The sequence below is a fragment of the Streptomyces sp. NPDC029466 genome, assembly GCF_055574515.1.
Genome location: NZ_JBVHZH010000002.1, coordinates 110,850 through 225,814, shown reverse-complemented (window position 1 = coordinate 225,814; position 114,965 = coordinate 110,850). Strand labels below are relative to the sequence as shown.

The following is a 114,965-nucleotide window of genomic DNA, read 5'->3' as shown; positions in this document are numbered from 1 at the left end:
CGCACTTGTTGAGCTGCGAGGACCGGATCTGGACCAGTTCCACCAGGGCCGGGTCGAGCCCCTCACGGGCCGCGGCATCAAAGCCGATAAGCGCCTTGAATGCCTTCGGCGCGGCCTTGGCGAAATTGACCCGGGGGCTGCGCCCCGCCATCTCGTCCACCACGTGCGCTTCGTCGATCTCCGCAGTGATCTGTGCCGTGTTGAGCTGCGCTTCGTTCGTCATGCCTTGAATCTAGAAGAGCAGGCGACCGGTTGTAGGGTGCATTTCCATGCCGGAATCATGGGTCAATCCTGCCGAGAGCCTGGGCGCCGATCTGCATCTGGAGCTGACCGGGCCGGGCAGCCGCCGCGCCGTCCTGATCCGGGCGCTGCGGGACGCGATCCGGTCCGGACGGCTCGCCCCCGGTACGCGGCTGCCGCCCTACCGCTCACTCGCCGCCGACCTCGGCATCGCCCGTAACACCGTCGCCGACTCCTACGCCGAACTGGTCGCCGAGGGCTGGCTGAGCGCCCGGCAGGGCTCCGGCACCCGTGTCGCCCACCGCGCGCAGCCGCTGACGCCCACCCGGGCCCCGGCCCACCGCGCCCCGGTCAGCCGCCCCACGCACAACCTCCTCCAGGGCCAGCCGGACGCCGCGTCCTTTCCGCGCACCGCCTGGCTCGCCGCCGCCCGCCGGGCGCTGACCGCCGCCCCGCACGACGCGTTCGGCCCCGGCGACCCGCGCGGCCGCCCCGAACTGCGCCGCGCCCTCGCCGACTACCTGGCGCGCACCCGTGGCGTACGCACCGACCCCGAACGCATCGTGATCTGCTCCGGCTTCGCCCACGCATTGCGGCTGCTGCTGCCCGCCGTGCTCCCCGGGCCGCTCGCCGTCGAGTCCTACGGCCTGCCGTTCCACCGCGAACTCCTGGCCACGGCCGGCCTGTGCACCCACCCCCTCGGCATCGACGAACACGGCGCCGAGAGCGCCGATCTGGCCGCGGCCGAGGGCGTGGAGGCGGCGCTGCTCACCCCGGCCCACCAATTCCCGCTCGGCGTGCCGCTGCACCCGGACCGTCGCGCCGCGGTCATCAACTGGGCGCGGGAGAGCGGAAGATACCTCCTCGAAGACGACTACGACGGGGAATTCCGCTACGACCGCAAGCCCGTCGGCGCCCTCCAGGGCCTGGATCCGGAGCGCGTCCTGCATATCGGCTCGGTCAGCAAGAGCCTCTCCCCCGCGGTGCGGCTGGGCTGGATGGTGCTTCCCGATCGCCTCGTCGACGCCGTACTGGAGGCCAAGGGCGAGCGCGAGGCCTGGGCGGGCGTCACCGACCAGCTCACCCTCGCCGAGTTCCTCACCCACGGCGCCTACGACCGGCACATCCGCCGGATGCGCCAGCGCTACCGCCGGCGCCGCGACCAGCTGATCGACGCGGTGGCCGGCCACGCCCCGCACCTCACCGTCACCGGCATCGCGGCCGGTCTGCACGCCGTCCTCCAACTCCCCGACGGCGCGGGCGAGCCGGACGAACGAGCGGCCCTGCGCGCCGCCCGCTGGCAGGGCCTGGCCCTCGACGGCCTGTCCGCCTACCGCCACCCCGAGGCCACCATGCCGGCCCGGCACGGCCTGGTCGTCGGCTATGCGACCCCCAGCGACAGCGCCTTCCCGGCCGCCCTGGAGGCACTGTGCCGGGCGCTGCCGCCTCCGGGATAGCGGCCGTGCGGGGTAGCGGCCGCGGGTGGGGCCGCGGGTGTGGCGGCGGGGCCCTCCGCCGCCTCCGCACCCTCCCCTACTGGTTCGCGAACTTCTGGCTGATGTTGGCGAAGACCCGCTGGGCCTCCGGGCCGAGGTGCGGGCCGGCCAGCCAGGTGTGGGCGTTGGAGCTGATCGAGGTGTTGGACACCAGGGTCAGCTTGCCGCCGCGGTTGACGAACCAGCCGCCGCCGGAGGTGCCGCCGGTCATGGTGCAGCCGATGCGGTTCATGGCGGGGGTGCCCTGCTGCATGACGAGGCGGCCGGGGCGGGCCGGGCAGTTCATCATGCGTGCGCCGTCGTAGGGGGGAGCCGCCGGGTAGCCGAAGGCGTCCAGGGAGCCGATCTGGTTCGCGGCGGGGGCGTTGAACCAGACCCGGGCGGCGTTGCCGACGGTCTCCTGGAGGGACTTGCCGCTGCCGTTCTCGGGCTTGACGTGCAGCACGGCGAAGTCGTAGGCGGAGCCGCCGTTGCCGGACTTCTCGCTGCCCATGTCGATCCACTCACCGGAGGTGGTGATCCAGTCGGCCCAGAACCGGCCGTACGGCGTGACCTGCTGGGAGGGCGTGTTGTTGACCTGGTTCATCGGCACGCCGTTGTCGTTGTAGGACGGCACGAAGACGATGTTGCGCATCCAGCCGCCCTGCTTGCCGGAGTGCACGCAGTGGCCCGCGGTCCACACCAGGTTGGACTTGCCCGGGTGCGCCGGGTCCTCGACGATCGTGCCGGAGCAGACCATCGGGCCCTTGGGGCTGTCGAAGAAGATCTTCCCGACCGGGGCCATGTGCTGGTGGTACGGCCGGGCGACCTGTTCGGCGGTGACCGGCTGCGGTTCGGGGTCCGTACCGTCGAACTCGCTGCCCGTACCGGTGGCCTTGACGCCGATCTCCGGCGAGGTCTTCGCCTTGGCCAGCCGGTCCGACTTCCAGTGGTCCTTGATGATCGGGTTGGCGAAGTCCTTTGCGTCCCGGGCCCACTTGTCCCAGTCCTGCCAGCCGCCGTCCTTCCACTTCTTCAGATCGTCCAGGCTGGTCGGCGCGCCCTTGGGGAGCTTGAAGCCCCCGTCGGCCTGGTCCTTCTGGTCGGCGGCCGCACCGCCGGCGGCCTGGCCGTCGGGGCCGCAGGCGGTGACGGTGCCCGCGAGCAGTGCGACGAGTGCCGCGGCCGCGGCGGTGGAGCGGCGGATGGATGGCATGGAGCGGGAGTCCCCCTGGTACGGGGCGGCGCCGAGCGCAACAGCGCGCCGTTGCCGCCGTTAATTGTCATGTCCCTCATCGGGCTGCGCCCTACTATGCCGTCACGCCGTCCCCGCCGGGCAACCAGGTCCCGGCCGCTCGGCACCCCCGGCGGGCGGGACGTACCGCAATGTCACCTTCGCCGGTACTGCTCCGGACGGAGCGGGCCCGTACTGCGCCGATTCACCGCGGACGGCGCGGAGTTGGTGGACGTGGTGTACGCCGGCCGCGCCAGGCACCGGGGCGGCCGGCACCTCGCCCGCCGCGCGCTCACTCTGCGCTGCGGAGCTTGTCGAGGTTCCTCGCGAGGGCCTTCGTCTCCGCGATCAGCTGATCGTGCGCGTGCTGCTGCTCTTTGCCGCCCTGCTCCTTGAATGCCCCGCTGAAGTGCGGCTTGAGCTGGGTCCACCAGCCGTAGTCCAGCATCGCCCATGCCTGCGGACAGAACGGAGCGCGGGTCTTCGGCAGGTAGCCCGGACCGACCAGGGGCCCGTCGTACCTCTTCGGGTCGCTCCCGTCCAGGTAGCAAAGGAAGTGGAAGACGCGTTGCTGGGTGACGGGGTGGTCGCTGGAGAACCCTTCCAGCGTCAGCCGGCCTTCCTCGCGGGCGAGCTCGTCGAAGAGGAGGGCGGCTGCCAGCGACGGCCCGGGACCGACCTCGTTGACGGTGTAGAACGACGCGAACCCGTCGGCGGCGTCCTCCTCCAGGCCGAGGTTCGCCAGCAGCAGCTGCCGCTGGAGCGCATGCCCCATCTCATGGCCGAAGATGAACTGGGTCGACAGCACGGTCAGGTCGTCGGTGTTGAACGTGTCGGCGGGAAACAGCGCGGGCCGCTTGACGGTCTTGACCACGCTGCCGAGGACCCCTTCGATCCGGGTCAGGAACGACGGGGGCACAAAGATCGTCCGGCCATCGGGCTGGGTGACCGCATCCGTCACGCCCGGTGGGACCCGGCCGGTCACCTTCACCACCAGGTCATGCGGGAGCGCGACCGAGGCGTTCACCCAGTCGGCGAGCTGCTCCAGCACCCGGGACTTCCGGACCACCGTTACGGCGTGCCGGTCCTTCGGCTTGATCGCCTTGTCCTCGTAGACGACCGTGACCTTGCCGCTCGCGTCGTCCTTGCCACCGCCACCGCCGCCGCCACCGCCGCCGTCGCCGCTGCCGCTTCCGCACGAGGCGACCGCGAAGCCCGCGAGGAGCAGCGCCCCCGCAGAAGCAGCCCGCCCCCTGGCCGAGGACCCACCACTGCGCAGCACCCTGGTCAGCCCCTTCCTTGGTCAAGGCGGGAGGGCGGACGGTTGTCCTTCCGGGGTCTCCGGAGCCGCCTGCCACCTTCACGGAGCGGTGCCGGAGTCACGGCTCGCACCTGACATCCGGATTATGAGCGACGAGCCATTCGTCCACAATGACCCATTTATGTGGTGTTTCGCCCCACCCATAGCCGGTCTACCGGTGAGCCGCCCGCGGATCCCGGTGGGCCGCGGCGGGCCGGCTCGTTCCGTGGCGGAAGTCCTGGAGCTGTTCGGCCGTGGGGTACCACTGCTTGCGGCAACGGCAGCACCACCAGCGCCAGTTGTCCCAGTCGGTGCTGGTGTGCGCGGTGTCCTTCCACAGCCGGTCGTCGCAGTCGGGTGTGGGGCAGGTCGGCGGCAGCGGCATGGCGGGCCTTTCGTCGGTGACGGCTGCCCAGCCTTCTGGGCCGGGCGCCGCGCCGTGCGGTGGTTCGCCACCGGCCACCCGAACGGGTAAGGCCGGGCCCGCAAGGCCCCCGAAACGCGCTCGCGGGCAGCCGCACACACCGTGCGACTGCCCGCGGGGTTCCGCGCCTGCTGTGCGGCTACTTCTTGGCCAGCCACTTCTTCCAGACGTCCGGGTGCTTCTCCACCCAGCGCTTCGCCGCCTCGTCGGCGGACAGACCGCCCGAGGCGATCGACTCGGAGACCTCGTTCTGGTCGTCCTTGGTCCACTTGAAGTTCTTCAGGAACGCCGCGGCACTGCCGCCCTTCTTGGCGAATTCCGTGTTGAAGTACTTCTGGAGGGGCGTGGTCGGATAGGCACAGTCGATGGACGTGGGGTCCTTGGTGCCCTTCTCCGCACAGGCATCGGTGTACTTGGGGAGCTTGACCTCCTCCATCGGCACCTGGTTGAAGAGCCACTGCGGCTCGTACCAGTACGTCAGGAAGGGCTTCTTCTGCTTGGCGAACTGCTGGATCTGGGTGATCTGCGCCGCCTCGGAGCCCGCGAAGACGACCTCGTAATTGAGCTTGAGGTTCTTCACCAGCGCCTTGTCATTGGTGACGTAGGACGGCGAACCGTCCATCAGCTGGCCCTTGTTGCCACTCTCCGAGGTCTTGAGCTGGTCGGCGAACTTGTTGAGGTTCTTCCAGTTCTTGACCTCGGGGTGCTTGTCGGCCCAGTACTTGGGGACGTACCAGCCGATGTGGCCGGTGACGCCGTTGCCGCCACCCGCGGTGATCGTCTTCTTGTCCTTGACGTACCGCTGTTCCTGCTCGGGGTGGCCCCAGTCCTCCAGGATCGCGTCGACCCGGCCCTGGCTGAGGGCGTCCCAGGCGGGGATCTCGTCCACCTGGACGGTGTCGACGTGGTAGCCCATCTTCTTTTCGAGAAGGTACTTGGCGACCGCGACATTGGACTGGGCGCCGACCCAGGTCTGCACCGACAGGGTGACCGACTTGGAGCCCTTGGCCGCCGCGAACGGCGAGGACTGCTTGGTCATGTCGGACTTGCCGCAGGAGGACAGGGAGAGGGAGAGGACCGCCGTGCCGGCCAGCGCGGCCGTCCCGATGATCATGGTGCGCTTACGGGACATGGTCAGACTCCCTTCCCCGTCGTGCGGCGTTCCGTGGGCTGGGTGACCCGGTCGAGCATCAGGCCCAGGCAGACGATGGCCACACCCGCGACCAGGCCGAGGGCCAGGTCTCCGGTGGCGAGGCCGGTGACGACGTCGTAGCCGAGGGCACCGCCGCCCACCAGGCCGCCGATGATGACGACGGCGAGGACCAGGACCACGCCCTGGTTGACGGCCAGCAGGAGCGCCGGCCGGGCGAGGGGGAGCTGGACCTGGCGGAGGATCTGCCAGCGGGTGGCACCGAGGGACTTCGCCGATTCCATGGCGGCGGGGTCCACCTGGCGCAGGCCCTGGGTGGTGATGCGGATGACGGCGGGCAGCGCGTAGACCACGGCAGCGGCGGCGGCCGGGGCACGGCCCACGGCGAAGAGCGCGACGACCGGGATCAGGTACACGAACTGCGGCATGGTCTGCATGACGTCCAGGACCGGCCGCAGGATGGCCTCCAGGCGCTTGCTGCCGGCGGCGAGGATGCCGATGCCGAAGCCCAGCACCAGGGTCACCACCAGCGCGGCGAGCACCTGGGAGAGGGTGTTCATCGACGGCTTCCACACGCCCAGCACACCGATGGCGGCCATCGCGAGGACGGCGGTCAGCGCGGTGCGCCAGGTGCCGATGAGCCAGGCCAGCGCGGCGACGATGAGCAGCGTGCCGTACCAGGGCAGCGCGGTCAGGCCGTCCCGCAGCGGGTTGAGCACCCAGTTGGTGAAGTGCGCGGCCCAGTCGGCGGTGCCGCCGATGACCGGGACTCCGGAGTAGAGGTGGTCGACCATCCACTCCTTGAAGTCGTTGACGGGGCGGGCGAGGTCCACGGCCCAGGCACCCGGCCAGACCAGCGAGCCGGACAGCCGGCCGGCCAGCGCGAGGACGGCGGTGACCACGGCGACGCCGGTCCACGCCTGCCAGCCGCGCAGCCACTTCGGGCCGGTGGCGGAGGTGTCGGCGCCGAGACGCTCACCGGCCGCGGCCGTGGTGCGGTCCATGACGATGGCCAGCAGCACGATCGGGATGGCGGCGGCCAGCGCGGCACCGACGTCGACCGAGGCGAGCGCCTGGTAGACGCGGTCACCGAGACCGGCGGCGCCGATCATCGAGGCGATCACGACCATGGACAGCGCCATCATGATCGACTGGTTGACGCCGAGGAGGAGTTCCTTGCGGGCCAGCGGGAGGCGGGCGGTCAGCAGCCGCTGCCGGCCGGTGGCGCCGAGCGAGGAGACGGCCTCCAGGACGCCCGGGTCGGCACTGCGCAGACCGAGCGCGGTCAGCCGCGCCATCGGCGGCGCCGCGTAGATGACGGTGGCCAGCAGCGCGGCGGGGACGCCGATGCCGAAGACCAGCACGACGGGCAGGAGGTAGGCGAAGGCCGGCAGCACCTGCATGGTGTCGAGGACCGGGCGCAGCAGCCGGAAGAGTCGCTCGGACAGGCCCGCGGCCAGGCCGAGCAGCGCGCCGACGACGACCGAGGCGGCGACCGCCACGACCATCAGGGCGAGCGTCTGCATGGTCGGGACCCACATCCCCAGCAGACCGCTGACCAGGAAGGAGATCAGCGCGGTGGCGGCGATGCGGACACCGGCCACCCGCCAGGCGATCAGCGTGACGCCGGCCGTCACACCCGTCCAGCCGAGCGCGAGCAGCAGCAGATAGACGGCGCGTACGGAGATGACCACGCCGTTGGAGAGGTGGCCGAGGAAGTAGACGAACAGCCAGTGGCTGTCGCGGTTGTCGATGATCCAGTCGCTGGTCTTGCCGAGCGGGCCGGAGACGTCGACGGTCAGCGAGGACGGCCAGGCGGCGCCGTACTTGGTGGCCAGCAGCGGGACGAGGACGGCCGCGGCGACGACGAGCAGCAGGAGCTTGGCGAGGCCACGGCGCTGGAGCAGGAGCTGGGCCGGGCCCTTGGGGGTGTCGACGCCGAGGGTGCCGCGCGCGGAAACCGGGGTTGCGGTGCTCATGCGCGCCCCCGCTTCACGGTGCCGGTGGGCACATTGAGCGCGGCGCAGCGCTGGGCCTCGCGCCAGTGGCGCAGCCAGGCGGCGCGCAGCCGGGCGCGGGGCGTGGCGGCGGGAGCTCTGGAGCCGACGGCGCGGAGGGCGCCGCCGCGGGTGGTCGCGGTGTACATCAGGCAGCCACCTCGCCGTGCTGCGGGCTGTCGACGCGGGCGACCACGTTCAGCAGGCAGGCGTGGTCGACGATGCCCAGGCAGCGCGTGCCGTCGACGACCCGGGCCGCGCCGCCGGAGCGGGCGACGGCCTCAATGGCGTCGGAGATCAGGGTGTCGGGGGTGAGCGCCGGGCCCTGGTCGGCTTCGCCGTCCTCGGCCGGGCGCATCGCGCGGCGCACGGTCAGCACCTGCTCGCGCGGCACGTCCCGGACGAAGTCGCGGACGTAGTCGTCGGCCGGGGAGCCGACGATCTCCTCGGGGGTGCCGAGCTGGACGATCTTGCCGTCGCGCATCAGGGCGATCCGGTCACCGATCCGCAGCGCCTCGGCGAGGTCGTGGGTGATGAAGACCATGGTGCGGCCCTCTTCACGGTGCAGGCGGACGACCTCTTCCTGCATATCGCGGCGGATGAGGGGGTCAAGGGCGCTGAACGGCTCGTCGAAGAGCAGGACTTCGGGGTCCACGGCGAGCGCACGGGCCAGGCCGACGCGCTGCTGCTGACCGCCGGAGAGCTGCCCGGGGCGGCGCTTCTCCATCCCGGCCAGGCCGACCTTGTCGACCATCTCGTTGGCCTTCGTGCGGCGCTCCGCCTTGCCCATGCCCTGGATCTCCAGGCCGTAGGCGACGTTGTCGACGACGGTGCGGTGCGGCAGCAGGCCGAAGTGCTGGAAGACCATGGCGGCGCGGCGGCGGCGCAGTTCGCGCAGCGTGGTGCGGTCCATGGCGCGCACGTCCTCGCCGTCCATCTCCAGCTCTCCGCTGGTCGGCTCGATCAGCCGGGTCAGACACCGCACGAGGGTGGACTTGCCGGAGCCGGACAGGCCCATGACGACGAAGACCTCGCCCTTGTGGACGTCGAACGAGACATCGCGGACGGCGGCCACACAGCCGGTCTGCTCGCGCAGTTCCTGGGCGCTCAGCTCCGTCACGGAGGAGTCGCCGGGGATGCGCTCGGCTTTGGGGCCGAAGACCTTCCAGAGGTTGCGGACGGAGAAGACGACCTCACGTCCGTCGGCGGCCTCGGTGGCGGTGGCGTCCTTGGACGTACGGGCGTTGGGTATCTCGGATGCGCCGGCGGAGGTGGTAGCCATCACGCATCACCTCCTTGGGTCGGAGCCTTATGGAGCAGTTCAGCGCACTTCTCCCCCACCATGAGCACGCCCAGCATCGGGTTGACCGCGGGCATGGTCGGGAAGACGGAGGCGTCGGCGATACGGATGCCGGACAGCCCACGGATCTTCAACTCGGGGTCGACGACGGCGAGTTGGTCATCGGCGGCGCCCATCTTGCAGGTGCCGGCCGGGTGGTAGACGGTGTGTGCCGCCTTGCGCACCAGCTCACTGATCTCCGCGTCGTCGGTGACCTCGGGGCCGGGGAAGACCTCCCGCTTGAGCCACTTGGCGAACGGCTCGGCCTGGGCGACCTTGCGGGCCAGCTTGATGCCGTCCACGAGGGTCTGGCCGTCGTAGTCGTCCTCGTCCTCGAAGTACTTGAAGTCGAGGGCCGGCTTGACCTCGGGGTCCGCGGAGGTGAGGTAGAGGCGCCCGCGGGAGCGGGACTTGGGGATGTTCGGGGTCATCGACACGCCGTGCTCGGGGCGCTCGTAGCCCAGCCGCTCGGGGTTGTCGGTGAACGGGATTTGGTAGAAGTGGAACATCAGGTCGGGGCCCTTGTGCTCCGGGTCCCGCTTGACGAAGAGGCCCGCGTCGGAGTCCATCGCGGAGTTGCCCGGGATCGGTCCGTTCGTCTCCCAGACGATCACCGACTCGGGGTGGTCGATGAGGTTCTCGCCGACACCCGGCAGGTCGAGCACGCAGGGCAGACCGAGCGCTTCCAGGTCCTTCTTCGGCCCGATGCCGGAGTGCATCAGCAGCCGCGGGGTGTCGACGGCGCCGGCGCAGACCAGCACCTCACGGGCGGCCTCGACGTAGACCTCCTCGCCGTCCTTCGTGCGGACGTGGACGCCCTTGGCGGTGGTGCCGTCCAGCTCCAGCTTGTGCGCCCAGGTCTCCAGCATCAGCGTGAGGTTCGGCCGGTCACCGGCCTCCATGTGCGGATGCAGATACGCGACCGACGCCGACGACCGCTTGTTGTTCTCCGGGTGGTAGGAGAGGTCGAAGAAGCCGACGCCCTCGTCGAAGGGCTTGTCGTTGAAGCCGACGACCTCGGGGACGCCGAGGGCCGTCTTGGTGGCCTCGATCCAGTCGGTGGCGATCTGGTTCTGGTCCTTCTTCGCCACCCGCACGATGTTGTTGCGCAGCTTGCCGAAGTAGGGGTCCATCTCCTTGGCTCCCCAGCCGGCCGCGCCGGCCTCTTCCCACTCGTCCCAGTCGGACGGCAGCGGCTTGAAGGAGATCAGCGTGTTGTGGGAGGAGCACCCGCCGAGCACCTTGGCGCGGCTGTGCAGGATGTGCGAGTTGCCGCGCGGCTGCTCGGTGGTCGTGTACTCGTAGTCCAGGTCGCCGCCGAGCAGGCCGAGCCACTTGCGCAGCGTCAGCACGTCCTCGCGGTCGATGTCGGACGGGCCGCCCTCGATGACGGCGACGGTGACGTCCGGGTCCTCGGTGAGGCGCGAGGCGATGACGGAACCGGCGGTGCCGCCGCCGACTACGACATAGTCATACACAGGCATTGGGGGTGCTCCTTCTTACAACGTGCGTGGTGCGGGTGGTACCAGGGAGGCGGGGGTGTCAGCCCGCGAACCAGCGCACCGGCTCCGGCCGGAGGTTTTCGTAAATGTGCTTGCTCTCGCGGTACTCGTCCAGACCCGCGGGGCCCAATTCCCGTCCGATGCCGGACTTGCCGAAGCCGCCCCACTCCGCCTGCGGGAGGTAGGGGTGGTAGTCGTTGATCCAGACCGTGCCGTGCCGCAGCCGGGCGGCGACCCGGCGGGCGCGCGCGGTGTCGGCGGAGAAGACCGCGCCGGCCAGGCCGTACTCGGTGTCGTTGGCGAGTGCCACGGCCTCGTCCTCGGTGGTGAAGGTCTCCACCGTCAGGATCGGGCCGAAGGTCTCCTCACGGACCACCTTCATCTCGCGGTGGCAGCCGTCGAGCACGGTCGGCGCGTAGAAGTAGCCGGTGGCCGGACGGACGTCCGACGGCTCGGGCCGGGCACCGCCGCAGCGCAGCTGCGCACCCTCGGCCAGGGCGGAGGCGACATACGCCTCGACCTTGTCGAGCTGCTGCTGGGAGACCAGCGGACCGCACTCGACACCGTCCTCGGTACCCCGGCCGAGCTTGATCTTCTCGGCGCGGCGGGCGAGCTCGGAGACGAAGCGGTCGCGCACCGACTCCTCGATGATCAGCCGGGCACCGGCCGAGCAGACCTGGCCGCTGTGGATGAACGCGGCGTTCAGCGCCTGGTCCACAGCGGTGTCGAAGCCTTCCTCGGTGGCGCAGGCGTCGGCAAAGACCACATTGGGGTTCTTGCCGCCCAGCTCCAGCGCGATCTTCTTGGCGCCGGAGACCGCCGCCGCGCCGGCCTTCGTCCCGCTGACGAGACCGCCCGTGAAGGAGAACAGGTCGACGTCCGGGTGCTCGGCGAGCCGCTGGCCCACCGGCAGCCCCGCGCCGGTGACGATGTTGGCGACCCCGGTCGGCAGCCCGGCCTCGACCAGCAGCTTGACCAGGTGCACGGTCGACAGCGGGGTGACCTCGCTGGGCTTGATCACAAAAGTGTTGCCGGCCGCGAGGGCCGGCGCGATCTTCCAACTTGCCTGGAGCAGCGGGTAGTTCCACGGCGTGATGAGCGAGCAGACACCGACCGGCTCATGCACGACCACGCTGTGCACGTCGGGCGAACCGGCGTCGACGACCCGGCCGCCGCTCTCGTTCATCACCAGGTCGGCGAAGTACCGGAAGGCGTTGGTGACGTCATCGACGTCGACCCGGCCCTCCTCCAGCGTCTTGCCGGTGTCCCGGCTCTCGATGAGGGCGATCTCCTCGCGGTCGCGCTGGAGCAGGTCGGCGACCCGGCGGAGCAGGGCGGAGCGCTCGGCGACGGCGGTACGGGGCCAGTCGCCCTCGTCGAAGGCCCGGCGGGCGGCCGCGACCGCCGCGTCGGCGTCCTCGGCACCACCCTCGGCCACCAGCTGGAGCGTCGTCGCGTCGGCGGGGTCGAGGACCTCCCGCGTTTCGCCGGCTGCGGCGGCCCGCCACACCCCGTCTACGTGAATGGTCTCGATTGACGACACGTCGTTCTGCCTTCCGGTTACCGATCTCGTACGCACTGGTGCAACCACTGGCATCACCAGCAACGTGGACCCCTCCCCGGAAGCGGCGGACCTATGCCCAAGGATTCATGGAAAGTGACTCGACTCACTGAACGTGCGGCCGAATATCCCGGAACGTACCCTGAATAGCCGTATGTCCCAGGCTGCATTTCCCCTCGGGACCGGAGGTACCCAGATGATCAGCAGACGGCGTGCCGCCACCGCCACCGCGGCCCTGACCTGCGGGGCAGCCCTGATCGCCGGGCCGGCCTGCACCGGCGCCGCGGCGGCCGAGGATCCGGACGGCGGCGAGGGCGACCTCGCCAACAAATCGGCCCAGCAGATCTCCGACGATTCCCTCCACCAACTGGTCGCCGCGAAATCGCTGCGCTTGCGCACCCAAACCAGTGCCGATCCCACCAAACTCGACCTCACCCTCGACCGCGCCGGCAATTGCACCGGCGCCATCAGCAAGGGCGAGCTCGGCCGCGTCGAGCTCGTCAAGCGCGGGAACCAGGTCTGGATGAAGCCGGACGCCGCCTTCTGGAAGAGCCAGCTGCCCGGGAGCGAGGGCCGCGACGCCGCCGAGAAATACAAGGACACGTTCCTGCACGGCACCACCAAGGACACCTTCCTCGGCAACCTCTCCGCGGCCTGCGACCTCAGGGCCTTCCAGAAGTCCGCCGTACCCCCCGAGAACCCGCCCTCCGGCGCCCCCTCCCCCTCGGCCCCCACCCTCACCAAGGGCCGCCCGACCACCCACGAGGGCACCCGTGTCCTCCCCGTGGTCAAGAAGGCCCAGGGCGCCGTCCAGACCCTCTATGTGGCCATCGACGGCAAGCACTACCCGCTGAAACTCACCGCCGAGGTCGACCACCAGACCGGCACCATCCTGCTCAGCAACTACGACACCCCGGTCTCCACCAAGACACCCGCCCCCGCCGACACGGCCGATATCTCGGTGCTGGAGGACCGGCTCCAGGGCTCACAGAGCGCCTGATCCTGTCGGTCGCGGTACGTAACCGTTCGTACATACGTATCGTTGAACCGTGCGGCTGCCCGCGTCGCGCGGGCGGCGGGGAGGGGCGGCACGATGACCAACGGCCAGGGCAATGAGCTGGGTCGGGACGCGCTGATCGAGCAGCTGGAGCGGTTGCCCACCCCCGAGGGATACAAGGGCGAGATCGTCGAGGGGGCCGTGTACATGACGCCGCAGTGCGACGTCCATTGGCAGACCATCCGCCGGATCGTGCGGGCACTGGACGACCATTTCGGGATGGACGCCCTGGTGACCTCGGACGTGCGGATCGCGTTTCCCGGCGAGCGGAACCGCTTCGCCCCGGATGTCGCCAAGATCGCCGACGGTGCCGAGAAGGACGAGTTCGGGCGCTGGCGCCACCAGGACGTCGAGTTCATCGCCGAAGTCATCTCCAAGGGCACCGCGCCGAACGACTACGGCCCCAAGAAGACGGCCTACGCCCTCGCCGAGGTCCCGGTTTACCTGATCGCCGACCCCTATCTGGGCCGGTGCCGCGTCTTCACCAAGCCGCAGCACGGCGATTACAAGATCGACCTCGCCGTCGCCTACGGCCAACCCGTCGACCTCCCTCTCACGGTCGCCGGAATCACCCTCACGACCGAAGAGTTCCCCAGGGACTGACCCCACGGGCCGACCCCCGTCCTCTCACGCCGCCCCGCCGGGCGTTCCGCTTCCCGGCCGGATCGCGCAGGCGTCGGAGAATCCCTGGCTGCGCAGGCCCAGGGCGCTGTTCGTGCGGGAGCGGAGGTTCTCCACCGCCACCATGGTGGTGAGCTCGACGAACGCCGGGTCGCCCAGCCGTCGGCGCAGGCTGTCGGCCAGTTCGTCGGTCACGGCGGGCGGGGTGGCGGTCATCGCCTCCGCGTACTCCAGCACCAGCCGCTCCAGCTCGGTGAAGGACTCCTCGTGGGCCCGCCAGTCGGGCACCTTGCTGACCTTCTCCAGCGGCAGTCCCAGCCGGTCGGCGTGCCAGTGGCCGAAGTCCACGCACCACGAGCAGCCGATCGTCACCGCCGACGCCATCTCCGCCAGCAGCTTCAGTCCCGGGTCCAGTGCCTTCCACCGCGCCACCTTGCTCTCGAAGGAGAAGTAGGAGCGAAGGACCCTGGGGTGGTGGCCCATCGCCAGCGCGGGCTGGAGCACCTCGCCGTATGCCCGCCGTGAGTACCACTCGGCCAGTCGCAGGGTGAGCGTGCGCCGCGGGGTGAGCGAAATCCGTGCCATGGCGGTTTCTCCTCGTTTCCGGTGTGCTGTGACGCCCCGAAGTGGGCGCCTTCACCACCTCGACGAGCGGGCAGCGCGGGATGTGACACCGGGCGGTGCGGAGGCGAGCCAGGTGGAGGGCCTGTGAAGGGTGTGACGCTTTCGGGCTCACCGGCGCTTATTCATATGCGAGTTCGAATCCCGGGCTCGCGCACATCGAGGCCCCCGGGCCTCGTCACGGAAGGAGCGTACGTGCGGATTTCACGCACTGCGTTGTCCATCGGTCTTGCTGTCACGGTGAGCCTGCCCCTTATGGGCAGCGCGTCCGCGGCGGCCCCCCTCACTTCGGAGAGCTCCGGCGGCCTGGGCGAGGACCGGCTGCTGGTGTCCGAGCGGACCAGCGACTACCGCCGGACCGTGGAAATGGACCCCGCCAGCGGAGCGGCCACCCACACCGTCGCGGAGGGTCTGGACGGCGTCTACTCGCCCAGCGCCTCCCAGGTCGCCTACATCCGCTACGGAGACACCTGCATCCCGCAGGCCGAGGGCTGCACCTACCGCCCCGACCTGGTGACGGCCGCGGCGAGCGGCGCCAACCAGCATGTCCTGGTCCCGGGCATCGAGAGCGAGACCGGGGAGGTGTATGTCGCCAATCCGGACTGGGCTCCGAACGGCAAGCGCCTCGTCTTCGACTCCCCCCGCGGCATCGAATCGATCAACGCCGACGGAACTGGCTTCGAGACGCTGACCACCTCGGGACTCCGCGCCACCTTCTCGCCGGACGGCAGCCGGATCGCCTACCTCCGCACCACCTCGTACGAGGGCCCCGAAGGCACCGAGTACGGCACGGATGTGTACGTCATGGACCTCGCCACCCGGGAGAGCCAGCAGGTCACCACCGACCACCAGGCCGTGTCGACCCCGGCCGACTGGTCGCCGGACGGCCGGCACCTCGTCTACGGCGGACGGTACGGGCTGAAGACCGTCGACGTCGCGACCGGTGAGCAGACGGACCTCTACGACGACGCCACCTGGTCCGGCGCCCTCACTGACGTCAGGACCCCGGTGTACTCCCCGGACGGCACCCGTATCGCCTTCTCCGGCTGGGACGACGCCACGGCGACGCGACGCCTCTACATGGTCGACGCGGACGGCAGCCACCTCCGGGCCGTCGCCGAGACCGGCGGCACCCTGACCGACTGGATCGCCAAGTAGCCCCAAGTGACAGCACGGCCGGTCCGGTGGAGTGACGCTCCGCCGGACCGGCCGTTCGCCGGGCCTCCGGGTCACCGGCGGTGGCCCGTCACCCGCGCTGCCGAACCGGAGGGGCCGCGTCCGGGCGGCCGGACGACAATGCAGGCATGGCTGACACAGCGGCGAAAGCAGTGCTCGAAGGCGGCCCCGAGGAGTTCCCCGGGCGGATCGTGCCGATCGATCCGCCCGGGACCGAGCTGAAGATCCCGTTCCGTAACGGCTATGAACACTTCCGGGCCACCAGCCGGCAGCAGAAGACCTCCGAGGGGACGCTGCCGGTCTATGAGTGGTGGGAGCGCACGGAGCTGCCCGGATAGCGAGGCGCCGGACGCACCGCTCAGGTGTGGGGGACGAAGGTCCGCAGCGCGATCTCCTGGGTCTGCTCCTGCTCCGGCCAGTCGTCCTCGGCGCCCAGGACGAGCACGGCGAACTGGCGGCCGTCGGCGGCGGTGAAGGCACAGTCGACGACCTTGACGCGGATACCGAGCCGCTTGCTGTCATAGGCGTAGACCAGTTGGTTGGCGTCTATGCCCGGTCCCGGGAAACCCAGGGGTTCGAGGCTGATCTCCTCGTAGCCGGGGTTGGCCGACAGCCCCTGGGATGCCTGCCGGAGAGCCTCGCGCGGGGTGATTTCGGGGTCGGTGATCTCGAAGATCTGCACCAGTCCGCGGTCGTCCGGGGCGGTGTAGAACACCCCGGTCTTGCGCTCGCTGCGCGTCCAAGTGCCGGGCACCGCAAGGGTGAAGCCCTTCTTGTCGTGGGCGAGGCGGAAGCCGTCCGGCAGGTCGGTGAGGGTGGGTGCGGGCGTGACGCTGTCCGGGGCACCGGTGGACGGCGCGGTCGCCGTACGGGACGGGGCGGATGCCTTGCTGCGGGCCGGCGGGCGGGCGGCGGCCGGATCGTCGTCGTGTCCCCAGAGCAGATAGCCGCCGCCAACGGCCGCCGCGATCACGACCACCGCCGCCCCGGCGACCAGTCCCGTCCGATGCCGGGGGCCGGGAGCGTAGGCGGCGCCTGTTTCGGGAGGGAGATACGAGTCGGTGGGGTACGGGGCGGTGGGGTACGGGGCTGTGGTGTACCGGTCGGTGGTGTGCCGGTCGGTGGTGTGCCGGTCGGTCGTGGTGTACCAGTCGGTGGGGTACGGGTCGGCCGCGGGATCCGGTAAGCCACCGGCCGACGAGTTCGGGTGCGGGTAGGGGTAGGTGCTGCGCGGTGCGGCGGCCGTTGGGGGCGGATCGGCCGGAGGCGCGGGGGCGGCCGGAGGTGCGGCGGCCGGGGGTGCGGGGGCGGACGCGGGCACGTCCGACGGGGGCGCGTCCGACGCGGGCGCGCCGGTCCCGCCGTCTTGGGGTCCGCCCACCGACGGCGTGAAGGACGGCCGGGGCGGCATCGGGCCCGTGTAGGGGGCGGGCGGTGGGGTGTCGGTCTCCCAGCGCTGGGTTTCGCTGTTCCAGCGGGGCCGGCCGCCGCGCTTCATCGTCAGCCTCCCGCCAGTGCCGCGACCGCCTGGCTCACCGCGGCGCCGGAGGCCAGCAGGCCCACCACCGCGCCGGCGTCCGCGAGCGCCGTACGGAGGCGGGACAGCCGTCCCGGTCCAGCCGCGCCGTGGCCCTCGATCTCCGCCTCGGTTTCGGTGAGTTCGCCGCTCAGGGCCGTGATCTGCGGGCTCTCCACCGCCCGGGACAGGTCGTCGCGCAAGGCGCGGACGGCGCGCAGCAGTTCCTCCTGCGCCGGGTCCACCGCCGGTGCGGCCGGGCCCTCGTGATGGGTCACGGTGTTGTGGTCACCGATGGCGAAGGCACCCTGGACGCTGCCGATGTGGATGCCGTTTCCGCGCTCGTCAGCCCTTGCCACGCTTGGCACTTCCCTTCTTCTCGTTCCCGCGCGGGGGTGCGGAGGTGTGGTTGATCGTGTTGTGGTCGCCGATGCCGACGGCGCCCTGTGCGGATTCGACATAGACGCCGCCCTCGGCGACATGCACGACCCGCTGCTCGAACTCGTCGGTCTGGTAGCCCGCCTCGCGCAGCGCCGTGGTCACCCCGGCCGCCACCCGCTGCTGAATGGTCTTCAGGTAGCGGGCGACGTCCATGTCCTGGAAGAGCGAGGACTCCCCGAACGAGCCCAGCTCGCGTACGGCGACGCCGGGACCCTCGGGCAGCGCCGCGCCATGGCCCGCGGTGGCCAGCCGCCAGGCCGACAACAGGCCGCGGGCCAGCGTGCCGAGGGCGTGCCCGGCGGAGCGGGGCGTTTGGGCCAGCGCCCAGACCGCCTTGCCGAAGTGGTGATGGTGGCGGTAGCGGTGGGCGATCCGGTCGGCGTCCTGGAAGGGCTGCCGCAGCGGCCACAGCACATGCGGCGCGACCTCCAGCATCAGCATTCCGCCCTGGGTGTGCACCCGTACGAAGACCGTGGTGACGATGCCCTCGTTCCAGCCGCCGACCCGGATGCGCAGGAAGTGCCGCCGGGTCTCGCCGCCCTCCTCGACCGCCGCGGCCCGGTGCTCCTCGAACGCCTCCGGGGCGTACGGCGCCGCCTCCCGGCTCGGCAGCCCCTCGGCCGGCAGAAAGACACACTCGTCGATCTCCAGCGCGCGCAGCCGGTCGCGGACCGCGGCCGCGGACGCCGGCGAACCGTGCGGCGACGGCACCCGCAGCGCCGCCACCAGCGGCACGATCCGGGCCAGGATGGCGCTGTTGTCCAGCGGTTCGGCGGCGCGGTCGGCGCGCGGGTTCAGCTCCACCGACAGCGACCAGGTCTTGTACGGCTGGCCCGCACCGCAGAACGGGTTGGCGGCCCGGTACATCACCAGCGGCCCGTGCTGCTCGGTACGCACCCGGTCCCGCAGCCGCAGGAAGCGGTAGCTCTCGGAGCGTTCGGCGGGGTCGGACCTGACATCGGGGAAGCGTTCCCTGGACAGTTCGTGCGCCAGCACCCGGGCGAACTGCCCGCGTTGCAGGGCGACCAGGAGGGCCAGGACCAGCGGCAGCAGCAGCGCGATCCACACCCCGACCAGCAATCCGGACGCATGGGTGGTGCCGAAGCCGCTGTCGTAGGAGCTGTCCCACGGGCTGGAGCCGTAGGAGCCGTAGTCGTCCGAGGAGTCGTCGCCCGTCAGGGAGTCCAGCGCGTCCCGGAGCAGCTTGGTGAACAGCCATCCCGGGCCCAGGATGGCCAGCCCGCCGATGAACGCCGTCACCAGCAACGACACATAGAAGAAGGCGAGCGTCAGCCGGCCGTACCAGCGCAGGACGAAGGAGAGGAAGCGGGCCGGACCCGGCAGGACCGGGGACCGGCGGACGATGCGGGCCAGCGCCATGAGGACGACGGGGAAGACGTAGAGCCCCGCGAGTCCGGAGGACAGCGGGAGGGCCACGATCCACAGCAGCAGGATCCCCGCCGCCCAGCCGAGCTGGAGCCGCCGGGCGCGCAGCGCATGGGCCAGCACCCGGGCGGCGTCGATGCCCAGGGACGGGGCGGCGAACCGCTCCTCGTGGACGTACAGCTCGTCGATGACCGCGTCACGGAAGCTGTCGTCCATGTAGGTGCCCGCGCACAGCAGCCGGGTGGCATCGCTGGCACCCGGCGGGGTCGGGGAGAGCGGAGGGAGCGGCGCCGGGGGCGGGACGCCGTCCGGCTTCCCTAACCGCGGCGGCCCGCCGGATTCCCCTTGCTGCGCAGGCACATCCGTCCGAGTCATCGGCTTCCCCCATCACCACACCAACGAGCCGTCGCCGAAGGCCTGTTGAGCAGTCGAGCTGCCGTTGTCGGCCGCGGCGGCGCAGAACCCGCAGCATAAGGGAGCGGAGCGCTCCGTGTCAGCGCGATAACCCAAGGTTGCCGCGCGTCAGACGGCCTCGGGGAACTCCCCGCTCTTGAGAGCCCCGACGAACGACGACCAGCCGCCCGTCGGGAAGACCAGCACGGGGCCGTCGGGGTCCTTGCTGTCACGGACGGGGACGGCGTCGGGGATACCGGGGGCTATTTCGATGCAGTCGCCGCCATCGTCGTGGCTGTAGCTGCTCTTGATCCATATCGCTGTGCTCAGCTGGTGCTTGTCCATGATCCCCGTACCCTTCCATGAAGTCGCCGATGAGAGCGGCGGATTCGGGGGCTGACAGAGCATCCGCCCGGAGCACATCATAGGTCTGGCTGTGACGGGCGAAGGCGGTTGGATCGTCGTGGAAATGGCCGCGCTCCAGAGACTCCGAGTAGAGCCACTCGTTACCGCCGGGCAGCGTGATCAGAGCCATGGAGGCTTTGGGTCGCCGAAGCTCGGCACGGTCGGCCGGGGCAACCTGCACGCGGATGTTGTCGCACTGCCCGACCCTCAACAAGTGAGCGCATTGGTCCCGCATGACCGCCGGACTCCCCACAACATTGCGCAGGCAGCTCTCATCCAGAACGGCCACGTAAAACGGGCCGTTGGCGACCAGGAAGCGCTGCTGTCGACTCAGTCGCGCCCGGACTCGCTCCTCCACCTTCTCGACGTTCGTGATGCGGCGACTGAACAGCGCGTGGGCGTAATCAGGAGTCTGCAACAGCCCCGGGATTACCTGCTCTTGATATGCACGCAGCGCCACCGCCTTCGCATCCATCTCCGCCCGCCGCTCGAACCAGTCCGGATGCTGCACCTCCGGATACCAGTCGATCCGCCCCCACAACCGCAGCAGCACTCCGCCCGTCCCCAGCAACTCGTCGCACTGCTTGGCGAAGGTGTCCTGCGGTACGCGCGTGCCCGCCTCCACGCGGGCGACCTGCGAGCGGTCGCAGGGGATGTTGTTCGACAGCTCCTCCTGCGTGAGGCCCGCCGCCTCCCGGAAGTGCCGCAAGACCTCCCCGAACACGGCGGCATTGGTGGCTGCCGGTCCACTCTCTGCATTGCGTCGTCGTCGGCTCACCGCATCCCCCTTGGTGCCAGAAGGTGAGTGTCACGCGTCTGACGTTGCGACCCGCACTACGGGGCGCAACGCTGAACACACCCAACGTAATGGGTGGGTCTGACAACCGCGCCGCGTTCTCGCGCAACCAACCTCTGGGAGTCACTGAGCATGAGTTACGACCGGGATGCCGTCCCCGCGCCGGTGCCGGGGCTGCGCCTGCTGCCGTGGGAGAGCGAGGGCGGGAAGCCGTGCTTCTTGTCGGCGGACGGGGCCGGGGGCGTGCTGTCGCGGTTGGCCGATGAGATCGAGGCGGAGCAGTTGTGTGACGGTGCCGAGGTGCTCAAGGGCGCGGAGGCCGTACTGGACGACGGCAAGGCGGGGGAATACGCGTTACGGCTGGCGCTGCGGGCGACCACGCAGTCCTTCGGCGATGTCCTGCGGGTCGCCGACAGCCGGGGCGGGCGCCTGCCCGTGGAACCCACCTGACCGGGCCGGCATGACCGAGCCCGCACGGCCGTTGGACCGTACGGGCTCGGTGGGGCTGCGGTGCCGCCGGGGTGGGGCGGCCGCGGCGGTGGGTCAGCCGAGGAGGCCGAGACCGCGGACGGCCTCGCGCTCCTCCTCCAGCTCCTTCACGGACGCGTCGATGCGCTCGCGGGAGAAGTCGTTGATCTCCAGGCCCTGGACGATCTCGTACTTGCCGTCCTTGGTGGTGACGGGGAAGGAGGAGATCAGGCCCTCCGGGACGCCGTAGGAGCCGTCCGAGGGGATACCCATCGAGGTCCAGTCGCCGGCGGCGGTGCCGTTGACCCAGGTGTGGACGTGGTCGATGGCGGCGTTGGCGGCGGAGGCGGCGGAGGACGCGCCACGGGCCTCGATGATCGCCGCGCCGCGCTTGGCGACGGTCGGGATGAAGTCCTCGGCCAGCCACTTCTGGTCGTTGACGACCTCGGCGGCGTTCTTGCCGGCGACCTCGGCGTGGAAGATGTCGGGGTACTGGGTGGCGGAGTGGTTGCCCCAGATCGTGAGCTTGCGGAGCTCGGAGACCGGGGTGCCGGTCTTCTTCGCGAGCTGCGAGAGCGCACGGTTGTGGTCCAGGCGGGTCATCGCGGTGAAGCGCTCGCGCGGGACGTCCGGCGCGGCGGCCTGGGCGATCAGCGCGTTGGTGTTGGCGGGGTTGCCGACGACCAGGACCTTGATGTCGTCCGCGGCGTGGTCGTTGATGGCCTTGCCCTGCGGCTTGAAGATGCCGCCGTTGGCCTCCAGGAGGTCGCCGCGCTCCATGCCCTTCGTACGGGGGCGGGCGCCGACGAGCAGCGCGACGTTCGCGCCGTCGAAGGCCACGTTCGGGTCGTCGGAGATGTCGATGCCCTGGAGCAGCGGGAAGGCGCAGTCGTCGAGCTCCATGGCGGTGCCCTCGGCGGCCTTCAGACCCTGGGGGATCTCCAGAAGGCGCAGCTTGACCGGCACGTCGGCGCCGAGCAGATGACCGGAAGCGATGCGGAAGAGCAGTGCGTAACCGATCTGGCCGGCTGCGCCGGTGACGGTGACATTGACGGGAGTGCGGGTCATGGCGATCTCCTGCGCGGTGTATTCCGGGGGCAAGCCCCTGGACCACCATGGTTGGCGGTGGGTGTCCCTGCCCAGCTAGCTAGGTCTCTTGGTATCGAGAGACCCGGCCGTCAGGCTATCGGACCCCTGCCGGGGGCAGGCGGCGGGCCGGTGTGCGACACCTCACCGGGTGCCCCGGGAGGTCCGTACGGCCGTCCGGAACAGGGCTTGCGGGGTCCGGTGTGCGCTCCGCGCGGGCCCCGTGGGCGAGAGGCGGCGGCCACCCGCTCTAAGGAGGGGGGAGTGCGGGCGGCCGCCGAGTTGTGCCACACCCGTGGGGGGAGTATTCGTCGTCTGCCCGGGATCCCGGAGGGCATGCCCCCCGTCTTTCGGACATCCTCCGCGGACGGTGATCCCGGGTCGGCGGGGCGGCCGGGCGGCGCCCGCGTGGTGCGGTTGCCGCCCGTGCCAGGGGTGCTCTAGCGGACCGCGGCGCCGGCCGACGGGGCGGGTGCCCCGGCGGGCGTGGCCGGAACCGGGCGGGAGCAGCCCTTCACGCCCGCCACGGTCGTTCCGCAGGCCGCGACCTTCGCCGGGTCGCCGGTCACCTCGACCATCGGGGTGTAGGCGGCGCCGTTTTTCTCGGCCCGTGCCGTGGCGCTGTGGCCGCCGGCGCTGAGGGTGGCCTGGTCGCCCGGTGCCGCCCGGCTGATCCGGGCCCAGGCCGTGTGGCAGATCTTGCTGTAGCGGACCTCTATCACCGCCCGGCCCGCCCGGCCGCGGGACGGGGTGATGGCATGGGCGCCGCCGCAGCCCATCGCCTCCGGGTCCTTGCCCACGCAGCCGGCGCCGGTGCAGCGCACCCCGGCCGGCAGGACCTGCTTCGTGCTCGGCGCGGCCGCGGGGCGGGAGGCCGCCGCCTTCTTGGCCGTATCGGTGCCGGGGTTGAGCAGGAGGAAGGCCGCGCCGGCCACCAGCGCCACACCGGCCGCGCCGGCGGCGGCCATGATTATTCGGCCGCGGCGGGTGCGCCGGGCCGGGCCCTGGGCCGCGGGCGCCGCGGCCGGGGACGGGCCGGCGGCCGCCGCCCATTCGGGAAAGTCCGCGGCCGACGGGGTGTCCGTGCGCCGCTGTTGGGGTACCGACGGCAGCTGTGTCGTGCCGGGCGCCGGTGCGGCCTTCGTCCCCTTGGTGAATTTCGCGCCCTTCGCCGGGGGTTCGGCCTGGTCGGCGTCCCAGCCGAGCGCGGCGCGCGCCTGGGCCACGCTGATCGCTTCCATGGTGACGTCCTGGCGCATCTCCGCGCGGCTCCAGGCCCGTTCGGCCAGCTCCCACAGCGTGGTGAGGTGGGCGGGCTGGGCGCCGGTCGCCTCGGCGAGCGCGACCACGGCGCGCTGCGGTGGCAGCAGCCGCCCGTTGAGATAGCGCTCCCAGGACGTTTTGCTGTAGCCCGTGGCGTCCGCGAGGGCGGCGACACTGAGGCCGCTGCGGTCCACGAGCCTGCGCAGCTGCCCGGCGAACTCCCGCACCTGCGGGTCCAGTTCCTCCGGCAGCGCCTTCCAGCGAGGCATTGCCTCCCCCTATCCCCCCGCGTACGTGCCCGAGCGCGGCCCCCGGCCCGCGCTCCTTGCTCCCCGTGAGGACGCCCCCGGCCAGGACGGCGTTCCCCTTCACGGGCACACGGGAACATGCGGGCATACGTCACCCGTCCGTGCGCCCGTGACCCGAGCAGTGTGGCATTTCCGACGGAGTCCGGACGACTTCCGTACGTATCCTGACAAGAACCGGCCAGGACGGCATCAATATAGGCCCCAGTCAGGCACTATGCCGAGAAGCACTCCCTGGCCCCGCCACCCGCCGGGTAGAGGCACAGCCGGACGCCCTCGGGCCCGCGGGCCACCGCCATCGGCGTGACGAGCGAGTCCTCGGCGTCGAACCGGTCCAGCACCCGCACCGACCGCGGTGGCACCCCCGGCGCCAGCACCTCGACCCGGTCCCCGATCCGGCCGCCCCGGATCCGCCCCCAGGCCGCGCCGCACACCGTGCCGTAACGGAGCTGCACCCGCTCGCCGCCGGCCGCGGTGCGCTCCACGAACGTCCGCACCAGCTCCGGGAGATCGCAGCGCATCGACTCCGGGTCCTTGCCGTCGCACGCCGTCGCCCGGCAGCCGGTCACCTGGGGGGCCTCGGGCACGTCGCCCCGCACCGGGCCGGCCGCGCCGACGGACGTCCAGACGGCCAGCGCCGCGACGAGCGCCACTCCGCCGGCTCCGGCACCGGCCACCAGGCCCGCCAACCACCGGGCCGCTGACGGCGCCCACCGGGCCGCGGCCCCGCCACCCAGCGCGGCCCCGCCACCCACTGGGGGCCCGGCCGCCGCAACCGCGGCCGTACTTGGCGCACTTGCCCTCCCCGGCCCGGGGATCGCCGCGCTCCCCGACCCGGGGTCCGCCGCGCTCCCCCCGTCCCGGACCGGCGCCGCGCCGGACCGGCCCCGTCCGCTCCAGGCCGCGTCCGCCAGCTCCCACAGCGCGCCCAGCCTGCCGGCCGGTTCCCCCGCCAGCCGGCACAGCGCCTCGACCGCGTCCCGGGGCGGCAGCTTCTTGCCGTTGAGATAGCGCTCCCAGGACGACTTGCTGTACGGGGTACGGGCGGCGAGCGCGGCCAGGCTCAGCCCGGTGCGCGCCCGTAACTCCCGCAGCCCCGCGGCCAGCCGGGAACTCTCGACACCGCCCCGCGGCGCACCGCCGGGCCCGCTCACCGGCGCAGCGCCTGCCAGGTGCCGGGTTTCACGATCCCGTCCGTGGGCAGCCCCGCTCCGGCCTGTAAGCGCTTGACGGCGCGGAGGGTACGGCCCCCGATGACGCCGTCCACCACGCCCGGGTCGTGGCCGTGGCGGCCCGAGCGGCACCTGGCGACCGGCGCCGGGAAGGGTGGCCACGGCGGGGTGCGGCGCCTCCCCCGCCGCCTGTGGTGGCGGCCCGCTCCGGCCCGGCGGGGCCGACGGGGCCTGTGGGGCCTGTTGGGTCTGTCGGGCCTGCGGGACCGGCGGCCCGGTTTCCGCCACCGGCCGTCCGGCGCTCCAGGCCTGCGCGGCGACCTCGTGCAACGCCAGCAGCCGGGTCACATCGGCCCCGCAGAGCCGCGCCAGCGCCTCCACGGCACCGGCCGGCGGCAGCTTCTTCCCGTTGAGATAGCGCTCCCAGGACGACTTGCTGTACGGGGTACGGGCGGCGAGCGCGGCCAGGCTCAGCCCGCTGTGATCCTTCAACCTCCGTAGCTGCACGACCAGTTGCCGCACCCGATGGTCCAGCGATACGGGCAGCACGCTCCAACGCGACATGTCCCACCCCATACGCGTTCGTTCTCCCCCGAGGCCATGGCCCCCTTTGTCGCCGATGATGGCGCGGATGCCCCCTCCGTTTCCGCCCTTTGCCGTTCCGTATGCCGTCCGGACCGCTGTCCGGCCACTGTCCGGCCCCCTCCCCGTCCCACCGAAGCCTCCGGGGCGGTGCCGTCCCCGCAGGTCAGTGGGTGGGACATCCCACGGCGTCCCCACCGGGGCGGTCCCCTGGGCCGGACAACGGCGGGTGGGCGCACAGTCGGTGGCGCAATCAGCGGGCGGCGCGGACGACACGTGCCGCCTCCGCCGTCCACGGGGAGGAACCCACACCATGAACGTCCGCAAGCACCTCGCCCTCGCCGCGGCCGCCGCGGCGGTCTCCGGGGGCCTGGCACTGGCCCCCGCCGCCGGCGCGTCCGCCGCCCCCGCACCGGCCAAGCACACCTCGGTCACCGTCCAGCGGGCGCCGGCCAACTGCCCCCGCACCTACCTGTGCGTCTACCCGAGGACGAACTTCAAGGGCACGCCGAAGAAGGTCAGGGGGAACAACCGGAACCTCAAGCCCTATGGCGGTGCCTTCAACTACCCGCTGTCCGCGTACAACAACGGCAGCCAGTGCAGCGTGACCGTCTACGAGAAGGCCAACTACCGGGGCCGGCACGCGAAGCTGAACCGTGGCACCGGCTGGCGCTTCATCGGCAGCAACCTCATGACCATCTACTCCAACAAGTGGTGCGTGCGCTGACCCGCTGACCCGGCCGGCCGGGCAGGACATCGCGTCACCACACGGCGGCGGCCCGCCTTCTCCCGAGGGGGAGGGGCGGGCCGCCGTCATCGCCGTGCGGCCGTGCGTACAGCCGCTCCAGGTCAGCGCACCGTGAAGTGCACGATGTCGTCCAGGAACGGGATGTGGATCCAGGGCTTGGGCTGCACCATCAGCGACAGCATCACGATCACGAAGCCGAGCAGACCGTAGGTCGCCATGTCCGTGAAGCGGGAGCGGACGGCGAGCATGCCCACCGACGGCAGCGCCCACCGCAGCACCGCGCCGGCCAGCAGGGAGAGCCCGATCACCAGCACGCCGATACGGAACGCGTCGAGCGCCACGAGCAGCAGACCGACCGCGACCCCGCCCATGACGCTGAGCAGCGGCCACTGCCGGGCGGGCGCGGGGTAGCCGCCCGAGGCCGCGCGGCCGCCGCCCTCCGGGCGGGCCGTGTCGCGGGTCAGCATCGGAAAGCGGCGTGAGGAGCGCTGCGGCTCGGAGGCTCCATCCGAATGCGCTTCGGCACCCATGGCGGGCAGTCCCTTCCGGTCTCCGGATACGTCTGTCACGGACAAGGGTCTCAGGTCCCGCCGCGCTCAGCCGGCCGCGCGCTCGGCGGCCTCGACGACGTTGACCAGCAGCTGGGCGCGGGTCATCGGGCCGACACCGCCCGGGTTGGGGGCTACCCAGCCGGCCACCTCGGCGACGCCGGGGTGCACATCGCCGACGATCTTGCCGGCCTCGTCACGGCTGACGCCGACATCCAGGACGGCTGCGCCGGGCTTGACGTCCTCGGGCTTGATGATGTGCGGCACACCGGCCGCGGCGACGATGATGTCGGCCTGCTTGAGGTGCGACGACAGATCCCGGGTGCCGGTGTGGCACTGGGTCACCGTGGCGTTCTCGGACTTGCGGGTGAGCACCAGCGGCATCGGGCGGCCGATGGTGATGCCGCGGCCGACGACCACCACGTGCGCGCCCTTGATCTCGACCTCGTGCCGCCGCAGCAGCTGGACGATGCCGTACGGGGTGCAGGGCAGCGGGCCCTCGATGCCGAGCACCAGCCGGCCCAGGCTCATCGGGTGCAGCCCGTCGGCGTCCTTGGCCGGATCCATCAGCTCCAGGACGCGGTTGGCGTCGATGCCCTTGGGGAGCGGAAGTTGGACGATGTAGCCGGTGCAGGCGGGGTCCTCGTTCAGCTCCCGTACGACGGCCTCGATCTCTTCCTGGGTGGCGGTCTCCGGCAGTTCGCGCTGGATCGAGGCGATGCCGACCTGGGCGCAGTCGCGGTGCTTGCCGTTGACGTACCAGCGGCTGCCCGGGTCATCGCCGACCAGCAGGGTGCCGAGGCCGGGCTGCACACCCTTGGCCTTCAGGGCCTCCACGCGGGTGGCGAGCTCGGACTTGATAGCGGCTGCGGTGGCCTTGCCATCCAGAATCTGGGCAGTCATACCCCCCATCCTCCCGGATGAGGGCGGCAACGTTCCAATCAGGGCACGCAGGGCCTCCGTGGCCGGAATTGATCATTGCACTTGGACAACGGTGAGACCCCTTGACTGGACAGAGTGAATGCGCAACTAGAAGGATTGACGCCGCAGTGCCGCAGGCTTCGTCGGGGGGTGGCCAGTGAATCCTGTTTTTCCTCCGAGTCATGCCGCGTCGTCCGCGACTGAACACAACGGAGGAAAACAGCAGTGAGCTTTGGTGACCCGAACAACCCGTACGGGCAGCAGCCGCCGCAGGCCCCCCAGGGCCCGTACGGCCAGCAGCCCCCGGTCCCGCCGCAGGGCCAGCCCGGCTATGGCTACCCCCAGCAGGCCCCGCAGCAGCAGCCGTACGGCTACCCCCAGCAGCAGGCCGTCCCGCAGCAGCAGCAGGCGTACGGCGGCTACCCGCAGCAGGGCGCGCCTTACGGCCAGCCGGGGATGCCGGGCATGGGCATGCCCACGGGCTACGCGAGCTGGGGTGCCCGGCTGGGCGCCTTCCTGGTCGACGGCCTGATCATCGCCGCGGTGCCGATCATCCTGTACATCATCGCCGGTGTCATGGCGGCCGGCTCCGCCTCGTCGGCCACCCCGGACACCTCGTCCTGCCCTCCGGGTGACGTGCAGTGCATCAGCGACGCCTACAACACGGCCGCGGAGAGCAGCACGCCGGTCGGCGCCCTCATCGTCATGGTCCTCGCGTGGCTGCTGATGATCGGTGGCACCTTCTTCCTCATCGCCAAGGAAGGCGCCTCCGGCCAGACCCCGGGCAAGAAGGCGCTGGGCGTCAAGGTCATCAAGGAGACCACCGGCCAGCCCCTCGGCTTCGGCATGACCTTCGTGCGCTACCTCTGCCGCTACCTGAACGGCCTGCTGTGCGGCCTCGGTTGGCTGTGGCCGCTGTGGGACGAGAAGAGCCAGACCTGGGCGGACAAGCTCGCCGGCACCGTGGTCGTGAGCGTCAAGTAAGCCCGCTCTGGGCTGCACGGACGCCCTGAACAGCCCACGAAGGCCCCCTCGCAGCCGCGATCGGGGCCTTCGCGGCGCTCGCCGATACCGCCTCAAGTCGCCCGAAGGACACCGCTCGTGAGCTACCCCAACCAGAATCCCTACGGTCCGCCGCCGGGGCAGCAGCCCAACTACGGCTACCCCCAGCAGCCTCCGCAGCCGCAGCAGCCGATGGCCCCGTACGGCGGCTACCCGGGCGGCCCCATGCCCGGGATGCAGCCGCAGTACCCCACGGTGATGCCCGGCGGTGTCAAGGCCGCCCGGGTGCTGCTGTTCGTGCTGTCCGGTCTGAACCTCATCGGCCTGGTCCTCGCGGTGATGGGGCTGGGCGGTGTCAGCAGGGCCTCGCACGAAGCCACGCTGGACACCGCCGCCGACAACGTCACGGCGATGAACGTCGGTAAGGGCCTGCTGATCGCGGCGATCGTGGTCATCGTGATCTTCACGGTGGTCGCGATCACGCTGGCCCTGCAGTTCGCCAACGGCGGCAGCGGGGTCCGGGTCGGCACCATCGTCTTCGGTGTCGCCAACATCATCCTGAGCCTGTGCACGTTCCCGTTCGGCCTGGTGCACACGGTCCTCGGCGTCCTGGTGCTGGTCTTCGTCGCCAAGGACGAGGGCAACGCCTGGTTCAACCGGCCGCGTTACTGAGCGCGGCGGACGCGAGCGACCGAGGGCCGCACCCCACGCGGGGTGCGGCCCTCAGGGCGTTTATGCGGCGGCTCAGTGGAAGAAGTGCCGGGTGCCCGTGAAGTACATCGTCACGCCGGCCTTCTGCGCGGCCTCGACGACCAGCTCGTCGCGGACCGAACCGCCGGGCTGGACCACGGCCTTGACGCCGGCCTCGGCCAGCACCTCGAAGCCGTCGGGGAACGGGAAGAAGGCGTCGGAGGCGGCGTAGGAGCCGCGCGCCCGCTCCTCGCCCGCGCGCTGCACCGCGAGCTTCGCGGAGTCGACGCGGTTGACCTGGCCCATGCCGACGCCGACCGTGGCGCCGTCCTTGGCGAGCAGGATCGCGTTGGACTTGACGGCGCGGCAGGCCCGCCAGGCGAAGGCCAGCTCGGCCAGTTCCGCGGCGGGCAGCGCGGCACCGCTGGCCAGCGTCCAGTTCGCCGGGTCGTCGCCCTCGGCCTGGAGCCGGTCGGTGACCTGGAGCAGCGCGCCGCCGTCAACGGGCTTGACCTCTACCGGGTTCGACGGCGCCTCGGGGCAGCGCAGCACCCGGATGTTCTTCTTGCGGGCCAGGATCTCGACCGCGCCGTCCTCGTAGCCGGGGGCCACGATGACCTCGGTGAAGATCTCGGCGACCTGCTCGGCCATCGCCACGGAGACCGGGCGGTTGACGGCGATCACGCCACCGAAGGCGGACAGCGGGTCACAGGCGTGCGCGTTGCGGTGCGCCTCGGCGACATCCGCGGCGACCGCGATACCGCACGGGTTGGCGTGCTTGATGATCGCGACGCAGGGCTCGCTGTGGTCGTACGCGGCCCGGCGCGCGGCGTCGGTGTCCGTGTAGTTGTTGTACGACATCTCCTTGCCGTGCAGCTGCTCGGCCTCCGCGAGCCCGCCGCTGCCGTCCACGTACAGCGCGGCGCCCTGGTGCGGGTTCTCGCCGTAGCGCAGGACGTTCTTGCGGGAGTAGGTGGCGCCGAGGAACTCGGGGAAGGCGGAGTCGTCCGCGTAGCCGTCCACGAACCACGAGGCGACGGCCACGTCGTATGCCGCGGTGTGCTGGAAGGCCTCCGCGGCCAGCTTCTTGCGCCCGGCCAGCTCGAAGCCGCCGTCGGCGACGGCCTTGAGGACCTCGCCGTAGTGGGCGGGGTTGACGACGACGGCCACCGAGGGGTGGTTCTTGGCGGCGGCGCGGACCATCGAGGGGCCGCCGATGTCGATCTGCTCCACGCACTCGTCGGGGGTGGCACCGGAGGCCACGGTCTCCCGGAACGGGTAGAGGTTGACGATGACCAGGTCGAACGGCTCGACGCCGAGCCCGGCCAGCTGCTGGCGGTGGTCCTCCAGGCGGAGGTCGGCCAGGATGCCGGCGTGCACCTTCGGGTGCAGGGTCTTGACCCGGCCGTCGAGGCACTCGGGGAAGCCCGTCAGCTCCTCGACCTTGGTGACCGGCACCCCGGCCGCGGCGATCTTCGCGGCCGTCGATCCGGTGGAGACGAGCTGGACGCCCGCCGCGTGCAGACCCTGCGCCAGCTCCTCCAGCCCGGACTTGTCGTAGACGCTGACCAGCGCGCGGCGGATGGGCCGCTTCGTACCTTCGGCGGTCACGAGATACGTACCTTTCGTCCCTCAATGCGGTAGCCGTGCCGGGCCAGATGCCCCACGACCTCGACGAGCAGCGATCGCTCGACTTCCTTGATGCGCTCATGCAGCGCGGATTCGTCGTCCTCGTCCCGGATCGCGACCACGCCCTGGGCGATGATCGGGCCGGTGTCGACACCGTCGTCGACGAAGTGGACGGTGCATCCGGTGACCTTCGCGCCGTACGCGAGCGCGTCGCGCACGCCGTGGGCACCGGGAAAACTCGGCAGCAGCGCCGGGTGGGTGTTGACCGTGCGGCCACCGAAGCGGGCGAGGAACTCCTTGCCCAGGATCTTCATGAAGCCGGCCGAGACCACCAGGTCGGGCTCGTACGCGGCGGTCGCCTCGGTGAGCGCCGCATCCCAGTCCGCCCGGCTGTCGTAGTCCTTGACCCGGCAGACGAACGTCGGGAGCCCCGCGGCCGCGGCGCGCTCCAGTCCGGCGATGGCACCGCGGTCGGCGCCGACGGCCACGATCTCGGCCCCGTACGCCTCCGGACCCTGCTCGGCGATGGCGTCCAGCAGCGCCTGAAGGTTCGTCCCGGAACCGGAGACGAGCGCGACGATGCGGGCCGGGCGGCCGGGTCGGGCGGGCTGGACGGGGGGTGGGGAGGAAGCCACGGCGGGGGCTCTTTTCCGATCTCGCGAGCTTTGTGTGGTCGTACAAGACTGCGGGTACCGCAGATCCGGGGAACCCTACGAAGGCGCCGACCGTCAGCAACGATACCGGCACACCGCGCGGCCCCCACGGGACGGGGGCGGGCACGGGAGGTAGCGTCAGGCGTAAGACTGCATGCAGTTCGTGGTAACCACGCGCCGGCCGCAGCGGCCCGCGCGCGGACGAGACAAGGGGAAGACACACCTCAGATGACGGACCGACGCCGCCGCGCGGCCCTTTTGCTCCCTCCCCCAGCTACCGCTGGGTGGTACCCCCAGCCCACCACCGCCCCCGGGGCGGTGCTGCTGCCGCGGGAGCGCAAGTCGTCGTCCTCGTCGTCCTCGTCGTCGGAACCCACCACCCCGGATTCCCCGGACACCGAGCGGGACAACCCCTTCGCCCCGCCGCCGGCCGGCACCCCCGACCAGGCCTGGCGCCCGCGCCACCCCGCCCGGTCCGGCCAGGACGGCGACGGCGACGAGGAGCAGCCGCAGGACGAGTCGACGCCGAGCTGGGGCAGCCAGTGGAGCCCCCGGCAGCCGGGGCGGCAGAACGGCGGCTTCGGCACCCGGCCCGGCGGGCGCAACGGCCAGCAGGGCGGACCCGGTGGTCCCGGCGGCCCCGGCGGGCTGCGCTGGGACCCCACCGACCCGGCCCAGCGCCGGGCGCGCTACGCACTCCTCGCCGGCATGTGGTCGTTCTTCTTCGTGCTGTTCAGCCTGCCCGAGGTCGCGCTGCTGCTGAGTGCGCTGGCGATCTACTGGGGCATCAGCTCGCTGCGTGCCAAGCCGAGCCCCGCGAAGAGCTCCGCCGCGGCGACCACCGCCGCCATGGAGGGGCGCCCCGCACCCGCCGCCGAGCAGCCCGACCGCGACGGCCGGCCCGGCGCCCCGTCCGCCCCGGGCTCCACCCGGCCGCAGGTCACCTCCGCGATCGCGGGGCTGGTGACCGCGTCGCTGGCGCTGATGATGGTGGCCGCGACGTTCACCGTGCAGATCGTCTACCGCGACTACTTCACCTGCGTCAACGACGCCCTGACGCAGTCGGCCGGCAAGTCCTGCGAGAACCTGCTCCCCAAGGAACTGCGGCCGCTGCTGAGCACGCAGAAGTAGCGAGGCGCTCCGCGGGTCCCGGCCCGGGGGCCGGGTAGGCGCCGTCAGTCGCCTGCGGGCGCGTCGGGGCCGGTCGCGCAGTTCCCCGCGCCCCCAAGGGGCGCGGCCGTGCCGCACCGGGCCGCGGTGAGGGCGCTGGGCGGGCTCGTGTCGTCGCTGTCGTTCTCGGTGCCGCTTTCGTTCTCGGTGCCACTGTCGGTCTCGGTGCCGCTGTCGTCCTGCGCGGCGTCGTCCTTCGCGGCGTCGGCTCCGTCGTACGTCGCGGCGCCGACCTCGTCCTCCGCGCTCGCCAGCCCCTGCGGGGCCGGCTCGTTCCGCGGAGCCCCGGCCTCCCGTCGCCGGGCCCGCAGCCACCAGGCCCGTAGTGCGACCGTGGCCGGGATGCCGGTCAGGGCGGTCCAGGCCGCTGCCGCCAGGCCCGTACGCCACCAGCTCGGGCCGAAGGAGGCGAGCGCGCCGGTGCCCAGTGCGCCGCCGGCGAGGCCCGCGAGCGCGGCCATGACCACACCGCAGACACCGGCCCCCAGGGCCGCCACACAGGCCGTCGCCCACCAGGACCAGGGGGCTCCCGGGGAGTTCGGCGCGGTGGCGGAGCGGGCCACTTCACGGGCGAGCAGCACTCCCGCCACCACGGGCACGACGGCCACCGCCCAGGTCAGCGGGTTTCCGGGGGCGGCGTCCGGCAGCCCGCCGAGCAGTGGCAGCTGCGGCAGCACGGGATGTGCCGAGGTCCCCAGCGGGGCGACCGTGCTGCCCGCGCCGACGGTGAACCCCGGCCCCAGGCCGTACGCGGCGCCCCAGACTGCCGCGTTCGGGAGCAGGGCCAGGCACAGCAGCAGCACCGTGGCGCGGCCCGCCCAGTCGGGCGCCAGCTGGAGGAGGTCGTGGCGTACCCGGCCCGCGTGCAGGCCGAGCGAGAGCAGGGTGAGCAGACCGCCGGCCGCCAGCAGGGCGCCGAGGGCGGCGCCGGCGGCCCGGCAGACGGTGCCCCGGCGGGCGGCGGCGACCCGGGAACCGCCGAGGAAGGCGCGGAGCCGGCGCGGTGCCCTGGACCTGAGCCGCAGGACCTTGGCGGGCAGCAGCTCGGTGCCTGGGTGACGCAGGAGGCGCCAGGCCGTGCCACCGAGGACGGCGGCCGTGGTGGCCGGTACGCACAGCAGCACGCTGAGCGGCTCGGCCCGCAGCCGTCCACCGGAGGCGTAGATCAGCGCACCGGCCACGATCAGCAGATACCCGGCGAGCAGCGCACCGAGGAGGGTGCGCGGCGCGACCCGGTGGGCGGCGTCCGCAGCGTGGCCGGTGGACGGGGCGGGGCCGGTGGACGGGGCGGGGCCGGTGGACGGGGCGGGGCCGGTGGACGGGGCGGGGCCGGGCGGGCCGTCGGCCGAGGTGGCCAGGGCGTGGCGGGCGGCGCGGTGGAGCAGCCACACCGGGAGCACGGCGAGCAGCAGCGGGGGCACGGCGACCGGGACGTCGGAGTGTGCGGCGGTGCGTACGAGGTCGCCGCCGTGCGCCAGCAGCCACAGGTCGGCGGCGAGATGCAGGGCCCGGGAGGGGCCGCTGTCGGGGTAGGGGGAGGCGACCCAGAGCAGCAGCACGGCGACCGTCAGCGCGCCGAGGCCGAGGCCGGCGGCCGTCACACCGCCGAGAAAGGCCGCGCCGATCGCGGAGGAACGCTGGGCGGCGGTCCGGCCGTGCGAGGACAACGTGGGGCCACGCTCGATCAACTGGCTCACGCCGCCATGCTGCCAACAAGACACCTTTCGGCCATGTACTGGTGAAATGCCCGACGTGTCGCACCGCGCGGGTGCGGCGGGTTTTCCACACTGCTGGGTATGACCCAGCGCGAGCAGGCCGCCACCGCCTTCGACGATCTCCACACCCGGCATGCGGCGGCGCTGACCCAGCAGGCGTATCTGCTCACCGGGCGGCCGTGGCTCGCCCGGCGGGCCGTGGAGCGGGGGTTCCGGCTGGCCTGGCAGCGCTGGCCGGAGGTCGCGGTGGATCCGGATCCGGCGGGGTGGGTGCGGGCGGCGGTGTACGAGTACGCGCTGACGCCGTGGCACCGGCTCTGCCCCGGGCTGCGGACCGCCCGCGGCCTGCGGACGGCGTCGGCCGCCGGGCCCTCGGACCGCGCGCTGCTGCCGGCCCTGCTGAGCCTGCCCGCCCGGTACCGGCGGGTGCTGCTGCTGCACGACGTGATCGGGCTCGGGCCGGCGGAGACCGCGGCCGAGATCGAGGCGAGCGTCCCGGCCACGGCGGCGCGGCTGGCGCACGCACGCGAGCGGCTCGCCGGGCTGCTGCCGGGGCTGGGGCTCGACGGGCAGCCGCCGGTACGGCAGGGCGAGATCCTGCGGGCCCGGATCACCGCGCTGCCGGCCGTGCCACCGACGGCGCCGTCCACCGCGGCGGACGTACGCAGCGGCAGTGAACGCAGCGCCCGGCGGGCCACCCGGGCGGCCTTCGGGGGAACCGGGCTGTTCGCGCTGGTGACGCTGGTGATGATGGCCCTCACCCCGGACCACTACACGCCGCCGGAGCGGGCCCGGGCGACTGCGGCGCACACCCGGCCGGCACCGGCCCGGCACCGGGACACGGCGGCCCGGGATCACCGGAACGCGGCACGGGAGCAGGGGAACGCGGCACGGGAGCAGCGGGACGCGGCACGGGAGCAGCGGGACGCGGCCCGGGTGCAGGGCAACGCGGCCGTGCGGAAGAAGATCCGGCAGGCGCGGCTGGCCCCCGAGCTGCGCTGATCCGTACGGCCCGCCCCCGGGAACGGGCGCGGGCCCGCACCCCAAGGGGTACGGGCCCGCGTCCGGGGCACTGCGCCGCAGGACGGATCCGGCGGCGCGGGAACGCCAATCAGCCGCCGAGGATCTCGCGGGCCAGCCGCGCGGTCTCGGACGGGGTCTTGCCGACCTTGACGCCGGCGGCCTCCAGGGCCTCCTTCTTCGCCTGGGCGGTGCCGGAGGAGCCGGAGACGATGGCGCCGGCGTGGCCCATGGTCTTGCCCTCGGGCGCGGTGAAGCCCGCGACGTAGCCGACGACCGGCTTGGAGACGTTGGCCTTGATGAAGTCGGCCGCACGCTCCTCGGCGTCGCCGCCGATCTCGCCGATCATCACGATCAGGTCGGTGTCGGGGTCGGCCTCGAACGCCTCCAGGGCGTCGATGTGCGTGGTGCCGATGACCGGGTCGCCACCGATGCCGACGGCCGAGGAGAAGCCGATGTCACGGAGCTCGTACATCATCTGGTAGGTCAGCGTGCCGGACTTGGACACGAGACCGATGCGGCCGGGCTTGGTGATGTCGCCCGGGATGATGCCGGCGTTGGACTGGCCGGGGGTGATCAGGCCGGGGCAGTTCGGGCCGATGATCCGGGTCTTGTTGCCCTTGGCCTGCGCGTACGCCCAGAAGGCGGCGGAGTCGTGGACCGCGATGCCCTCGGTGATCACGACGGCCAGCGGGATCTCGGCGTCGATCGCCTCGACGACGGCGGCCTTGGCGAAGGCCGGCGGCACGAAGAGCACGGACACGTTGGCGCCGGTCTTCTCCATCGCCTCGGCGACGGAGCCGAAGACGGGCACCTCGGTGCCGTCGAAGTCGACGCTCGTGCCGGCCTTGCGCGGGTTCACACCGCCGACGATGTTGGTGCCGTCACCGAGCATCAGCTTGGTGTGCTTCATGCCAGTGGCACCGGTCATGCCCTGGACGATGACCTTGCTTTCCTTGGTCAGGAAGATAGCCATGGTTGTTGTGTCCTCGTCCTTTACTTAGCAGCCAGCTCGGCGGCCTTGTCGGCCGCGCCGTCCATGGTGTCCACGCGCTGCACCAGCGGGTGGTTGGCCTTCGACAGGATCTCGCGACCGAGCTCCGCGTTGTTGCCGTCGAGGCGCACGACCAGGGGCTTGTTGACGTCCTCGCCCTTGGACTTGAGCAGCTCCAGGGCCTGCACGATGCCGTTGGCGACCTCGTCACAGGCGGTGATGCCACCGAAGACGTTGACGAAGACGGACTTGACGTCCGGGTCGCCGAGGATGATCTCCAGGCCGTTCGCCATGACCTCGGCGGAGGCGCCGCCACCGATGTCGAGGAAGTTGGCGGGCTTGACGTTGTTGTGCTTCTCGCCGGCGTAGGCGACGACGTCCAGGGTGCTCATGACGAGACCCGCGCCGTTGCCGATGATGCCGACCTGGCCGTCGAGCTTGACGTAGTTCAGACCCTTGGCCTTGGCCGCAGCCTCGAGCGGGTTGGCTGCGTCCTTGTCCTCCAGCGCCTCGTGCTCCGGCTGACGGAACTCGGCGTTGGCGTCCAGGGAGACCTTGCCGTCGAGGGCGATGACCTCACCGCTGGCGACCTTGGCCAGGGGGTTGACCTCGACGAGGAGCGCGTCCTCGGCGATGAAGGTCTTCCACAGGGTGACGAGCACGTCGGCGACCTGGTCGGCGACCTCGGCCGGGAACTTCGCCGCGGCGACGATCTCGGCGGCCTTCTCCTTGGTGACACCCTCGTTGGCGTTCACCGGGATCTTGGCGAGCTTCTCGGGGGTCTTCTCCGCGACCTCTTCGATGTCCATGCCACCGGCGACGGAGGCCATGGCCAGGAAGGTGCGGTTGGTGCGGTCGAGGAGGTACGAGACGTAGTACTCCTCAGCGATCTCCGGAGCGGTCTCGGCGATCATCACCTTGTGGACCGTGTGGCCCTTGATGTCCATGCCGAGGATGTCCGTCGCGCGGGCGACGGCCTCGTCCGGGGTCGCGGCCAGCTTGACGCCGCCGGCCTTGCCGCGGCCGCCGACCTTCACCTGCGCCTTGACGACAGACTTGCCGCCCAGCCGCTCGGTCGCCTCGCGGGCTGCCTCAGGCGTGTCGATGACTTCACCGGCCAGCACCGGTACACCGTGCTTGGCGAAGAGGTCCCTCGCCTGGTACTCGAACAGGTCCACGCGCGTCCGTCCCTTGTCTTCTCAGAATCGCCGTAGTGATCGCGGTTCGTTCGTCTGCGATGGGCGTGCCGCGAAGGGCAACGTGACGGCGCTGTCACAGGGGAGGCGTACACGGAGACCGGATACGCGGCATGTCCGTCCGGCAGGTTATCGCCGCAGGAGCTGAGGCCCTAAATCGCAGATCACACTCCAGCGGTGATTACCATCACAGATCTTTTGGCCAAGTTACGCCTCCCTGGGATTTCCGCATGTTGTCGGGTGGATTTCCTCCGTCCCGCACGCATATGTGGTGCGGATGTGCTCCGGACCGGCCGGCCGCGGGCTCCCCGCTGCCGGTCGCCGTGAGCTCCCGTGTTGCGCACCGTTCGCGCTCTCCTCCCGATACGCCCCCGTGCGCCCCGTCTCAGGCGATTCCGGTTCCGGTGCCGCGGGAATCCAGTTGGGAAGAAGTGGCGACTCCCGTGCACAAGACCTCCGCAGGCGGTGTCCGGAATGGCCCCTTGACCCTTCAACTCCCGCTTACGGACACTGTGTTGAGCACATACGCATACTTACGCACCAGGAGTCACACGCCCCGGCGGCCGCCCTCCGTCCCCTTTCTCGATTTCCCGCTGTCCGCGCACTCGGCGCCCGAAGGGATTGGCGGGGAATGCCGGCACATACGACCTCTCCCACGTTTATGCGGAAGAGCTTCCCCGCCGCATCCGCGGCATCACCACCGTCACCCCATCCGTCACCCCGTCCGTCACCCGGCCCGTGACCGCTTTCGCCGGCGCACCCGGCGCGAACCGCTCCACCGGCCGATACGGATCACCGGCTGCACCGCCCGGCCGCAGCCGCGGTCGACGAGGAAGGAATCGCCTGATGGCCACCCCGCTGACCGCGAGCCGGCTGCTGAAGGCACTGCGCGACGAGGGCCTGGTGGTCCATGAGGTCCGCAGCTGGCGTACGCACAATCGCAACGCGAAGGGCCCCTGGGGCCCGACGCACGGCGTGATGATCCACCACACCGCCACCGAGGGCACCGACACCTCGGTGGACCTCTGCTACGACGGGCGCTCCGATCTGCCGGGGCCGCTGTGTCTGGGCGTGATCGACAAAAAGGGCGAGGTCCATCTCGTCGGCAACGGCCGCGCCAACCACGCCGGGCTCGGCGACGGTGACGTACTGCGCGCGGTGATCAACGAGGACCCGGACCTGCCGACGGACAACGAGGCGGACACCGACGGCAACCGGCACTTCTACGGCTTCGAGTGCATCAACCTCGGGGACGGCAAGGACCCGTGGCCCGAGGAGCAGCGGATCGCCGTCGAGAAGGTGTCGGCCGCGATCTGCCGGGCGCACGGCTGGAACGAACGCTCGGTGATAGGCCACAAGGAGTGGCAGCCCGGGAAGGTCGATCCGCGCGGTATCGCGATGGACGACCTGCGCGGCCGGGTCAGGAAGCGGCTGGCGAAGCCGGCGGAGGGCGCGCCGGAGACGGACGGTACGGAACCGGACGGCTCGGGTCCGACGCCGCCGGAACCGCGGCCTCCGCGGTATGAACCGTTTCCCGGCCGGGACTTCTTCCGGTCGGGGACCAGCAGCCCGGTGATCACGGCGATGGGTGAACGGCTGGTCGCCGAGGGATGCGACCGCTACGAAGAGGGCCCCGGTCCGGAGTGGACCGAGGCGGACCGCGCGTCGTACGCGGCCTGGCAGCGCAAGCTCGGCTTCCGCGGCAAGGACGCGGACGGGGTGCCGGGGAGGGTCAGCTGGGAACGGCTGCGGGTGCCCAACTCGTAGTGGACGGCGGCTTGTTGCCGCACAAATACACCAAGGCCGGGCGGACCTCCCCCACAGAGGTCCACCCGGCTGTTCTTGGGTGTTCCGGCATCGGTCGCCGCCGCGACCGGGAGCCGGTGGTGCCGGCTGCGGCTCAGACGGCCTGAACCGGGAGGGCCGGCAGCGCCGGGATGTTGGCGGCGTTGGTCAGGTCGGCCAGGTCGGCGGGCACGGCCGGGACGGCGACGGCGTCGGTGAGGTTGGCGGGGACGGCGGGCACGGCCGGGGCGGCCGGGGCGGCCGGGAGGGCGTCGGTCACGTTGGCCGGGACGGCCGGGACGGCGTCGGTCACGTTGGCCGGGACGGCGGGCACGGCCGGGACGGCGTCGGTCACGTTGGCCGGGACGGCGGGCACCGCGGGCACGGACGGGACGGCGGGCACCGACGGGACGGCGGGCACGGCCGGGACGGCCGGGGTGGCCGGCACGGACTTCGCCGGGGTCAGGCTCCGGACGCCGGTGACGGCCTGGCCCGCGGTGCCCTGCGCGTCGGTCACGACGACGGTGGCCAGACCCTGCGCGAACGGGGCGGCGTCAGCGGCCGCACCCTGGGCGAAGGCCACCGCGTCGGCCGCCTTGCCCTGGGCGAACGGGGCCGCCTTGCCGACCTCACCCTGCGCGAACGGCGCCGCGTCGGCGGCCACGCCCTGGGCGAACGGCACCGCGTCGGCCGCGGCGCCCTGCGCGAACAGCTGCGCCTGGCCGCCGACGACGGTCACGAACGGGGTGGCCTGGCCGGCCGCGTCACCGGCGAGCTGACCGGCACCGCCGACCGCACCCTGGGCGACCGGCACGACCTTGACGACGACCCGGCGGGCGACGGGCGGCAGCACGTCGGCGGCGGTCTGGTCGACGACCGGACGCGCGGTGGCCAGCGCACCCTGGGCCTGCTTCGTCAGCTGCTCGGGACGGATGCCCGCACTGGCGAGACCGGCCAGCAGGTTGTCGGCCGAGCCGGGGGCCTTGGGCAGCGCGGGGGCCTTGGGCAGCGCCGGGGTGCCGGGCAGGGACGGGACGCCCGGGGTGGCGGGCAGCTTCGGAACGGCGGGCAGCGTGCCGTCCGTGAGGCGGCCGGCCTGGCCGAGGTCGGCGCCCTTGGCGGCCTTCTTGACGGTCTTGACGGCCTTCTTGGCCTGCTTCAGCCCGGCGGCCTCGTCCGGCAGGCCGGCGCCGTTGGCCTGCTTCTGCACGCCGTCGGCCGCGCCGGTCACGTCGCCGGCCTGCGGCAGCTCGCCGGTGGGCAGGCTGGGGGCCGACACGCCGCCGAGGGCGCCGGTGGCCTTGTCCGTCACCTCGCCGACCGTCTTCTTGGCGGTCTCGGCGGTCTTGGTCGCGGTGCCGGCCAGATCGCCGGTGGGCAGCTGCTTGGCGGTGTCGGTGACCGTGCCGGTGGACGGCAGGTCCGAACCGACGGGCAGCTCGGCGGCGTTGGCGCCGGCGGAGCCCAGGGCCCACAGACCGGTGGCGGCAGCGGCAACGACGATGGAACGACGGATGTGGGAGCGCATGGTGGTGAAGTCCTTCGAATTCGGAGGGGTTTGACGGGCAGACCTGTCCCGCCCCCGCGCGGCAGGTCCAGTTACAGACGCGGAGCGGTCTGCCCTAGCCCGGGAATTCGAGGATTTCTTCGGCACGCCGACGCGTCGGAGCGCCATCGGCCGTGCGGACGCCACCGGGCAGCAGCCGGAAGCGCGTGGGGTCCGCCGGGGCGGCGGCGTACTGGTCCCCGCCACGGGGGCCGTGGCCGTCACCGGCGGTGTGCGAGGTGGGCGCCACCGGGCCCTGCGGGAACTGCCCCGGAAGGCCGTCGTGGCCCGGGTCCCGCTGCTCGTGAACGGTGGCCGAGGAGCCCTCGGAGACCGGCTGGCGCAGGTCGTCGAGGAGCTGAGCCGCCTCTGCGGCGGCAGCGCGGTCGACCGTGGCGGCGGTCCGCGAACCGGCCGACGGCGCCTCGCCCGGCGTACGGCCGGGCTGGTGCGGGCCGCCGTCTCCGGGGTGTTCGGCGTGCTCACCGGACGGGAGGTGCACGGGCAGCGCGGCACCGGCCGAGTCCCCGATCTCCCGTACGACGCGGCTCACCGGCTCGGTGACCCGGCCGGTGACCGGTGCGGTCTGCTCGACGGCGGGCCGGACGGCCTTCGCCACCCCGTCGGACGCGGCGTGGGTGCGCTCGGCGAACCGCGCACCGGTCTCCTCGCCCCGGTCGGTGACCGCGGCGCGGGAACCGGACAGCCGGCTCGCCCCGTCCCGGGTGGCGGCCCGGTCCGGGGTGGACGCCTCGGCCGCGGGCCGCGCCGGGGCCACGGCCCCGGGCAGCTCCGCGCTCTGCGTGCGGTCGTCGGCATGGGCGCCGGGACCGAAGGCGAAGCCGAGGGCGATGAAGCCCACCAGGAAGAGCCCGGCCAGCAGCGCACGCCGCACGGCCACCGTGCGCGGCAGGCGCACAGTGGCAGGCAGGGCGAACACAGCAGACAAGGGGGGACCTTCCCATACGGACGGGGACAGCCGAGGAATGCCCTCGGAGTCACACGCGTCGCGGGCGATCGAGCGATGAGCTGATACTTGCATGAGCAACCAGGTGCCACGCAAGTCCCCCGGGGGCACCTGTCACCGTTGCTCCGCCATGTCCGGTATGGGCAGCGGCCGTTTCTCGATCGCGGCCGCCATCACGTCCGGGAAGAGGTCCGGAGTGCAGGCGAACGCCGGTGCGCCCAGGGCCGCGAGGGCCGCCGCGTGGTCGCGGTCGTAGGCGGGCGCCCCCTCGTCGGACAGTGCGAGCAGCGTCACGAACTGCACACCGGACGCCTTCATCGCGGCCACCCGCTTGAGCATCTCGTCCCGGATACCGCCCTCGTAGAGGTCGCTGATGAGGACGACGACGGTGTCGGCGGGGCGGGTGATACGGGACTGGCAGTAGGCGAGCGCGCGGTTGATGTCCGTGCCGCCGCCGAGCTGGGTGCCGAAGAGGACATCGACCGGGTCGTCGAGTTGGTCCGTCAGATCGACGACCGAGGTGTCGAAGACGACCAGCCGGGTGTCGAGGGTCCGCATGGAGGCCAGCACCGCGCCGAACACCGAGGCGTAGACGACCGAGGCGGCCATCGAACCGGACTGGTCGATGCAGAGCACCACGTCCTTCTTCACCGACCGCGCGGCGCGGCCGTAGCCGATCAGCCGCTCCGGCACGACCGTGCGGTACTCGGGGAGGTAGTTCTTGAGGTTCGCCCGGATCGTGCGGTCCCAGTCGATGTCGCGGTGGCGCGGCCGGCTGATACGGGCGGAGCGGTCCAGTGCCCCGGTGAGGGTGGCGCGGGTGCGCTGCGCCAGCTTCTTCTCCAGCTGTTCCACGACCTTGCGGACGACGGCGCGGGCGGTCTCCTTGGTGGTCTCCGGCATGACCTTGTTGAGCGACAGCAGGGTGCCCACGAGATGCACATCCGCCTCGACGGCCTCCAGCATCTCCGGCTCCAGCAGCAGCGTGGACAGCCCCAGCCGGTCGATGGCGTCCCGCTGCATCACCTGCACCACGGACGACGGGAAGTACGTCCGGATGTCGCCGAGCCAGCGGGCCACCCCGGGCGCCGAGGCGCCGAGCCCCGCCGAACGCCTGCCGCCGTCGGCCGTCTTGGCGCCGCGGCCCTTCTCCCGTCCGTAGAGCGAGGCCAGCGCCCCGTCCATCGCGGCGTCCCGGCCGCTGAGCGCACACCCCGTGCCGTCCGCGCCGCCCCCGCCGAGCACCAGCCGCCAGCGGCGCAGCCGTTCGGCCTCGGGGGTGGGGGCGACGGCCGGTGTGGTGGCCGGGTCCTCGGCCGCGGCCGTCGTCGCTGCCGGGGTGTGGGCCGTGGGCGTGGCCGGGGCGGTGGCGGTGGCCGGGGCCGTCGGGTCCGGTGTCGTGGTGGTCATGTCCGTGCCCCCGTGAGGTCGTCGGCCGGGCGGGAGTCGCCGGCCGGGCGGGATGGGTCCGGTTGCTCGTCGTCGAAGCCGCGCTGTCCGATGCCCAGCAGCATGCGGAGCGTGGGAAGGACGGCCGCGGCACGATCGCGGTCCAGGCCGGGGCCGAAGCCGGGCACGGCCGCGTCCGGGGCGTCGCCGGCCGGGTGGCGGGGTGCCGTCGCGGGACCGCGGCGGACCAGTTCGCCGAGGGTGCGCCGCACTCCGGACTCGTACTCGGCGAAGGTGCGGCGCAGCAGCGGGAGGACGTCGGTGAACGCGGCGTCCGGCACACCGGTCAGCCAGCCGTCGACCAGCGCCAGCAGGCGGGCGTCATGGACCAGCAGCATGCCGCCGTCCCCGCCGCCGGCGAAGCCCTCGATCCAGCCGGCGGCCTCGGTGGGCGGGGTGCCCGGCGACAGGGCGAGCCCCATCAGCCGCTCCGCTCCCCCCTCGCCCAACTCGCCGTCGTCCAGCAGGAGGCGGGTCGCCCGGCCGCGGAGCAGCCCCGGCACGGCGTCCCGTTCGCTGACCGCCCGCAGCACTCCGGCCCAACGGGCCCGCAGCTGCTTCCCGCCCGCCTGCCGCTCGCTCTCCGGCCGGCCGAGCAGGCCGACGGCCTGGTGGGTGGCGTCGAGATGGCCGCGCATCTCGGCGGCTCCGTCGGCGTCCAGCCCCGGGCAGGCCGGTGGCAGTCCGACGAAGACCCGCTCAGCCAGGCCCGTGGCCACCTCGCGGAGCGCGGCGGCGTCCGTGCCGCGCACATCGCCGTAGCGCACGGACCGTACGAGGGCGGGCAGCGCTTGGGCGAGATGGCCCACGTCCGCGTCCAGCGCCGCGCGGTCCGCGAGCGTCTGCATCACCACCGGGAGGGCGTCGGGGAGTTCGGCGAGCAGACAGCGCTCGGCGAGCGCCGTGACCTCGGCGAGGCCGGCTGCTCCGGCCGCCTCGGACGCCGCCTTGGCGGTGGCGGCCGCGAGCACGGTCGTGCCCCAGATGCCGGCCTCCGCGACCCGTACGGCGAGCTCCGGCTCCCAGCGCAGCCGCCAGGTCTCCCGGAAGGTGCCCGTGCTGCCGCGGGAGCGGGTGGGCTCGCCCCAGGGGATGCCGAGCAGCCGCAGCCGGTGCAGCAGCCGGCTGCGCCCGGCGTCGGTCTCCTTGCGCAGATCCAGTTCCAGTTCCCGTTCCAGCACCTCGGGTTTGAGCCGCAGCGTCCGGCGGCTGCGGTCGATGTCCTGTTGCAGCGGCACCGCGGGGGCGTCCTCCGGGACCTCGCCCAGCACCTCGCCGACCACCAGCCGGTCGTGGATCAGCGAGGACGGGGCATCGGTTCCGTCGCCCATGACGGCGCGCACCGCGTCGTCCAGCTCCGTCAGCCCGGCGAGCGGGCGGCCGCGGACCGTGGCCAGCCCCTCGGCGAGCCGCACCGCTTCGATGACATGCGCCGACGAGACGGCGTAGTCCTCCTCTCGGAGCAGCCCGGCGACCTTGGTCAGCCAGCGTTCCACCGGGCGGTCGGGGGCGCTGAAAAGATGGCCGTACCAGCCGGGGGAGGCGATTCCGGCGCCGTAGCCGCTGCGGCGGGAGAGCCGGCGGTGGGTCCAGGGCACCCAGGTCACCGCCGTCTTCACCTTCGGCAGGCCCTTGAGCAGCTGCCGGTCGGCGGTCATGGTGGTGCGCCGCGCCAGGGCGGGGACGTGCCAGGCGCCGCACACCACGGCGAGGTCGTCCCCGAACTCCCGGCGCGCGGCCCGCAGCCGGAGCCGCATATGGGCCTCCCGCACCGGGTCGCGGTCATGGCCCCCGTCGCCGTAGGTCTCCCGCAGCGCGCCCATCGCCTCGGCCAGCGCGGCGAACGACGCCAGCGCGTCCGCGCCGGCTCCCCCGCTCCCGCGGTGCTCGATCACGTCCTCCCACCAGCGCTCGGGGTCGTCGTACCCGGCCGCCTCGGCCAGCACCCCGATCGGATCGATCCGCACCTCGGCACCGGAGCCGGCCTCCTGCCCGCCGGCCGTCTCGTCCGCCGCCTCGTCCGCCGTCTCCCGATCGTCCGCCGTCTCCTCGTCTTCCCCCCGCGCCAGGGAGTGCGCCGCGGGCAGATCGATGAAACGGACCGGGACGCCGTGCGCCAGCGCCCAGCGCATCGCCACCCACTCCGGGGAGAACTCGGCCAGCGGCCAGAACGCGGCGCGGCCGGGGTCGTCCTGCACATGGGCGAGCAGCGCGACGGGCGGCCGCATCCCCTCCCGGGCGGCCAGTGGCACCAGTTCGTCCGCCTCCGGCGGCCCCTCGATCAGGACCGCGGTCGGCCTGCACTGCTCCAGGGCGGCCCGCACCGCCCGGGCCGATCCGGGGCCGTGATGGCGCACCCCGAGCAGCACCGGCCCGCCCCCGTGGGTCGTTCGCTCGCTGCGCTCGCTCATGCGCTCACCTCGCGGCAGGCGCGGTAGAAGTCCTTCCAGCCGTCGCGCTCGCGCACCACGGTCTCCAGATACTCCTGCCATACGACCCGGTCGGCCGCGGGGTCGCGGACCACGGCGCCGAGGATTCCCGCGGCCACGTCGCCGGAGCGCAGCACACCGTCGCCGAAGTGGGTGGCCAGCGCCAGCCCGTTCGTCACCACGGAGATGGCCTCGGCCGTGGAGAGGGTGCCGGAGGGGGACTTGAGCTTGGTCCGGCCGTCGGTGGTGAGGCCGGACCGCAGTTCGCGGAAGACCGTGACGACCCGGCGGATCTCGTCCAGTCCCTCCGGTCCGGTCGGGAGGTCCAGCGAGCGCCCTATCTGCCCGACCCGGCGGGAGACGATGTCCACCTCCTCGTCCGGGGTGGCGGGCAGCGGGAGTACGACGGTGTTGAAGCGGCGGCGCAGCGCGCTGGAGAGTTCGTTGACCCCCCGGTCGCGGTCATTGGCGGTGGCGATCAGGTTGAAACCGCGGACCGCCTGCACCTCCTGCCCCAACTCCGGGATGGGCAGGGTCTTTTCCGACAGGACGGTGATGAGCGTGTCCTGTACGTCGGCGGGTATACGGGTCAGCTCCTCGACCCGCGCGGTCATGCCCTGCGCCATCGCGCGCATCACCGGGCTGGGCACCAGCGCCTCGCGGCTGGGGCCGTGCGCGAGCAGCTGGGCGTAGTTCCAGCCGTAGCGGATCGCCTCTTCTGGGGTGCCGGCGGTGCCCTGCACCAGGAGGGTGGAATCGCCGCTGACGGCGGCCGCCAGATGCTCGGACACCCAGGTCTTCGCTGTGCCGGGCACGCCCAGCAGGAGCAGTGCGCGGTCCGTTGCGAGGGTGGTCACGGCGACCTCGACGATCCGGCGCGGGCCGACGTACTTGGGGGTGATGACCGTGCCGTCGGGGAGGGTGCCGCCGAGGAGGTAGGTCGCGACCGCCCACGGCGAGAGCCGCCAGCGCGCCGGCCGCGGCCGGTCGTCGGCCGCCGCGAGGGCCCGCAGCTCGCCCGCGAAACTGTCCTCGGCATGCGGCCGCAGCGCCTCGCCGCCCGCGGCTTCCGGCGCCGCCCCCGCGGTCTGCCGGCTCGTGTCGTCGGTCGTCCCGAAGCTGTTCGCGGACATGGTTCCCCCTCGTCGCACGGTGTGCGGCCGGCACCTCGCAATCGCGGCGGCCGCTTGCGGAATCAACCCTGCACCACGCCACTGACAATCGCCCGAAAAGCGGCTCTGGCCTGCGAGTTCATCGCGGCCCACAGCGATTGTCAGTGGGGCGCCGTAGCGTCGGAGACATGAATCCGCAGGGGGAACGCTGGACGACGGATCAGGTGCTCGCACTGGCACCTGACGAGGCATCACGCAGAGCGGGCGGCAAGCTCGCGGCGCCCGGACCGTGGTCGGAAACGGGCGCGGGCGGGGACGCGGTGTGGGGGCAGTGCAAGGGCAGCGGCAAGAAGCCGTATCAAACGGTCGTGGACCTCAACGGGCCCGCGTTCACGTGCAGTTGCCCCAGCCGTAAGTTTCCCTGCAAGCACGCCCTGGGACTGCTGCTGCTCTGGGCGGGCGACGACGGCGGAGAGGTGCCGGCCGGGGAACCGTCCCCCTGGGCGGGTGAGTGGCTGGCCGGACGGCGGGAGCGGGCCGGGCGCGCCGCGGGCGCGCCGTCGGGCGCGGGCGCCCCGTCGCGTGCACCCGCGGACCCGGAGGCCGCCCGGCGGCGGGCGGAGCGCCGGATGCAGCGGATCGGCGCCGGGGCCACGGAGCTGGAACAGCGACTGGAGGATCTGCTCCGGTCCGGACTGGCGTCGGACGGGAGCGAGGGCGACTCCTGGGACGAGACGGCGGCCCGCATGGTCGATGCCCAGGCTCCCGGACTCGCCTCGCGTGTACGGGAGTTGTCGTCCGTAGTGGCGTCCGGGCCGGACTGGCCGGCCAGGATGCTGGAGGAGTGTGCGCTGCTGCACCTCCTCGACCAGGGGTTCCTCGGCATCGAGCGGCTGCCGGGCCCGCTCGCCGCGACGGTCCGCGCGCGCGTCGGGCTGACCACGGAAGCGGCGGACCTGCTGACCGGCTCCGAGGCGGCGACCGTCCGGGACCGCTGGCTGGTGCTCGCCCAACAGGACAGCGATGACGGCAAGTTGCTCACCCGCAGAATCTTTCTGCGGGGCGAGCGGACCGGCCGGATGGCGCTGCATCTCTCCTTCGGCGGCTCCACCGGCCGCCCCCTGGACCTGGCGCTGCCGCCCGGCCTGGTGCTCGACGCGGACCTCGCCTACTACCCGGGTGCCCGCCCGCTGCGTGCCACCTTCGGCGAGCGGCACGCCCCGGTGACCCACGGGCCGGTGCCCCCGGGCGGTGGCATAGACGCCGCCCTGGCCGCATACGGCGACGCGCTGCGCGACGACCCGTGGCTGGATTCCTGGCCGGTGGTGCTCAGCGAGGTCACCCCGATACCGAGCCGCGACGGGACGGGGTGGCAACTGGCCGACGCTGACGGCGAGTCGGCACTCCCGCTCGACCCGCGCTGCGTCGGCCGGACCAGCCTGTGGCAGCTGGTCGCCCTGTCGGGCGGGGCCCCGATCACGGTCTTCGGCGAATGCGGCCATCGCGGCTTTCTGCCGCTGACCGCCTGGGACCCCACCCCGGTGTCCCTGTGACCCGCACCGGCGCCACGACACCCCGGCCCGCCCGGCCGCCGTCCACCCCCGATGCCTGGAGGAAGGGCATGACGCGCACCACCCCCACCCCTTCACCCACCCCCGCCACTTCACCCACCCCCACGACCTCACCCACCCCCACCACGTCACCCGTCCCCTTCACTTCACCCGCCCCCTCCGCCGCGGCCACCACGGCCGCCCCCGCCCCCTGGTCCGATCTCGTGAGCGCCGCGTTGCTGGGGACCGAACGGCGGACCCCGCCGGTGGCGGCGCGGCCGGGGCAGGGCCCCGCGGCCGCGCTGCTGGACGCGGCCGCGGTGAGCACGGTGCGCCGGCGCGCCGCACTGCGCCCCGCGCCGGCCGGTGAACGGCCCGCCCCGGCCCCGGCCGACCCACGGCCCCCGCTGCCGCCCGCGGCCCGCCGCCGGCTGTCCCTGCTGCTCGCCGACCGCGGCGCCGGCGGAGGCGGCAGCCGCCGTGGCACGGCCCCCGACCTCACCGAGCTGCTGCCCCAGTGGCTGACCGCCGCCGTCGACCACGGCTACCGCGCCCCGGAGGTCCTGCTGCCCGCGCTGCTCGACGCCGCCCGGGCCCGTACGGACCTGCGGCCCGCCGCGCTCACCCTGGCGGGGCCGCGGGCCCTGTGGCTGGCCCGGCTCAACGACGAATGGAAGTTCGCGCTCCGGGGGACCGGCAGCCGGGCCGGGCTCCCCGGCGACGGTGACCCCGCGGCCGTACGGCGCACCTGGGAGGAGGGCCTGTTCGCGGAGCGGGTCGCCCTGCTGACCGCCCTGCGCCGCCACGACCCGCCCGCGGGCCTGGCACTGCTGACCACGACCTGGCCCACGGAACGGGCCGAGGACCGCCTGATGTTCCTCGACTCACTGCGCGCGGACCTCTCGGCGGCGGATGAGCCCTTCCTCGAACAGGCCCTGGCCGACCGCAGCCGCAATGTCCGCGCCACCGCCGCCGAACTGCTCTCCACGCTGCCCGGCTCCCCCCTCGCGGCCCGTATGGCGCAGCGGGCGCACACCTGCATCGGCCTGGACCGCACGGCCGACGCACCGGTGATCGCGGTGGAGGCACCCCATGAGTGCGATCCGGGGATGCAGCGGGACGGCGTGGCCCCCAAGCCCCCCTCCGGACGGGGCGAACGGTCCTGGTGGCTGAGCCAGTTGGTGGAGGCGACACCCCTGGACGGCTGGCACCCACGCTTCGGGGGCCGGGACGCGGCGGCGATCATCGCGCTGCCGGTGGGCGACGACTGGCGGACGGAGCTGCACGATGCCTGGTGCCGCGCCGCCGTGCGCCAGCGGAACGCCGACTGGGCGCGGGCGCTGCTGGGGGCGCCGGCCGCCCCGTCCCAGGCCGCCGAGGTCGCCCCGGCCGGCTCGTCACGGGACCTGACGAAGCTGCTGACCGTGCTTCCCGAGGACGAACGGGCCCGCTGGGTGGCGGAGTTCATCGCGGCGCACGGCCTGTCGGAGGCCTTCCGGATGCTCGGGGTGTGTGCGGTCCCGTGGGCCGAGCCGCTCGGCGGAGCGGTGGTCGACGCCCTGGACATCGCCCGGGACGCGGGCAGCTACCCCTGGAGCTTCAGCGGGGTGATGGGCCTGGCCGAGCGCTGTCTGGACCCGGCCGCCGCGGACCGTCTGGACATGCTCACGGCCGCCACGGACGAGCCGGAGGGCGCCTCGCCCGGCTCCGGCGGCTACTGGTCCGAGGCCTTCCAGCGCCTGGTCGGCACCCTGCGCCTGCGCGCCACCATGCGTACGGAACTCACCCCGCCACCCACCGGCGACGACACCGGCCCCGGCCCGGACCGCAGTACCGGTGCCGCACCCACCGCCCCCCACGGGGCCGAGCCGGGCCCCCGCCTGCCATGACCGCGGACATCAAGACCGCGCACAGCAAGACCGCGGACATCAAGACGGCGGACAGCAAGGTCACGAACACCAAGGTCACGGACGCCAGGGCCGCCCCCGCCGTGGCCGCGCGTACCGGGGCCCGCCGCCCCGGTCCCCCACCGCGGCCCGGCCGCCGGGCCGGGCCGCCGCACCGGCTCCGCGGCGTCTCAGACCGCCAGCGAACGGACGTGAGTGTGGACCCACTCCACGATCGAGGCGGTCGTGGCGCCCGGCGTGAAGATCTCCGCGACACCCTGGGCCTTGAGCGGGGCGATGTCCGCCTCGGGGATGATGCCGCCGCCGAAGACCTTGATATCCGCCGCGTCCCGCTCCTCCAGGAGGGCGATGACCTTCGCGAAGAGGGTGTTGTGCGCCCCGGAGAGGATGGACAGCCCGATCGCGTCGGCGTCTTCCTGGATCGCGGTGTCGACGATCTGCTCGGGGGTCTGGTGCAGCCCGGTGTAGATCACCTCCATACCGGCGTCGCGCAGCGCCCGCGCGATGACCTTGGCGCCCCGGTCGTGCCCGTCCAGGCCCGGCTTGGCCACCACCACACGGATCGGCCCCGACCGGCCCGCCGCGCTCTGGCTCCCCGCTTGCGCTTCGTCATGCCGAGCCACACTCATCACTGCCTCCAAGCCATGCACGGCACTGTGGTGCCGCCGAGCCGACAATCGATCGCGCGACCGCGATCCGGCGGCCACGAGCGTGAACGAACGTTATCGCCAGCATCGCGTACCCAGCCGTTTCGTGACATCCGGGGAGGGGGAAATCACACACGGGACACGTTCGCTACGCGCCGCGTCCCGCGTGTCGTGCCGCCGGAGCCGGGCGGCGCAGGGCGCGGGCCGGGCGCACGGGGAGCAGCCGGGCCACCGAACCGCCGGGCACGCGTCAGCGCCATCAGTCGCCTGCCCGTCATCGCCGCCCAGGGCTTCCCGCGAGGGCATACGGGGGTCGACGCCGCCTTCCGCGTGCCGTTCGGGAGGTCGGCCATGCAGGCCCTGCCCTTTCTCTCCGCACCCCTTCTGTTCGCGCGCCTGGTTTCCACGCCCCTCCGGTGCGCGCGCCTGCTCCCCACCCGCACCTCTTCCCTTCTCCTGCGCAGCACGGTCGTGGACCTGGCGATCCTCGCCGGCCATCTCCTCCTCTATCCGACCGGCATCTCCCAGGAACGCCCCATGCCACGAACCACAGCCCCTCCCGTAGCCGAGCCCCCGGAGGGGTTCCTGGAGCCGGCGGCCCCGCAGCCCGCCCCCGGCGCGCCCACGATGCTGCCGACCGAGGGCCGGGCCCATCCGCCGGTCCTCCTGCTCCACGGCTTCATCGACAACCGCTCCGTGTTCCTGCTGCTGCGCCGCTCACTGCACCGGCACGGCTGGCGCCATGTCGAGGCGCTCAACCACTCCCTGCTGACCTGCGATCTCCGTAAGGCCGCCGAGCTGCTCGGCCGCCATGTGGAGGAGGTCTGTGCCCGGACCGGCCATCGCCGGGTGGACCTCGTGGGCCACAGCCTCGGCGGGCTCATCGCCCGCTATTACGTACAGCGGCTGGGCGGCGACACCCGCGTCCGTACGGTGATCACGCTCGGCACCCCGCACTCCGGCACCCGTATCGCACCCCTGCTGTCGGCCCACCCCCTCGTCCGCCAGATGCGCCCCGATTCCGAGGTGATAGCGGAGTTGGCGCGGCCCGCGCCGAATTGCCGCACGCAATTCGTGGCTTTCTGGAGTGCCGAGGACCAGGTGATGGTTCCGGCCACAACAGCGAGAATCAGTCACCCTGATTTGCTCGCGTACAACGTGCATGTCGCCGGTGTCGGACATCTCGCCCTGCCGGTCAATGGCACCGTCGCCGCCGGAATACGGGAAGCGCTGGCCGCGGCGGAAACCGCGGAAGGAGCCGCGGAGACCATTTCGGTGGCCTGACCGGCCGACCGCGACGACCGCGAGGACCTGCCAGGCGTCCGCGGGAGGTCGTCACGACGCCGTATCGGTGCCGTATCCACGACATGATCTTGACCAGAAGTCGAACAAACTTCGAACGAGGCGCCAAGAGCTCGCATGGGGACTGCCGAAAGGCGGCCAAATGCCCGATCTGGCCTAGCCCAAAACCAGTTGAAGATTGTCGCCGTCGCGTACCGCCGGGTACAGTCGCCGCTAATTCTCCTGCTGCCGAGGCGAAAGAGAAGTTGGTGAACGACCGTCACCCCTCGGGGGCCCAGCCTCCGACCGGCTCTCCTGCCGACGCCTCGTATGCGCATTACCCGGCCTACGACTCCTATGCACAGCAGGCCCCGGCCGGTGTCGCCGAATACGGCGACGGCGACCCCCTCTTCGGCTCGCTCCCCGGCTCGTACGAGACCGGTATGTACGACACCGGCACCTATGACACCGGGATGTACGACACCGGCACACACAGTGCGACGGGCGCCTACGGCATGAGCGTCTATGGCACCGGCACATACGGCACCGATGCCTACGACACGGGGACATACCCGGCGGGCGACGGCTATGCCACCGGCGCGTACGACACCGGAAGCTACACCTCCCCCCAGTGGGACACCGGCGCATGGGAGACCGGCGGATGGGACACCGGCGCCTATGCCGCCGCCGACCCGCACGCCTCCGGCGCGGGCTACGACCCGTACGCGCACACCACCTACGACGCCCCGGCGCACGACGCGAGCGCGTACGCCTCGTCCGGGTTCGAGACGGCCGGTTATGACGCCACCGCGTACGGTCACGGCGGCTACGACACCGGGAGCTATCCCACCGGCGCGTATGACACCGGCAGTTACGCCACCGGCGCGTACGAGGCCGCCGATACCTTCGACGCCTTCGACCGGCAGGCCACCGCGCTCCAGGAGACCGCGAGCTACGAGGCCACCGCGATCTGGTCGACCACGGACCAGGACCTGCTCGCCAATATCCCGGCGCAGGCCGGGCCGCCCCCGACCGACACCCTCCAGTGGGACAGCGCCACTTGGGACGAGGCCGGACATTTCAGCAACGGCGGCCCCGACGGCGAGCGGCCCGCGAACGACCCGTACGACACCGGCCGGGCCGACACCGGCCGGGCCGAGGCGGACGAGCACTCGCCCGGCGACGCCGAGGACTACAGCGAGGCCGCGGCCGTGGCGGACGCCATGACGCAGGCCATGCCGATCACCCCCGCCGCCCCTGCCCCTGCCCCCGCCCCGGCCGGCCGGCGGGTCGCCGGGCCGGACGCCGGGAAGGTCGTCCGCGGCCGGGGCCGGCGGCGTACGGCGAAGCGGTCGGCGCTGCTGACCGTCGCGGTGCCCTCGGTCGCCGCCATGGGCGTGTGCGCGGTGGCCGCCGCGTCCGTCACCGGCTTCGGCGGGGACGACCAGGCTGATGCGACCGCCCAGGCCGCGCCCGATGCCGGGGCCGTCAAGCCGGCCGCGGCCAACAACAAGCTCGACACCCAGCTCGCCGGACTCAGCGCCAGCGCCGACGACTTCCGCGACCGGGCCAGCCGTACCCAGGAGCGGATCGACCTCAAGGAGCGCCAGGCGCTGGAGCGCAAGCGCAAGGCGGAGGAGGCGGCCCGCAAGGAGGCGATGCGGCCCAAGTTCCTGCTGCCGGTCAAGCAGCACGGGCTGAGCGCCCAGTTCGGCCAGGCCGGGGTGAACTGGATGTCGCTGCACACCGGTATCGACTTCCCGGTCAGCTACGGCACCCCGGTCATGTCCGCCACCGACGGCACCGTACGCACCCAGTGGAACTCCGCCTACGGCAACATGGCGATCGTGACGGCGCCCGACGGCACGGAGACCTGGTACTGCCATCTCAGCAGCACCAAGATCCGCTCCGGTTCGGTCAAGGCCGGTGACCAGATTGCCTATTCGGGCAACTCCGGCAATTCCACCGGTCCGCATCTGCACTTCGAGGTGCGTCCCGGCGGCGGCGCGGCGGTCGACCCGCTGCCGTGGCTGCGCGACCACGGCCTCGACCCGAACTGACCGCCGACGCTCCGTCGAAGCCCCCGAGGCATGCGCCCGGGGGCTTCCGGCTTCCGGCTTCCGTTACAGCTTCTCCACCGGCGCGTACCGCAGCAGCAGCCGCTTGGGCTTCTCGCCGCCGAAGTCGATCGTCGCCTCGGCGTTGTCACCGCTGCCCTTGACGCCGACGACCGTGCCGAGGCCGAAGCTGTCGTGTGTGACGCGGTCGCCGGTGGCCAGCGAGACCACCGGGCGGTCCGAGGTGCGGCGGGTCGCGAAGCCGCTGGGGCCCTTGGCGCGCGACGACGACAGCGAGGAGCCGAAGCCGCCTCCGCCGCCGGCCGACAGGCCGCCCATGGAGGCGGACGGCGTCGCCGGGCCCGTCCGCTTCCACTCCACGTAGTCGTCCGGGATCTCCTCCAGGAACCGGGAGGGCGGGTTGTATGAGGGCTGGCCCCAGGCGCTGCGCATCGTCGAGCGGGTGACATAGAGCCGCTCGCGGGCGCGGGTGATGCCGACATAGGCCAGCCGGCGCTCCTCCTCCAGCTCTTTGGTCTGGCCGAGCGAGCGCATGTGCGGGAAGACGCCGTCCTCCATGCCGGTCAGGAAGACCACCGGGAATTCCAGGCCCTTGGCGGTGTGCAGCGTCATGAGGGTGATGACGCCGCTGCCTTCCTCGTCCTCGTCCGGGATCTGGTCGGAGTCGGCGACCAGGGCGACCTGCTCCAGGAAGTCGGAGAGGGTGCCGGGGTTCTCCTCCCCGCGGTCCTGCTCGAATTCCAGGGCGACGGCGGCGAGTTCCTGGAGGTTCTCGATCCGGGTCTCGTCCTGGGGGTCGGTGGAGGCCTGGAGCTCGGCGAGGTAGCCCGTACGCTCCAGGACCGCTTCCAGGATGGTGGCGGGGCCGGCGCCGGACTCGACGATGGTCCGCAGCTCCTCCATGAGGACGTTGAAGCGCTTGACGGCGTTGGCGGAGCGGGCCGCCATGCCGTAGGCCTCGTCGACCCGGCGCAGCGCCTGCGGGAAGGTGATCTTCTCGCGGAGCGACAGGGCGTCGATCATCGCCTCGGCGCGGTCGCCGATGCCGCGCTTGGGAACGTTGAGGATGCGGCGCAGCGGGACGGTGTCCTCGGGGTTGGCGAGCACCCGCAGATAGGCGAGCACATCGCGGACCTCCTTGCGCTCGTAGAAGCGCACACCGCCGACGACCTTGTAGGGCAGCCCGACCCGGATGAAGATCTCTTCGAAGACACGGGACTGGGCGTTGGTGCGGTAGAAGACGGCGACATCGCCGGCCCTGGCGTCCTTGGCGTCCGTCAGCCGGTCGATCTCGTCGGCGACGAACTGGGCCTCGTCGTGCTCGGTGTCGGCGACATAGCCGGTGATCTTGGGGCCGGCGCCGGCGTCCGTCCAGAGGTTCTTGGGGCGGCGGTTCTCGTTGCGCTCGATGACGGCGTTGGCGGCGGACAGGATCGTCTGCGAGGAGCGGTAGTTCTGCTCCAGCAGGATCGTGGTCGCGTCCGGGTAGTCCTCCTCGAACTGGAGGATGTTGCGGATCGTGGCGCCGCGGAAGGCGTAGATCGACTGGTCGGCGTCACCGACGACGCAGAGTTCGGCGGCGGTCTCGGCGGGGCCGACCAGTTCGCGTACGAGGGTGTACTGGGCGTGGTTGGTGTCCTGGTACTCGTCGACGAGGACATGGCGGAAGCGGCGGCGGTAGTGCTCGGCGACGTCCGGGAATGCCTGGAGCAGATTGACCGTCGTCATGATGATGTCGTCGAAGTCCAGGGCGTTGGCCTCGCGCAGCCGGGCCTGGTACATCGCATACGCCTCGGCCAGGGTCTTCTCGAACCCGTCGGCAGCGGTCCCGGCGAAGGTCTCCTCGTCGATGAGCTCGTTCTTGAGGTTGGAGATCTTCGCGCTGAAGGACTTGGGCGGGTAGCGCTTGGGGTCCAGATCCAGATCACGGCAGACCAGGGCCATCAGGCGCTTGGAGTCGGCCGCGTCGTAGATCGAGAAGGACGAGGTGAAGCCCAGCTTCTTGGACTCGCGGCGCAGGATGCGGACGCAGGCGCTGTGGAAGGTGGAGACCCACATGGCGTTCGCGCGCGGGCCGACCAGTTCCTCGACGCGCTCCTTCATCTCACCGGCGGCCTTGTTGGTGAACGTGATCGCGAGGATCTGGCCGGGGTGGACATGCCGCTCGGCGAGCAGATGCGCGATGCGGTGGGTGAGCACCCGGGTCTTGCCGGAGCCGGCGCCGGCGACGATCAGCAGCGGGCCGCCGGTGTGCACCACCGCGGCCTTCTGCTCGTCGTTGAGCCCCTCCAGCAGCGTCGCCGGGTCGATGGCGGGGCGGGCGGCGCCGTCGCGGTAATACGACTCCCTGGGCGCGGGCGCGTCGAACCTCCCGCCGAAGAGGTCGGCGGGGATCTCCTCCGGGGCCGGGCCGTGCTCGTCCTCGGGGGGCGGGGGGTGCTCCTCCTCGCCCTTGTGGCCGAGGTCCGCCAGGAAGCTGTCGTCAAAGAGGCTGCTCATCGCCCACCGAGTCTAGGCCGCCGCACTGACAGTCCGCCGCGGAGTGGCGGATTGCGGGCCGTCTCCGGTCGGCCCCGGGCGCAGGGGCAGGTCAGGGGCCGGCGGCCAGGCGCCGGCCGGGTGGCGCTTCGGTTACCCGAACCCGACATCTGCCACAACAACCCCCGCATCGCGTTCAGGTCACGAAAAGGTTTCGGGCATATCGAACATCAGCCTTCACAGGAGCCACACGAGTTGGCTAACGTCCTCGCTCAGGCAGCCCGCCTCCCCGCGGACGACAGGTTCGCACGGGCCGCCGACGCCGAGTCCGGCCTGCCCTCAGGCACCCGGAGCCGGGGACCCACCAGCACCACCGGGGTGAATCGATCCGTACGGCCGTCGCCAGTGGACGTCCGGACCGTAGGGCAAGCCTTCCGTCAGCGACACCGCCCGAACCCGACAGCTAACCCGGTAGGCGGTCCACGGAAGGAGTTGCCGGTCTTGGCGTCGCATCGCAAGCCGCGCACCAGCGTTCTCGCCTCACCCACCGGCCGTCGTACGGCGGCCGGACTCACCACCGCCGCCCTCGCCTCGGTCACCCTGCTCTCGCAGTCCGCCCAAGCGGCCCCCACGGCGCCCAAGCCCACCGTCGAAGAGGTCAAGCAGAAGGTCGACGACCTCTACCACCAGGCCGAGGTGGCCACCCAGAAATACAACGCCGCCAAGGAGCGCGCCGAGAGCCAGCGCGACACCGTGGACGAGCTGCTCGACGCCTCCGCCAAGCGCGCCGAGAAGATGAACGAGTCCCGGCGCCTGCTGGGCACCTTCGCCTCGGCGCAGTACCGGACCGGCGGCATGAACCCGACGGCGCAGCTGATGCTCGCCAAGGACCCACAGCAGTACGTCGACCGCAACCACCTCATGGAGCGGCTGACCGGCCGGCAGAAGCAGGCCGTCACCGACTACCAGGAGCAGCAGGCGGCGGCCACCAAGCAGCGCGCCCAGGCGACCCGCAGCCTGGAGCGGTTGCAGGCGTCGCAGGCCTCCCTCAAGGAGTCCAAGCGCTCCGTCCAGGACAAGCTGTCCGAGGCCCGGCAGCTGCTGTCCCGGCTGACCGCCCAGGAGAAGGCGCGGCTGGCGGAGCTGGAGCGCCAGAAGGAGGCGGCGGCCAAGCGCCGGGCCGCGGAGGAGGCGCGCAAGCAGCAGGAGCGGGAGCGCCAGCGGCAGCAGGACGGCGACGGCTCGACCGGGGGCTCCACGGGTGGCGACTCCACGGGTGGCTCCACGGGCGACTCGGCCACCAGCAAGGGCGAAAAGGCGCTCGCCTTCGCCCGCGCTCAGATAGGCAAGCCGTACGTCTGGGGCGCGACCGGGCCCACTTCCTACGACTGCTCGGGGCTGACCCAGGCGGCGTGGAAGGCGGCGGGCGTCGATCTGCCGCGGACGACCTGGGACCAGGTCAAGGTGGGCCAGCGGGTGGCCACCAAGGATCTTCAGCCCGGCGACCTGGTCTTCTTCTATGACGACATCAGCCACGTCGGCATGTACATGGGCGACGGGAAGATGGTGCACGCTCCGAAGCCGGGCGCCAGCGTCCGGGAGGAGTCGATCTACTACATGCCGATATACGGGAGCGTCCGTCCGGGCTGAGCCCGCCCCGCTCCCCCAGCAGACCACCCCCCACGGTCACCCCCCACACGCCACCGCGCGGCCGTCGCCTCCCCATACGGAGGCGAGGACCGCGCGGTGTGCCGTGGTGGGACGCTCGTCAGGTCCAGAGCACCGCGATGAAGATGTTGGCCACGGTCAGACCGCCGACCGCGCCGAAGAGCGGCTTGTCGACCGTCTCGTCGTCCCGCTTGACGTAGACCAGCGCCAGGATCACCACCAGGACGGCCATCTTGATGCCGAGCTTGAGGTTGTTCAGCGGGTGGTCCTGGGCCTGGTTGAGGCCGACCAGCACGATGCCGGTGACCAGCATCGTCAGCGCGCCGTGCAGCATGGCCGGCACGAAGCGGGCGGTGCCCGCGCTCATCGCCTTCATCTGGGTCAGAAAGCCGCCCAGCAGGGAGGCGATGCCGATGATGTGCAGGCCGACGAAGATATTGATTACTACGTCCATAGTGCTGGATCGTAGCCGCCGTATAGCACGGCCCTTCGGGCAGGGCACCCCCTATCTCCGCTTCGGTCAGGCCAGGCCGGTCCCGGCCGTACGGCCATGGCACCGCGGTCACCGGCGTACCCGCCGCGGTCGAAAGCGGACAATGCCGGGCAAGCGCACTCACTGCCGCGACACCCAGGCTTAGCGTCCTCCCTCAGGCGGCCGACTCCCCGCCTCGCCGGGCTCCCACCGGCGTTCCGTCGGCCGCCCCCGCCGAGAGGTGCGGCGGCGGCCCGTTGCCCCCGTGACGGACCGCCGCCGGACCCGCGGCTCGAAGGGAAGGAAGTGACGGCCACCGTGGCCTCGCACCGCAAGCCCCGGCAGCATCCGCTCGCCTCGCTCACCGGTGGCGGCTCGCGCAGCGCGCGCACCGCCCGTACGGCCGCCACCCTGGCGCTGGCCGGAGCCGCCCCCACGTTCGGCCTCGCGCAGGCGGCAAGCGCCACCCCCGATTTCGACGCCGCCGGCCAGGCCGCACACCGGCTCACCCCCGCCCAGGTCAAGGACCGGGTCGACGCGCTGTACCAGGAGGCAGAGGTGGCCACGCAGAGCTACAACGGTGCGAAGGAATCCGCCGACACCGCACGCGAGGAGCTGAGCCGGCTCCAGGACGAGGCCGCCCGCAGGACCGGGAAGCTGAACGCCGCCCGCACCGAACTGGGCGCCCTGGCCGCCGGCCAGTACCGCTCCGGCGGCGTCGACCCGACCGTACGGCTGCTGCTGTCCTCGGACCCCCAGCGCTATCTGGACGGCGCCGCGGTGCTGGAGCGTACGGGCAGCCATCAGGCGACGGCCGTGGCCGGTTACGCGCGCCGGCTCGGCAGCGTCCGGCAGGTCCGGCAGCGGGCCGAGGACACCGTGGAGCGGCTGGCGGACACCGAGGCGCAGCTGAAGAAGCACCGGGTCACCGTCGTCCACAAGCTGGACGCCGCCGAGCAGCTGCTGTCCCGGCTGACCGCGGAGCAGCGGCAGCGGATGACGGCCCGGGACGGCGCACGGAGCACGCGCGGGGGCGGCCGCACGGGCCAGGGGGACGGCCACGGGGGCGGCGACGGGGGCGGCGTGCTCAGCCGGCTTCCCGGCGCTGCGGGGGCCGCCGCGGCGCAGGCGCCCAACCCCCGCGCCGCCCGCGCCGTCGCCTTCGCCTACAGCGCCCTCGGCAAGCCGTACGTCTGGGGCGCGACAGGGCCCGCCGGCTACGACTGCTCCGGGCTGACCCAGGCCGCGTGGAAGGCCGGCGGGGTCGCCCTGCCCCGTACGACCTACACCCAGATCAGCTCCGGGCCGCGGGTCGCCCGCTCCCAACTCGCCCCCGGTGACCTGGTGTTCTTCTACTCGGGCATCAGCCATGTGGGCATCTACGTCGGGGACGGCCGGATGATCCACGCGCCGCATCCGGGCGCGCCGGTACGGATCGCGCCGATCGACCAGATGCCGTTCGCGGCGGCGACCCGGCCCGCGTAGCCAGGGGGAGAGTGCGCGGCGACGCCGCCGACTGCCGCGCGCGGAGAGGGACTCGGGTCTCGCTTTCCTGCTTCCGCCCCCGCCCCCGGTCACGGTCGCGGTCCCGGTCCCGGTCCCGGTCGCGTCGGAGAGGGCCCGGTGGGGCCCCATCCCGTTGCGGAGAGGGCCGGTGGCGTCCGCCGTCCCGGTTGCGGAGAGGTCCCGGTGGCGTCCTCCCCGTTCCGCTCGCGCCCGAGGGCCCGGCGGCGTCCCCGTGTGCTCACGCCCTGAGCTGTGTCCCCAGCCAGCGGAAGATCTGCGGGACCTGCTGCTCCCAGACCGCCGTGGTGTGGCCGCCCGCGCTCGCCGGGATCAGCTGCACGGTCACCGTCGTCGGGAGCTGTGCGTACTGCCGCAGAGCGAGGCCGGACTGGTAGCCGTCGCGGGCCGCGCCCGACACATACAGCGCGGTACGGGGCGGCTTGCCGGCCGCGTTGGCCGTCTTCAGGATGTGCAGCGGGTTGGACTCGATGCGCAGCTTGGGGTCCTTGCCGGCCAGCGAGTCGCGCTCCAGCGCCGGGTCGTTGTAGCCGGACATGGCGACCGCGGCACGGTAGCGGTCGGGGTGGGCCAGCGCGAGCTTGGCGGCGCAGTGCGCACCGGCCGAATACCCGGCCAGGGCCCAGGAGTCCGGCTTGTCGCCGGCCCGGAAGTTGTCAATGATCATCTTGCGGACGTCGACGGTCAGCCAGCTGTCGGCGTTGACCTTCCCGGGGAGGTTGACGCATCCGGTGTCCACACCGGGGAGCAGGTTGGTCCGGGGCGCCACCAGGATGGCCGGCTTGACCGTGCCGCTCCGCATCAGCGGCATCAGCTGCTGGGCCGCGTGCAGCGAGCCCAGCCAGGACTTCGCCGAGCCCGGGTAGCCGGGCAGCAGCTGGACCACCGGGAACTTCTTGTTCCGGTAGGCGGGGTCGTTGTACTGCGGCGGCAGCCAGACGTACACCTCGCCCCGCACCCCCGAGATCTTGCCCTGGAGGTCGGTCATCCGGACATCGGCGCCCACCTTGGGGTCGTCGGCCGGGCGGAAGCGCTGGATCTGCTTGGGCTCGTGCGCGACCTGCCGGCCGCCCATGCCGTCGGGGCCGAGGTCGCGGGCCGCCTCGACATGGCTGTCGGTGCCGAGCAGATCGCCCCAGGTGTCGTAGAGGCTGTTGGCGTTGTTGACCAGGACGAAGACCACGGTGATGGCCGTGACCTGGGCGAACAGCAGCATCAGCAGCCGGGCGAGACCGCGCACCAGGGGCGGCCCGGCTATTCGGCCCCAGAGGGCGAAGGGCAGCACGACGGCGACGATCAGCAGCGTGAGCGAGGTGAGGAAGAAGGGCGTGCCCGTCAGGCTCATCGGGATCTCGCTTCCAGGACAAAACTACGCGAAGGACGTGGGGATGGTTCCGGCCCCGCCTTCGGCAGTGAGCCTCTCCGCGCCCTTAGATGGTGATCCGCGGGGTCCTGGTTGCCCTTCTGTGGTGCTTTGTTACTCCCTCGTCATGAAGCTGCGGGTGCGCCCGCCCCGTGCCGGTTGTGCAGCTCAGACCAGCCGCCGGGCCGCGGCCCACCGGGTCAGCTCATGGCGGTTGGAGAGCTGGAGCTTGCGCAGCACCGCGGAGACATGGGACTCGACGGTCTTCACGGAGATGAACAGCTGCTTGGCGATCTCCTTGTAGGCATAGCCGCGGGCGATCAGCCGCAGGACCTCCCGCTCGCGCTGGGTGAGGCGGTCGAGGTCCTCGTCGATCGGCGGGGCGTCCGACGAGGCGAAGGCGTCCAGGACGAAGCCGGCCAGCCGCGGGGAGAAGACCGCGTCGCCGTCGGCGACCCGGAAGATCGCGTCGACCAGGTCCGTGCCCGTGATCGTCTTGGTGACATAGCCGCGGGCGCCGCCCCGGATGACGCCGATGACGTCCTCGGCCGCGTCGGAGACGGAGAGCGCCAGGAAGCGGACCGGGCGCTCGACGTCGCTCATCATCGTGGCGCCGCGGCGCAACACCTCGACGCCGCCGCCCCCGGGGAGGTGGACGTCCAGGAGGACGACCTCGGGGCGGGTGGCCGTGATGACCGTGAGCGCCTGGTCGACGTCGGCGGCCTCGCCGACGACCTCGACGCCGGTGCGCCCGGTCTCGCCGATCTCGGCCTGGACACCCGTACGGAACATCCGGTGGTCGTCGACCAGCACGACCCGTACGGTCCGGCCCCCGTCCGCCCCGCCGGTCCCGTCCTGCTGTGCGTCCTCGCTGCTCATCTCTTCCGCCCGTCCCTCGGTGTCTGCCCCGCCATCATCCCGTGCCCCGGCGCGCGCTGTCGTCTCCGGCCGCCCCTCACCGGGGCCGGTCATATATCGGGCTCCGTCGCCGCGCGCTCGATTTCCAGCTCGACGACCGTGCCGCCCTCGGGGGCGGACCGCAGCCGGGCGGTGCCGCCATGGCGCTCCATACGGCCGATGATGGACTCCCGTACGCCCATCCGGTCCGCGGGGACCGCGTCCAGGTCGAATCCGGGGCCGCGGTCGCGCACCGAGACGAAGACCGTACGGCCCTCCACTTCGGCGAACACCTGCACCGCGCCGCCCTCGCCGCCGTATTTCGCGGCATTGACCATCGCCTCGCGGGCGGCCTGCATCTGGGCGCCCAGCGGCTCGTCCAGCGGGCAGTCGCCGACGACCACGACCTCGATGGGGACACCGTGGTGGTCCTCCACCTCGGCGGCGGACCTGCGGACCGCGTCCGCCAGGGTGGCCGGCTCCTCGTCCTCCTCCTTGCCGCGGCCCTCGGGTTTGTAGAGCCAGGCGCGCAGCTCACGCTCCTGGGCGCGGGCCAGCCGCGCCACCTCCCGGGGGTCGTCCGCATTGCGCTGGATCAGGGTGAGGGTGTGCAGGACCGAGTCATGGACATGGGCGGCCACTTCGGCGCGCTCCTGGGCGCGGATGCGCATCAGCCGTTCCTCCGAGAGGTCCTGGGCCATCCGCACGAGATAGGGGCCCGCCAGCAGCGCTATGCCGACGACGACGGCGAGCGCGGCCTGAAGCACCGACCCGAGATGGCGCACCGACCCCTGAAGCACGACGATGCCCGTCACTCCGACGCCCACCAGCAGCACCCCGGCAGCGCCGCGCACCATCGGCAGCAGGGCCTTGTGGCGGCCGAGCTCCAGCCACTGGGCGCGGCGGGAGTTGTCCGCCTGCCGCCACACCAGGGCGACACCGGCGCCGATCAGCAGCACCGGCCAGAGATAGCCGTCGGCCTGGCCCAGCTGGAAGCGGGAGGCGACGATCGAGGCTCCGATGAGCAGCGCGATCAGCGCGAAGACCTGTCCCCTGTCGGGCCGGTGGCGCAGCAGGCGGCGCCTGCCGTCGCCCGCGGCGGGCTGCCGGTACTCCACACCGCCGATGCCCAGCGGGACGAAGAACCAGAACGCGGCATACAACAGCGCGCCCATCCCGTCGGCCATGAAGAGGGCCACGAACACGATCCGCACCCAGGAGACCGGCAGTCCGAGATGGCCCGCGAGCCCCCGCGCGACGCCACCGAGCAGCCGCCCGTCGGCGCTGCGGTAGAGCTTGCGCACAGGCGGGTCGTCAGGGTCCGGCGCCGGGGCGTAGCCCGTCTCGGCGCGGGGTGGGGCGGTGGTCATGTGCCCGATCGTCACACGACATCCGGGCCCGGGGCATCAGGGTCGTCCCTGAGGCTGTCCCTGAGGTTTGCGGGGGCCGGCCCGGGGCGGGGCGGAGGCGACCGGTCCAGCCGGTCCGTGGCGAGCTGTTCCGACTCGCTGCTCCCGCCCGCCGCCTCAGCTCTTCGGGTCGGTCCGGCGGAAGCCGTTCGTCACCACCGAGAAGACCTTCCCGAACGTCGTCCACTTGGCTGCCGGTGCGGACACGAAGATCGCGTAGTCCGTGCCACCTGCGCGGCCGAACCCGAGGTCCGCCGCCCGGTACGTACGGGCCGAGCCCCCGAAGGTGTACTCCCAGATCGCGGCGGGTTCGCCCTGGTAGACGGTGCTCTGCAAACGCAGCTGCGTGTAGGGCGGGTAATCCGCCTTCTGGTGGGCCTCAAGCCCCTTGAAGTGCTTCACCGCGTCACCGGAGGAGAGGTCCAGGACGCTGACGGTCAGCCTGGCCAGGTCCTTTTGCGAGAAGTAGGTGATCTCCCGGCCGCCGTCACCGACCTTCCGCTGCCAGCCATCGGGCACCGGGAAGCTCACGCCGAGCGCGGACTCCTTCGCCTTCCCGTAGCCGTCGGGGAGCGGAGGCGGCGGTCCGATGCTGTTGTCCGGTTCACTGGGAACGCGCGGTACACCCTTGTCGGAGGCGTTTTGGGTCGAGCCGGAGTCGCCACGGTCCATCAGGTACCAGGCCGTACCCCCACCGCCCCCGGCGAACAGCACCGCGACGACGCTCCAGACCACGACCCGGGCGGCACGCCGCTTGCGGGGCTTGCCGCCGGGCAGCACGTCCGCGCGGTCACCGGCGGACCGTCCGGCGCCGGTCACGTCCGGAAAGGCGACCGGTCCGGTCACGGCCTCGCCGCCGGTGGCCGGAACGGCACCGGCCCTCGCACCCGTTACCGCACCCGTACGCGCTCCGTTGCCGCTGCCGCGGTCCGAAGCAGCCGCCACCTCGCCCGTATCGTGCACCGGACGGGTGGGCGCCTCCGTCTCACCGTCCGGGGTGGCCTGCTCGGTGCGGCTCCGCCCGACCGTCCCCAGGGTCATCGTCGACCAGCCCATCAGCTCGGTCTCCGCCTCGGCTTCGGCCGCGCGCAGCGCCTGCTCTACGACCTCCGCCGTCGGCCGCTCAGCCGGCTCCTTGGCGAGCAGCGCCTCGATCAGCGGGGCCAGCGTTCCGGCGTTGCGGGGCGGCTCGAACGGGTCCATGGCGATCGCGTACGCCGTCTCGACCGCGGTGGGCTTCCGGAACGGCGAGCGTCCCTCGACCGCCTGATAGAGCGTCGCTCCCAGCGCCCACAGATCGGAGGCGGGGCCCGGGGTGCCGCCCTTGACGCGCTCGGGCGCCAAGTAGTCGATGGAGCCCACCAGCTCGCCGGTCTTGGTGAGCGTGGAGGCACCGGTGGCGACCGCGATGCCGAAGTCGGTGAGCACGACCCGGCCATCCTCACCGAGCAGGACGTTGCCCGGCTTGACGTCACGGTGCAGCACACCGGCGGAGTGTGCGGCCCGCAGCGCGGCCACCATGCCGCGTCCGATACGTGCGGCCTCGCGCGGTTCCACCGAACTGTCGGTCCGCGCGGCTTCCTTGATGGCGTCGCCGAGCGTGGTGGAGGGGACGTACTCCATGACGATGCACGGCATCCCGGCGTCGTCCACGACGTCGTGGACGCTCACCACATTGGGGTGGTTGATGCGCGCAGCTGCCTGGGCCTCACGGGTGGTGCGCTCATAGCGCGTTGCCAGTTCGTCCTCGTCGAGCTGCGGTGAGACATGCAGACGCTTGACCGCGACCTGACGGCCGAGCAGTTCGTCCCGGGCACGCCAGACGGTGCCCATACCGCCCTGGCCTATCCGCTCAACCAGACGATATCGCCCGGCGACCAGTCGCCCCTCGTCCACCGACGCCGCCTCCGTCACCGCACGCCCCTCCGGAAACCCGTACGTATCCAGGGCGCAACGATAGTCGTCGATGTGGCCGGGCAGCCCCCCGGCCACCACCCGTCCACATCTGTTCCTCCGCCCGTGCACGGGCGCGGGGGCATATGCGAACGCACGAGGGGTTTCGGGACCCCCCTGGGGCATCTCAGGGCCGTCAGCAGCGGATCTCAGGGATCTGCCAGGGTTTCCACGGATGTCGCGGCGCGGACGCCCTTGTCACCATGGCCTCATGAACGATGCAGCCCACATCGAGGAGTCGGCGCCCGCCGGCCCGGCCGGCCCCGCCTCGCATCCGCCGCTGCGCCGCAGCCGGCGGCACAAGGTGATCGGCGGAGTCTGCGGCGGGCTGGGCAGGCAATGGGATCTCGACCCGGTGATCTTCCGGGTCGTGCTCGCCGTGCTCTCCGTCGGCGGCCTCGGGCTGATCGCCTATGGCTTCGCCTGGCTGCTCATCCCCCTCGACGGCGAGGACCAGAACGAGGGCCGCCGGCTGCTGTCCGGCCGGGTGGAGGGCCCCGCGCTCACGGCCCTGCTCTTCGCGCTGGTCGGCTGCGGACTCTTTCTGACGACCCTCGCCAAGGGCAGCATGATGTCATTCGCCATCATGCTGACGCTGGCGGTGGCCGGCTCCGCCTATTGGTCGCGCCGGCGGCGGCTGGTGGAGGCCGAGGGTCCACAGGCGATGGACACCGCCACGGCCCAGGCGGTGGCCGACGCCCCGCCCGAGACCAAGGCGCCCCCGGTGCCCACCGGCCCCTCCTGGTGGCGCGCCCAGCGCTCCGGGGAGGCGGCGGGCCCGGGCTATCTGTGGGGGCCCGACAACACCCCGCTGCCCCTTGACCTCAGTTACCGGGGCGGACACGGCGCAGCCACGGCCCCGTACCGGCACGACGGCTGGTCCGACGCGGGCCGTCCGCCCGAGCCGCCGAGCGGTGCGCCGCTGGCCCGCTCCCCGCGCCGGGGCCGCCGCGTCGGACGCCCGATCGGGGGCTGGACGTTCCTGCTCGCGCTGCTCGCCGGCTGCGGCACCGCGCTCGCCGTCTCTCGCCATGACGGCCCGGTGCAGGCCCTCCAGGCGGGCCTGGCGTGCGCGCTGGTCGTCTTCGGTCTCGGGCTGGTGCTCAGCGCCTGGTTCGGACGCACGGGCGGCGGCACGGTCTTCATGGTGGTGCTGACGGCCCTGCTGCTGGCGGGCGCGACCACGCTGCCCGACAACCTCACCGCCCAATGGCAGAAGCGCACCTGGTCCCCCACCACCCTCGGCGCCGTCCGGCCGCAGTATGAACTCGGTTCGGGAGAGGGTGAGCTGGACCTCACCGGTCTGCCCCTCAAGGCGGGCCGCACGGTCCACACCGGCGCGGAAGTGGGCGCCGGGCGGCTTCAAGTGACGCTGCCGCACGGTGTCACCGCCCGCCTCCATATCTCGCTCGGCCTCGGGGATGTCCAACTGCCCGGCGAATCGCCGCACGACGTGGACCTCGTGGCGGGCGGGCAGCGGACGGTCGATCTCCCCGCCGACGGCCTCAAGAAGGGCGAGAAGCCGCGCGGCTCGGTGGAGCTGAAACTCGAACTCGGCGCCGGCCAGGTCGCCGTCACCCGCGCCGCGCCGGCCCCCGTCCCGCGGGCCCCCGCAGCGCCGACCGCCCCGACCCCCCAGGGAGCCCACAGGTGAAGCGCCACCCCTTCGAACCGGCCCGGCTGATCTCGGGCCTCACCGCCCTCACCCTCGGCACGGCCTACGGCCTCGACACCCTCGGCCTCTGGCAGGCCCCCGGCCCGTGGCTCTTCCTCACCCTCCCGGCGGGCCTGCTCCTCTCCGGCATCACCGCGGCCGTCTGGACCAGGACCCGCCACCCGCACCCGCACCCGCACCCGCACACCGAAACCACCTCATCGAAGGGCTCCTGACACGACTACCGACGGCACCGTCACCGCGCCCCGGCACCACCGCCCCCGCCCCTGCCCCCGCCCCGGCCCTCGTGATCCACACCTGCCGCCCGCGGACCGACCCTCAGCCGAACAACTGCGCCCCGTGCCGCTTCCGGCGGTTCGCCAGGGCGGCGTCCAGCGAGAACCTCGGCGTACCGGCCAGCAGGAGCGGGATCCAGGCCACCAGGTAGGCGAGGTCATTGCCGTAGTAGTAGGGCGTGGTCGCCCAGCTCACGGTGAGCCACAGCGTCAGCGAGATCAGCGCACCGCCGAACGCGGCCAGCCGCCCCAGCAGCCCCGCCAGAGTCCCGAGTCCCACCGCCAGTTCACCGGCCGCGATGGCATAGCCGAAGCCCACCGGACTCTTCTGTGCGATCTCCACGAGTTGCGGCAGCGCCGCCGCGTCATGGACCTGGCGCAGCATCTCGCCGAGCGAACCCGCGCCACCGGCCGCCAGGAACGCCGGATCCGTCAGCTTGTCGATGCCCGCATAGAGGAAGGTCGCCCCCAGAAAGAGCCGCAAGGGGAGCAGCGCATGGCGCGCCAGCTGCGCCCGCAATCCGGCGCCGGCACCCTCGACGCCCGCCCCTCCCAAGTCGGCACCGATCGTACGATTCGCGTGCACCATGACGTCCGCCTCTCCGTTGCCACCGGGCGCAGACGATTGTGCCCGCGCCCGCGCCTCCTGGGGAGATACGTACGCACGTGCGCGAGAGGTTCAACGGACCGACGCACTTCAGGTGACTACGCCACACAGAATCGTCACGCGACGCCGCCAGGCGGCACCGGGCTGCACCGACCACACCCGTCACCGCCCGATGACCGGGCGCCACGCCCCCGGCGACGCGAGGCACCAGGCACCCGCCGACGCGAGGGCGGACCTGCCAAACCCACCGGACCCGCCAGACCCGCCAGCGCCGCCAGACCCACCGGCCCCGCCCGTCACCCCTAATCCACGACGTCGATCACATACCCCTTCGTCTCCACGCCCGCCGCCGTGACCACCCGGACCTCAACCCGGCCGGGCTCGACATCGACCGGTACCGGGACCGTCAGCACCCCGTCCGTCGGGTTGGTGAAGCCGCCGGCCACCGGGACCAGCGGGACGGGGACATGTACGTCGCCGATGCGTACGACGGTGCGGGCGAGCCGGTCGGGGGTCCCGGCGCCCGGCGGGACGAAACCGGCCCCGCGGATCTCGATGTCGTCGCCGGTACGGACCGGCGCGGCGAGATCGCCCAGTTCGCGGGAGCGGACGACCGAGAGGATCACCGGCCGCCCGCCCGACACCGCCTTCCCCCACAGATAGGTCGCCCCGGAGAGCGCGAGGAGCACCACCAGGCCCCAGGGCAGCTGCGGCAATTGCGCCGGGTGCCCGGCCAGCCGTACCAGCGCGCACCCCAGTACGGCCGCGTTCGCCAGGACGTACTGCACGTCCAGGAGGCTGCCCCGCCCCGCGTCGTCGGTCAGCAGATCGGCGGTCCGCGGCCGCTCCGCCGGCACCTTCTGGAGCCGGCCCGAACGGACCCGCGAGGCCACCAGCCCGTAGGCCAGCACGGCCACCGCGCACCCGAGGGCGAGCGCCACCAGCAGCGCACCGGACCGCGCGAGCGCCACCCCTTCGAACAGCATGCGCCGCTCGTCCGGGCCCCCGGCCGTCACCTGCTGCACGGCCACCGTGAGGACGGCGTACAGCACCGCGGCCGCCCAGCCCGCCGCCACCGTCCGTGAGGTGGACAGCCGCCCGTCCTCGCCGATCAGCGGCGCCAGCGCCCCGCCGTGCGCCCGGTGCCACCAGGCCGCCGCGGTGAGCCCCAGCGCCAGTACGACGGCCGCGACCAGCCCCGCCGTACGGGCCGCCGTCCAGCCGGTGCCGAGGGCGGTCAGCGCCTGGCCGAGCAGCAGCGCCACCACCGCGCTCCAGACGGCGAGCAGGGTGCGCCACCGTACGGCCGCCAGCCAGGCGGTCTTTCCGGCGGCGCGCCGCCGGGCGACCTCCCTCGCGGACAGCGTCAGTTCGTCGGAGACCCACTGGCGGGCCGCCCCGGCGGAACGCGCGAGTCCGGCCGGCACCCCGCGCCCGGCGGCGAAGTCCTCGCGGAGCGCGACAAACGCGGCAACCGCCTGCTGGTGTCCCGCCCGGGCGCCGTGCGGGCACCGTCCGCACCGGCACTCACCACCGGCGGCGCGCTCCGCGCCCTCCCCCGGCTCGTCCGTTCCGGCCATCTTTCCCGCCGCATCCACCGACACGTCCGCTACCGCCCGCCACCGCTGATCATCAACTTGAGTTCTCCGGAGGCGAATTGTGCCGCACCCCGCAGGAGGCACCTCAAACGTCCAGTTGGTGGCGGGTGGCGGGTACAGCGCTGTGTTGACGCCCGCCCGCGAACCGGCTCCGCCGCCGCGCCCACCGCCCTGACAGCGGTGCCCGGAACCTCCCCACCGCCACCTCCACACCAGCAGCTGAGCGACGACAGCTGAGCGACGGCACCCGCGCACCGGGGAACCCACGCCCCGGGGAACCCACGCCTGGCACAGGGGAATGCGCCGCCCCGTACACCTGACCGGCGCATCGGCCTGGCAACCAGGACACATCCCCTATTCGGGCGAACCGGGCCACCGCGAAGGCTGAGCGGTGGGCGTGCTGCGCAAGCTCTCGCCGTGCGTCAAATAAACGGATTTCACGGATTGCACGGCCGCGATGACCTGGCCGGACCGTATGCGCCGCGACGGCCGGACGGACCGCGTCCCGGCGGTCCCGGGCTGCGGACCGCCGCCGCGTTCCTGCTGCTGGCCGGGATCGCCGCGCTGCTCGTCGTCGCGCCCACGGCCGCCGCCCGTGACCGGCCCAACCGCGCGGACAACGGCGACAATTGCGCCTATGCCGGAACGGCGCCGCCGGTGGACGTACCGACGGACTTCCCCATGCCGCGCGGCTGGCACTTCCCCTGCAGCCGGGCCAAACCCCCGCCGACGCCCTCCCACCGGCCGCCACAACGCCCCCACATCCCCAAGCCCACACCCCCACCGCCCCGGGCCCATACCCCCCGGCCGGCACCGCCCCCGCCACCGCCACCACCGTCACCGCCGCCCAGTCCACGCGCCCGTCCCACAGCGCCGCCGCCCACACCGAAGCCGAAGCCGAAGCCCCCACCCGTCGTCCGCCGCCCGGCGTCACCGCCGCCCGTCCTGCCCCGCAGCTACGCACGGCCGTACCACCGGCCGCGCGACGGGCGCTCCATGGTGACCACGACCCTGCTGCTCACTGCCCCGGCCGTGCTGGCCGGCGCCGCCCTCCGTCCCCGTTCGAGCTCCTCGTCCGGTTCCGCCGGGCGCCGTTCCTCGTAGGAGGTCTCCATGTCGCAATGGCTGGTGCTGACCCTCGCCATGGCCGCTGCCTGCGGCGTCGTCCTGACCATCACGGTGCTCAAGGAGCGCCGGATCACCGAGGACGACGATCCGTCGGAAACACCCGATGTGATCGAGTATCTGACGATGATGGTGGGGGTGGTGTACGCGATCGTGCTGGGGCTGGCCATCGCCGGTGTGTGGGAGGCCAGAAGCGCGGCCGAGGACACCGTACGGACCGAGGCGCAGGCGCTGCACGAGGTCAGCGCGCGGGCCCGGGCCTACCCCGCGCCGGTGCGGGACCGTATCCGTGCGGATGTCGATGCGTATGTGAGTCATGTGGTGCACAAGGAGTGGCCCGTGATGGCCGAGCAGGGGGCGCTGACCGGGCGCGGCACCGAACTGCTGACGAAGGTACGGGCGGATGTCACCGACTACCGTCCGCGCAATGACTTCGAGGGGCAGTCGTACCAGCCCCTCGTCGACCAGGTCGCGGTGGCCGACGGGGCCCGCACCGCCCGGGCGAACGCGGCCGAGTCGACGCTGCCGGGGGTGGTGTGGTTCGGGCTGATCATCGGGGGCGCCATCTCGATCGGGGTCATGTTCACCCTGCAAATCCGGCGCTCGGGGCGGGAGTTGCTGATGGCGGGCCTCTTCAGCGCGTTGATCGCCTTTCTGCTGTTCCTGGTCTGGGATTTCGACGCACCCTTCAGCCGCAGCATCTCGGCAACGGTCGCGCCGTTCCTCGATCTGTTCCCGAAGGCGTGAGGCGGGTGCCCTGTGGAACGTCCGTACGTCCCGCAAGGCACCCCTGCCCCGGCCGCCCGGCCGCCCGGCTGCCCGGGAGCCGGGAGCCGGAAGCCGGGAGCCCCCTAGTCGAAGAGGTCCGTCTCGGTGCGCACGATCTGCTGGTACAGCGGCTGGTAGTTGATCCAGGCGACCAGGTCGTTGCCCAGCTGTTCACGCGTGTGGACGGCGCTGTGGTGGTCGATCAGCACCGGCTTGCCGGCGGCCTTGGCGGTCAGCTGGACCTGGCAGGAGCGCTCCATCGTGAGGAACCACCACGCCGCCGCGTCCACCGAGTCGCCGACCGTCAGCAGCCCGTGGTTGCGCAGGATCACCGCCTTGTGGGGCCCGAGGGCGGCCGCGATCCGCCGCCCTTCCTCCTCGTCGACCACCACGCCCGTGTAGTCGTCGAAGAGCGCATGGTCCTCATAGAACGCGCAGACGTCCTGGGTGATCGGCTCCAGCAGCTCGCCGAGCGAGGACAGCGCCCTGCCGTAGGTGGAGTGGCTGTGCGCGGCCGCGATGACGTCGGGGCGGGCCTGGTGGACCTGGGAATGGATGGCGAACGCCGCCTGGTTGACGTGGTACCGGCCGTCGACGACCTTTCCCTCCGCGTTCACCATGATCAGATCGCTGACCCTGAGGTGCCGGAAGGACATCCCGAACGGGTTGACCCAGAAGCAGTGCGGGAACTCCGGGTCGCGCACGGTGATATGGCCCGCGACGCCCTCCTCGAAGCCATGGCGCCCGAAGAGACGCAGCGCCGCGACCAGGCGTTCCTTGCGGTAGCGCCGCTCGCCCTCGACGGTCGCATGCGTCGGCGGCATCGCGAAGTGCAGCTGATCGGTGGGTATGGGCGTCGGCTCGGGCATCGCGGCCCTCCTCTGGCACGTACGGCGTGATGCTCGATGCGGAAGGTACCTTCCGCTACCGCAGGTAAACAGGGCCGCGACCGGCGCACTTCCCGCAGCCTGCATGATGAGGGCACCAGGAACGGCAGCAGAGGGGGCACACCATGAGGGCCATATCGGTCAGCAGGGACATCGTCGCCACACCGCGGGAGCTCTTCGACATCCTCCGGGCCCCGGCCCGGCACGCCGAGTTGGACGGTTCGGGGATGCTGCGCGGCCGCCCGCAGGGGCCGTCGCCGCTGGGGCCCGGCGACCGGTTCAGCATGGGGATGGCACAGGCCCGGATCGCGTACCGGTCGGTGAATGTCGTGGTGGAGTACGAGAAGGACCGGCTCATCGCCTGGGAGACCTGGGGTGAGTTCCGCGGCCGGCGGCTGGTCGGCGGGCAGCGCTGGCGCTACGAGCTGACGCCCGTGAACGGCACGGAGGGCGCGGAGGGCACGGACGGCGACGGCGACGGGGACGGGGACGGGGACGGGGGCAGGGGCACCACCCGGGTCACCCACACCTTTGACTGGTCGCGCGCCCGGCTCCCCCGTCTCATCGTCGAACTCCCCGGCTACCCACGACGGATGGGTCCGGCGATGGCCACGACGCTGGAGCGGCTGGCCTCGGCCGTAGAGGGCTGAGCACGCGGCTTCCGCCGCACCGCCGTCGCCCGCCGACCCGATGCCCCCGCCCCGGGCGTTCCTCCCGGGAGCGGGCGCGGCCAGGCCGGCAACGACAACGCCGCCGCTCAGCAGGCCGAGCGGCGGCGTCATCAGGCGACCGGCGGGATCACCCCGGCCCCAAGGGTGGGATCACTCCCACTCGATGGTGCCCGGGGGCTTGCTGGTGACATCGAGGACGACGCGGTTGACCTCGGCGACCTCGTTGGTGATGCGGGTGGAGATCCGGGCCAGGACCTCGTACGGCATCCGGGTCCAGTCCGCGGTCATAGCGTCCTCGGAGGACACCGGGCGCAGCACGATCGGGTGGCCGTACGTCCGGCCGTCGCCCTGGACGCCGACCGAGCGGACATCCGCGAGCAGGACCACCGGGCACTGCCAGATCTCGCGGTCCAGACCGGCCGCGGTCAGCTCCTCGCGGGCGATGGCGTCGGCCTCGCGCAGCAGGTCGAGGCGCTCCTTGGTGACCTCGCCGACGATGCGGATGCCCAGGCCGGGGCCGGGGAACGGCTGGCGGTGGACGATCTCGTCCGGCAGGCCGAGCTCCGAGCCGACCATCCGGACCTCGTCCTTGAACAGCTGGCGCAGCGGCTCGACGAGCTGGAACTCGATGTCGTCGGGGAGCCCGCCGACGTTGTGGTGCGACTTGATGTTGGCGGTGCCCGTGCCGCCGCCGGACTCGACGATGTCCGGGTAGAGCGTGCCCTGGACCAGGAAGGCGACTTCCTCGCCCTCGGCGCCGGCCTCGGCGACCAGCTCGGCCTGGGCCTGCTCGAAGACCCGGATGAACTCCCGGCCGATGATCTTCCGCTTCTGCTCGGGGTCGCTGACCCCCGCCAGCGCGGTCAGGAAGCGCTCCTCGGCGTCGACGACCTTCAGCTGGACGCCGGTGGCGGCCACGAAGTCCTTCTCGACCTGCACGGACTCGCCCTTGCGCTGGAGGCCGTGGTCGACGTAGACGCAGGTCAGCTGCTCGCCGATGGCCTTCTGCACGATCGCGGCGGCCACCGAGGAGTCCACCCCGCCGGACAGCCCGCAGATGGCGCGCTTGCTGCCGACCTGGGCGCGGATCGCGGCGACCTGCTCCTCGACCACGCTGGTGGTGGTCCAGCTCGGCTCGATGCCCGCGCCGCGGTAGAGGAAGTGCTCCAGCACCTGCTGGCCGTGCGTGGAGTGCATGACCTCGGGGTGGTACTGGACGCCGTAGAGCTTCTTCTCGTCGTTCTCGAAGGCGGCGACCGGGACCACGTCCGTGGACGCGGTGACCGTGAAGCCCTCGGGGGCGGCGGAGCAGGCGTCACCGTGCGACATCCACACCGACTGCTCGGCGGGGGTGCCCTCGAACAGGGTGGAGCCGGGGCGGGAGACGGTCAGCGGGGTACGGCCGTACTCACGGGCGCCGGTGTTGTCGACGGTGCCACCGAGGGTGGTGGCCATGAGCTGGAAGCCGTAGCACATGCCGAAGACCGGGACACCTGCCTCGAACAGGGAGCGGTCGAGGCTGGGGGCGTCCTCGGCGTAGACCGACGAGGGACCGCCGGAGAGGATGATCGCCTTCGGGTTCTTGGCGAGCATCTCCGCCACCGGCATGGTGGACGGCACGATCTCGCTGTAGACCCGGGCCTCTCGGACCCGGCGGGCGATGAGCTGGGCGTACTGTGCGCCGAAGTCGACTACGAGGACGACGTCCGGGGCAGCGGCAGGGGGCGCTGATGGCACTTCGGCGGCCTTCCGGCGGTGTGGAGCAGGGGTTGGACTTTCGATTCTAACGGGCTCATACTGAGCCCCATGAACAAGCAGCTGACCTTCGTCTTTACCTATGGCACCGGCCCAACCGGCTGCCATGGTCGTGCTGCTTGATCCACTGACGAGCACCTCCCCAGGCGCCCCGGGCCGACAAGGTCCGGGGCGCCTGCGTCTGTCCGGACCCCTCGCGGCTCCGGGGCCACTCACCCCAGGAGATACGGACATGAGCACCCCCACCAGCACCGCCCCCGACACCGGCGCCCGCTCCCCCGAGGCCGCCGGGATCATCACCGACGCCCGGCAGCGGATCGACGACCTCGACGGCCGGATCATCGGTCTCGTCCAGGAACGGATGGCCGTCTCGGCCGTCATCCAGCACGAGCGCGTCACCTCCGGCGGACGGCGGGTGAATCTCTCCCGCGAGATGGAGATCCTCGCCCACTACCGCGACCAGCTCGGCAAGCCGGGCACCGCGCTGGCGATGACGCTGCTGGAGCTTTCCCGGGGCCAGATCTGAGGCGGTACGGCTCAGCGGCACGGATCAGCGGCGTGGCCAGTTTTGGCTGGTGTGCGGTCGGTTTTGCGGCCGGGCAGGCGCGTGAAGAAACGCACGCGCCCCGGCGCAGCTGCCGGATCTGAGTTCGGTTGCCGACTCACCCGTACGGCGCGTGACCGGCCGCTGCGAGGCTTCGTTGTTCCCGGTGCCACGCCAGCCAGGCGCGGCCTGCACGACTACGCGTAGACGCCGCCCCACGGGCGGAAACCCGGAGCGATGAGACGCCGGCCGCCAGCCGCGGCCCGCGTCGTGGGACCTCGCTCCGTGCCGTGGCCGGTCAGCAGGGGACAGCAGCCCGGTCACATCCGATGGGGTGGTCGGTCCTGGGGACGCCCGGGACCGACCGCATCCGGTCGAAATGGTTGCGCCAGGTGAGGCGTATCCAGGACGATGCTTGACGAACGAAGCACCGCATCCGGTAGGGACCGTGCACCGCCACTGGTCCGACCGGCGCGGGCTCCGCACCCTCGCGCACCACCCCGAAAGCCAGCGGCGCTCCCCCCCCCCCAGCGCCGCCCCTCGGTGCCGGCGCTGCCCTGACGCCGGCACCGAAAGCCAAGGGCCCCGTGGCCGTCCGCAACCCCCCTCGCGGACGGCGTCCGGGGCCCTTCGCTGTGCCCGGGGTGCGCCCGGCGCACGCCCGCCGCCGAGCCAAAGCTGTGCACTGCCTTTGTGAATCCTGTGAGGCCGCTGTGACAGGTGTGATCGGCATCACGGCGGCGGTTCTGGTTGAGTGAACAACCTTTTTCGGCCATGGCCGGTCATGTACGTGCAATCGCACGGCCATCCCGCGCCCCACCGCGACGGCCCGCAACCACTTGTGCCGGAAACCGGCACTTTGGACCCGAGAGGTCTTCTCGATGAAGCTTCGCCGTGCCCTGACGGCTGCCGCCGCGACGGCCGTCATAGCCCCCGCCGCCCTGCTGGCGGCCCCTGCCGCGTACGCGACCGGCCCCGAGACCGAGTCCACCGCGAGCGCCGAGCCCACGCCGGGCACCCCTGGCTCGGAGCAGACCGACGCGCCCACCACGCAGCCGGAGACCCCGGACGCCGGTGACGAGAACGCGACGGACGACACCACGCCGGGCGACACCACCCCGGGCGACGACACCGAGCCCGGCGAGGAGACCGGGGGCGGTGACGCCACCGGCCCGACCGCCCCGGCCACCCCCGGCGGCGACACCAAGCCCAGTGGTTCGCCCAAGCCCTCCACCTCGGCCAAGCCCACCGAGCCGGGCGAGCCCGGTGACGAGGACGAGTGCACGGTCGATGACGCCGCCATCAAGGTGACCGTCGCCAACCTGCCCTCCAAGCTCGTCGCGGGCGGCGGCTGGAAGGGCTTCAGCGTGCAGCTGGCCAACACCACGGACCGGACGCTGGACGAGGTCTACCCGGTCATCTACGCGGTGCCGACCGGCGACCTCGACCACCCCAAGTCGCAGCTCGACCTGGAGTACCAGAACCCGGACACCGGCAAGTGGACCTCGTTCGACGAGTGGACCGACGGGGAGTACTTCGGCTGGTTCCAGCTCGACGCGCACCAGACCGCCGAGCTGAAGATGCGGATCCGTGCCGACAAGGGCGCCACGCCCGGTGACGGCTTCGCGCTGGTGGCGGGCGACTACCAGAACCAGGACGGCTCCTGCGGCTGGTCCGAGGAGCAGTGGTACGACTTCACCATCCTGTCGGCCGGCAGCAACCCGGGCGAGATCCCGCCGGCCAAGCCCGGTAAGCCCGGCAACAAGCCCGGTACGCAGGGCGGCGGGAAGCCGGTCAACACCGGTAAGCCCAAGGACGGTATGGACAAGCTGCCGGTGACCGGCAACCTGGCCGAGACCGGTGCCTCCTCCGCGCTGCCGACCCTCGGCCTCGTGGGCGGGGTCGCCATGGTCGTGGGCGCGGGAGCGATCTTCGTGGTCCGTCGCCGTAAGACGGATGGCGCCGCCGCGTAACGGCAGGCACAGAAGAGGAGGGCCGCACCCGGTTCGGGGTGCGGCCCTCCGTCGTACGTGCGCGGGAGAGGCTCTAGGAGAGCGACTTCTTCGGCGGGACCGGCGGGACCGCCACGAAGGGCAGGTTCAGCGCGCCGAACGCCTTCTTGGGGACGGCGGGGCGGACCGGCTCGACCGGTGCCAGCCGGCGGTAGGCGCGGCCCGGGGCGGGACGCGGGTCGGCCTCGCCCTTGTTGGGCCACAGCGACATCGCGCGCTCGGCCTGCGCGGTGATGGTCAGGGACGGGTTGACGCCCAGGTTGGCGGAGACCGCGGCGCCGTCGACGACCGAGATGCCCGGGTGGCCGTAGAGGCGGTGGTACGGGTCGATGACCCCGTGGTCGGCGTCGGCGCCGATCGGGCAGCCGCCCAGGAAGTGCGCGGTCAGCGGCGTCCCCATCAGCTCGCCGACATTGCTGCCCGCGAAGCCGTTGATCTCCTGCGCGAGCAGCGTGGCCGCCTCGGTGGCCTCGGGGATCTGCTCGGGGTTCGGTGCGCCATGGCCCTGGCGGGCGGTGAGCAGGCCCTTGCCGAGGCCGTCCGGCTTGCGGTAGGCCGTCAGGGAGTTGTCCAGCGACTGCATCACCAGGCCGATGATGGTGCGCTCCGACCAGCGGCGGTTGGAGAGCGACCGGAGCAGCAGCAGCGGATGCCGCAGACAGTTCGCGGCCCACCGGCCGGCGCGCGAGCCGCGGCCGTCGACGGGCACCTGGAGGATGGACATCGCGCCCATCGCGTTGGAGCCCTTGCCGTAGCGGACCGGCTCGATATGGGTGTGGGCGTCGGGGTGGATGGACGAGGTGATCGCGACCCCGCGGGTGAAGTCGGCCTTGGTGCCGTGCCGCTTGCGGTAGCGGCGGTTGTCGGTCTGCGCGCCCACCAGCGCCTCGGAGTTCGTCCGGGTCAGCTCGCCCAGCCGGCCGGAGATGCCGGGCAGCAGTCCGCTGTCCTTCATCTTGTGCAGCAGGGTCTGGGTGCCGTACGTGCCGGCGGCGAGGACGACCCGGCGGGCGGTGAAGGTGCGGCCCCGGCCCTTGCGCTTGTTGTCGGTGGGGAGGGTGGCGAGGGCGAAACCGCCGCGGGAGTCCTCGGTGACGGTGACGACGGAGGTCATCGGGTGGATGACGGCGCCGGCCCGCTCGGCGAGGTGGAGGTAGTTCTCGTTGAGGGTGTTCTTGGCACCGTGCCGGCATCCGGTCATGCACTCGCCGCACTCCATACAGGCCCTACGGGACGGGCCCTGGCCGCCGAAGTAGGGGTCGGGCACCTCCGTGCCCGGTGCCGTCTTCGAGGTCCCGTCCGCATCCTCGCCGTCCCCGAAGAACACCCCCACCGGCGCGAGATGGAAGGAGTCGCCGACGCCCATCTTGTCCGCGGCCTCCTTGAGGTGGACGTCGGAGGGCGTCATCGTCGGATTGAGGCGGACCCCCAGCATCCGCTTGGCCTGGTCGTAGTAGGGGGCCAACTCCTTCTGCCAGTCGGTGATATCGGCCCACTGGCGGTCCTCGAAGAACGGCTTCGGGGGGACGTAGAGGGTGTTGGCGTAGTTGAGCGAGCCGCCGCCGACGCCCGCGCCGGCCAGCACCATGACCTTGCCGAGCAGATGCACCCGCTGGATGCCGTAGCAGCCGAGGGCCGGGGCCCACAGATAGTTGCGGATGTCCCAGGAGTTCTTCGGCAGGGTCTGCCGGGTGAAGCGGCGGCCGGCTTCGAGGACGCCGACGCGATAGCCCTTCTCGGTCAGCCGCAGTGCGGAGACCGAGCCGCCGAAGCCGGAGCCGACGACGAGCACGTCGTAGTCGTAGCCGTCGTCCGGTGCGGCGGGGGCGTCGGCGGCCTCCCGGTCGCTGTTGCCGTCCTGATTTCGGGCAGAGTTCTCCTGGGGCACTGGCTCTCCCTGCTGCTTTGGTTAGCGGAGTCGGAACGCCTTCATCGCGCGCAGGCTGCGGCTCATGAACTGTGCGTACGCCTCGTCGGTCATGCCGAAGGACGGGGCGAGCGGCAGCAGGCGCTGGTGGGCGACGGTCTGTGCCTCGGTGTACTTGAGGATGCCCTCGGAGCCGTGCCGGCGGCCCAGGCCCGAATCGCCCATGCCGCCCATCGGCGCCTGCACGCTGGCGTACCCGGCGGCGTAGGACTCGTTGACGTTGACCGTGCCGGTCCGCATCCGGGCGGCGACCGCGCGGCCACGGCGGCCGTCCTTGGTCCAGACGCTGGAATTCAGCCCGTACGGGGTGGCGTTGGCGAGTGCCACCGCCTCGTCCTCGTCGCGGAACCGGTAGATCGAGACGACCGGGCCGAAGGTCTCCTCGTCGCAGACCGCCATCGGGGCCTGCACGCCGTCGAGGATGGTCGGCTCGTAGAACAGCGGGCCGATGTCGGGGCGGGCGCGGCCGCCGGCGACCAGCGTGGCGCCCTTGGCGACGGCCTCCTCGACATGGCGGGTGACGGTCTCCAGCTGGCGCTCGCCGACCAGGGAGCCCATGTCGGCGCCGTAGGCCAGGGCGTTGCCCAGCCGCATCGCCTTCGTCCGGGCGGCGAACCGCTGGAGGAAGTCGTCGGCGATGGACTCGTGGACGTAGAGCCGCTCGATGGAGATGCACAGCTGGCCGGCGGAGGCGAAGCAGCCGCGGACGGCGCCGGCGGCGGCCTTCTCCACATCGGCGTCCCGGAGCACCAACATGGCGTTCTTGCCGCCGAGTTCGAGGGAGACGCCGACCAGCCGGGCGGCGGCGCCCTGGGCGACCTCGCGGCCCGTACGGGTCGAGCCGGTGAAGGAGACGTAGTCGGCGTGCGCGACGACCGCGGGGCCGACGACCGGGCCCTCGCCGATCACGACCTGCCAGACGTCCTCCGGCAGCCCGGCCTCGATGAGCTGCTCACGGGCCCACAGCGCGGTCAGCGCGGTCTCCGTGTCGGGCTTCATGACGACGGCGTTGCCCGCGACGAAGGCCGGCAGGGCATCGCCGACGGACAGCTCGAAGGGGTAGTTCCAGGGGGCTATCTGCCCCACGACGCCCCGGGGCTGGCGGAGTTCGGTGACCTTGGTGAGGGTCGGCACGACGCCGGTGCGGGCCTTGGGCTTGAGGTAGGCATGGGCCCTGCGGCCGTAGTGGCGGGCGGTGACGGCGACCGCCTGGATTTCCTCATGGGCGTGCAGCCGCGCCTTGCCGGTCTCCAGCTGGATCAGGTCGAGCACCTCGGCCTGGCGGCGCAGCACCAGGTCATGGAAGCGCAGCAGGACCGCGGCACGCTGCTTGACCGGGACCTTCGCCCAGCGCTCCTGGGCGGCGCGGGCGCGCTCGAAGGCGGTGGCGACGTCCTCGGGGGTGGACTCGGGCAGGTCGGCCAGCTTCTCCCCGGTGAAGGGGGTGTGGTTGGCGGTACGGCCTCCCCCGCTCACCACACCGCGGGTCAGCCGGGCGGCGATCTCGGGGGTGACCACCTCCGCCGCGGTACGGGCGCCCGCGGGGGCGGGGGCGACCGGGTTGCCTCCGGCGGGGGCTTCGTCGGGCGCGGTGGCCACGGGGGCGTCCATGGGGGCCTCGGTGGGGGCCTCCGCGGCGGAGGCAGCTGTTCCGGTGTCCTGCGAGTCCGTCATGCGGGCGAGCGTATGCCTCCCCCGGCGCTTTGTGTACCCGGCAGTAATGAGTTTTCACGCGGCACGCACAATCGTGCCAGTGTCCGCTGGCCGCAAGGGCGCCGGCCTGGGACGACCGGACGGCCCGCGATCACGTCCCGGACAGCCGGAACGCGTCGACCGCGGTGTCGAAGTGCCGCTTGGCCTCGGTGCGCGAGGCGACCGGGGAGGAGATCCACACATCGATCATCCGGCCGCCCTCGTCCCAGCTGAGGTCGTAGGTGTACCGCGCGCCGCCGTCCTGGGAACTGCCGTCCCAGACGAACTCCCAGAGTCCGGCCTGGAGGCCGTTGTGGGTGGTCTCGGTGACCTGCCCCTGGCGGTAACCGCGGTAATCGGCGGGGCCGTTGGCGTGCGCCGTGCGCATCGCGCCCAGCGGCCCCTCCGGCACCTGCTGCTGAAGCTGGACGCCGATCCGGAACCGCTTGCCCTGGGAGTAGTAGTAGACGCGGTCGTTCTCATAGGACCGGGTGAAGCCCTCGGGGACGGCGAGGGCGAAGCCGGCCGGGTCGCGGACGAGGCGGTAGCCGGCCGGGACCTTCGTGGCGCCTCCGGCCGCCGGTGGCGCGGTGACGGTGGGTTCCGCCGTGCCGGAGCCGCCGTCCTTCGAGGGCCCGGTGGCCGAGGCCTGCTGGGACCGGCTGGGCCGGCCGCCCGTGCCGGTGCCGTTGCCGTGGTCGGCTCCGCCCTGGTTCATCAGCAGCACCGCGAGGCCCGCACCGGCGCCGCCGATCACCACCGCCGCGAGGGCGACCAGCAGGGCGGTGCGGGCGCGGCCGGTGTGCGGGCGGGCGGCCGCGGCCAGCGCCCGGTCGTCGAGCGCGTCCCGGATCGGCATGCCCGGGGTGCGGCCGCCCGTCCGGCCGCCGGGCCGTCCGGCGCCCCCTGCGGAAGGTGTACGGCCGGGAGCGGCCGGGCCGGGGGGCGGCGTACCCGCGACCGGCGGGTCCTCGCTGGACGGGTGCTCGCCGGGCGGGGGTTCACCGGGCAGCCCGCCGCCGGGGACGTCGTACAGGGGGGCGTGGACGTCGGGCCCGTGGTAGCGCGGGGTGTTCGGGCCGCCGGGGAACGGGCCGCCCGCCACGGCCTCGGCCGCGAGCCCCGCGGCACCGGCGCCGTGACCGCCGTGCTCGCCATGACCGCCCCGGTCACCATGGCCACCATGGCCACGACCGGCCCCGTGTCCCGGCGGCCCGCCCGGCCCGCGTTCCGGGGCGCGGCCCGACTGGAGATAGCCGCGCAGCAGCCGCTCCGTCTCGGTGACACCCAGCCGCCGCTCCGGCTCCCGCTCCAGCAGACCGTCCACCACGGCGTGCAACGGGCGGGCGGATTCCGGGAGTTCGATCTCGTCGTACACCACCGCGTGCAGCACCCCGCCCAACGAGTCGCGGTGGAACGGCGAGGCACCGCTGAGCGCCGCGCACAGCAGCACCCCGAGCGACCAGAGGTCGGCCTCCGGGCCGGTGCCGCGCCCGGCCATCCGCTCCGGCGCGGTGTATTCGGGCGAGCCGACGAAGCCGCCGGTGTCGGTCAGCGTCGTGACGCCGGGCACCTGGGCGATCCCGAAGTCGGTGAGCACGACCCGGCCGGTGCCCGACTCCATCAGGACGTTGGCGGGTTTGATGTCACGGTGCAGCACCCCGCGGGCGTGCGCGGCGCGCAGCGCGCCCAGCAGCGCGACGCCGATCCGGGCCGCCTCGCGCGGCGCGACCGGTCCGCCGCTCTGCAGCCGGTCGGCCAGCGACGCGCCCTCGACCAGCTCCATCACGATCCACGGCCGGCCGTCCTGCTCGACGACGTCATGCACGACGATCACATTGGGATGCTTGATCTGCGCGACGGTCCGCGCCTCCCGCATCGCCCGCTCACGCTGCACCCGCGCCTCGGGTTCGGCCGTTCCCTCGTCCAAGTGCAGTTCTTTCACCGCTACTTGACGTCCCAGCACTTCATCGGTGGCCCGCCAGACCGTTCCCATTCCGCCGCGGCCCAGCCGTATTCCCAGGCGGTACCGGCCACCGATCAGTCGGCCCTCGCCCCCGAAGATCCCCATGGCCCCATCTTGCCGCACGGCCGCCCTTCCGGCAGGGGCGGCACCCCTCGTCCGGCCATGGTCATGCGCACCCTGCCGCTGACCTGGTCCGCTGTGGTCCACTGCCCTCATGGAGGCAGTTGTGGCAAGCGTCGTGGCCGTACCGGGCGCCCTGTTGGGTTCAGTTGCGGGCCACCACGCGCCAGGGGATCCGGACTTCATCGCGGCCACGGCGCGGTATGTGCGCTGATCAACCGGGCGGGAGCCGGACGACACGGGGTGGAACCTCCACCGGCTCTCCCGCCGTCCTTGACACAGTGAGGCCGTTGTACGGGAACTGCCGGTACGGCGGCCACGAGAGGCGGATCGGGGGTCGGTCATGGTGATGCAGGACGGTGGAACGGTGGATGTCCGCCCGGGGCCCGATCCGCGGCGGGCCGCCCCGGAGCACAGCGGCGCCTATCTCGCCACCGGGCTGTGCCTGACGCTGTACGCCGGAGTGCTGGGCGCCTGGACGGTCTTCGGCATCACCCAAGGGGACGGCAGCACCTGGGACTTCGTCGAGGGCCTGTTCAACCCGGGCGCCTCCCCCACGACCCAGATCCTCGGGCCGTACGAATGGGCCTTCACCGCCGCGTTCCTGGTGATCGCCGGGCTCATGCTGGCCCAGCGGCGGGTGGCGCGCTCCGCTGCGCTGCTGTCCGGTTTCGTACTGCTCGCCCTCTCGCTGCGCGAGGGCGTGGGCCTGCTCCATGCCGCCTACCGCCACCAGTACACCAACGACCCGCTGGGCAGCTGGGCTCTCGCCACCCGCGGGCTGGGGGTGGTGGTGGCGCTGGTCGTGCTGTTCTCGATGTTCCCGGCCACCGAGCGGCGGCAGGACGCCCCGCCGCCCGCGGCCGGCGCGACCGGACCCGAGGCCCAGTGGCGCCGGCTGTCCCGGATCTGCGGGGTGCTGTTCCTGGTCATGGCGCTGGCCGAACTCGGCTGGGCGGTCCGCGACATGACCGCCACCGGGACGGACACCGGCCGCTATCTGCGCGGGGTCGTGGACGGTTCGGTTCTCGGCGCGCTCGATCTCGCCGCGTCCGCCGAGTTCACCACCGTCGGCTCGGTGCTCGTCCTGCTGATCCTCGGGGTGCTGGCCCTCCGGGGGCGCCGGGAAGTCCGGGGCGCGCTCCTGGTGTTCGCGGCGCTGGAGCTGTACATGACCGTACGGACGGTGGTCTGGCTGACCGTCTCCGACTTCTTCAACCGCTCCTTCGAGACCACCGAGGGCGCCCTCTCCATGGCCACGACGGCCTACGGCCTGGCCGCCATGACCTCGGTCGTCGTCCTGGCCACCGGCCGCGGCATCGGCCCGTACGACGGCCGCCGCCCGGAAGGGATCCGGACGGCGGCGGTGGGACGGGAGGGCTGGCTGTGAGGGACGTACGGGCCGGCGGGCGGCCTGCGCTGTGCTGTGCGGAGCCCGGGAACTGAGCTCCGCCCGGCCCGCATGAGCCGCCCGTGACCCGCCCCGCCCTCATGACCCGACGGGCTGCTCCGCGGCGTTGTCGTGGTCCGGGGCGCCGTCAGCGGCGGCCGGGATCCGGCGCGGCAGTCTCGCGGCCACGACGATCGTCACCACGGTGAGGGCGGCGGCGACACCGAAGGCCAGCTTCATCCCGCTCAGTGCCGCGGGCGCGGCGGCGACGCCGTCGGCGACCAGATGACCGCTGCGCGCGGACATCACGGTCACCACCAGCGCGGTCCCGAACGCCGCGGCGACTTGCTGCAACGTCCCGAGCATCGAGCTGCCGTGCGAGTACAGATGCGGCGGAAGCGCGCCCATGCCCAGCGTGAAGACGGGGGTGAACGTCGCCGCCAGGCTCACCATCAGCAGCGTGTGCAGTGCCAGCACCTGCCAGTACGGCATCGTCATCGAGACCTGGGTGAAGCCGCCGAGGGAGAGCACCATGCCGATCGAGCCGGGCAGGACCAGCGGCCGGCTGCCGAACCGGTCGAACAGCTTCCCCACGGTCGGACCGAGCAGTCCCATCGCCAGACCACCCGGCATGACCAGCAGGCCGGTCTCCAGCGGGCTGAGTCCGCGCATGTTCTGGAGGTAGAGCGGCAGCAGGATCATCGACCCGAGCATCGCCAGGAAGCCGACGGAGATGAGGGCCAGGGACAGTCCGTAGGTGCGGTGCTTGAGGGTGCGCAGGTCCATCAGCGGCACGCCGGTGCGCTGCAGCTTCAGCTGACGGACCACGAAGACCGCGATGGCCGCGACTCCGGCGACGACGATCCCGATGCCGAGCCCGACCCGGTCGCCGGATTCACCGAGGAGGCTCAGGCCGTACACCAGGCCGCCGAAGCCGAGCGTCGCCAGGGAGACGCTGAGCCAGTCGATGGAGCTCACCTGCGGCTCGCCGATGTTGTCCATCTTGCGCAGCCCGAACAGGGTCACCAGACCCGCGATCGGCAGCACGACCACGAACAGCATGCGCCAGGAGCCGGCCTGAAGGACGAGCCCGGACACGGCGGGTCCGAGCGCGGGCGCCACCGAGATCGCCAGGGTGACGTTGCCCATCACCCGGCCGCGGTCGTGCTCGGGCACCACGATCATCAGCGTGGTCATCAGCAGGGGCATCATCACGGCGGTGCCGGCGGCCTGCACGATCCGGCCCAGCAGCAGCACCTCGAAGGAGGGCGCGACGGCGGACAGCGCGGTCCCCGCGAGGAAGACGCCCATCGCGATGGCGTACGCCTGGCGGGTGGTGACCCGCTGAAGGAACCAGCCGGTCACCGGAATGACGGCGGCCATGGTCAGCATGAACGCGGTGGAGACCCACTGCGCCGACTGCTCGGTGATGTGCAACGAGTCCATCAGCCGCGGGATGGCGTTGACCAGGATCGTCTCGTTCAGGATCACCACGAACGTGGCGAGCACCAGTAGCCGCACCACGGTCGGTATGCGGCCCGCCTTCGCGGCCGGTTGTTCTTGGATTACAGCTGTCACGGCAGCACCTCGCTGGGGTTCCTGGTCACAGTCGCCTCGCAGCCAGGGGCTGTCGGCACGAACACGGTCGGTGGATTGTCATTGGAGACCGATAGGCATGGCAGAACTCATCGGCCGGCCCGAGTGTTCCGTACCCGCGGGCTGATTTCATCCGATTTTATGCCTGCTCGCGAGGACATCCGTCGACGACGCCATGACCGGCGGCCCACGTTTCGGCGACGCGCGCCACCACTCCGGGAACCTGCTTCACCAGCGGCTTTGAGGGAGTGACAGGCCGTGCTCCGGCGGTGCGGGGGAGATCCCCCTCCGAACCGCCCCCGCACGCCAAAGGCGGCCGCCGCGTGTGGGGGTCGCGGCGGCCGCCGATGTGAACTGCACCGCGTCCTGGGCTCGGGGCTCCTTCAGTGGTGCAGCATGAGAACCACTCTGCCCGTGGGGGACCCCCCGCGGCATCCTCCAGAGGTCGCGGGATCACCCCCGCCGCTCGGCGGGGGTGCGGATCCGTCGCAGGGCGGGCCCGGGTGACAGGGGAACGGAATCGCGCAGCGCCGGGCGGTTCCGCGGATGCGGGTGGGTGCGAAGGAGAAAGGGGCGGCCGGTGATCCGTGTCGCTGTGGTGGACGACGAGCGGCTGGTCAGATCGGGACTGCGGATGATTCTGGGGACCGCCCCGGACATCGAGATGGTCGCGGACTGCGGCGGCGCCGAGGCCGTGGAGACCGTGCTGCGCTGTGCGGCCGATGTCGTGCTGCTGGACATCCGTATGCCGGACGTGGACGGGCTGACCGTACTGCGCGGGCTGCGCGCCGCCCCGGAGCCGCCCGCGGTGGCGATGCTGACCACCTTCGACGCCCAGGAGTATCTGACCGCGGCGCTGCGTGAGGGCGCGGCCGGGTTCCTGCTGAAGGACTCCGACCCGGAGCAACTCGTACGGGCCGTACGGACGCTGGCGGAGGGCGGGAGCGTGCTCGACCCGGGCGTCACGCGGGCGGTGATCGGGGGCTATCTGACCGCCGAGGACCAGGCGTCGGCGGCGCGGGCGGTCAGCGGGCTGACGCCGCGGGAGTCGGAGGTGCTCGCCCTGCTCGGCGAGGGTCTGGCCAACGCCCAGATAGCCGGGCGGATGGGGCTCGCCCCCAGTACGGTCAAGGACCATGTGCGCGCCCTGTTGGGGAAGTTGGGCGGAATCAACCGCATCCAGGCGGCCATCGTCGCCGACCGCGCCGGCCTGGTGACGGGCGATCCCCGGGGGGCGTGGTGAGGGCCCGGGGCGGGCGGAGCCGGCTGCGGGCCCGCGCGGGGCGGGCGGTGGCCCGCGGGGAGGCGAAGGGGCGGGCGCTGGGGCACGGGGCACCGGTGCGGCGGCTGCGCGCCCTGGCTCCCGTGGTGGTCCCGGTGCTGCTGGCGATCGCCGACGCGATGCTGGTCAACGGCCTCGAACTCGACCTGGAGGTCGGTGTCTCGATGCTGGCGGCGGCGGCCCTGGTGCTGCGCCGGCGCTTCCCGCTGCTGGTGTTCCTCTTCACGCTCCCCGGGCTCTACATCGGCTACATCTGGTTCGCGCCGATGATCGGGCTCTACACCCTGGCCGTCCGCCGGCCCGGCCGGGCGCGGCTCGGCATCTGTGCGGTGCTGCTGATCGCCGCGCACTTCTTCCCGTATCCGATCACCGACTTCGAGCTCACCGTCTACCGAGAGAACACCCTGGTGCTGATCGACGCCTGCGTCACCTCGGCCGCACCGATCGCCCTGGGCCTGCTGGTGCGCACCCGACAGGAACTCGCCTCCCGTGTCGAGGACCTGACCCGCAGCCTGCGCCGGGAGGACCGGCTGCTCGCGGACCGGGTCAAGACCACCGAACGCGCCCGGCTGGCCCGTGAGATGCATGACGTGGTGGCCCATCAGGTCAGTCTGATCAGCCTTCAGGCGGGGGCGGTGCAGGTCAGCACGGAGGACCCGGCGGCGCGCGCGGGCGCCAGGACGATCCGGGAGCTGTCGGTGCGGACGCTGGAGGAGCTGCGGCACATGGTGGGCGTGCTGCGGGCGGACGGCGGTGAGGCGGCGGAGGCGCACCGGCTGGCGCCGCAGCCGGACTTGACGGAGCTGCCGCGGCTGATCGAGATGAGCGCGCTGGATGTGACGTACGAGGGCGGGGTGGCGGCCGGGACGAGCGGCACGAAGACGGTGGAGCGGGCGGCGTTCCGTACGGTCCAGGAGGCGCTCACCAACATCCGCAAGCACGCACCGGGGGCGCGGGTCCGGGTACGGGTGGATCCGGTGGACGCGGTGCGGGGCGAAGGCTCCGGACGGGGCGAGGGTTCCGGACGGGCGGATGGTTCCGGAGGGGCAGGTGGTTCCGGACGGGCAGCTGGTTCCGGACGGGCCGAGGAGAGCCGTGCGGCGCACGGGCTGCGGGTGGAGATCCGCAACGGGCCGCCGGACGCGACGGCGACGGTTCCCGCGCTTCCCGGGGGCGGGCACGGGCTGGTGGGGCTGCGCGAGCGCGCGCAGAGCCTCGGCGGGACGCTGGAGGCGCGTCATACCTCCGACGGCGGCTTCGTCGTACGGGCGGAGTTTCCGTACGGAGCGGGGTGAATCAGACAGGAGCGGGCGTACGGGGGCAGAAGGCGTGCCCGGACGGGGTCAGGCGGAGAGCGGCGCGGCGGCCTCGTCGACGGCGGTGCGCAGGTCCGGATAGACCTCGAAGAGCCGGCGCACACCCAGGGCGGCCAGCACCCGGTTGACGTGCGAGCCGTCCACGGCGCCCTGCGCGGGGAGGATCAGCCGCAGCCGTCCCTGACAGGAGCGCATCAGACGGCGGGCGGCGATCAGCACACCGACGCCGCTGGAATCACAGAACCGCACCTCGGAGAGGTCGAGGACGACCGATCTCCGGCCGTCCGCCACCGCGTCGTGCACATGCTGGCGCACCGCGGGCGACGTGACCAGGTCCATCTCCCCCGACACCTGGAGTACGGCCCACGGGCCCTGTTCGTCCTCTGCCACCTTCAACGACACGCGCTCGAAGCCTTTCGCTCGCTTTCGGACCGGATGGGCCCGGCTCCATCCGGAACTCATCCTTCCCCGCCTCGACTGCCCGGCCTCTCTCCCCTGAAACTCTTCTGAATCCCTGGCTCAACAGGCAGTCGGCCTAAGGCTATGCCCCAGCGGCCGCACCTTTTCGCCGACATCTGGTCACACACGGATAACACATCACCGTATGTGGACACGAACGATCGGCATCGATCGGCTCCGATCGGGCAGTATCGCCACAAAGCGAGGCCATCCGTCGTGAGGTCCTTACCACCCCGGTCCCCGTCGGGGACTGGGTTTGCCGCAAAGGAGCGTGCGTTGTCAGACCCGCGCATTACATTCGGTAGCACGGTGGTTTCTGTGAGCGTGCGTACAGCTCCGGGTGTGCGTGCGCGTGCGGAAGTGACGGCTGAGGAGTGAGCCCGGAGGCGACGGGCAGGGATGGGGTTCCTATGGGACACGACGCGCCACCGCGCTGGGACAGGCGGATGCAACAGCGGCTCGCCCACGGCGAGGCCGCGGCGCTGGGCGAGCTCTACGACCGCTTCGCCTCGCTCGTGCACAGCCTCGCCCACCGTGTCCTGGACGACGAGGACGCCGCCGACCGCCTCACCCGCGAGGTGTTCACCTACATCTGGGAACACCCCGATTCCTACGACCCCAAGCAGGGCCCGCTGCGCTCCTGGATCGCGGGGGTCACCCGCCATCAGGCCGTCCAGCGGCTGCGCCAGACCGAAGTGGCCTCGGCGCGCGACTGCGGAGACGGTGCCCCGGCGCCCGCCGAGATAGAGCAGAAGATCCGCGAGGCATCCACCGCCGCCCGCGCCGACTACATCGTCACGTCCATGCCCGCGCCCCTGCGGGCCGCACTGGAGCTGGCGTACTTCCAGCGCCGGGACTACCGCCAGACCGCCGCCGACCTCGGCGTCACCGAGGACGAGGCCCGCCGCCGGCTCCGCCTGGGCCTGCAACTGCTCTCCACCGCCCATCACCACCACGCCCTGCCGCCCGGCCACCGCGCCCCGTACACCGCCCGCGGCCCACGCTCCGCCCCCACGGCCCCCACCGCGCCACCGGGGCCGCACGCTCCCCGCGGCCCGCTGCCGTCGCACTCCCCGCACACCGGCCCGGGATCCTCCGCACCACCCGGTCCGGGCCATGGGCGGTCGCGGTGAAGGGCCCCGACGAATGGGACGGCCGCGAGCTGCCCGGCAGCCCCGGTGAGCGGCCGCGGATACCCTCCCCGCGCTCCGCGGTCGAGGACCACGGCCCCCTTCCGGACAGCCCGCCGGTACCCGTCCACGACCCGGCGAGCGACACCACCGAGACCCTCCCAGCGGCCGGGCCCGGGTCCGAGCCGCCCGCCGCGCCCCAGCCGCTCCCGGACCCGGATCCCGCCCCGCCGCACCGCGTCCTCAAGTCGCTGCTCGGCGCCTGGGCGCTGGCGGCCTGCTCCGCCGAGGAGACCACCGCCGTCGAGGCACATCTGACCGACTGCGCCTCCTGCGCGGACGAGGCGCTGCGGCTGCGCGATGCCGTCGGGCTGCTGCACCCCGCCGACAGCCTCGACCTCGATCCGCTGCTGCGCTCCCGCGTCCTGGAGGGCGCCCTGGTCCGGCGGCCGGCCCGTATCCCGGTGCCCGACTGGGCGGCGCCGTACGACGCGGAGACCGCCAAGCTGGATGCGCTGCTGCATGACATGGGCGAGGCGGAGTGGCGCGCTCCGGTGCGGCTGCGCTGGTTCGAGGGCGACCGCCCGGTCGAGCGGGAGACCACCGTCGCCGGTGTCATGGGGCATCTGATGGCGGTGGACGGCCTGGTCGCGACGGCCCTCGGGCTGACCGACCCGCTCGGCACCGCCGCCCCGCCCGGCACCCCGGACCCCCTCATCCGTACGGAAACGTTCTGGCGCGCGGCACACGAGACGCAGCGTCCGCTGACCGTCCACGCCCCGTGGCGCGACCAGAGTTACGCGCTGATGCGGCAGGTGTCGTTCGCCGGCAGCAGGGTCGCCGAACTCGCCGTCCCGTACGGCGACTTCCGGCTCGCGCTGCGCGACTCGTTCCTGGACCGCGCCTTCGAGTGCTGGGTGCACGCCGGCGATATCGCGGAGGCGGTGGACTACCCGTATGTGCCGCCGGCCGCCGCGCATCTCCACCAGATGGTCGACCTCGCCGCCCGGCTGCTGCCCAGTGCGCTGGCCGACCGCCGCCGGGCCGGGCTCGCCGCGCCGCCGCAGCGGCTGGTCGAGGCGGGCGCCCCGGGCCGTACGCTCCATCTGGAGGTCGAGGGCAACGGCGGCGGCCACTGGTACATAGCGCTGGACTCACCGGCCGCGCTGGGCACCCCGGAGCGCACCGTCGCCCATATCGCCCTGGACAGCGCCGAGTTCTGCCAGCTGGCCGCGGGCCATATCTCCCCCGAGGAGGCCGCAGCGGGCCAGGACGGCGAACGCGACGCGATCCGCGAGGTGCTCTTCGCGACCGCGTCGCTGTCCCGCCTCTGAGGGCCGGCCGGTCGAGGGCCGGCCGGTAGAGGCTCGCCCGTAGAGGCAGGCCCGTAGGGGGCGGTCGAACACGTCCCGTAGGGGGTCCGGGCGCCCCCTCGGGGCCACAACGTGAGAGGTGCGGAGGGTATTTCCCGGGGCGGTGGGCAATGCGCCCGCGAGGACGCCGCCCCGGAGGCCCTCCGCCCCGGACGACCGCCCGGCTGCCGCTCGCCCTACGCGAAGACGACCGCCCGGAGGCCCATCCGCCCTACGCGAAGACGACCGTGCGGCTGCCGTTCAGCAGTACCCGGCGCTCGCTGTGCCACTTGACGGCGCGCGCCAGGGCCTGGCACTCCACGTCCCGGCCGATCGCCACGAGCTGGTCCGGTGTGACCTCGTGACCGACCCGCTCGACCTCCTGCTCGATGATCGGGCCCTCGTCGAGGTCGGCGGTCACATAGTGCGCGGTGGCACCGATGAGCTTCACCCCGCGGGCGTGCGCCTGGTGGTACGGCTTGGCGCCCTTGAAGCTCGGGAGGAAGGAGTGGTGGATGTTGATGATCCGGCCGGACAGCGCCTTGCACAGATCGTCGGAGAGCACCTGCATATAGCGGGCGAGGACCACCAGCTCGACGTTCTCCGCCGCCACCAGATCCAGCAGCTGCGCCTCGGCCTGCGCCTTGGTGTCGCGGGTGACCGGAATGTGGTGGAAGGGGATGTCGTACGAGCCGACCAGCTCGGCGAAGTCCGTGTGGTTGGAGACCACGGCCGCGATCTCCACCGGCAGCGCACCGATCCGGGAGCGGAACAGCAGGTCGTTGAGGCAGTGCCCGAACTTGGACACCATCAGGATGACCCGCATCTTCTCGTCGGCCCGGTGGATCTGCCAGTCCATGCCGAAGGAGTCGCCCACCGCCGCGAAGCTGGCCCGCAGCTTGTCGACGCTCACCGAGCTGTCCGCGCTGAAGTGGACCCGCATGAAGAACAGCCCGGTGTCGTGGTCGCCGAACTGCTGGCTGTCCTCGATGTTGCAGCCGGTGATGAAGAGGTAGCTGGACACGGCATGCACGATGCCCTGCTTGTCCGGGCAGGACAGGGTGAGGACGTACTGATCGTTCCGATCGTGCTGACCGGGCTGGGTGGGCTGCGACTCGCTCATGACCTCATAGGGTCGCACACCCGCCCGAGCAGGTCAGGCCGGGGCGTCCGCCTGACCGGTCATGATGGCCAGCACCTCCAGCGAGCGCGGCGCGGCATCGGGGTCCTCGCCGTCCGCGGTGGCCAGCTGCACATGGGCCTCACGGGCCGCCCGTACGGCCTCCGGCCAGCCCTGGTGGGCCATGTACGCGGTGACCGGGGCGTCCGCGCCGACCTGGTGCATGATCCGCAGCACCCGCAGCACAGCGACATCGACGAGCTGCGCCTCCTGGGCGTCCCGGAAGATCGTGCCGACGTACTTCTCGGCGGACCAGTTGTCCAGCCAGGTGTCCTCGACGAGCCGGTAGACGGCGTCGGTGACATCTCCGTACCCGGGGCGGCCGGCCAGCCAGGTCTCCTGCTGGAAGGCGGGGTCGGAGAGCATGTGCAGCGCGGAGCGCACATTGCTGCGCCAGCGCCACCACGGCATGTCGTTGAGTGGCATGCCGCCCATGGTGGTCGAGCGACGGCCGCGACGGGAAGACTTCTCCGAACCTTGCACAGTATTGGATCGTACGTTCCGCCCGGATGATCTCAAGCGGGCCCCCGGAGTTCACCTTGGCGTCACCATCCGTTGCCTTGTCGTCACTCGGCCGTTCCTGGCAGGACGGAAGGCTGCGGTGTCATGACCGGACGGCGACGCTCCTCCCCCCGCCCTTCTTCTCACGCCCCCGCGGTCGGTGCGGCGGCGGCATGTACGGCGGTCATCGCGTCGCTGCTCTCGGGCTGCGGCTCCCTCCCCGGAGTCTCGGGGGACTCCGGGGAGAAGGACCCGGTCACGGTCATGACCTGGGCCCCCGAGGACACCAAGGCGACCAATATGCCGGGTATGCCCGCCATGGCGCAGGCCTACGCCCGCTGGGTCAACTCCCGGGGCGGCATCAGGGGGCATCACCTACGGGTGCTCACCTGCAACGAGCGCAATGACTCGGTGGCTGCCGCACAGTGCGCCCAGCGCGCGGTGGACCGCGGCGCGGTCGCGGTGGTCGGCTCCTACAGCCAGTTCGGCCGCTCGTTCATGTCGCCGCTGGAGGTCAAGGGCGTTCCCTTCATCGGCGGCTACGGCGCCTCGGACGAGGAGTTCGAGAGCCCGCTGTCCTACCCCGTCAACGGCGGGCAGGCCTCCCTGCTCGCCGGGAACGGCCGCCAGCTGGCGCGCGACTGCCAACGCGTCGCGCTGGTCCGCCCGGACACCATCCAGGGCGACCAGATGCCGTCCCTGCTCAACTCCGGCCTGGAGAACGGCAGCCGGCACCCGGCCAAGGACATCAAGGCACCCGAGGACGGCACCGACTACTCGTCCGCGGTGAACCGCGCCCTGGACGGCGTGGGTGCCGATCCGGTCGTCTACGGCACGTCGGAGGCCGGCGGCAAAGCGAACGGCTCCTGTGTGACCGCCTCGCTCGGCGATCACACCGATGCGTTCTTCGACTCGTTCCGGCGGCTCCAGGAGGACAGCCCCCGGGTGCGGGTCGCCTCCGTGCTCGGCAGCGTCGGCCAGGCGCTGGTGAACCGTACGGGCGGCAGGTCCGGACCGCTGGAAGGCGCGGACATCACCGGCTGGTATCCGGCCGCCGGAGATTCCCGCTGGGCGCCGATGCGCAAGGTCATCAACGACTTCGCGTTCAACGACAACCGCATCGACCCCGCCGACCAGGGCGCGCAGACGACCTGGATCGCCTACACGGTGCTGCGGTCGATGATCGAGCAGCTCGATGACCAGGGCGTCGAGGACATCACCCCGCACGCCCTCCAGACCGCGCTGGACCGCGGTGACCGGGCCGTCGACACCGGCGGGCTGACCCCGAAGCTGCGCTGGCGCGAGGACGACATGCTCGCCGTCCAGGACTTCCCCCGCATCGTGAACGGGACGGTGACCTACCAGGTCGTGCGGGACGGCGAGTTGGTCGCCGCCCGGCACGGCTTCGTGAACGTCACCAAGACGCTGGAGCGGCGGCGTCCGGACAGCTGAGCCGGGGCGGGCCGCCCGACGGCGTCCGGACAGCTGAGCGGGACGGGCCGCCCGGCGGCGCCCGTCCCGGCCCGGCTCAGAGCTGCTCGGGACGGCGCTCCGTCAGCCCGTACTTCTTGGCGAGCGGGTTCCAGATCTGCGCCGCCTGCTTCTTGGCGAGGGTGGCCTGCCCGCTGGCCGCGTTGCCCTGGGCGGTCTGCCGGGTGACCCGGGCCTTGCCCTTGTGGCAGCCCTTCTTGCCGCCGACCTGCCCGGCCCATGCCGCGTAGTGGTTGTCCGCGGACGCCGAGGACTGCCAGGCCTTGGTCAGCGCGGCGGTCAGCCGGTCGTGGTTCGGGATCTTGTCGACGGGCAGCTGCTGGAGCCGCTTCACCAGCTCGTTGCGCTGCCCGGCCGCGGCGCGCAGGTCCTTGGCCGCGCCACCGAGGTTGTGGCAGGTCTTGATGCTGTTGACGGCGTTGATCACCGATGAGCGGCTGTTGTTGCTGTCGCCCAGCAGCGCGTCCAGCCCCTTGGCCTGGGACTCGGCCGGGTCGGTGGTCGGCTTCGGCTTCTCCGGCTCCTTGGCCTCCTTGGTGGTGTCGGCGCCGGAGCCCTGCTTCTTCGCGGTCTCCTCGCTGCCGCCGCCGCTCAGCGCCCAGCCGAGACCGAGGCCGGCGCCCGCGAGCGCCACGATGACGATGCCGACGATCGCGATCGGGGCGAGCCGGCGGCGGCCGCTGCCGCCGTCGTCGAGCGTGGGCCGCTGCTCGTAGCCGCCGCCGGGCGGGAACTGCTGGCCGTAGCCCTGGCCCTGCTGCCCGTACGGCGGCTGGCCCGGGTCCTCGAAACGCGGCAGCTGCGCGGTGGAGTCCGGGGCGGCGGCCGGTCCGGCCTGGCCGGGGGCGCCCGGCCCGTCGCGGAACAGGCCGTCGAACTCGGCGGGGGTGGGACGGTCACCAGGTGCGCCGGGGCGCACGCCGTACGGCGCGCCGGGCTGCGGGGGCGGCGCGGCGGCGCCCACCGGAGAGATGAGCTGGGTGGCCTCGGCGTCGCCCGCGCCCTGGGCACCGGGCATCGGCTGGGACTGCGGCATCGGCCGGCCCTGGGGGCCGCCCTGGTTCGGCTTGATCGCGCGCAGCATGGTCGTGGACTCGTCGGGCGTCTCGGGGCGCGAGGCCGCCTCGGGCGGCAGCGGCGCGCCGCCGGGGCCGCCGGCCGGGGCGCCGACGGGCGGAATCAGCGCGGTGGCCTCCGCGTCGCCCGAGGCGGGCGGCAGCGGAGCACCGGTCTGCGGCGTGGCCCGCACCAGCTCTCCGGACGGACCCTGGGGCTGCTGCCCGTACGGCTGTTGAGGCTGCTGGGTCTGCTGCGACTGCGGCGGGATCTGCTGGCCGTATGGCTGCTGCGGGATCGGCTGACCGTACGACTGCGGGCCCTCGGGCGGCAGCGCGCCGGGCGCACCTTGGCCGGGCTGTGCGCCGGGCGGCAGCAGCGCCGTCTCCTCGGCGTCGAAGCCGGGTTGCGGCTGCGGCGCGGCGGGCTGCTGGGGTGCCTGCTGCGGCGCCGAGGGCGGCATGGCCGGCGGCTGCTGCCCCTGGGGCGGCGGCGGGAAGCCCTGGCCGCCCTGCGGCTGCGGGGCCTGCGCCGGGGCGTGGCCCGGCTGCGGTCCTTGGCCGTAGCCCTGCTGGGGGGCCTGGCCGTAGCCCTGCTGCGGTGCCTGGTCGTATCCCTGCTGCGGGGCGGGCTGCCCCTGGGCGGGCGCCTCGCCGTACGACTGCGGGGCGGCGGCCTGCTGGCCGGGTCCCCAGGGCTGGCCCCACGGCTGACCGGCCGGCGGCGCGGCCTGCTGATCGGGCACCCACGGCTCACCGTTGGCGGGCAGCACAATGCCCTCTCGCGCGGGACCGGCCGCAGAATTCTGCGGGTCGTGACCCTGTCCGCTCTGCGTCACCGTGACTCCTACCAACGTGCAGACCTACGGAATCGTCGGCTGCACGCTACCGGTTCGCAGCAACGTTCGACCACGTCGCCTGGTCACCGCCCCTGCCCGCCCCCGGAACCGCCGGACAGGCCCCACCGCCTGGGCTTTCCGTCACCCCACGACAAAACCCGACGTCGCACGACAAAGCAGTCGCCACCCCGGTGGTGAGGCGCCGGTCACCCCGGTCGTGAGGCGTCGGTCACGCCGCGGTGGCCCGCAACTCCAGCCGCGCGCTGAACTCCCGCACCACCGGTTCGTCCCGATAAGGCTCCAAACGCAGCTGAAAGTCCTCCAGATATTCCGCGCCACGGTCCGAACGCAGTCCGCTCAGCAGGTCGACCGCCTGGGTGCCCGTATGGCAGGCCTGTTCCACCTCGCGCTGCTGCACCTGCGCGCCGGCCAGTAGCAGCAGACCGATGGCCCGGCGCCGGGCCCGGCCGGCCGGATGCCCGTCCAGCGCCTCCTGCGCCCGCTGCGCGGCAGGCCCCGACTGCCCCAAGTCGCGGTGGCAGTGGGCGAGTTCATCGGCCAGGTAGGCCGGGTCGAAATGGGCGATCCACACCGGGTCGTCGCCCGCGTCGGCAGCCGCTTCGGCGCGCTCCAGTGCGGCGACCGCCCGGCCGGCCACCACCTCGAAGGCCCGCCCGTCGCCCATCAGCGCGTGCCCGCGCGCCTCCGCGGCGCAGAACATCGCCTCCGCGCGCGGGGTGACATGGCCGCGGGCGCCTTCCTGTGCGGCGCGCGCGAGCTGGGCGATCTCCCGTGGATTGCCGAGCGAGGCGGCGAGGTGGCTCATGCTCGCGGCGAGGACATAGCCGCCGTAGCCGCGGTCCCCGGCCGCCTGGGCCAGCCGCAGCGCCTGGATGTAGTAGCGCTGGGCGAGGCCGGGCTGGCCGGTGTCGACGGCCATGTAGCCGCCCAGTTCGGTCAACCTCGCGACGGCGGCGAAGAGTTCGCGCCCGACGGACTCCCGGTACGAACCGGCCAGCAGCCCGGAGACCACGCTGTTGAGGTAGTGCACGACGACCGGTCTGACATGTCCGGCGCCGAATCGGTGGTCGAGCTCGCTGAGCGCCGTGGTCATCGCGCGGACCGCCTCGACGTCCGAGATCCCGACCCGGGCACCGGCGTTCCGGGCGACCTGGGTGTCCGCCCCGGTGATCAGCCAGTCGCGGCTGGGCTCCACCAGGGCGGACGCCGCGACCGTGGAGCCACTGAGGAAGTCGCGCCGGCCGACATCGCTGCGCCACAGCTCACAGACCTGCTCGATCGCCCCGAGGACGGTGGGCGAGAACTGCAACCCCACCCCGGACGCGAGGTTTTTGCCGTCGGCCATCCCGATCTCGTCGATGGTGACCGTGCGCCCCAGCTTGCGCCCCAGCGCCTCCGCGATGACGGCCGGGGCGCGGCCCCGTGGTTGCTGGCCGCGCAGCCATCGGGCCACGGAGGTCTTGTCATAGCGGAGGTCGAGACCGTGTTCCGCCCCGCACATGTTGACGCGGCGGGCGAGGCCCGCGTTGGAACAGGCGGCTTCCTGGATCAGCGCCTGGAGCCGTTCGTTGGGCTGCCGTGCGACGAGTGGCCTGGCGGCCATGCTTGTACCCCCTGAGTACCGCTGTGCGTTCACCGCCGAACGCCGTTACCCGTGATCGATTCCCCAGGAATATGCCGGATATCCGAGAGATCCTGAATATGCGCGATAGGTGGGATCGGTGTGATATGCGCTGTGCCGAGGATGCTCGGTCCTGAGCACTTTTGCGCCAGGTCCGGTGCTTCCTCGGCGCCCAGCGCCGTTCACGGGTGGAAAGGCTGCGGTGCCGTGCACAGATCGCGGCGCCGCCGTGCCGGGCTCCCCCCGGGTGCACCGCGGACTGCCGCCGGGCGGTCCCTCCGCCCGTCACGCAGGTGGCTACCCGCTCCTCGGGCCCCGCCCGCATACGCGCCCCCACCGGTGCACCCATGCGCCCCACGTGCGAGAACGATGCGCCCTGAGGTCCACCCCTGAGCCGTAACCCTTGGTGACGACGGAAGTTGTCCTCAGCGTGGAAAAAACCATCGGAGTCACAGAAGCCCCGCACATCCCCCTGCAGCGCGGCGAGCAGCTGATAGACACTGCGGTGCGTTACGCGGAAGAACGGCACTGGGACGTGTTCCCCGGCGCATGGCTGGAGCACGACGGTGAGACCCCGCGCTGCTCGTGCGACGCCGCCGACTGCGCCGCACCCGGCGCGCACCCCACCGGGCCCGGCTGGGCCGGACAGGCCAGCGGCAGCGCGACCGCCGTCCGCCGGATGTGGAGCAAGCAGCCGCGCGCCTCGATCCTGTTGCCCACGGGCCGGACCTTCGAGGCGCTCGACGTGCCCGAGACCGCGGGCTGTCTGGCGCTGGCCCGTATGGAGCGGATGGGACTGACCCTGGGCCCGGTCACCCGTACCCCGGCCCGCCGGATGCTCTTCCTCGTGCTCCCCGGCGCCTCGGTGAAGGTGCCCGCCCTCGTACGCACCCTGGGCTGGGCACCGGCCGCGCTCGATCTGATCTGCCGCGGCGAGGGCGAGTACATCGCCGCACCGCCGACCCGGGTGGGCGCGCACGGCATGGTGCAGTGGGCGCGCCGTCCCACCCCCGCCAACCGCTGGCTGCCGGACGCGGAGGAGCTGATCAGCCCGCTCGCCTATGCCTGCGCACGGGACGCGGCCGCCCTCCGGGCACGCTGATCCCGGACCGGTCCGCTCCCCTTGTCCCCAGGCTGTCCACAGTCCCACCCCGTCCCGGTATCCGCCCGTATCGTGGGATGCCGGACGGGGGTCGGACCGGCCCCTGCGGGGACGTCGAAGGGCAGGACCGGTGGCGAACGAGCCGGAACACATCGAGGAGCGGGGCGCATCGGCACCGCCGCAGCGCACCACGGCCACTTCGCCGGGCGGGCCGGCCGCGGCCCCCGGGGGCGGTGCGGCCGGTCCGCCCGCCGTCCGCATCCAGGGCCTGTGGAAGAAGTTCGGCGAGCAGATCGCCGTCAACGGCATCGATCTGACGCTGCCCGCCGGCCGCTTCATCGGACTGGTCGGCCCCAACGGCGCCGGTAAGACCACCACCCTCTCCATGGTGACGGGCCTGCTGCGGCCGGACGCCGGGCTCGTCGAGATCGGCGGGCACGACGTCTGGAAGGACCCGGTGTCCGTCAAGTCCCGGATCGGGGTGCTGCCCGAGGGACTGCGGCTCTTCGAGCGTCTGTCGGGACGTGAACTCCTCGGCTACATAGGGCGGTTGCGCGGTCTGCCGGGCGACGAGGTCGACAAGCGGGCCGCTCAGCTGCTGGACGTGCTCGATCTGGCCGGCTCGCAGCACAAGCTGGTGGTGGACTACTCCACCGGTATGCGCAAGAAGATCGGGCTGGCCGCGGCGCTGCTGCACAACCCCGAGGTCCTCTTCCTCGACGAGCCCTTCGAAGGCGTCGACCCGGTGTCGGCGCAGACGATCCGCGGCGTACTGGAGCGCTACACCACCTCCGGTGCGACGGTGATCTTCTCCAGCCATGTGATGGAGCTGGTCGAGTCGCTCTGTGACTGGGTCGCGGTGATCGCCGCCGGGCAGATCCGGGCGGACGGCCCGCTCGCCGAGGTGCGCGGCGCGGCGCCCTCGCTCCAGGACGCCTTCCTGGAACTCGTCGGCGCGGGCGACCGGGGCGCGGGAGCGAACCTTGACTGGCTCGGCGGTGGCGGCGCCCGATGAGCACCGAATCCGCCGCTGCGGCCGGAGGACCGGCCGCCGCGCCGTCCCTGACCGCCGTCTTCGTACGGCTGAAACTGTCCCTGTTGCGCAACGGGCTGCGCCAGTCGACCGGGCGCACGCTGGCGTATGTCTCCTCCGTGCTCGTGGGCCTGCTGTTCGCCGCGGGTGTCGTGACGGGACTGGTCGCCCTGCGCGGCAACGCCCATGTCGGCGCGCTGGTCGTGCTGTTGACCGGGATCCTCACCCTGGGCTGGGCGGCGATGCCGCTGTTCTTCCCGGCGAGCGATGAGACGCTCGATCCGACCCGGCTGGTCATGCTGCCGCTGCGGCCGCGGCCGCTGATCGCCTCGCTGCTGGTGGCCTCGCTCGTCGGCATCGGCCCGTTCGTGACCCTCGCGCTGGTGACCGGCTCGGTGATCGCGGTCGCCGACGGGGCGGCCGCCGCGGCCGTCGGTGTGGTGGCCGTGGTCCTGGTGGTGCTGGTGTGTGTATCGCTGGCGCGGGCCGTCGCCACCGCCTCGGTGCGGCTGCTGACCAGCCGGCGGGGCCGCGATCTCGCCGTGCTGAGCGGCCTGTTCATCGCCATCGGCGCCCAGGGCGTCAACATCGCCGCCCAGAAACTGGGGCGGTCGGACGGCCTGGCCGTACTGGAACCGCTGGGCGGCATCCTGCGCTGGGTGCCGCCGGTCTCGGCGGTGGCCGCCGTCGACGACGCCGGACACGGCGCGTACGGACGGGCGCTGACCGGCCTGGGCCTGACGGTGCTGGCACTGGTCCTGCTGCTGTGGTGGTGGCAGCGCACCCTGACCACCCTGATGACGTCCCCGGACTCCTCCACCCTCCAGGCGGTGGAGAAGGACAGCGCGCGGCGGGCCGGCGGCGGGGAGCGGGGGCTTGCGCGGCTGCTGTCGCGCGGGCGCACCGGCACGGTCATCCTCCGTACGCTGCGCTACGGCTGGCGCGACCCCAAGTCGAAGATGTCGTGGTCGACCGCGCTCGCCGCCGGACTGCTGGTGCCGGTCATCTCGGCCCTCCAGGGCAACGGCAGCATCTACACCGCGTTCTCCGCCGCCACGCTGCTCGGCATGCAGATGTACAACCAGTTCGGGCAGGACACCTCGGCGTTCTGGATGGTCGCCTCGACGATCGCGACCCCGCGCGACGCCTACCAGGAACTGCGGGCCCGCGCGCTGGCACTGGCGCTGGTGGCCATCCCGTACGTCACGCTGGTCGTCGTCGGCAGCGCGGCGCTCATCGGGCCGTGGTCAGCCTTCCTGGAGGTGTACGGGCTCTCGCTGGCGGTGCTGGGCGCGCTGCTGGCCACCGGGGCGCTGTCGTCGGTGTTCTTCCCGTACTCGATCCCCTCGGAGGGCAACAAGAACGTCGCACCGGGACAGGGCGCGATCGCCTGGTTCAGTCTCTTCGGCGGGGTCGTGGTGGGTGCCGTGCTGTGCGCACCGCTGCTGGCGCTGACGATCTGGCTCCATGTCGCCGGTCTGCACCACCTGTTGTGGGTGCTGCTGCCGGTCGGTGCGGTCTACGGCGTGGGCATCGCGGAGCTGGGGCTGCGGGTGATGGCGCCGCGGGCCGCCCAGCGGCTGCCGGAGATCCTGGCGGCCGTCAGCAAGGGCTGAACGCGCGCCGGGCGGGCGGCGGTGGCCTCGCCGGGCCGGGCGCCGGTCGCGGCCTCGCTGGGCTGGGCGCCTGGGCTGGGCGCCGGTGGCCTCGCCGGATAGTTATCCACAGGCCGCACCGGCCGGCGCGCGGTGGCGGTAGCGTCACCACGACCTGGACGAAGGGTGGTGGGGGCGGTGCGGCGCGCCGGATGGGTGCTGGTGACGGGCTGGTTGGCGGTGCTGTTCTGCGCCGGGGCGGTGCAGGCGGCGCCGGCCGGCCCGGACGCGCCCGGCGACCCGACGCAGTACGCCTACCTCGCCGCGCAGCTCCGCAAGAGCCCGGTCTATGTCAGCGACCAGATCCCGCGCGAGGTCCCCCGCTCGACCGCGCCCGCCTTCGCCCGCGAGGCCCGGCGGCTGGGCGTTCCGGCGTACGTCATGGTCCTGCCGGACGCCTCCTACGGCACCGAGGCGGACGGCCTGCTCGCCGGTGTCCATGACCGGCTGGGGCGCCGGGGCCTGTATGTCGCCCTGAGCGACTCGGGCCTGGACGCGGCGCAGACCTACGGCGTGGACCTGCCCGGCACGGCGGACGCCGTCTCGGAATCGGTGTACGCGATGCCGTACGACGCCACTCCCCGCGAGGTGTTCCGGCACTTCGTCGAGGTGGTCACCTCCGGGCAGGCGCATCAGCGCGCCGAGGAGGCCCGCGCCGCACACGAGGACGCGGGGCTGGACGACGGCCCCGGTCTGCACACCGACAGCACCGAGCGCGAGAACCAGAGCTTTGTGACGGGCATCGCCGTTCTCGGCATCCCGTTGACCGTGCTGCTGGTGACGGTCCATGCCCTCCAGCGGCGCCGGGTGCGGCGGGCCGCGGCGGCGGGCGGAACGGTGCGGGTGCCGACGGCGCGCGGTGGTGCCCAGGGCGGGGGCGAGAAGTCCGGCGGGGGAAAGCAGGCCAACAACAGGGCGGGGAGCGCCCGGCAGCGGCCGGGTGGGGGTCCCGGTCCGTTCCCCCGCGCGCGACTGCTGCCCCTGATGGCGGGTGCCGCCGTACTGGGCGGGCTGATCGCCTTCACCGCCTCCCAGGTCTTCGACGACACGACCAGTGGCGACGGCTCCCGTCCCACGGCCGCCGATATGCGGGCCCGGATCGACCGGGTGTCCGCCGGGCTGCGCCACGACCCGCTCTACCTCGACCCGGAGAGCCGGTCCACGCTGGGCGGCGCCGAGCGTGACCGGCTCCGTAAGCGGCTGCGGGAGCTGGACGTTCCGGTGGTGATCGCCGCCCTGCCCACCCCGCCGGAGGACGAGTCCGGGGGCAGCACGGAGCTGCTGGCCAAGCACCTGCACGAGCGGCTGCGGCGCGACGCCCTGATGGTGTTCGCCGACCCGGCGACCGGCGATATCGAACTCGTCAACTACAGCACCCGCGTCGATGACAGCTACCTCGTCGACCGCCCGCGCGACCTCACCTACACCGGGCCCGCCGAGGAGCAGCTGGGGCGTCATCTGGACGAGCTGCTCACGTATGTCGGCAAGGCCCCGCGGGCCAAGACGGGCGGCGCGCCCTATGACCCGCCGCCCGCCGCCGACCCGGTCGAGGAGAAGGCGCTGCCCGGTCTGTTCACCGGGGACTTCGAACCCGGCATGGTGATCGGCACGTTCGCCGCGGGTCTGGTCTTCGGGCTGGTGGTGGCGGCCCGTGCCGTCGCCCGCCGGCTGGTCCGGCGCAGCAGGCCGGCGGCCCCGGGAGCGGGCGGAGCCGCGGCGGCACTCGCGGCGCCGGACCGGCCCAGCCTGTCCTGGCTGCGGCGCACCGCCCGGCAGGATCTCGACGCCCTCACCGCCGCGTTGGAGGCTTCGGCCGCGCCACCCGAGGAGGCCCGGCGCCGGGCCTGGGAGTGCCTGGACGCCGCGGCACTCCTGATCGACGGTGACAGCGACGGCCGGATCGACGTCGACGCCGGCCCCGTCGGCCTCGCCTGTGCCGTGGTGCTGGCCCGCGCCGGACGGACCGCGCTCGGAGAACCGGCCGCCGCGCGGCATGTCTGCCACCGCAACCCGCTGCACGGCGCGGCCCGCAGACGTGCGACGGCCCGGCCCGCCGACGGCGGTCCGGCGCGGTCGCTGCCGGTGTGCGAGGCGTGCCGGGTGACGACCGGCCCGGTGTTGCGACTGCGCTCCTCCGGGAGCGGCGGACGCGGCGGATACGTCCCGTACGCCACCCTGCCCGGACCGCTGGCCGCGCTCGGCGACGGCGTCGGAATCGATCAACTCACCCGCGATGTACGGGAGTACTTCGGTGTGCACTGACCTCCTCCAGCCCGCCGGCCCGCAGCGGGCCACCGCCGGCACCCACCGGCTGCGCAGGGCCCTCGCCGTCGGCGCCGCGTCCGTCGCGCTGCTGTGCTGCACCGCGCCGCCCGCCGCGGCGGCCGAGAGCCCGGGGCAGAAGATCGCCGACGCGCTGCGCCGCTCCCCCGTCCATGTCGATCCGTCCCTCGCCTCGGCCGTCGACGCGGAACAGCAGCGGGAGCTGGCCGCCCGGATCCGGCGGACCCATCTGCCGATCCGGGTCGCGCTGGTACCGCTGGTCGAGGGCGACAGCTGGGGCGGCAAGCCGGAGCAGCTCGCCGAGGTGGTCCATGACCGGATGGGCGGCGGCCCGGCCATCCTCATCACCCTCGGCGACCAGCCCGATGACATCTCCGCCCACGAATGGCCCTCGGACGCGCATCAGGCGTTCCACGCCGCCGCCGCGGTCTTCTTCCAGAAGGACATGAAGGGCGCGGGCCCGGCGAAGCGGGTCGCCCGCGCGATCGACATCATCGAGGCCGGCAACGGCGATGCGGTGTACGAGCGGGCCACCGCCGATCTCGGTGCACCGTCGCCGACGCGGACCACGGCGGACGGCGCGGGTGCGAAGCGCGCTCCCGGGCACGGCTCCTCTCTCGTGCGGCTCCTGTCCCTCGTCGTCGGGCCGGTGCTGTTGCTGGCCGCGGCGGGGCTGTTGCTGCGGCGCCGGTCGCGGCTGCGGGACCTCTCGACGCCGTTCGCGCTGCCGCGCTCGGTCTTCGCCGCCGCCCGGCAGGCGGACGAGGCGGGGCTGCGGGACCGGGCCGCCGAGGAGGTCGTCCGGCTGGGCGAGGAGGCGCGCACCGCGCAAGGCGCCCCGGCAGCCGTCGAGCGGGCACTCGACGCGTATGCCGCGGCGGGCACGGTCCTGGACCGGGCGGGTGGAGTCCCGGACCTGGCAGGGGTGTTCGCGCTGGTCGCCGAGGGCCGGGCGGCCCTCTCCGGGGCCGCGGAGGCGCTCCCGCTGTGCTTCTTCCATCCCCTGCACGGCCCGGCCGTCCGCCGCATACCCTGGCGGCCGCTGGGCCGGCGCGAGCAACTGCGGGTGGCCGCCTGCGAGACCTGTCTGCGCGCGATACGCGCCCGCCGTGCCCCGGAGGTGCTGACCGACCGGCAAGACGGCCGCCCGGCCCCGTACTTCGAGATCTCCGCCGAGGACAGCCTCTGGGCGGCCACCGGCTACGGCTCACTGCTGTCCGGCGCCGACGACTCCCTCACCGGGCGGGTCCAGCGCGGCGACTTCACCCGCACCCAGGACTGACCGCGGCACGGTTCCGGACTCGCTCACCCACGCCGTCGGCCGGCCCACGGCACGCAACCGGGGGCCGGAAGCCCGCAGCCCGCAGCCCGCAGCCCGCAGCCCGCAGCCGGGACGGAAGCCGACAGCCCGCCGCCGGAAGCCGGTTGCCGGTCACCGGCACCCCCATCCCGCACACCCCTACTTCCAAGATTTCTCAGCGCAATTGCTACCACACAGCATTCGCGTTGAATTCACCGCCAATTGGACAAACAATCAACAGAACACCCCAGCCTTTTCGGGAATTTCACGCGAATCACCGGTGACGGTCCCGCGCCCCACGCCCGGCAAAGTTTCGACAAATCCGAAAGCCCCCTCCTATGCTCCGCTGACACAGCCGTTCGCACACCCATGGGGCCGTTCACGCCCCCATGGAACCGAGTGGTGCGACGGGGGAAACGTCTGTCTGGAGAATGCTGTGCTGCACAAGAAGACCGCTTTGCTGCGCGCTGCCGCGCCCGTCGCCGTACTGGCGCTGGCACTGACCGCCTGTGGCGGCCACAAGAAGAGCACCACCACCACCGACGCCGCGCCCAAGACGGAAAAGGGATCGTCGGCCCCGGCGGGCGGCGGTGAACTGAAGCCCGGCCAGGGCGGTACGGGGAAGTTCAAGGAAGAGAGCGGGACCATCACTTACGAGGTCGCCGCGCAGAAGGTGCATGTGAGCACCGAGGCCGAGACCAAGAAACTGGTCTCGGACCCGAAGCGGGCCAAGGGCCTGGTGGCGGCCACCGCTTGGGTGAAGTACACGAACAAGGGCGGCGGCGTCGTCAAGGAATCGCCCGATGTGGCCGACGAGTCCGAGATCTACGCGGACGGCCAGCGCGGCGGCCTGCTCATCGGTGCCGCCGAGGACGGTCCGGGCTGCGAGGACGCCCTGGACATCGAGAACTGGAAGGCGGGGCAGAGCCACACCATCTGCCAGACCTACATGATCCCCAAGGGCGCGAAGTCCGTGGAGGTCCACTGGGCGGGTGAGGACCAGAGCGGCTCCCCGCTGGTCTGGAAGTTCGACAACGCCGGCTGAGCCGACGGCAGGCCGGATGCCGTGCGCCAGGTCCTCGGGGCCGTGGCGCACGGCAGAGGGCTGTTACGAGGGCATCGTGGCCGCATGGAGAAACGGTTCGATGGCGGCGCACCAGGCGTCGGGCTGTTCCCACGGGAGCAGATGTCCGGCGTCCGGGATCTCGGCATAGGCACCGCGGGGCAGCACCCGGACCATCTCCTGGGCCTCGGCGCGGCCGAGTTCGGCATCGAGTCCGCGGACCACGAGGGCCGGGCACGGCACCTGGGCGAGCTCCTCCCAGTGGGCGTCATGCACCCAGGTCTCCCGGGCACTGAGCATCTGCCGGCGGGAGAAGACGGGCCGCCAGCCGTCGGCGCGCTCGGCCATCACCTCGGCGAAGAACTCCCCACGGGCGGGTCTGGGCCGCTCCAGGGTCGGATCGTCCTCGCCGAACCACTTACGGACATCCGCGAGGGTGGCGAACGGCACCGGCCAGGACCGGAACCACTCGGTCCATTCGCGCTGCGAGGCCGCGCCCAGCGCCGAGGCCCGCATATCGCAGATGACCAGCGCACTGACCAGATCCGGTCGCCGGGCCGCTAACTGCCAGGCCGTCAGGGCACCCATGGCATGCCCGACGAGAGCGACCGGGGCGAGGCCGAGCTGCTCGATGGCGGCGATGGCGTCATCGACATACGCCTCGCGGTCGTACGGCCCCTCGGCGGGCTTCTCGCTGCGGCCGTGGCCCCGCTGATCCAGCGCGACCGGGCGGTGACGGGCGCTCAGGCGGCGTGCGGTGGCCGCCCAGTGCGAGGCGCGCCCCATCAGGCCATGGAGCAGCAGCACGCCCGGCCGCTGCTCGCCCTCCTCCAGCCCGCCGCCGATCTTGGGCGGGTCGGTGAACTCCCAGGCGGCGAGTCGCACGCCGCCGGCCCCTGCTACATCGATGCGCCGCACCATGTGCCCTGGCACCCCCAATCGTCCCTTGAGCAGCTCCACACTATCGAACCCCTATTCGAACGCGCCGTTCCGACGCGGAACACCCCTCGTTCGAGTGACCTCGCTCAAGGATTGGCCGCGCCCGCCACGGGGAGACATCTGCCGGGAGGCGGGCCCTACCGGGAAGGGGGCCCGTGGGGACAGACCCTGGGAGCTCGGGGCTCCGGGTCTGGGGTGGGGGACATGGGGAGGCAGGGCCCCGGCTGCTCGCAGCGCCGGGGCCCTGACTGTCTCCCGAATATGTGGATGCATCCGAGCCCCCTCCCTGGCCAGGACAGGCCGATGCATGGCCATGCGTCAGGGTGGCACGAGACCGGCCGTATCGCACGGATTCGCACAAGTCCGTTCAGCGGGAAGGAACGGGCCGAGCCCGCCGAGCGGCGCGTCGGCGCAGCTCAGCGGGCTCGTGGACGAGATATGGGCGGAAGTGCGAAACGGAAACCAGCCGAAACCGATCTCAGCGCTTGGCCACAAAGACATGCGAGGCGATCTCGGAATCCAGCTCGGCGGCCTCGCCGCTGCTGCCCACCAGCACCCCGGCCGGCGACTCCGTCACGCTCACCACCGCGCCCGGCTGCACACCGGCCCGCCGCAGCGTGTACATCAGCTGGGCGTCCGCCTGGATCGGCTCACCGATGCGGCGCACCACGGCGGTCTTCCCGTCGGCCCCGGCGTCCAGGTCCATCAGGCTCACCATGCCGGCGTCCAGGAACGGGTCGCCCCCGGTCTTCTCGCCCAGCTCCTCCAGCCCGGGGATGGGGTTGCCGTACGGGGACTCCGTGGGATGCCGCAGGAGTTCCACGACGCGGCGCTCGACCGCCTCGCTCATCACATGCTCCCAGCGGCACGCCTCGGCGTGCACCTGCTCCCATTCGAGCCCGATGACGTCGACGAGCAGGCACTCGGCGAGGCGGTGCTTGCGCATCACCCGCGTCGCCAGCCGGCGGCCCTCCTCCGTCAGCTCCAGATGCCGGTCGCCCGCGACCTGAAGCAGGCCGTCTCGCTCCATGCGCGCCACCGTCTGGCTCACCGTCGGGCCGCTCTGTTCGAGCCGCTCCGCGATGCGGGCGCGCATGGGCACCACGCCCTCCTCTTCCAGTTCGAGGATGGTGCGGAGATACATCTCCGTGGTGTCGATCAGTCCGGACATGCGTGCCCCTCGATGTGTGGTGCGGTGGCCCTGAACTCAATTCTGACGCATCCCGCTGACAACGGTGCCGCCTCGTCCACGCACCGGGCCTTCCCCGCCGTATTGACAGGGCACTGGTCCAGACCGCAACGTGATCCGCGCCACTGATCAAATGCGCCGAGATCCGACGAGAGGGGCCCGCGGCAATGGCTGAGAGCGACCGGAGCGACCGGCTGGCCGGGAAGTACTTCGACGCCGCGATCGACCTGCTGCGGCGGGTCCGCGACGAGGAGGGCGACCGGATCACCGCCGCCGGAGCGCTGATCGCGGACACCGTCGCGGCGGGCGGCCGGGTCTTCTCCTTCGGTGCCGGGCACTCCTCGCTCCCCGCCCAGGACACGGTCTACCGCGCGGGCGGCCTGGCGATCATGAATCTGCTGTCCGTCCCGGGCGTGGTCGGCGTGGACGTGCGGCCCGCGACCCTCGGCAGCGCGCTGGAGCGGGTCGACGGGCTGGCCGGGGCCGTATTGGACACCAGCCCGCTGGAGCCGGGCGATGTGCTGGTGATCATCTCGCTCTCCGGGCGCAATGCGCTGCCGGTCGAAATGGCGCGGCACGCCCGCGCCCTCGGCATCAAGGTCATCGGCGTGACGTCGGTGGCGTACGCGGCGGCGACCACGTCCCGGCACGCCTCCGGGGACTTCCTCAAGGACCACTGCGATCTCGTGCTGGACAGCCGGATTCCGGTCGGGGACGCGGAGCTGACGCTGGCGGGCATCGACGCGCCGTTCGCCCCCGCCTCCACCGTCGTCACCAGCGCGATCATGCAGGCCGTGGTGGCCACGGCCGCGGGCACCCTCGCAGAACGGGGCATCGAGCCGCCGCTGCTGCGCTCCGGGAACGTCGACGGCGGGCACGACTGGAACGCCGGGGTGATGAACGCCTACGCGGACCGGATCTTCTACCGGCAGTGAGCGGCCGGCGCGCTCAGTGCGAGGCCGCACCCGCGAGATCCAGGGCCGCCGCGATCCGGGCCGCGACCTCCTCGGCGTAGTCCGCGTCCGCGCGGTCGAACGGGCGGCGCGCGGGCGCCCGCAGAAAGGTCACGACGCCGAGCCTGCGGCCGCGGCTGCACAGCACCACACACAGCCCGTGCACGGTGCCGTCCGGCCAACGGCGGGCCGCCGCCCAGCCCTCGGGCGAGGCAGGTCCGGCGCTGGTACGCACCGAACCGCGCCGCTCGTACGCCTGGAGCGCCGGATGGCCCGGCACATACGGCACGGGAATGCCGGTCGCCGCCGGCGTCGCGGACGGGCCGGGCGAACCGGCCGGGGAGGCCAGCGTCCGCACCAGCCGCGGTGTGCCCGCCGGTGTCCGGCGCCCGGCATCCGTCCCGGTGGCGGCGGTGTCCCCGGCCCCGGACGCCGGCTCGGCGCCACCCGCAGCGGACTCCGCGCCCACCGCGCCCGCCGTCTCGTACGCGTCCAGCGCATCGCCCTCGGCGACCGCCCCGAACGGTGCGGGCGTGGGCGTCGTGGCGAGGTCGACCAGGCCGTGGTCCGCGAAGCCCGCCAGGGCGAAGTCGAGGTGGACCGCGGCTGCCTCGGCCGGGTCCGGGCAGTCCGCGGCCGCCCGGCCGGCCCGGTGGAGCTGCTGGGCACGGAAGCGCAGCAGGGAGTTCTCCTGCTCGGCCCGCTTGGTGGCCGTGACGTCCTGGAAGAGCCAGGCCACGCCCAGCGGTACCGGCTCCTCCGCCAGCGGGGAGGCCAGCCGGACGAAGCCGCTGCGCCAGCACCGGCGCGGCACCTCGGCCTCCTCGGCGCGCAGCGTCACCCACAGCTCGCTGACGGCCGGCGGCGCGCCCTCGGCGAGGACGTGCTGAAGGGCGCACTCCAGCTCCTCGACGCCCTGCGCCAGCAGCTCACCGAGGGGGCGGCCCAGCAGGGCGGTGCGCCCCACACCCAGGGCGCGGGCGGCGTGCGCGTTGACGACCGCGGGCCGCAGATCGGCGTCGATCAGCACCACGCCCCACGACGCGTCCTCGAACAGCGCCTCGCTGAGCGCGATGGACCGCTCCAGATCCATCTGGGTGTGCACCTCGCTGAAGGCGCAGTACACCCCCGCGACCCGGCCGCCGGGGGCGCGGACCGCGGAGGACTGGGTGCGGACGAGCACGCGGTGGCCGTCCTTGGTCAGCAGGGCGAACTCATGGACCTGACGGCCCGGGGAGCGCATCGCGGCCGCCAGTGCGGCCTCGATCCCGTCGGCGTCCTCCTTGCGGACCGCCCAGCCGGTCAGGCCCGTACGGCCGACGGCCTCGGCGGTGGTCCAGCCCAGAATGCGCTCGGCCTCGTGGTTCCAGTGGGTGACCGTGCCGTCCGCGGCGAACGCGACCAGGGCGGCGTCCATACCGTCCAGCAGCGCGGCGAGCAGACCCGAGTCCTCGGTCTCGTCGGCGGCGCAGCGCGCCGAGGCCGACGAGGCGGAAGAAGCTGACGAAGCAGTCACTGGCACCCCTCACGAACGCGGCCACACATGCTCCACCTGGGAACATTCAACTGGAACGTGACACAGCACACACGGGATTCGCGGAAATCGTTGCCAACGGGAAATTCCCTTGTGTGCGGCCGGACGGGTTCCTAGTGTGTTGAGCACACGAGAAGGGAGGTGGTTCGGCAGATGATTTCGCACCGGACGCGTGAGGTGGCTGCGGGCTAGCGGCCCGTCGCTTCACCGCAGTGCAGCGCCGGACCAGCGCATCCTCGGATGCGCAGCCGGCCAATCCCAAGCAGTCACCCGACCCGCGGGCTGCCGGTTCGTCCGACCGGCCCTTCGCGCCACACAGCGCGGAGGAAACAGCTCGCGGGTCGTCTGCGTCTGCGTACGGCGGATGACCCGCGGCCCGGCGAGGGGGCACCGGCCCCGCCCTCAGGGCGCCAGGCGCTCCACGCCCCAGCCGTCGCCCTCGCGCACGTACCGCAGCCGGTCGTGCAGCCGGTTGAGCCGGCCCTGCCAGAACTCGATCGTCTCGGCGGCGATCCGGTAGCCGCCCCAGTGCGGCGGCGCCGGCACCTGCTCGCCCTCCGGATAGCGGGCCGCCAATTCCTCGTAGGCGCGCTCCAGTTCCTCGCGCGAGCCGACCCGTGCGGACTGATCGCTGGCCCAGGCGCCCAGCTGGGAGCCGTGCGGGCGGGTGCGGAAGTAGGCGGCGGTCTCGTCCCGGCCGATGCGCTCCGCGGTGCCGGTCACCACGACCTGACGGGCGAGGGGGTGCCAGGGGAACAGCAGCGAGATGGCCGGATTTTCGGCCAGTTCCCGCCCCTTGCGGCTGTTGTAGTTCGTGAAGAACACAAAGCCGCGGTCGTCGAACGCCTTCAGGAGCACGGTCCGTGAGCTCGGCCGGCCAGCCGGGTCCACCGTCGAGACGACCATCGCGTTCGGCTCGTGCAGTCCGGCCACCGTCGCGTCCTTGAACCAGCGCGCGAACTGGTCGTACGGGCTGGCGGCGAGGTCGGACTCGGCGAGTCCCTCGGCGCGGTAGTGGGCACGCATGGAGGAGGGATCGGGGGTCTCGGCATGGGGCGCGTCGGCGGGGTGCACGGCCTCATCTTGCAACACCCGGTCCGACGCGGTCAGCCGGGAGGGGCGGAAGTCTGCCCCTCGTCGACCGGCCGTAACCCTCCCGACAGCAGATCGACCGCTGTGCGGGTCGCACCCCTCCCCGCAGGTGAGGGACCCGCCACAATCAGGGCCGGGCCCCCTGTGGCCCCCGGGCGCGGAGAGCTATCGTGTCCGTCCGGCCTGAAGGGGCGCACCGCAGCGCACCTGGCCGCCCGCGGACCGACCACCGCGGACAAGACCGTCGCGTGACCCACCCCCTGGCGGGGCATCACCGGGGTGACCGGTACGGACCGCGAGCTGCCGGCGCAGCCGCGGAGCCGCACCGCCGCCGCACACCAGAGACTCGACCGCACGGCAGCCGGTCACGGACCGTTTGCCGTCCCCATCTTGAGGAGCTGCCTGATGTCCGACTTCGTACCCGGGCTCGAAGGAATCATCGCGTTCGAGACGGAGATCGCCGAGCCGGACAAGGAAGGCGGTTCGCTCCGCTACCGCGGTGTGGACATCGAAGATCTCGTCGGCAAGGTGTCCTTCGGAAACGTCTGGGGGCTGCTGGTCGACGGGGCGTTCAACCCCGGACTGCCGCCCGCGGAGCCCTTCCCGATCCCGGTGCACTCCGGTGACATCCGGGTCGATGTGCAGTCGGCGCTCGCCATGCTCGCGCCCGTATGGGGCCTGAAGCCGCTGCTGGACATCGACGAGCAGACGGCCCGTGACGACCTCGCCCGCGCCGCGGTGATGGCGCTGTCGTACGTGGCCCAGTCGGCCCGCGGGCCGGGCCTGCCGATGGTGCCGCAGAAGGAGATCGACAAGGCGGACACCATCGTGGAGCGCTTCATGAAGCGCTGGCGCGGCGAGCCCGACCCGCAGCACGTCAAGGCCGTCGACGCCTACTGGACCTCGGCCGCCGAGCACGGCATGAACCCCTCCACCTTCACCGCCCGCTCCATCGCCTCCACCGGCGCGGATGTGGCCGCCGCGCTGTCCGGTGCGGTCGGCGCGATGTCCGGCCCGCTGCACGGCGGCGCCCCCTCCCGCGTCCTCGGCATGATCGAGGACGTCGAACGGACCGGCGACGCGTCCGCCTACGTCCGGCAGGCGCTGGACAAGGGCGGCCGGCTGATGGGCTTCGGCCACCGCGTCTACCGCGCCGAGGACCCCCGCGCCCGGGTGCTGCGGCGGACCGCCCAGGAACTGGGCGCCCCCCGCTTCGAGGTCGCCGAGGCGCTGGAGAAGGCCGCCCTCCATGAGCTCCGCAGCCGCCGCCCGGACCGGGTGCTGGCCACCAACGTCGAATTCTGGGCCGCCATCGTCCTCGACTTCGCCGAGGTCCCGGCCCACATGTTCACCTCGATGTTCACCTGCGCCCGCACGGCGGGGTGGAGCGCGCACATCCTGGAACAGAAGCGGACGGGCCGACTGGTTCGGCCGTCGGCCCGGTATGTCGGGCCCGGGGCCCGTAGCCCGCGGGAGATCTCGGGTTTCGGGGACATCTGCCCCCGGTGAGCAGTTCCTCTTCGGCTTCCCACCGTGGTGGTTGATCGCCGTTGCGCCTGGCGGCGGGCGGTGCCGCTGCGCGGGGCTGTCGGGGTGCGGTGACGGGCCTGCGCGGGTGGGGTGTGCCGGACTGCTTCGCTTTACGTCCGGCACACC

The 114,965-nt window shown here is 72.4% G+C and carries 95 protein-coding genes and 1 riboswitch (1 of these 96 only partly in view); of the genes, 39 read left to right on the top strand and 56 right to left on the bottom strand.

Annotated features, from left to right (window positions below; genetic code table 11):
* Positions 1-151 carry the start of a carboxymuconolactone decarboxylase family protein gene (locus ACZ4XD_RS02770; protein WP_468037776.1) on the bottom strand. 308 nt of this gene lie to the left of the window's left edge, so the window shows 151 of its 459 coding nt (coding positions 1-151); the start codon lies at positions 149-151; the stop codon falls past the left edge of the window.
* A gap of 118 nt (positions 152-269) precedes the next feature.
* On the opposite strand from ACZ4XD_RS02770, the gene pdxR reads away from it, so the two are divergent.
* Complete coding sequence (gene pdxR, locus ACZ4XD_RS02765; protein ID WP_468037507.1) at positions 270-1,697, top strand: MocR-like pyridoxine biosynthesis transcription factor PdxR; 1,428 nt, start codon at positions 270-272, stop codon at positions 1,695-1,697.
* A gap of 76 nt (positions 1,698-1,773) precedes the next feature.
* Here pdxR and ACZ4XD_RS02760 read toward each other — a convergent pair whose 3' ends face one another.
* The 9 genes from ACZ4XD_RS02760 to ACZ4XD_RS02720 all read right to left on the bottom strand — a co-directional run bounded on the left by ACZ4XD_RS02760 (position 1,774) and on the right by ACZ4XD_RS02720 (position 12,204).
* Entirely contained in the window at positions 1,774-2,931 is a 1,158-nt protein-coding gene (locus ACZ4XD_RS02760; RefSeq protein WP_468037505.1) for a trypsin-like serine peptidase, read from the bottom strand.
* 310 nt (positions 2,932-3,241) lie between these two features.
* On the bottom strand, positions 3,242-4,231 hold the full coding sequence (locus tag ACZ4XD_RS02755; protein ID WP_468037503.1) for a DUF4344 domain-containing metallopeptidase: 990 nt from the start codon (positions 4,229-4,231) through the stop codon (positions 3,242-3,244).
* A 190-nt stretch (positions 4,232-4,421) separates the two neighbouring features.
* Positions 4,422-4,634: a hypothetical protein gene (locus ACZ4XD_RS02750; protein ID WP_468037502.1), complete on the bottom strand. Its 213-nt coding sequence runs from the start codon at positions 4,632-4,634 to the stop codon at positions 4,422-4,424.
* Between the two features lie 178 nt (positions 4,635-4,812).
* Entirely contained in the window at positions 4,813-5,805 is a 993-nt protein-coding gene (locus tag ACZ4XD_RS02745; protein WP_468037500.1) for an ABC transporter substrate-binding protein, read from the bottom strand.
* Between the two features lie 2 nt (positions 5,806-5,807).
* Entirely contained in the window at positions 5,808-7,802 is a 1,995-nt protein-coding gene (locus tag ACZ4XD_RS02740) for an ABC transporter permease (protein WP_468037498.1), read from the bottom strand.
* Positions 7,799-7,969: a hypothetical protein gene (locus tag ACZ4XD_RS02735; RefSeq protein ID WP_386440950.1), complete on the bottom strand. Its 171-nt coding sequence runs from the start codon at positions 7,967-7,969 to the stop codon at positions 7,799-7,801. The genes ACZ4XD_RS02740 and ACZ4XD_RS02735 overlap by 4 nt, the downstream gene beginning before the upstream one ends.
* Positions 7,969-9,102, bottom strand: a complete 1,134-nt coding sequence (locus ACZ4XD_RS02730) for a quaternary amine ABC transporter ATP-binding protein (protein ID WP_468037496.1) — start codon at positions 9,100-9,102, stop codon at positions 7,969-7,971. Before ACZ4XD_RS02730 ends, ACZ4XD_RS02735 begins: the two co-directional genes overlap by 1 nt.
* A complete protein-coding gene (locus ACZ4XD_RS02725; RefSeq protein ID WP_468037494.1) occupies positions 9,102-10,643 on the bottom strand; it encodes a GMC family oxidoreductase in 1,542 nt (513 codons plus the stop codon). The genes ACZ4XD_RS02730 and ACZ4XD_RS02725 overlap by 1 nt, the downstream gene beginning before the upstream one ends.
* Positions 10,644-10,701: 58 nt before the next feature.
* Positions 10,702-12,204, bottom strand: coding sequence for an aldehyde dehydrogenase family protein (locus ACZ4XD_RS02720; RefSeq protein ID WP_468037492.1), 1,503 nt, complete (start codon positions 12,202-12,204; stop codon positions 10,702-10,704).
* Positions 12,205-12,418: 214 nt separating this feature from the next.
* Here ACZ4XD_RS02720 and ACZ4XD_RS02715 point away from each other — a divergent pair, with 214 nt between their 5' ends.
* Together ACZ4XD_RS02715 and ACZ4XD_RS02710 are read left to right on the top strand one after the other, a co-directional pair.
* The gene (locus tag ACZ4XD_RS02715) at positions 12,419-13,222 is read left to right on the top strand and encodes a hypothetical protein (protein WP_468037490.1); all 804 of its coding nucleotides are present in this window, start codon (positions 12,419-12,421) and stop codon (positions 13,220-13,222) included.
* 93 nt (positions 13,223-13,315) lie between these two features.
* Complete coding sequence (locus ACZ4XD_RS02710) at positions 13,316-13,882, top strand: Uma2 family endonuclease (RefSeq protein WP_468037488.1); 567 nt, start codon at positions 13,316-13,318, stop codon at positions 13,880-13,882.
* Between the two features lie 24 nt (positions 13,883-13,906).
* On the opposite strand, the gene ACZ4XD_RS02705 is transcribed toward ACZ4XD_RS02710, so the two are convergent.
* Positions 13,907-14,485, bottom strand: coding sequence for a carboxymuconolactone decarboxylase family protein (locus tag ACZ4XD_RS02705; protein WP_468037486.1), 579 nt, complete (start codon positions 14,483-14,485; stop codon positions 13,907-13,909).
* A 291-nt stretch (positions 14,486-14,776) separates the two neighbouring features.
* Between ACZ4XD_RS02705 and ACZ4XD_RS02700 the strand changes: the two genes are divergently transcribed.
* Together ACZ4XD_RS02700 and ACZ4XD_RS02695 are read left to right on the top strand one after the other, a co-directional pair.
* On the top strand, positions 14,777-15,679 hold the full coding sequence (locus tag ACZ4XD_RS02700) for a TolB family protein (protein WP_468037484.1): 903 nt from the start codon (positions 14,777-14,779) through the stop codon (positions 15,677-15,679).
* A 146-nt stretch (positions 15,680-15,825) separates the two neighbouring features.
* A complete protein-coding gene (locus tag ACZ4XD_RS02695) occupies positions 15,826-16,035 on the top strand; it encodes a DUF5988 family protein (RefSeq protein WP_042147532.1) in 210 nt (69 codons plus the stop codon).
* 20 nt (positions 16,036-16,055) lie between these two features.
* Here the strand turns inward: ACZ4XD_RS02695 and ACZ4XD_RS02690 are convergent, their stop codons facing one another.
* The 5 genes from ACZ4XD_RS02690 to ACZ4XD_RS02670 all read right to left on the bottom strand — a co-directional run bounded on the left by ACZ4XD_RS02690 (position 16,056) and on the right by ACZ4XD_RS02670 (position 20,562).
* Positions 16,056-17,195: a hypothetical protein gene (locus ACZ4XD_RS02690; protein ID WP_468037482.1), complete on the bottom strand. Its 1,140-nt coding sequence runs from the start codon at positions 17,193-17,195 to the stop codon at positions 16,056-16,058.
* A 2-nt stretch (positions 17,196-17,197) separates the two neighbouring features.
* The gene (locus ACZ4XD_RS02685; protein ID WP_468037480.1) at positions 17,198-17,572 is read right to left on the bottom strand and encodes a hypothetical protein; all 375 of its coding nucleotides are present in this window, start codon (positions 17,570-17,572) and stop codon (positions 17,198-17,200) included.
* Positions 17,559-19,415, bottom strand: coding sequence for a hypothetical protein (locus ACZ4XD_RS02680; protein ID WP_468037478.1), 1,857 nt, complete (start codon positions 19,413-19,415; stop codon positions 17,559-17,561). The genes ACZ4XD_RS02685 and ACZ4XD_RS02680 overlap by 14 nt, the downstream gene beginning before the upstream one ends.
* A 147-nt stretch (positions 19,416-19,562) precedes the next feature.
* The gene (locus ACZ4XD_RS02675) at positions 19,563-19,688 is read right to left on the bottom strand and encodes a DUF397 domain-containing protein (protein WP_468037774.1); all 126 of its coding nucleotides are present in this window, start codon (positions 19,686-19,688) and stop codon (positions 19,563-19,565) included.
* A complete protein-coding gene (locus tag ACZ4XD_RS02670) occupies positions 19,663-20,562 on the bottom strand; it encodes a helix-turn-helix domain-containing protein (RefSeq protein ID WP_468037772.1) in 900 nt (299 codons plus the stop codon). Before ACZ4XD_RS02670 ends, ACZ4XD_RS02675 begins: the two co-directional genes overlap by 26 nt.
* A gap of 204 nt (positions 20,563-20,766) precedes the next feature.
* Between ACZ4XD_RS02670 and ACZ4XD_RS02665 the strand changes: the two genes are divergently transcribed.
* Positions 20,767-21,084, top strand: a complete 318-nt coding sequence (locus tag ACZ4XD_RS02665; RefSeq protein ID WP_468037476.1) for a hypothetical protein — start codon at positions 20,767-20,769, stop codon at positions 21,082-21,084.
* Between the two features lie 93 nt (positions 21,085-21,177).
* On the opposite strand, the gene ACZ4XD_RS02660 is transcribed toward ACZ4XD_RS02665, so the two are convergent.
* From ACZ4XD_RS02660 to ACZ4XD_RS02650, 3 genes are all read right to left on the bottom strand, one after another.
* A complete protein-coding gene (locus ACZ4XD_RS02660; protein WP_290355711.1) occupies positions 21,178-22,170 on the bottom strand; it encodes a malate dehydrogenase in 993 nt (330 codons plus the stop codon).
* A gap of 458 nt (positions 22,171-22,628) precedes the next feature.
* The gene (locus tag ACZ4XD_RS02655) at positions 22,629-23,720 is read right to left on the bottom strand and encodes a helix-turn-helix domain-containing protein (protein WP_468037474.1); all 1,092 of its coding nucleotides are present in this window, start codon (positions 23,718-23,720) and stop codon (positions 22,629-22,631) included.
* A gap of 251 nt (positions 23,721-23,971) precedes the next feature.
* On the bottom strand, positions 23,972-25,492 hold the full coding sequence (locus tag ACZ4XD_RS02650; RefSeq protein ID WP_468037472.1) for a helix-turn-helix domain-containing protein: 1,521 nt from the start codon (positions 25,490-25,492) through the stop codon (positions 23,972-23,974).
* Between the two features lie 331 nt (positions 25,493-25,823).
* Here ACZ4XD_RS02650 and ACZ4XD_RS02645 point away from each other — a divergent pair, with 331 nt between their 5' ends.
* Complete coding sequence (locus ACZ4XD_RS02645) at positions 25,824-26,237, top strand: peptidase inhibitor family I36 protein (protein WP_468037470.1); 414 nt, start codon at positions 25,824-25,826, stop codon at positions 26,235-26,237.
* A 122-nt stretch (positions 26,238-26,359) separates the two neighbouring features.
* On the opposite strand, the gene ACZ4XD_RS02640 is transcribed toward ACZ4XD_RS02645, so the two are convergent.
* Together ACZ4XD_RS02640 and ACZ4XD_RS02635 are read right to left on the bottom strand one after the other, a co-directional pair.
* Positions 26,360-26,788, bottom strand: a complete 429-nt coding sequence (locus ACZ4XD_RS02640) for a DUF3017 domain-containing protein (RefSeq protein ID WP_468037468.1) — start codon at positions 26,786-26,788, stop codon at positions 26,360-26,362.
* A 66-nt stretch (positions 26,789-26,854) separates the two neighbouring features.
* Positions 26,855-27,709, bottom strand: a complete 855-nt coding sequence (locus ACZ4XD_RS02635; protein ID WP_042147487.1) for a bifunctional methylenetetrahydrofolate dehydrogenase/methenyltetrahydrofolate cyclohydrolase — start codon at positions 27,707-27,709, stop codon at positions 26,855-26,857.
* Positions 27,710-27,952: 243 nt separating this feature from the next.
* Here ACZ4XD_RS02635 and ACZ4XD_RS02630 point away from each other — a divergent pair, with 243 nt between their 5' ends.
* On the top strand, positions 27,953-28,711 hold the full coding sequence (locus tag ACZ4XD_RS02630) for an RDD family protein (protein ID WP_468037466.1): 759 nt from the start codon (positions 27,953-27,955) through the stop codon (positions 28,709-28,711).
* Positions 28,712-28,828: 117 nt separating this feature from the next.
* Positions 28,829-29,401 (top strand): hypothetical protein, encoded by a 573-nt coding sequence (locus tag ACZ4XD_RS02625; RefSeq protein ID WP_468037464.1) that lies wholly within the window; start codon positions 28,829-28,831, stop codon positions 29,399-29,401.
* A gap of 72 nt (positions 29,402-29,473) precedes the next feature.
* Here the strand turns inward: ACZ4XD_RS02625 and purH are convergent, their stop codons facing one another.
* A complete protein-coding gene (gene purH / locus ACZ4XD_RS02620) occupies positions 29,474-31,030 on the bottom strand; it encodes a bifunctional phosphoribosylaminoimidazolecarboxamide formyltransferase/IMP cyclohydrolase (protein WP_468037462.1) in 1,557 nt (518 codons plus the stop codon).
* The gene (gene purN / locus ACZ4XD_RS02615; protein ID WP_042147475.1) at positions 31,027-31,683 is read right to left on the bottom strand and encodes a phosphoribosylglycinamide formyltransferase; all 657 of its coding nucleotides are present in this window, start codon (positions 31,681-31,683) and stop codon (positions 31,027-31,029) included. The genes purH and purN overlap by 4 nt, the downstream gene beginning before the upstream one ends.
* Before the next feature lie 246 nt (positions 31,684-31,929).
* Between purN and ACZ4XD_RS02610 the strand changes: the two genes are divergently transcribed.
* Positions 31,930-32,832, top strand: a complete 903-nt coding sequence (locus tag ACZ4XD_RS02610) for a hypothetical protein (protein ID WP_468037460.1) — start codon at positions 31,930-31,932, stop codon at positions 32,830-32,832.
* Between the two features lie 44 nt (positions 32,833-32,876).
* Here ACZ4XD_RS02610 and ACZ4XD_RS02605 read toward each other — a convergent pair whose 3' ends face one another.
* Positions 32,877-34,568, bottom strand: a complete 1,692-nt coding sequence (locus ACZ4XD_RS02605; RefSeq protein ID WP_468037458.1) for a cell division protein PerM — start codon at positions 34,566-34,568, stop codon at positions 32,877-32,879.
* A 99-nt stretch (positions 34,569-34,667) separates the two neighbouring features.
* Here ACZ4XD_RS02605 and ACZ4XD_RS02600 point away from each other — a divergent pair, with 99 nt between their 5' ends.
* On the top strand, positions 34,668-35,588 hold the full coding sequence (locus ACZ4XD_RS02600; RefSeq protein ID WP_468037456.1) for a sigma factor-like helix-turn-helix DNA-binding protein: 921 nt from the start codon (positions 34,668-34,670) through the stop codon (positions 35,586-35,588).
* A 109-nt stretch (positions 35,589-35,697) separates the two neighbouring features.
* Here ACZ4XD_RS02600 and sucD read toward each other — a convergent pair whose 3' ends face one another.
* Together sucD and sucC are read right to left on the bottom strand one after the other, a co-directional pair.
* The gene (sucD, locus tag ACZ4XD_RS02595) at positions 35,698-36,582 is read right to left on the bottom strand and encodes a succinate--CoA ligase subunit alpha (RefSeq protein WP_042147470.1); all 885 of its coding nucleotides are present in this window, start codon (positions 36,580-36,582) and stop codon (positions 35,698-35,700) included.
* A gap of 20 nt (positions 36,583-36,602) precedes the next feature.
* Entirely contained in the window at positions 36,603-37,778 is a 1,176-nt protein-coding gene (gene sucC, locus ACZ4XD_RS02590) for an ADP-forming succinate--CoA ligase subunit beta (protein WP_468037454.1), read from the bottom strand.
* Positions 37,779-38,642: 864 nt separating this feature from the next.
* Between sucC and ACZ4XD_RS02585 the strand changes: the two genes are divergently transcribed.
* Positions 38,643-39,563, top strand: a complete 921-nt coding sequence (locus ACZ4XD_RS02585) for a peptidoglycan-binding protein (protein WP_468037452.1) — start codon at positions 38,643-38,645, stop codon at positions 39,561-39,563.
* 133 nt (positions 39,564-39,696) lie between these two features.
* Here the strand turns inward: ACZ4XD_RS02585 and ACZ4XD_RS02580 are convergent, their stop codons facing one another.
* The 5 genes from ACZ4XD_RS02580 to ACZ4XD_RS02560 all read right to left on the bottom strand — a co-directional run bounded on the left by ACZ4XD_RS02580 (position 39,697) and on the right by ACZ4XD_RS02560 (position 47,105).
* On the bottom strand, positions 39,697-41,109 hold the full coding sequence (locus tag ACZ4XD_RS02580; protein WP_468037450.1) for a hypothetical protein: 1,413 nt from the start codon (positions 41,107-41,109) through the stop codon (positions 39,697-39,699).
* A 94-nt stretch (positions 41,110-41,203) separates the two neighbouring features.
* The gene (locus tag ACZ4XD_RS02575; protein ID WP_468037448.1) at positions 41,204-42,076 is read right to left on the bottom strand and encodes a hypothetical protein; all 873 of its coding nucleotides are present in this window, start codon (positions 42,074-42,076) and stop codon (positions 41,204-41,206) included.
* 132 nt (positions 42,077-42,208) lie between these two features.
* Complete coding sequence (locus tag ACZ4XD_RS02570) at positions 42,209-43,504, bottom strand: VWA domain-containing protein (protein ID WP_468037446.1); 1,296 nt, start codon at positions 43,502-43,504, stop codon at positions 42,209-42,211.
* Entirely contained in the window at positions 43,501-45,954 is a 2,454-nt protein-coding gene (locus ACZ4XD_RS02565) for a DUF5682 family protein (RefSeq protein WP_468037444.1), read from the bottom strand. The genes ACZ4XD_RS02570 and ACZ4XD_RS02565 overlap by 4 nt, the downstream gene beginning before the upstream one ends.
* Complete coding sequence (locus tag ACZ4XD_RS02560; protein ID WP_468037442.1) at positions 45,951-47,105, bottom strand: ATP-binding protein; 1,155 nt, start codon at positions 47,103-47,105, stop codon at positions 45,951-45,953. The genes ACZ4XD_RS02565 and ACZ4XD_RS02560 overlap by 4 nt, the downstream gene beginning before the upstream one ends.
* A 167-nt stretch (positions 47,106-47,272) precedes the next feature.
* Between ACZ4XD_RS02560 and ACZ4XD_RS02555 the strand changes: the two genes are divergently transcribed.
* Together ACZ4XD_RS02555 and ACZ4XD_RS02550 are read left to right on the top strand one after the other, a co-directional pair.
* Positions 47,273-48,637, top strand: a complete 1,365-nt coding sequence (locus ACZ4XD_RS02555; RefSeq protein WP_468037440.1) for an SWIM zinc finger family protein — start codon at positions 47,273-47,275, stop codon at positions 48,635-48,637.
* A gap of 68 nt (positions 48,638-48,705) precedes the next feature.
* A complete protein-coding gene (locus ACZ4XD_RS02550; protein WP_468037438.1) occupies positions 48,706-50,523 on the top strand; it encodes a DUF5691 domain-containing protein in 1,818 nt (605 codons plus the stop codon).
* Positions 50,524-50,711: 188 nt separating this feature from the next.
* Here ACZ4XD_RS02550 and ACZ4XD_RS02545 read toward each other — a convergent pair whose 3' ends face one another.
* Positions 50,712-51,170 (bottom strand): cobalamin B12-binding domain-containing protein, encoded by a 459-nt coding sequence (locus ACZ4XD_RS02545; RefSeq protein ID WP_468037436.1) that lies wholly within the window; start codon positions 51,168-51,170, stop codon positions 50,712-50,714.
* 369 nt (positions 51,171-51,539) lie between these two features.
* Here ACZ4XD_RS02545 and ACZ4XD_RS02540 point away from each other — a divergent pair, with 369 nt between their 5' ends.
* Entirely contained in the window at positions 51,540-52,472 is a 933-nt protein-coding gene (locus ACZ4XD_RS02540) for an esterase/lipase family protein (protein ID WP_468037435.1), read from the top strand.
* Positions 52,473-52,738: 266 nt separating this feature from the next.
* Complete coding sequence (locus ACZ4XD_RS02535) at positions 52,739-54,529, top strand: M23 family metallopeptidase (protein ID WP_468037433.1); 1,791 nt, start codon at positions 52,739-52,741, stop codon at positions 54,527-54,529.
* A 63-nt stretch (positions 54,530-54,592) separates the two neighbouring features.
* On the opposite strand, the gene pcrA is transcribed toward ACZ4XD_RS02535, so the two are convergent.
* A complete protein-coding gene (pcrA, locus tag ACZ4XD_RS02530) occupies positions 54,593-57,046 on the bottom strand; it encodes a DNA helicase PcrA (RefSeq protein ID WP_468037431.1) in 2,454 nt (817 codons plus the stop codon).
* A 289-nt stretch (positions 57,047-57,335) separates the two neighbouring features.
* Positions 57,336-57,519: riboswitch (cyclic di-AMP (ydaO/yuaA leader) on the top strand.
* A 7-nt stretch (positions 57,520-57,526) separates the two neighbouring features.
* Between pcrA and ACZ4XD_RS02525 the strand changes: the two genes are divergently transcribed.
* A complete protein-coding gene (locus tag ACZ4XD_RS02525) occupies positions 57,527-58,675 on the top strand; it encodes a C40 family peptidase (RefSeq protein ID WP_468037429.1) in 1,149 nt (382 codons plus the stop codon).
* Positions 58,676-58,793: 118 nt separating this feature from the next.
* On the opposite strand, the gene ACZ4XD_RS02520 is transcribed toward ACZ4XD_RS02525, so the two are convergent.
* A complete protein-coding gene (locus ACZ4XD_RS02520) occupies positions 58,794-59,147 on the bottom strand; it encodes a hypothetical protein (RefSeq protein WP_468037427.1) in 354 nt (117 codons plus the stop codon).
* A 324-nt stretch (positions 59,148-59,471) separates the two neighbouring features.
* Between ACZ4XD_RS02520 and ACZ4XD_RS02515 the strand changes: the two genes are divergently transcribed.
* Entirely contained in the window at positions 59,472-60,650 is a 1,179-nt protein-coding gene (locus tag ACZ4XD_RS02515) for a C40 family peptidase (RefSeq protein WP_468037425.1), read from the top strand.
* Positions 60,651-60,909: 259 nt separating this feature from the next.
* Here ACZ4XD_RS02515 and ACZ4XD_RS02510 read toward each other — a convergent pair whose 3' ends face one another.
* From ACZ4XD_RS02510 to ACZ4XD_RS02495, 4 genes are all read right to left on the bottom strand, one after another.
* Positions 60,910-62,034, bottom strand: coding sequence for an alpha/beta hydrolase (locus tag ACZ4XD_RS02510; protein WP_468037422.1), 1,125 nt, complete (start codon positions 62,032-62,034; stop codon positions 60,910-60,912).
* A gap of 186 nt (positions 62,035-62,220) precedes the next feature.
* Complete coding sequence (locus ACZ4XD_RS02505) at positions 62,221-62,931, bottom strand: LuxR C-terminal-related transcriptional regulator (protein ID WP_468037420.1); 711 nt, start codon at positions 62,929-62,931, stop codon at positions 62,221-62,223.
* 89 nt (positions 62,932-63,020) lie between these two features.
* Positions 63,021-64,319, bottom strand: a complete 1,299-nt coding sequence (locus tag ACZ4XD_RS02500) for a PspC domain-containing protein (protein WP_468037418.1) — start codon at positions 64,317-64,319, stop codon at positions 63,021-63,023.
* A gap of 156 nt (positions 64,320-64,475) precedes the next feature.
* Complete coding sequence (locus ACZ4XD_RS02495) at positions 64,476-66,272, bottom strand: serine/threonine-protein kinase (protein WP_468037416.1); 1,797 nt, start codon at positions 66,270-66,272, stop codon at positions 64,476-64,478.
* A gap of 250 nt (positions 66,273-66,522) precedes the next feature.
* Here ACZ4XD_RS02495 and ACZ4XD_RS02490 point away from each other — a divergent pair, with 250 nt between their 5' ends.
* The gene (locus tag ACZ4XD_RS02490) at positions 66,523-67,965 is read left to right on the top strand and encodes a PspC domain-containing protein (protein WP_468037414.1); all 1,443 of its coding nucleotides are present in this window, start codon (positions 66,523-66,525) and stop codon (positions 67,963-67,965) included.
* Entirely contained in the window at positions 67,962-68,201 is a 240-nt protein-coding gene (locus ACZ4XD_RS02485) for a hypothetical protein (protein ID WP_468037412.1), read from the top strand. The genes ACZ4XD_RS02490 and ACZ4XD_RS02485 overlap by 4 nt, the downstream gene beginning before the upstream one ends.
* A gap of 103 nt (positions 68,202-68,304) precedes the next feature.
* On the opposite strand, the gene ACZ4XD_RS02480 is transcribed toward ACZ4XD_RS02485, so the two are convergent.
* Together ACZ4XD_RS02480 and ACZ4XD_RS02475 are read right to left on the bottom strand one after the other, a co-directional pair.
* The gene (locus tag ACZ4XD_RS02480) at positions 68,305-68,850 is read right to left on the bottom strand and encodes a TQO small subunit DoxD (RefSeq protein ID WP_468037410.1); all 546 of its coding nucleotides are present in this window, start codon (positions 68,848-68,850) and stop codon (positions 68,305-68,307) included.
* 320 nt (positions 68,851-69,170) lie between these two features.
* Complete coding sequence (locus ACZ4XD_RS02475) at positions 69,171-70,448, bottom strand: hypothetical protein (RefSeq protein ID WP_468037408.1); 1,278 nt, start codon at positions 70,446-70,448, stop codon at positions 69,171-69,173.
* A gap of 462 nt (positions 70,449-70,910) precedes the next feature.
* Here ACZ4XD_RS02475 and ACZ4XD_RS02470 point away from each other — a divergent pair, with 462 nt between their 5' ends.
* Positions 70,911-71,570, top strand: coding sequence for a hypothetical protein (locus ACZ4XD_RS02470; protein WP_468037406.1), 660 nt, complete (start codon positions 70,911-70,913; stop codon positions 71,568-71,570).
* A gap of 9 nt (positions 71,571-71,579) precedes the next feature.
* The gene (locus ACZ4XD_RS02465; RefSeq protein WP_468037404.1) at positions 71,580-72,338 is read left to right on the top strand and encodes a bestrophin-like domain; all 759 of its coding nucleotides are present in this window, start codon (positions 71,580-71,582) and stop codon (positions 72,336-72,338) included.
* Between the two features lie 104 nt (positions 72,339-72,442).
* On the opposite strand, the gene ACZ4XD_RS02460 is transcribed toward ACZ4XD_RS02465, so the two are convergent.
* Positions 72,443-73,333, bottom strand: coding sequence for a class II aldolase/adducin family protein (locus ACZ4XD_RS02460; protein ID WP_468037402.1), 891 nt, complete (start codon positions 73,331-73,333; stop codon positions 72,443-72,445).
* 38 nt (positions 73,334-73,371) lie between these two features.
* On the opposite strand from ACZ4XD_RS02460, the gene ACZ4XD_RS02455 reads away from it, so the two are divergent.
* Complete coding sequence (locus ACZ4XD_RS02455; protein ID WP_468037400.1) at positions 73,372-73,896, top strand: SRPBCC family protein; 525 nt, start codon at positions 73,372-73,374, stop codon at positions 73,894-73,896.
* Positions 73,897-74,067: 171 nt separating this feature from the next.
* On the opposite strand, the gene guaA is transcribed toward ACZ4XD_RS02455, so the two are convergent.
* Complete coding sequence (guaA, locus tag ACZ4XD_RS02450) at positions 74,068-75,654, bottom strand: glutamine-hydrolyzing GMP synthase (RefSeq protein WP_468037399.1); 1,587 nt, start codon at positions 75,652-75,654, stop codon at positions 74,068-74,070.
* A gap of 250 nt (positions 75,655-75,904) precedes the next feature.
* On the opposite strand from guaA, the gene ACZ4XD_RS02445 reads away from it, so the two are divergent.
* Positions 75,905-76,198: a chorismate mutase gene (locus tag ACZ4XD_RS02445; protein ID WP_468037397.1), complete on the top strand. Its 294-nt coding sequence runs from the start codon at positions 75,905-75,907 to the stop codon at positions 76,196-76,198.
* An 899-nt stretch (positions 76,199-77,097) separates the two neighbouring features.
* The gene (locus ACZ4XD_RS02440) at positions 77,098-78,189 is read left to right on the top strand and encodes an LPXTG cell wall anchor domain-containing protein (RefSeq protein WP_468037395.1); all 1,092 of its coding nucleotides are present in this window, start codon (positions 77,098-77,100) and stop codon (positions 78,187-78,189) included.
* Positions 78,190-78,262: 73 nt separating this feature from the next.
* Here ACZ4XD_RS02440 and ACZ4XD_RS02435 read toward each other — a convergent pair whose 3' ends face one another.
* The 3 genes from ACZ4XD_RS02435 to ACZ4XD_RS02425 form a co-directional block, all read right to left on the bottom strand.
* On the bottom strand, positions 78,263-80,116 hold the full coding sequence (locus ACZ4XD_RS02435; protein ID WP_468037393.1) for a GMC oxidoreductase: 1,854 nt from the start codon (positions 80,114-80,116) through the stop codon (positions 78,263-78,265).
* Positions 80,117-80,137: 21 nt separating this feature from the next.
* Positions 80,138-81,766: a succinic semialdehyde dehydrogenase gene (locus ACZ4XD_RS02430; protein ID WP_468037770.1), complete on the bottom strand. Its 1,629-nt coding sequence runs from the start codon at positions 81,764-81,766 to the stop codon at positions 80,138-80,140.
* Positions 81,767-81,959: 193 nt separating this feature from the next.
* Positions 81,960-83,918 (bottom strand): serine/threonine-protein kinase, encoded by a 1,959-nt coding sequence (locus ACZ4XD_RS02425; RefSeq protein ID WP_468037391.1) that lies wholly within the window; start codon positions 83,916-83,918, stop codon positions 81,960-81,962.
* 358 nt (positions 83,919-84,276) lie between these two features.
* Between ACZ4XD_RS02425 and ACZ4XD_RS02420 the strand changes: the two genes are divergently transcribed.
* Positions 84,277-85,323, top strand: coding sequence for a hypothetical protein (locus tag ACZ4XD_RS02420; protein ID WP_468037389.1), 1,047 nt, complete (start codon positions 84,277-84,279; stop codon positions 85,321-85,323).
* Between the two features lie 99 nt (positions 85,324-85,422).
* On the opposite strand, the gene ACZ4XD_RS02415 is transcribed toward ACZ4XD_RS02420, so the two are convergent.
* Positions 85,423-86,901, bottom strand: coding sequence for an MDR family MFS transporter (locus tag ACZ4XD_RS02415; protein ID WP_468037387.1), 1,479 nt, complete (start codon positions 86,899-86,901; stop codon positions 85,423-85,425).
* A 598-nt stretch (positions 86,902-87,499) separates the two neighbouring features.
* On the opposite strand from ACZ4XD_RS02415, the gene ACZ4XD_RS02410 reads away from it, so the two are divergent.
* Together ACZ4XD_RS02410 and ACZ4XD_RS02405 are read left to right on the top strand one after the other, a co-directional pair.
* On the top strand, positions 87,500-88,162 hold the full coding sequence (locus ACZ4XD_RS02410; protein WP_168480985.1) for a response regulator: 663 nt from the start codon (positions 87,500-87,502) through the stop codon (positions 88,160-88,162).
* Positions 88,163-88,209: 47 nt separating this feature from the next.
* Entirely contained in the window at positions 88,210-89,496 is a 1,287-nt protein-coding gene (locus ACZ4XD_RS02405) for a sensor histidine kinase (protein ID WP_468037385.1), read from the top strand.
* Positions 89,497-89,544: 48 nt separating this feature from the next.
* On the opposite strand, the gene ACZ4XD_RS02400 is transcribed toward ACZ4XD_RS02405, so the two are convergent.
* Positions 89,545-89,919: an STAS domain-containing protein gene (locus ACZ4XD_RS02400; protein WP_085926917.1), complete on the bottom strand. Its 375-nt coding sequence runs from the start codon at positions 89,917-89,919 to the stop codon at positions 89,545-89,547.
* A gap of 467 nt (positions 89,920-90,386) precedes the next feature.
* On the opposite strand from ACZ4XD_RS02400, the gene ACZ4XD_RS02395 reads away from it, so the two are divergent.
* Both ACZ4XD_RS02395 and ACZ4XD_RS02390 read left to right on the top strand, forming a co-directional pair.
* Positions 90,387-91,109, top strand: a complete 723-nt coding sequence (locus tag ACZ4XD_RS02395; RefSeq protein ID WP_468037383.1) for an RNA polymerase sigma factor — start codon at positions 90,387-90,389, stop codon at positions 91,107-91,109.
* Complete coding sequence (locus ACZ4XD_RS02390) at positions 91,106-92,440, top strand: zf-HC2 domain-containing protein (RefSeq protein ID WP_468037381.1); 1,335 nt, start codon at positions 91,106-91,108, stop codon at positions 92,438-92,440. Before ACZ4XD_RS02395 ends, ACZ4XD_RS02390 begins: the two co-directional genes overlap by 4 nt.
* Positions 92,441-92,690: 250 nt before the next feature.
* Here the strand turns inward: ACZ4XD_RS02390 and purU are convergent, their stop codons facing one another.
* The 3 genes from purU to ACZ4XD_RS02375 form a co-directional block, all read right to left on the bottom strand.
* Positions 92,691-93,581, bottom strand: a complete 891-nt coding sequence (purU, locus tag ACZ4XD_RS02385; RefSeq protein WP_468037379.1) for a formyltetrahydrofolate deformylase — start codon at positions 93,579-93,581, stop codon at positions 92,691-92,693.
* A gap of 33 nt (positions 93,582-93,614) precedes the next feature.
* Positions 93,615-94,073, bottom strand: coding sequence for an SCO4402 family protein (locus ACZ4XD_RS02380; protein ID WP_042147369.1), 459 nt, complete (start codon positions 94,071-94,073; stop codon positions 93,615-93,617).
* Between the two features lie 209 nt (positions 94,074-94,282).
* Entirely contained in the window at positions 94,283-94,405 is a 123-nt protein-coding gene (locus tag ACZ4XD_RS02375) for a hypothetical protein (protein WP_468037377.1), read from the bottom strand.
* On the opposite strand from ACZ4XD_RS02375, the gene ACZ4XD_RS02370 reads away from it, so the two are divergent.
* Entirely contained in the window at positions 94,404-95,591 is a 1,188-nt protein-coding gene (locus ACZ4XD_RS02370) for an ABC transporter substrate-binding protein (RefSeq protein ID WP_468037375.1), read from the top strand. The genes ACZ4XD_RS02375 and ACZ4XD_RS02370 overlap by 2 nt on opposite strands.
* A gap of 76 nt (positions 95,592-95,667) precedes the next feature.
* Here the strand turns inward: ACZ4XD_RS02370 and ACZ4XD_RS02365 are convergent, their stop codons facing one another.
* Both ACZ4XD_RS02365 and ACZ4XD_RS02360 read right to left on the bottom strand, forming a co-directional pair.
* Positions 95,668-97,524 carry a hypothetical protein gene (locus ACZ4XD_RS02365; RefSeq protein ID WP_468037373.1) on the bottom strand — a complete coding sequence of 619 codons (1,857 nt, stop codon included), beginning with the start codon at positions 97,522-97,524 and terminating at the stop codon, positions 95,668-95,670.
* A gap of 229 nt (positions 97,525-97,753) precedes the next feature.
* Positions 97,754-99,148 carry a transcriptional regulator gene (locus tag ACZ4XD_RS02360; RefSeq protein ID WP_468037371.1) on the bottom strand — a complete coding sequence of 465 codons (1,395 nt, stop codon included), beginning with the start codon at positions 99,146-99,148 and terminating at the stop codon, positions 97,754-97,756.
* Positions 99,149-99,596: 448 nt separating this feature from the next.
* Between ACZ4XD_RS02360 and ACZ4XD_RS02355 the strand changes: the two genes are divergently transcribed.
* The 6 genes from ACZ4XD_RS02355 (at position 99,597) to ACZ4XD_RS02330 (ending at position 107,584) form a co-directional block, all read left to right on the top strand.
* Positions 99,597-100,268 carry a bifunctional DNA primase/polymerase gene (locus ACZ4XD_RS02355; protein WP_468037369.1) on the top strand — a complete coding sequence of 224 codons (672 nt, stop codon included), beginning with the start codon at positions 99,597-99,599 and terminating at the stop codon, positions 100,266-100,268.
* A 130-nt stretch (positions 100,269-100,398) separates the two neighbouring features.
* Positions 100,399-101,283: an ABC transporter ATP-binding protein gene (locus tag ACZ4XD_RS02350; protein WP_107070594.1), complete on the top strand. Its 885-nt coding sequence runs from the start codon at positions 100,399-100,401 to the stop codon at positions 101,281-101,283.
* On the top strand, positions 101,280-102,917 hold the full coding sequence (locus ACZ4XD_RS02345; RefSeq protein WP_468037367.1) for a transporter: 1,638 nt from the start codon (positions 101,280-101,282) through the stop codon (positions 102,915-102,917). Before ACZ4XD_RS02350 ends, ACZ4XD_RS02345 begins: the two co-directional genes overlap by 4 nt.
* 177 nt (positions 102,918-103,094) lie before the next feature.
* A complete protein-coding gene (locus tag ACZ4XD_RS02340; protein ID WP_468037365.1) occupies positions 103,095-105,218 on the top strand; it encodes a hypothetical protein in 2,124 nt (707 codons plus the stop codon).
* A complete protein-coding gene (locus ACZ4XD_RS02335) occupies positions 105,208-106,521 on the top strand; it encodes a hypothetical protein (protein WP_468037363.1) in 1,314 nt (437 codons plus the stop codon). Before ACZ4XD_RS02340 ends, ACZ4XD_RS02335 begins: the two co-directional genes overlap by 11 nt.
* Before the next feature lie 457 nt (positions 106,522-106,978).
* Positions 106,979-107,584: a hypothetical protein gene (locus tag ACZ4XD_RS02330; protein ID WP_468037768.1), complete on the top strand. Its 606-nt coding sequence runs from the start codon at positions 106,979-106,981 to the stop codon at positions 107,582-107,584.
* A gap of 63 nt (positions 107,585-107,647) precedes the next feature.
* On the opposite strand, the gene ACZ4XD_RS02325 is transcribed toward ACZ4XD_RS02330, so the two are convergent.
* Together ACZ4XD_RS02325 and ACZ4XD_RS02320 are read right to left on the bottom strand one after the other, a co-directional pair.
* Positions 107,648-108,523 carry an alpha/beta fold hydrolase gene (locus ACZ4XD_RS02325; RefSeq protein ID WP_042147343.1) on the bottom strand — a complete coding sequence of 292 codons (876 nt, stop codon included), beginning with the start codon at positions 108,521-108,523 and terminating at the stop codon, positions 107,648-107,650.
* A gap of 496 nt (positions 108,524-109,019) precedes the next feature.
* Complete coding sequence (locus ACZ4XD_RS02320) at positions 109,020-109,712, bottom strand: metal-dependent transcriptional regulator (RefSeq protein ID WP_042147339.1); 693 nt, start codon at positions 109,710-109,712, stop codon at positions 109,020-109,022.
* A 185-nt stretch (positions 109,713-109,897) separates the two neighbouring features.
* Between ACZ4XD_RS02320 and ACZ4XD_RS02315 the strand changes: the two genes are divergently transcribed.
* Positions 109,898-110,665 (top strand): SIS domain-containing protein, encoded by a 768-nt coding sequence (locus ACZ4XD_RS02315; RefSeq protein WP_468037360.1) that lies wholly within the window; start codon positions 109,898-109,900, stop codon positions 110,663-110,665.
* Between the two features lie 13 nt (positions 110,666-110,678).
* Here the strand turns inward: ACZ4XD_RS02315 and ACZ4XD_RS02310 are convergent, their stop codons facing one another.
* A complete protein-coding gene (locus ACZ4XD_RS02310) occupies positions 110,679-112,199 on the bottom strand; it encodes a PAS domain-containing protein (protein ID WP_468037358.1) in 1,521 nt (506 codons plus the stop codon).
* 420 nt (positions 112,200-112,619) lie between these two features.
* Complete coding sequence (gene pdxH, locus ACZ4XD_RS02305) at positions 112,620-113,243, bottom strand: pyridoxamine 5'-phosphate oxidase (RefSeq protein WP_468037766.1); 624 nt, start codon at positions 113,241-113,243, stop codon at positions 112,620-112,622.
* 471 nt (positions 113,244-113,714) lie between these two features.
* Between pdxH and ACZ4XD_RS02300 the strand changes: the two genes are divergently transcribed.
* Complete coding sequence (locus ACZ4XD_RS02300) at positions 113,715-114,818, top strand: citrate synthase 2 (protein ID WP_468037356.1); 1,104 nt, start codon at positions 113,715-113,717, stop codon at positions 114,816-114,818.
* The last annotated feature ends 147 nt before the right edge of the window (positions 114,819-114,965 follow it).

Bases quoted from the DNA above. Each gene is read 5' to 3' on its own strand.
- pdxR (WP_468037507.1), top strand. From the start codon at position 270: ATGCCGGAATCATGGGTCAATCCTGCCGAGAGCCTGGGCGCCGATCTG.
- ACZ4XD_RS02760 (WP_468037505.1), bottom strand. From the start codon at position 2,931: ATGCCATCCATCCGCCGCTCCACCGCCGCGGCCGCGGCACTCGTCGCA.
- ACZ4XD_RS02750 (WP_468037502.1), bottom strand. From the start codon at position 4,634: ATGCCGCTGCCGCCGACCTGCCCCACACCCGACTGCGACGACCGGCTG.
- ACZ4XD_RS02745 (WP_468037500.1), bottom strand. From the start codon at position 5,805: ATGTCCCGTAAGCGCACCATGATCATCGGGACGGCCGCGCTGGCCGGC.
- ACZ4XD_RS02740 (WP_468037498.1), bottom strand. From the start codon at position 7,802: ATGAGCACCGCAACCCCGGTTTCCGCGCGCGGCACCCTCGGCGTCGAC.
- ACZ4XD_RS02735 (WP_386440950.1), bottom strand. From the start codon at position 7,969: ATGTACACCGCGACCACCCGCGGCGGCGCCCTCCGCGCCGTCGGCTCC.
- ACZ4XD_RS02730 (WP_468037496.1), bottom strand. From the start codon at position 9,102: ATGGCTACCACCTCCGCCGGCGCATCCGAGATACCCAACGCCCGTACG.
- ACZ4XD_RS02725 (WP_468037494.1), bottom strand. From the start codon at position 10,643: ATGCCTGTGTATGACTATGTCGTAGTCGGCGGCGGCACCGCCGGTTCC.
- ACZ4XD_RS02715 (WP_468037490.1), top strand. From the start codon at position 12,419: ATGATCAGCAGACGGCGTGCCGCCACCGCCACCGCGGCCCTGACCTGC.
- ACZ4XD_RS02710 (WP_468037488.1), top strand. From the start codon at position 13,316: ATGACCAACGGCCAGGGCAATGAGCTGGGTCGGGACGCGCTGATCGAG.
- ACZ4XD_RS02705 (WP_468037486.1), bottom strand. From the start codon at position 14,485: ATGGCACGGATTTCGCTCACCCCGCGGCGCACGCTCACCCTGCGACTG.
- ACZ4XD_RS02700 (WP_468037484.1), top strand. From the start codon at position 14,777: ATGGGCAGCGCGTCCGCGGCGGCCCCCCTCACTTCGGAGAGCTCCGGC.
- ACZ4XD_RS02695 (WP_042147532.1), top strand. From the start codon at position 15,826: ATGGCTGACACAGCGGCGAAAGCAGTGCTCGAAGGCGGCCCCGAGGAG.
- ACZ4XD_RS02690 (WP_468037482.1), bottom strand. From the start codon at position 17,195: ATGAAGCGCGGCGGCCGGCCCCGCTGGAACAGCGAAACCCAGCGCTGG.
- ACZ4XD_RS02680 (WP_468037478.1), bottom strand. From the start codon at position 19,415: ATGACTCGGACGGATGTGCCTGCGCAGCAAGGGGAATCCGGCGGGCCG.
- ACZ4XD_RS02665 (WP_468037476.1), top strand. From the start codon at position 20,767: ATGAGTTACGACCGGGATGCCGTCCCCGCGCCGGTGCCGGGGCTGCGC.
- ACZ4XD_RS02660 (WP_290355711.1), bottom strand. From the start codon at position 22,170: ATGACCCGCACTCCCGTCAATGTCACCGTCACCGGCGCAGCCGGCCAG.
- ACZ4XD_RS02655 (WP_468037474.1), bottom strand. From the start codon at position 23,720: ATGCCTCGCTGGAAGGCGCTGCCGGAGGAACTGGACCCGCAGGTGCGG.
- ACZ4XD_RS02650 (WP_468037472.1), bottom strand. From the start codon at position 25,492: ATGTCGCGTTGGAGCGTGCTGCCCGTATCGCTGGACCATCGGGTGCGG.
- ACZ4XD_RS02645 (WP_468037470.1), top strand. From the start codon at position 25,824: ATGAACGTCCGCAAGCACCTCGCCCTCGCCGCGGCCGCCGCGGCGGTC.
- ACZ4XD_RS02640 (WP_468037468.1), bottom strand. From the start codon at position 26,788: ATGGGTGCCGAAGCGCATTCGGATGGAGCCTCCGAGCCGCAGCGCTCC.
- ACZ4XD_RS02635 (WP_042147487.1), bottom strand. From the start codon at position 27,709: ATGACTGCCCAGATTCTGGATGGCAAGGCCACCGCAGCCGCTATCAAG.
- ACZ4XD_RS02610 (WP_468037460.1), top strand. From the start codon at position 31,930: ATGACGGACCGACGCCGCCGCGCGGCCCTTTTGCTCCCTCCCCCAGCT.
- ACZ4XD_RS02600 (WP_468037456.1), top strand. From the start codon at position 34,668: ATGACCCAGCGCGAGCAGGCCGCCACCGCCTTCGACGATCTCCACACC.
- sucD (WP_042147470.1), bottom strand. From the start codon at position 36,582: ATGGCTATCTTCCTGACCAAGGAAAGCAAGGTCATCGTCCAGGGCATG.
- ACZ4XD_RS02585 (WP_468037452.1), top strand. From the start codon at position 38,643: ATGGCCACCCCGCTGACCGCGAGCCGGCTGCTGAAGGCACTGCGCGAC.
- ACZ4XD_RS02580 (WP_468037450.1), bottom strand. From the start codon at position 41,109: ATGCGCTCCCACATCCGTCGTTCCATCGTCGTTGCCGCTGCCGCCACC.
- ACZ4XD_RS02570 (WP_468037446.1), bottom strand. From the start codon at position 43,504: ATGACCACCACGACACCGGACCCGACGGCCCCGGCCACCGCCACCGCC.
- ACZ4XD_RS02565 (WP_468037444.1), bottom strand. From the start codon at position 45,954: ATGAGCGAGCGCAGCGAGCGAACGACCCACGGGGGCGGGCCGGTGCTG.
- ACZ4XD_RS02560 (WP_468037442.1), bottom strand. From the start codon at position 47,105: ATGTCCGCGAACAGCTTCGGGACGACCGACGACACGAGCCGGCAGACC.
- ACZ4XD_RS02555 (WP_468037440.1), top strand. From the start codon at position 47,273: ATGAATCCGCAGGGGGAACGCTGGACGACGGATCAGGTGCTCGCACTG.
- ACZ4XD_RS02550 (WP_468037438.1), top strand. From the start codon at position 48,706: ATGACGCGCACCACCCCCACCCCTTCACCCACCCCCGCCACTTCACCC.
- ACZ4XD_RS02545 (WP_468037436.1), bottom strand. From the start codon at position 51,170: ATGAGTGTGGCTCGGCATGACGAAGCGCAAGCGGGGAGCCAGAGCGCG.
- ACZ4XD_RS02540 (WP_468037435.1), top strand. From the start codon at position 51,540: ATGCAGGCCCTGCCCTTTCTCTCCGCACCCCTTCTGTTCGCGCGCCTG.
- pcrA (WP_468037431.1), bottom strand. From the start codon at position 57,046: ATGAGCAGCCTCTTTGACGACAGCTTCCTGGCGGACCTCGGCCACAAG.
- ACZ4XD_RS02520 (WP_468037427.1), bottom strand. From the start codon at position 59,147: ATGGACGTAGTAATCAATATCTTCGTCGGCCTGCACATCATCGGCATC.
- ACZ4XD_RS02510 (WP_468037422.1), bottom strand. From the start codon at position 62,034: ATGAGCCTGACGGGCACGCCCTTCTTCCTCACCTCGCTCACGCTGCTG.
- ACZ4XD_RS02505 (WP_468037420.1), bottom strand. From the start codon at position 62,931: ATGAGCAGCGAGGACGCACAGCAGGACGGGACCGGCGGGGCGGACGGG.
- ACZ4XD_RS02500 (WP_468037418.1), bottom strand. From the start codon at position 64,319: ATGACCACCGCCCCACCCCGCGCCGAGACGGGCTACGCCCCGGCGCCG.
- ACZ4XD_RS02490 (WP_468037414.1), top strand. From the start codon at position 66,523: ATGAACGATGCAGCCCACATCGAGGAGTCGGCGCCCGCCGGCCCGGCC.
- ACZ4XD_RS02480 (WP_468037410.1), bottom strand. From the start codon at position 68,850: ATGGTGCACGCGAATCGTACGATCGGTGCCGACTTGGGAGGGGCGGGC.
- ACZ4XD_RS02475 (WP_468037408.1), bottom strand. From the start codon at position 70,448: ATGGCCGGAACGGACGAGCCGGGGGAGGGCGCGGAGCGCGCCGCCGGT.
- ACZ4XD_RS02465 (WP_468037404.1), top strand. From the start codon at position 71,580: ATGTCGCAATGGCTGGTGCTGACCCTCGCCATGGCCGCTGCCTGCGGC.
- ACZ4XD_RS02460 (WP_468037402.1), bottom strand. From the start codon at position 73,333: ATGCAGGCTGCGGGAAGTGCGCCGGTCGCGGCCCTGTTTACCTGCGGT.
- ACZ4XD_RS02455 (WP_468037400.1), top strand. From the start codon at position 73,372: ATGAGGGCCATATCGGTCAGCAGGGACATCGTCGCCACACCGCGGGAG.
- ACZ4XD_RS02445 (WP_468037397.1), top strand. From the start codon at position 75,905: ATGAGCACCCCCACCAGCACCGCCCCCGACACCGGCGCCCGCTCCCCC.
- ACZ4XD_RS02440 (WP_468037395.1), top strand. From the start codon at position 77,098: ATGAAGCTTCGCCGTGCCCTGACGGCTGCCGCCGCGACGGCCGTCATA.
- ACZ4XD_RS02430 (WP_468037770.1), bottom strand. From the start codon at position 81,766: ATGGACGCCCCCGTGGCCACCGCGCCCGACGAAGCCCCCGCCGGAGGC.
- ACZ4XD_RS02425 (WP_468037391.1), bottom strand. From the start codon at position 83,918: ATGGGGATCTTCGGGGGCGAGGGCCGACTGATCGGTGGCCGGTACCGC.
- ACZ4XD_RS02420 (WP_468037389.1), top strand. From the start codon at position 84,277: ATGGTGATGCAGGACGGTGGAACGGTGGATGTCCGCCCGGGGCCCGAT.
- ACZ4XD_RS02395 (WP_468037383.1), top strand. From the start codon at position 90,387: ATGGGACACGACGCGCCACCGCGCTGGGACAGGCGGATGCAACAGCGG.
- purU (WP_468037379.1), bottom strand. From the start codon at position 93,581: ATGAGCGAGTCGCAGCCCACCCAGCCCGGTCAGCACGATCGGAACGAT.
- ACZ4XD_RS02380 (WP_042147369.1), bottom strand. From the start codon at position 94,073: ATGGGCGGCATGCCACTCAACGACATGCCGTGGTGGCGCTGGCGCAGC.
- ACZ4XD_RS02370 (WP_468037375.1), top strand. From the start codon at position 94,404: ATGACCTGGGCCCCCGAGGACACCAAGGCGACCAATATGCCGGGTATG.
- ACZ4XD_RS02375 (WP_468037377.1), bottom strand. From the start codon at position 94,405: ATGACCGTGACCGGGTCCTTCTCCCCGGAGTCCCCCGAGACTCCGGGG.
- ACZ4XD_RS02360 (WP_468037371.1), bottom strand. From the start codon at position 99,148: ATGGCCGCCAGGCCACTCGTCGCACGGCAGCCCAACGAACGGCTCCAG.
- ACZ4XD_RS02345 (WP_468037367.1), top strand. From the start codon at position 101,280: ATGAGCACCGAATCCGCCGCTGCGGCCGGAGGACCGGCCGCCGCGCCG.
- ACZ4XD_RS02325 (WP_042147343.1), bottom strand. From the start codon at position 108,523: ATGGTGCGGCGCATCGATGTAGCAGGGGCCGGCGGCGTGCGACTCGCC.
- ACZ4XD_RS02320 (WP_042147339.1), bottom strand. From the start codon at position 109,712: ATGTCCGGACTGATCGACACCACGGAGATGTATCTCCGCACCATCCTC.
- ACZ4XD_RS02315 (WP_468037360.1), top strand. From the start codon at position 109,898: ATGGCTGAGAGCGACCGGAGCGACCGGCTGGCCGGGAAGTACTTCGAC.
- pdxH (WP_468037766.1), bottom strand. From the start codon at position 113,243: ATGCGTGCCCACTACCGCGCCGAGGGACTCGCCGAGTCCGACCTCGCC.
- ACZ4XD_RS02300 (WP_468037356.1), top strand. From the start codon at position 113,715: ATGTCCGACTTCGTACCCGGGCTCGAAGGAATCATCGCGTTCGAGACG.